At 31.1% G+C, this 115,343-nt stretch carries 112 protein-coding genes, 8 tRNA genes, 3 rRNA genes and 2 pseudogenes (2 of these 125 cut by a window edge); 89 read left to right on the top strand and 36 right to left on the bottom strand.

The genetic code is table 11. The features are described 5' to 3' along the window. The 4 genes in view from CSUB8523_RS09155 to CSUB8523_RS09140 are tightly spaced (at most 48 nt apart) and all read right to left on the bottom strand, a layout consistent with a single transcriptional unit that may run on beyond the window. Positions 1 to 84, bottom strand: the beginning of a protein-coding gene (locus CSUB8523_RS09155) for a flagellar hook protein FlgE (protein WP_039664679.1). It extends 1,542 nt beyond the left edge of the window; only the first 84 of its 1,626 coding nucleotides appear in the window; the start codon lies at positions 82 to 84; its stop codon lies off the left edge, out of view. A gap of 3 nt (positions 85 to 87) precedes the next feature. Then, positions 88 to 1,092 (bottom strand): flagellar hook assembly protein FlgD, encoded by a 1,005-nt coding sequence (locus CSUB8523_RS10090; RefSeq protein ID WP_052243020.1) that lies wholly within the window; start codon positions 1,090 to 1,092, stop codon positions 88 to 90. 48 nt (positions 1,093 to 1,140) lie between these two features. Further along, positions 1,141 to 2,790 carry a flagellar hook-length control protein FliK gene (fliK, locus tag CSUB8523_RS09145; protein WP_052243698.1) on the bottom strand — a complete coding sequence of 550 codons (1,650 nt, stop codon included), beginning with the start codon at positions 2,788 to 2,790 and terminating at the stop codon, positions 1,141 to 1,143. A gap of 3 nt (positions 2,791 to 2,793) precedes the next feature. After that, positions 2,794 to 3,132, bottom strand: coding sequence for a hypothetical protein (locus CSUB8523_RS09140; protein WP_039664678.1), 339 nt, complete (start codon positions 3,130 to 3,132; stop codon positions 2,794 to 2,796). A 125-nt stretch (positions 3,133 to 3,257) separates the two neighbouring features. Here CSUB8523_RS09140 and typA point away from each other — a divergent pair, with 125 nt between their 5' ends. Further along, the gene (gene typA / locus CSUB8523_RS09135; RefSeq protein ID WP_043020284.1) at positions 3,258 to 5,066 is read left to right on the top strand and encodes a translational GTPase TypA; all 1,809 of its coding nucleotides are present in this window, start codon (positions 3,258 to 3,260) and stop codon (positions 5,064 to 5,066) included. Continuing rightward, entirely contained in the window at positions 5,066 to 5,698 is a 633-nt protein-coding gene (locus tag CSUB8523_RS09130; protein WP_043020283.1) for a hypothetical protein, read from the top strand. Before typA ends, CSUB8523_RS09130 begins: the two co-directional genes overlap by 1 nt. A gap of 11 nt (positions 5,699 to 5,709) precedes the next feature. Here CSUB8523_RS09130 and CSUB8523_RS09125 read toward each other — a convergent pair whose 3' ends face one another. From CSUB8523_RS09125 to CSUB8523_RS09080, 10 genes are all read right to left on the bottom strand, one after another. Further along, positions 5,710 to 6,450, bottom strand: coding sequence for a carbonic anhydrase alpha (locus CSUB8523_RS09125; RefSeq protein ID WP_039664675.1), 741 nt, complete (start codon positions 6,448 to 6,450; stop codon positions 5,710 to 5,712). 110 nt (positions 6,451 to 6,560) lie between these two features. Beyond that, positions 6,561 to 7,190 carry a protein-L-isoaspartate(D-aspartate) O-methyltransferase gene (locus CSUB8523_RS09120; RefSeq protein ID WP_039664874.1) on the bottom strand — a complete coding sequence of 210 codons (630 nt, stop codon included), beginning with the start codon at positions 7,188 to 7,190 and terminating at the stop codon, positions 6,561 to 6,563. A gap of 88 nt (positions 7,191 to 7,278) precedes the next feature. After that, a complete protein-coding gene (dsbI, locus tag CSUB8523_RS09115) occupies positions 7,279 to 8,796 on the bottom strand; it encodes a disulfide bond formation protein DsbI (protein WP_043020282.1) in 1,518 nt (505 codons plus the stop codon). 10 nt (positions 8,797 to 8,806) lie between these two features. After that, positions 8,807 to 8,974 carry a disulfide bond formation protein Dba gene (gene dba, locus CSUB8523_RS09110; RefSeq protein ID WP_039664673.1) on the bottom strand — a complete coding sequence of 56 codons (168 nt, stop codon included), beginning with the start codon at positions 8,972 to 8,974 and terminating at the stop codon, positions 8,807 to 8,809. Positions 8,975 to 9,098: 124 nt separating this feature from the next. Continuing rightward, the gene (locus CSUB8523_RS09105; RefSeq protein ID WP_039664672.1) at positions 9,099 to 10,121 is read right to left on the bottom strand and encodes an aerobic ribonucleoside-diphosphate reductase Ia, B2 protein subunit NrdB; all 1,023 of its coding nucleotides are present in this window, start codon (positions 10,119 to 10,121) and stop codon (positions 9,099 to 9,101) included. Further along, positions 10,118 to 10,534 carry an RDD family protein gene (locus CSUB8523_RS09100; RefSeq protein WP_039664671.1) on the bottom strand — a complete coding sequence of 139 codons (417 nt, stop codon included), beginning with the start codon at positions 10,532 to 10,534 and terminating at the stop codon, positions 10,118 to 10,120. The genes CSUB8523_RS09105 and CSUB8523_RS09100 overlap by 4 nt, the downstream gene beginning before the upstream one ends. Beyond that, positions 10,534 to 11,142 (bottom strand): orotate phosphoribosyltransferase, encoded by a 609-nt coding sequence (gene pyrE, locus CSUB8523_RS09095; protein WP_039664670.1) that lies wholly within the window; start codon positions 11,140 to 11,142, stop codon positions 10,534 to 10,536. Before pyrE ends, CSUB8523_RS09100 begins: the two co-directional genes overlap by 1 nt. Before the next feature lie 2 nt (positions 11,143 to 11,144). Then, positions 11,145 to 11,702: a ribosome recycling factor gene (gene frr / locus CSUB8523_RS09090; protein WP_039664669.1), complete on the bottom strand. Its 558-nt coding sequence runs from the start codon at positions 11,700 to 11,702 to the stop codon at positions 11,145 to 11,147. 12 nt (positions 11,703 to 11,714) lie between these two features. Then, complete coding sequence (gene secG, locus CSUB8523_RS09085) at positions 11,715 to 12,059, bottom strand: preprotein translocase subunit SecG (RefSeq protein WP_039664668.1); 345 nt, start codon at positions 12,057 to 12,059, stop codon at positions 11,715 to 11,717. 102 nt (positions 12,060 to 12,161) lie between these two features. Then, the gene (locus CSUB8523_RS09080; protein ID WP_039664667.1) at positions 12,162 to 12,863 is read right to left on the bottom strand and encodes a Bax inhibitor-1/YccA family protein; all 702 of its coding nucleotides are present in this window, start codon (positions 12,861 to 12,863) and stop codon (positions 12,162 to 12,164) included. 159 nt (positions 12,864 to 13,022) lie between these two features. Here CSUB8523_RS09080 and CSUB8523_RS09075 point away from each other — a divergent pair, with 159 nt between their 5' ends. Together CSUB8523_RS09075 and CSUB8523_RS09070 are read left to right on the top strand one after the other, a co-directional pair. Beyond that, complete coding sequence (locus tag CSUB8523_RS09075; protein ID WP_039664666.1) at positions 13,023 to 13,661, top strand: carbonic anhydrase beta; 639 nt, start codon at positions 13,023 to 13,025, stop codon at positions 13,659 to 13,661. Beyond that, a complete protein-coding gene (locus CSUB8523_RS09070; RefSeq protein WP_043020281.1) occupies positions 13,658 to 15,526 on the top strand; it encodes a mechanosensitive ion channel family protein in 1,869 nt (622 codons plus the stop codon). Before CSUB8523_RS09075 ends, CSUB8523_RS09070 begins: the two co-directional genes overlap by 4 nt. Here CSUB8523_RS09070 and CSUB8523_RS09065 read toward each other — a convergent pair. Then, positions 15,523 to 15,837 carry a hypothetical protein gene (locus CSUB8523_RS09065; RefSeq protein WP_043020280.1) on the bottom strand — a complete coding sequence of 105 codons (315 nt, stop codon included), beginning with the start codon at positions 15,835 to 15,837 and terminating at the stop codon, positions 15,523 to 15,525. The genes CSUB8523_RS09070 and CSUB8523_RS09065 overlap by 4 nt on opposite strands. A 31-nt stretch (positions 15,838 to 15,868) precedes the next feature. Further along, entirely contained in the window at positions 15,869 to 16,231 is a 363-nt protein-coding gene (locus tag CSUB8523_RS09060; protein WP_043020279.1) for a hypothetical protein, read from the bottom strand. A gap of 102 nt (positions 16,232 to 16,333) precedes the next feature. Between CSUB8523_RS09060 and CSUB8523_RS09055 the strand changes: the two genes are divergently transcribed. From CSUB8523_RS09055 to CSUB8523_RS09040, 4 genes are all read left to right on the top strand, one after another. Then, entirely contained in the window at positions 16,334 to 21,616 is a 5,283-nt protein-coding gene (locus tag CSUB8523_RS09055) for an alpha-2-macroglobulin domain-containing protein (RefSeq protein ID WP_043020278.1), read from the top strand. After that, on the top strand, positions 21,613 to 23,817 hold the full coding sequence (pbpC, locus tag CSUB8523_RS09050) for a penicillin-binding protein 1C (RefSeq protein WP_043020277.1): 2,205 nt from the start codon (positions 21,613 to 21,615) through the stop codon (positions 23,815 to 23,817). Before CSUB8523_RS09055 ends, pbpC begins: the two co-directional genes overlap by 4 nt. Positions 23,818 to 24,410: 593 nt before the next feature. Next, the gene (locus CSUB8523_RS09045; RefSeq protein ID WP_043020276.1) at positions 24,411 to 24,662 is read left to right on the top strand and encodes a hypothetical protein; all 252 of its coding nucleotides are present in this window, start codon (positions 24,411 to 24,413) and stop codon (positions 24,660 to 24,662) included. A gap of 465 nt (positions 24,663 to 25,127) precedes the next feature. After that, positions 25,128 to 25,568 carry a methyl-accepting chemotaxis protein gene (locus tag CSUB8523_RS09040; RefSeq protein WP_082019378.1) on the top strand — a complete coding sequence of 147 codons (441 nt, stop codon included), beginning with the start codon at positions 25,128 to 25,130 and terminating at the stop codon, positions 25,566 to 25,568. Positions 25,569 to 25,591: 23 nt separating this feature from the next. Here the strand turns inward: CSUB8523_RS09040 and CSUB8523_RS09035 are convergent, their stop codons facing one another. Both CSUB8523_RS09035 and dnaG read right to left on the bottom strand, forming a co-directional pair. Next, a complete protein-coding gene (locus tag CSUB8523_RS09035; protein WP_043020274.1) occupies positions 25,592 to 26,575 on the bottom strand; it encodes an argininosuccinate synthase in 984 nt (327 codons plus the stop codon). Between the two features lie 65 nt (positions 26,576 to 26,640). Further along, positions 26,641 to 28,428 (bottom strand): DNA primase, encoded by a 1,788-nt coding sequence (gene dnaG / locus CSUB8523_RS09030; protein ID WP_043020273.1) that lies wholly within the window; start codon positions 28,426 to 28,428, stop codon positions 26,641 to 26,643. Between the two features lie 75 nt (positions 28,429 to 28,503). Between dnaG and CSUB8523_RS09025 the strand changes: the two genes are divergently transcribed. The 6 genes from CSUB8523_RS09025 to CSUB8523_RS09000 are packed head-to-tail and all read left to right on the top strand — an operon-like array spanning position 28,504 to position 33,409. After that, positions 28,504 to 29,466, top strand: a complete 963-nt coding sequence (locus tag CSUB8523_RS09025; RefSeq protein ID WP_043020272.1) for a tetratricopeptide repeat protein — start codon at positions 28,504 to 28,506, stop codon at positions 29,464 to 29,466. Further along, positions 29,463 to 29,903, top strand: a complete 441-nt coding sequence (gene rnhA, locus CSUB8523_RS09020) for a ribonuclease HI (protein ID WP_039664656.1) — start codon at positions 29,463 to 29,465, stop codon at positions 29,901 to 29,903. The genes CSUB8523_RS09025 and rnhA overlap by 4 nt, the downstream gene beginning before the upstream one ends. Further along, complete coding sequence (rnc, locus tag CSUB8523_RS09015) at positions 29,896 to 30,564, top strand: ribonuclease III (protein ID WP_039664655.1); 669 nt, start codon at positions 29,896 to 29,898, stop codon at positions 30,562 to 30,564. The genes rnhA and rnc overlap by 8 nt, the downstream gene beginning before the upstream one ends. After that, complete coding sequence (aroC, locus tag CSUB8523_RS09010) at positions 30,561 to 31,649, top strand: chorismate synthase (protein ID WP_043020271.1); 1,089 nt, start codon at positions 30,561 to 30,563, stop codon at positions 31,647 to 31,649. The genes rnc and aroC overlap by 4 nt, the downstream gene beginning before the upstream one ends. A 56-nt stretch (positions 31,650 to 31,705) precedes the next feature. Continuing rightward, positions 31,706 to 32,749, top strand: coding sequence for a Cj0069 family protein (locus CSUB8523_RS09005; RefSeq protein ID WP_043020270.1), 1,044 nt, complete (start codon positions 31,706 to 31,708; stop codon positions 32,747 to 32,749). Between the two features lie 33 nt (positions 32,750 to 32,782). After that, positions 32,783 to 33,409, top strand: coding sequence for a trimeric intracellular cation channel family protein (locus tag CSUB8523_RS09000; protein ID WP_039664652.1), 627 nt, complete (start codon positions 32,783 to 32,785; stop codon positions 33,407 to 33,409). Between the two features lie 216 nt (positions 33,410 to 33,625). On the opposite strand, the gene CSUB8523_RS08995 is transcribed toward CSUB8523_RS09000, so the two are convergent. The 12 genes and pseudogenes from CSUB8523_RS08995 to folE form a co-directional block, all read right to left on the bottom strand. Beyond that, positions 33,626 to 33,700, bottom strand: a tRNA-Glu gene (locus CSUB8523_RS08995). Between the two features lie 57 nt (positions 33,701 to 33,757). Continuing rightward, positions 33,758 to 33,901: a hypothetical protein gene (locus CSUB8523_RS10525; RefSeq protein ID WP_250634634.1), complete on the bottom strand. Its 144-nt coding sequence runs from the start codon at positions 33,899 to 33,901 to the stop codon at positions 33,758 to 33,760. Positions 33,902 to 33,932: 31 nt separating this feature from the next. Next, a complete protein-coding gene (locus CSUB8523_RS10520) occupies positions 33,933 to 34,169 on the bottom strand; it encodes a Na+/H+ antiporter NhaA (RefSeq protein ID WP_250634633.1) in 237 nt (78 codons plus the stop codon). Between the two features lie 207 nt (positions 34,170 to 34,376). After that, a pseudogene (locus tag CSUB8523_RS10500) lies at positions 34,377 to 34,909 on the bottom strand (Na+/H+ antiporter NhaA). Beyond that, entirely contained in the window at positions 34,906 to 36,066 is a 1,161-nt protein-coding gene (gene nhaA, locus CSUB8523_RS08985; RefSeq protein WP_039664650.1) for a Na+/H+ antiporter NhaA, read from the bottom strand. The pseudogene CSUB8523_RS10500 and the gene nhaA overlap by 4 nt, the downstream one beginning before the upstream one ends. 82 nt (positions 36,067 to 36,148) lie before the next feature. Continuing rightward, entirely contained in the window at positions 36,149 to 37,120 is a 972-nt protein-coding gene (locus tag CSUB8523_RS08980; protein ID WP_043020269.1) for a Fe-S cluster assembly scaffold protein IscU, read from the bottom strand. Positions 37,121 to 37,130: 10 nt separating this feature from the next. Next, on the bottom strand, positions 37,131 to 38,309 hold the full coding sequence (locus CSUB8523_RS08975; protein ID WP_043020268.1) for a NifS family cysteine desulfurase: 1,179 nt from the start codon (positions 38,307 to 38,309) through the stop codon (positions 37,131 to 37,133). A gap of 125 nt (positions 38,310 to 38,434) precedes the next feature. Beyond that, positions 38,435 to 39,595 carry a hypothetical protein gene (locus CSUB8523_RS08970; protein ID WP_235362561.1) on the bottom strand — a complete coding sequence of 387 codons (1,161 nt, stop codon included), beginning with the start codon at positions 39,593 to 39,595 and terminating at the stop codon, positions 38,435 to 38,437. A 62-nt stretch (positions 39,596 to 39,657) separates the two neighbouring features. Then, positions 39,658 to 39,837, bottom strand: a complete 180-nt coding sequence (locus CSUB8523_RS08965) for a putative motility protein (RefSeq protein ID WP_039664646.1) — start codon at positions 39,835 to 39,837, stop codon at positions 39,658 to 39,660. A gap of 53 nt (positions 39,838 to 39,890) precedes the next feature. Further along, on the bottom strand, positions 39,891 to 40,379 hold the full coding sequence (locus CSUB8523_RS08960; protein ID WP_039664645.1) for a hypothetical protein: 489 nt from the start codon (positions 40,377 to 40,379) through the stop codon (positions 39,891 to 39,893). Positions 40,380 to 40,433: 54 nt separating this feature from the next. Further along, complete coding sequence (gene fliI / locus CSUB8523_RS08955) at positions 40,434 to 41,744, bottom strand: flagellar protein export ATPase FliI (RefSeq protein ID WP_043020267.1); 1,311 nt, start codon at positions 41,742 to 41,744, stop codon at positions 40,434 to 40,436. Beyond that, on the bottom strand, positions 41,744 to 42,316 hold the full coding sequence (gene folE, locus CSUB8523_RS08950; RefSeq protein ID WP_039664643.1) for a GTP cyclohydrolase I FolE: 573 nt from the start codon (positions 42,314 to 42,316) through the stop codon (positions 41,744 to 41,746). Before folE ends, fliI begins: the two co-directional genes overlap by 1 nt. Before the next feature lie 109 nt (positions 42,317 to 42,425). Here folE and tig point away from each other — a divergent pair, with 109 nt between their 5' ends. The 23 genes from tig (at position 42,426) to CSUB8523_RS08835 (ending at position 57,617) form a co-directional block, all read left to right on the top strand. Continuing rightward, positions 42,426 to 43,745 (top strand): trigger factor, encoded by a 1,320-nt coding sequence (gene tig, locus CSUB8523_RS08945; RefSeq protein WP_039664642.1) that lies wholly within the window; start codon positions 42,426 to 42,428, stop codon positions 43,743 to 43,745. Beyond that, the gene (gene clpP / locus CSUB8523_RS08940; RefSeq protein ID WP_039664641.1) at positions 43,745 to 44,335 is read left to right on the top strand and encodes an ATP-dependent Clp endopeptidase proteolytic subunit ClpP; all 591 of its coding nucleotides are present in this window, start codon (positions 43,745 to 43,747) and stop codon (positions 44,333 to 44,335) included. The genes tig and clpP overlap by 1 nt, the downstream gene beginning before the upstream one ends. 14 nt (positions 44,336 to 44,349) lie before the next feature. Beyond that, on the top strand, positions 44,350 to 45,390 hold the full coding sequence (locus CSUB8523_RS08935; RefSeq protein ID WP_043020266.1) for a GGDEF domain-containing protein: 1,041 nt from the start codon (positions 44,350 to 44,352) through the stop codon (positions 45,388 to 45,390). After that, positions 45,387 to 45,911 carry a peptide deformylase gene (gene def / locus CSUB8523_RS08930; RefSeq protein WP_039664639.1) on the top strand — a complete coding sequence of 175 codons (525 nt, stop codon included), beginning with the start codon at positions 45,387 to 45,389 and terminating at the stop codon, positions 45,909 to 45,911. Before CSUB8523_RS08935 ends, def begins: the two co-directional genes overlap by 4 nt. Then, positions 45,908 to 47,416: a YifB family Mg chelatase-like AAA ATPase gene (locus CSUB8523_RS08925; protein WP_043020265.1), complete on the top strand. Its 1,509-nt coding sequence runs from the start codon at positions 45,908 to 45,910 to the stop codon at positions 47,414 to 47,416. The genes def and CSUB8523_RS08925 overlap by 4 nt, the downstream gene beginning before the upstream one ends. A gap of 8 nt (positions 47,417 to 47,424) precedes the next feature. Further along, positions 47,425 to 48,114 carry an NYN domain-containing protein gene (locus tag CSUB8523_RS08920; RefSeq protein ID WP_039664637.1) on the top strand — a complete coding sequence of 230 codons (690 nt, stop codon included), beginning with the start codon at positions 47,425 to 47,427 and terminating at the stop codon, positions 48,112 to 48,114. 2 nt (positions 48,115 to 48,116) lie between these two features. After that, positions 48,117 to 49,457, top strand: coding sequence for a DNA recombination protein RmuC (locus tag CSUB8523_RS08915; RefSeq protein ID WP_043020264.1), 1,341 nt, complete (start codon positions 48,117 to 48,119; stop codon positions 49,455 to 49,457). Next, positions 49,441 to 50,787: a bifunctional ADP-dependent NAD(P)H-hydrate dehydratase/NAD(P)H-hydrate epimerase gene (locus tag CSUB8523_RS08910; RefSeq protein WP_043020263.1), complete on the top strand. Its 1,347-nt coding sequence runs from the start codon at positions 49,441 to 49,443 to the stop codon at positions 50,785 to 50,787. The genes CSUB8523_RS08915 and CSUB8523_RS08910 overlap by 17 nt, the downstream gene beginning before the upstream one ends. Then, on the top strand, positions 50,778 to 51,350 hold the full coding sequence (gene purN, locus CSUB8523_RS08905) for a phosphoribosylglycinamide formyltransferase (protein ID WP_043020262.1): 573 nt from the start codon (positions 50,778 to 50,780) through the stop codon (positions 51,348 to 51,350). The genes CSUB8523_RS08910 and purN overlap by 10 nt, the downstream gene beginning before the upstream one ends. 45 nt (positions 51,351 to 51,395) lie before the next feature. Beyond that, entirely contained in the window at positions 51,396 to 52,112 is a 717-nt protein-coding gene (locus CSUB8523_RS08900) for a TerC family protein (RefSeq protein ID WP_043020261.1), read from the top strand. Between the two features lie 94 nt (positions 52,113 to 52,206). Further along, positions 52,207 to 52,284 (top strand) — tRNA-Pro (locus CSUB8523_RS08895). A gap of 12 nt (positions 52,285 to 52,296) precedes the next feature. Next, a tRNA-His gene (locus CSUB8523_RS08890) sits at positions 52,297 to 52,373 on the top strand. 3 nt (positions 52,374 to 52,376) lie between these two features. Then, positions 52,377 to 52,453 (top strand) — tRNA-Arg (locus CSUB8523_RS08885). Between the two features lie 26 nt (positions 52,454 to 52,479). Then, positions 52,480 to 52,556, top strand: a tRNA-Arg gene (locus CSUB8523_RS08880). A gap of 4 nt (positions 52,557 to 52,560) precedes the next feature. Continuing rightward, positions 52,561 to 52,645: transfer RNA gene (locus tag CSUB8523_RS08875), tRNA-Leu, on the top strand. Between the two features lie 294 nt (positions 52,646 to 52,939). Further along, the gene (locus CSUB8523_RS08870) at positions 52,940 to 54,076 is read left to right on the top strand and encodes a tyrosine-type recombinase/integrase (protein ID WP_043020260.1); all 1,137 of its coding nucleotides are present in this window, start codon (positions 52,940 to 52,942) and stop codon (positions 54,074 to 54,076) included. Then, entirely contained in the window at positions 54,077 to 54,712 is a 636-nt protein-coding gene (locus CSUB8523_RS08865) for a hypothetical protein (RefSeq protein WP_043020259.1), read from the top strand. 115 nt (positions 54,713 to 54,827) lie between these two features. Next, positions 54,828 to 55,055: a type II toxin-antitoxin system HicA family toxin gene (locus CSUB8523_RS08860; RefSeq protein WP_043020258.1), complete on the top strand. Its 228-nt coding sequence runs from the start codon at positions 54,828 to 54,830 to the stop codon at positions 55,053 to 55,055. Then, complete coding sequence (locus CSUB8523_RS08855; protein WP_043020257.1) at positions 55,052 to 55,420, top strand: type II toxin-antitoxin system HicB family antitoxin; 369 nt, start codon at positions 55,052 to 55,054, stop codon at positions 55,418 to 55,420. Before CSUB8523_RS08860 ends, CSUB8523_RS08855 begins: the two co-directional genes overlap by 4 nt. A 422-nt stretch (positions 55,421 to 55,842) precedes the next feature. Next, complete coding sequence (locus CSUB8523_RS08850; RefSeq protein ID WP_235362560.1) at positions 55,843 to 55,995, top strand: helix-turn-helix domain-containing protein; 153 nt, start codon at positions 55,843 to 55,845, stop codon at positions 55,993 to 55,995. Between the two features lie 46 nt (positions 55,996 to 56,041). Further along, positions 56,042 to 56,404, top strand: coding sequence for a hypothetical protein (locus tag CSUB8523_RS08845; protein WP_043020256.1), 363 nt, complete (start codon positions 56,042 to 56,044; stop codon positions 56,402 to 56,404). A 9-nt stretch (positions 56,405 to 56,413) separates the two neighbouring features. Next, positions 56,414 to 56,716, top strand: a complete 303-nt coding sequence (locus CSUB8523_RS08840; protein WP_052243697.1) for a hypothetical protein — start codon at positions 56,414 to 56,416, stop codon at positions 56,714 to 56,716. 10 nt (positions 56,717 to 56,726) lie between these two features. Next, positions 56,727 to 57,617: a hypothetical protein gene (locus CSUB8523_RS08835; protein WP_052243696.1), complete on the top strand. Its 891-nt coding sequence runs from the start codon at positions 56,727 to 56,729 to the stop codon at positions 57,615 to 57,617. Between the two features lie 25 nt (positions 57,618 to 57,642). Here the strand turns inward: CSUB8523_RS08835 and CSUB8523_RS08830 are convergent, their stop codons facing one another. The 3 genes from CSUB8523_RS08830 to CSUB8523_RS08820 all read right to left on the bottom strand — a co-directional run bounded on the left by CSUB8523_RS08830 (position 57,643) and on the right by CSUB8523_RS08820 (position 58,534). Continuing rightward, positions 57,643 to 57,855, bottom strand: coding sequence for a helix-turn-helix domain-containing protein (locus CSUB8523_RS08830; RefSeq protein WP_039664629.1), 213 nt, complete (start codon positions 57,853 to 57,855; stop codon positions 57,643 to 57,645). A 171-nt stretch (positions 57,856 to 58,026) separates the two neighbouring features. Beyond that, positions 58,027 to 58,242 (bottom strand): helix-turn-helix domain-containing protein, encoded by a 216-nt coding sequence (locus CSUB8523_RS08825; RefSeq protein ID WP_043020255.1) that lies wholly within the window; start codon positions 58,240 to 58,242, stop codon positions 58,027 to 58,029. 49 nt (positions 58,243 to 58,291) lie between these two features. After that, positions 58,292 to 58,534 carry a hypothetical protein gene (locus tag CSUB8523_RS08820; RefSeq protein ID WP_039642400.1) on the bottom strand — a complete coding sequence of 81 codons (243 nt, stop codon included), beginning with the start codon at positions 58,532 to 58,534 and terminating at the stop codon, positions 58,292 to 58,294. 141 nt (positions 58,535 to 58,675) lie between these two features. On the opposite strand from CSUB8523_RS08820, the gene CSUB8523_RS08815 reads away from it, so the two are divergent. The 13 genes and pseudogenes from CSUB8523_RS08815 (at position 58,676) to CSUB8523_RS08760 (ending at position 70,898) form a co-directional block, all read left to right on the top strand. After that, entirely contained in the window at positions 58,676 to 58,909 is a 234-nt protein-coding gene (locus CSUB8523_RS08815) for a hypothetical protein (RefSeq protein WP_043020254.1), read from the top strand. Between the two features lie 337 nt (positions 58,910 to 59,246). Continuing rightward, a complete protein-coding gene (locus tag CSUB8523_RS08810) occupies positions 59,247 to 59,528 on the top strand; it encodes a hypothetical protein (protein WP_043020253.1) in 282 nt (93 codons plus the stop codon). Positions 59,529 to 60,045: 517 nt separating this feature from the next. Continuing rightward, on the top strand, positions 60,046 to 60,222 hold the full coding sequence (locus tag CSUB8523_RS10330) for a hypothetical protein (RefSeq protein ID WP_167333042.1): 177 nt from the start codon (positions 60,046 to 60,048) through the stop codon (positions 60,220 to 60,222). After that, positions 60,219 to 60,770 carry an ImmA/IrrE family metallo-endopeptidase gene (locus CSUB8523_RS08800; protein WP_043020251.1) on the top strand — a complete coding sequence of 184 codons (552 nt, stop codon included), beginning with the start codon at positions 60,219 to 60,221 and terminating at the stop codon, positions 60,768 to 60,770. Before CSUB8523_RS10330 ends, CSUB8523_RS08800 begins: the two co-directional genes overlap by 4 nt. A 332-nt stretch (positions 60,771 to 61,102) precedes the next feature. Continuing rightward, positions 61,103 to 61,402: a type II toxin-antitoxin system RelE/ParE family toxin gene (locus tag CSUB8523_RS08795; RefSeq protein WP_256378636.1), complete on the top strand. Its 300-nt coding sequence runs from the start codon at positions 61,103 to 61,105 to the stop codon at positions 61,400 to 61,402. 714 nt (positions 61,403 to 62,116) lie between these two features. Further along, positions 62,117 to 62,269 carry a hypothetical protein gene (locus CSUB8523_RS10085; RefSeq protein WP_158336983.1) on the top strand — a complete coding sequence of 51 codons (153 nt, stop codon included), beginning with the start codon at positions 62,117 to 62,119 and terminating at the stop codon, positions 62,267 to 62,269. Continuing rightward, positions 62,223 to 62,729 carry a hypothetical protein gene (locus CSUB8523_RS08790; RefSeq protein ID WP_158336981.1) on the top strand — a complete coding sequence of 169 codons (507 nt, stop codon included), beginning with the start codon at positions 62,223 to 62,225 and terminating at the stop codon, positions 62,727 to 62,729. The genes CSUB8523_RS10085 and CSUB8523_RS08790 overlap by 47 nt, the downstream gene beginning before the upstream one ends. A 520-nt stretch (positions 62,730 to 63,249) precedes the next feature. Then, a 16S ribosomal RNA gene (locus CSUB8523_RS08785) occupies positions 63,250 to 64,763 on the top strand. 93 nt (positions 64,764 to 64,856) lie between these two features. Next, positions 64,857 to 64,932 (top strand) — tRNA-Ala (locus tag CSUB8523_RS08780). A gap of 8 nt (positions 64,933 to 64,940) precedes the next feature. Beyond that, positions 64,941 to 65,017: transfer RNA gene (locus CSUB8523_RS08775), tRNA-Ile, on the top strand. Between the two features lie 484 nt (positions 65,018 to 65,501). After that, a 23S ribosomal RNA gene (locus CSUB8523_RS08770) occupies positions 65,502 to 68,409 on the top strand. A gap of 196 nt (positions 68,410 to 68,605) precedes the next feature. Beyond that, positions 68,606 to 68,722 (top strand): 5S ribosomal RNA (gene rrf, locus CSUB8523_RS08765). The 16S, 23S and 5S rRNA genes sit together here with 2 tRNA genes alongside, the layout of an rRNA operon. 780 nt (positions 68,723 to 69,502) lie before the next feature. Beyond that, positions 69,503 to 70,898: pseudogene (locus CSUB8523_RS08760) on the top strand (PDDEXK-like family protein). A gap of 131 nt (positions 70,899 to 71,029) precedes the next feature. On the opposite strand, the gene CSUB8523_RS08755 reads toward CSUB8523_RS08760, so the two are convergent. Both CSUB8523_RS08755 and CSUB8523_RS08750 read right to left on the bottom strand, forming a co-directional pair. After that, on the bottom strand, positions 71,030 to 73,549 hold the full coding sequence (locus CSUB8523_RS08755; protein ID WP_043020249.1) for a molybdopterin guanine dinucleotide-containing S/N-oxide reductase: 2,520 nt from the start codon (positions 73,547 to 73,549) through the stop codon (positions 71,030 to 71,032). A gap of 1 nt (position 73,550) precedes the next feature. Next, positions 73,551 to 74,129 carry a monoheme c-type cytochrome gene (locus tag CSUB8523_RS08750; RefSeq protein ID WP_043020248.1) on the bottom strand — a complete coding sequence of 193 codons (579 nt, stop codon included), beginning with the start codon at positions 74,127 to 74,129 and terminating at the stop codon, positions 73,551 to 73,553. Between the two features lie 198 nt (positions 74,130 to 74,327). Between CSUB8523_RS08750 and CSUB8523_RS08745 the strand changes: the two genes are divergently transcribed. From CSUB8523_RS08745 to CSUB8523_RS08615, 27 genes are all read left to right on the top strand, one after another. Further along, positions 74,328 to 78,122, top strand: coding sequence for a type IIS restriction/modification enzyme (locus CSUB8523_RS08745; protein ID WP_043020247.1), 3,795 nt, complete (start codon positions 74,328 to 74,330; stop codon positions 78,120 to 78,122). Further along, positions 78,122 to 80,284, top strand: a complete 2,163-nt coding sequence (locus tag CSUB8523_RS08740) for a pentapeptide repeat-containing protein (RefSeq protein WP_043020246.1) — start codon at positions 78,122 to 78,124, stop codon at positions 80,282 to 80,284. The genes CSUB8523_RS08745 and CSUB8523_RS08740 overlap by 1 nt, the downstream gene beginning before the upstream one ends. Before the next feature lie 152 nt (positions 80,285 to 80,436). Beyond that, a complete protein-coding gene (locus CSUB8523_RS08735; protein WP_043020245.1) occupies positions 80,437 to 82,092 on the top strand; it encodes an L-lactate permease in 1,656 nt (551 codons plus the stop codon). 9 nt (positions 82,093 to 82,101) lie between these two features. Further along, positions 82,102 to 82,839, top strand: coding sequence for an NAD-independent L-lactate dehydrogenase, oxidoreductase subunit (locus CSUB8523_RS08730; RefSeq protein WP_039664618.1), 738 nt, complete (start codon positions 82,102 to 82,104; stop codon positions 82,837 to 82,839). Beyond that, a complete protein-coding gene (locus CSUB8523_RS08725) occupies positions 82,836 to 84,251 on the top strand; it encodes a LutB/LldF family L-lactate oxidation iron-sulfur protein (RefSeq protein WP_043020244.1) in 1,416 nt (471 codons plus the stop codon). Before CSUB8523_RS08730 ends, CSUB8523_RS08725 begins: the two co-directional genes overlap by 4 nt. Beyond that, positions 84,244 to 84,894 (top strand): NAD-independent L-lactate dehydrogenase subunit, encoded by a 651-nt coding sequence (locus CSUB8523_RS08720; protein WP_043020243.1) that lies wholly within the window; start codon positions 84,244 to 84,246, stop codon positions 84,892 to 84,894. The genes CSUB8523_RS08725 and CSUB8523_RS08720 overlap by 8 nt, the downstream gene beginning before the upstream one ends. 206 nt (positions 84,895 to 85,100) lie before the next feature. Continuing rightward, the gene (locus CSUB8523_RS08715; protein WP_043020242.1) at positions 85,101 to 87,044 is read left to right on the top strand and encodes a BCCT family transporter; all 1,944 of its coding nucleotides are present in this window, start codon (positions 85,101 to 85,103) and stop codon (positions 87,042 to 87,044) included. Positions 87,045 to 87,086: 42 nt separating this feature from the next. Next, complete coding sequence (locus tag CSUB8523_RS08710) at positions 87,087 to 88,622, top strand: nickel ABC transporter, periplasmic substrate-binding protein (protein WP_043020241.1); 1,536 nt, start codon at positions 87,087 to 87,089, stop codon at positions 88,620 to 88,622. 11 nt (positions 88,623 to 88,633) lie between these two features. Next, a complete protein-coding gene (locus tag CSUB8523_RS08705; protein ID WP_043020429.1) occupies positions 88,634 to 89,572 on the top strand; it encodes an ABC transporter permease in 939 nt (312 codons plus the stop codon). Next, positions 89,565 to 90,341: an ABC transporter permease gene (locus CSUB8523_RS08700; RefSeq protein ID WP_043020240.1), complete on the top strand. Its 777-nt coding sequence runs from the start codon at positions 89,565 to 89,567 to the stop codon at positions 90,339 to 90,341. Before CSUB8523_RS08705 ends, CSUB8523_RS08700 begins: the two co-directional genes overlap by 8 nt. Then, positions 90,338 to 91,111 carry an ATP-binding cassette domain-containing protein gene (locus CSUB8523_RS08695; protein WP_043020239.1) on the top strand — a complete coding sequence of 258 codons (774 nt, stop codon included), beginning with the start codon at positions 90,338 to 90,340 and terminating at the stop codon, positions 91,109 to 91,111. The genes CSUB8523_RS08700 and CSUB8523_RS08695 overlap by 4 nt, the downstream gene beginning before the upstream one ends. Next, positions 91,095 to 91,763, top strand: a complete 669-nt coding sequence (locus CSUB8523_RS08690) for an ATP-binding cassette domain-containing protein (protein WP_043020238.1) — start codon at positions 91,095 to 91,097, stop codon at positions 91,761 to 91,763. The genes CSUB8523_RS08695 and CSUB8523_RS08690 overlap by 17 nt, the downstream gene beginning before the upstream one ends. A gap of 119 nt (positions 91,764 to 91,882) precedes the next feature. Continuing rightward, positions 91,883 to 92,302, top strand: coding sequence for an NAD(P)H-quinone oxidoreductase subunit 3 (locus tag CSUB8523_RS08685; RefSeq protein WP_043020237.1), 420 nt, complete (start codon positions 91,883 to 91,885; stop codon positions 92,300 to 92,302). Further along, positions 92,281 to 92,778, top strand: a complete 498-nt coding sequence (locus tag CSUB8523_RS08680) for a NuoB/complex I 20 kDa subunit family protein (RefSeq protein ID WP_039619352.1) — start codon at positions 92,281 to 92,283, stop codon at positions 92,776 to 92,778. Before CSUB8523_RS08685 ends, CSUB8523_RS08680 begins: the two co-directional genes overlap by 22 nt. Beyond that, positions 92,775 to 93,569 carry an NADH-quinone oxidoreductase subunit C gene (locus CSUB8523_RS08675; RefSeq protein ID WP_392389815.1) on the top strand — a complete coding sequence of 265 codons (795 nt, stop codon included), beginning with the start codon at positions 92,775 to 92,777 and terminating at the stop codon, positions 93,567 to 93,569. The genes CSUB8523_RS08680 and CSUB8523_RS08675 overlap by 4 nt, the downstream gene beginning before the upstream one ends. A gap of 1 nt (position 93,570) precedes the next feature. Beyond that, complete coding sequence (gene nuoD, locus CSUB8523_RS08670) at positions 93,571 to 94,797, top strand: NADH dehydrogenase (quinone) subunit D (RefSeq protein ID WP_043020235.1); 1,227 nt, start codon at positions 93,571 to 93,573, stop codon at positions 94,795 to 94,797. Continuing rightward, positions 94,794 to 95,021, top strand: coding sequence for an NADH-ubiquinone oxidoreductase subunit E family protein (locus CSUB8523_RS08665; RefSeq protein WP_043020234.1), 228 nt, complete (start codon positions 94,794 to 94,796; stop codon positions 95,019 to 95,021). Before nuoD ends, CSUB8523_RS08665 begins: the two co-directional genes overlap by 4 nt. Then, entirely contained in the window at positions 95,018 to 95,734 is a 717-nt protein-coding gene (locus CSUB8523_RS08660; RefSeq protein WP_043020233.1) for a hypothetical protein, read from the top strand. Before CSUB8523_RS08665 ends, CSUB8523_RS08660 begins: the two co-directional genes overlap by 4 nt. Then, positions 95,731 to 98,178 (top strand): NADH-quinone oxidoreductase subunit G, encoded by a 2,448-nt coding sequence (locus tag CSUB8523_RS08655; RefSeq protein WP_043020232.1) that lies wholly within the window; start codon positions 95,731 to 95,733, stop codon positions 98,176 to 98,178. The genes CSUB8523_RS08660 and CSUB8523_RS08655 overlap by 4 nt, the downstream gene beginning before the upstream one ends. Next, positions 98,175 to 99,173: an NADH-quinone oxidoreductase subunit NuoH gene (gene nuoH / locus CSUB8523_RS08650; RefSeq protein ID WP_043020231.1), complete on the top strand. Its 999-nt coding sequence runs from the start codon at positions 98,175 to 98,177 to the stop codon at positions 99,171 to 99,173. Before CSUB8523_RS08655 ends, nuoH begins: the two co-directional genes overlap by 4 nt. 9 nt (positions 99,174 to 99,182) lie before the next feature. Beyond that, positions 99,183 to 99,815: an NADH-quinone oxidoreductase subunit NuoI gene (gene nuoI, locus CSUB8523_RS08645; RefSeq protein WP_043020230.1), complete on the top strand. Its 633-nt coding sequence runs from the start codon at positions 99,183 to 99,185 to the stop codon at positions 99,813 to 99,815. Beyond that, the gene (locus tag CSUB8523_RS08640; protein WP_039664603.1) at positions 99,808 to 100,314 is read left to right on the top strand and encodes an NADH-quinone oxidoreductase subunit J; all 507 of its coding nucleotides are present in this window, start codon (positions 99,808 to 99,810) and stop codon (positions 100,312 to 100,314) included. Before nuoI ends, CSUB8523_RS08640 begins: the two co-directional genes overlap by 8 nt. Then, positions 100,314 to 100,625, top strand: a complete 312-nt coding sequence (nuoK, locus tag CSUB8523_RS08635) for an NADH-quinone oxidoreductase subunit NuoK (protein WP_043020428.1) — start codon at positions 100,314 to 100,316, stop codon at positions 100,623 to 100,625. The genes CSUB8523_RS08640 and nuoK overlap by 1 nt, the downstream gene beginning before the upstream one ends. Beyond that, complete coding sequence (gene nuoL / locus CSUB8523_RS08630) at positions 100,613 to 102,415, top strand: NADH-quinone oxidoreductase subunit L (protein WP_043020229.1); 1,803 nt, start codon at positions 100,613 to 100,615, stop codon at positions 102,413 to 102,415. Before nuoK ends, nuoL begins: the two co-directional genes overlap by 13 nt. 1 nt (position 102,416) lies before the next feature. Continuing rightward, a complete protein-coding gene (locus CSUB8523_RS08625) occupies positions 102,417 to 103,886 on the top strand; it encodes a complex I subunit 4 family protein (protein WP_043020228.1) in 1,470 nt (489 codons plus the stop codon). Next, positions 103,886 to 105,283 carry an NADH-quinone oxidoreductase subunit N gene (locus tag CSUB8523_RS08620; RefSeq protein ID WP_043020227.1) on the top strand — a complete coding sequence of 466 codons (1,398 nt, stop codon included), beginning with the start codon at positions 103,886 to 103,888 and terminating at the stop codon, positions 105,281 to 105,283. Before CSUB8523_RS08625 ends, CSUB8523_RS08620 begins: the two co-directional genes overlap by 1 nt. A 24-nt stretch (positions 105,284 to 105,307) precedes the next feature. After that, positions 105,308 to 107,671: a tetratricopeptide repeat protein gene (locus CSUB8523_RS08615; RefSeq protein WP_043020226.1), complete on the top strand. Its 2,364-nt coding sequence runs from the start codon at positions 105,308 to 105,310 to the stop codon at positions 107,669 to 107,671. Here the strand turns inward: CSUB8523_RS08615 and miaA are convergent. Beyond that, the gene (gene miaA, locus CSUB8523_RS08610; RefSeq protein WP_043020225.1) at positions 107,654 to 108,538 is read right to left on the bottom strand and encodes a tRNA (adenosine(37)-N6)-dimethylallyltransferase MiaA; all 885 of its coding nucleotides are present in this window, start codon (positions 108,536 to 108,538) and stop codon (positions 107,654 to 107,656) included. The two genes, CSUB8523_RS08615 and miaA, sit on opposite strands and share 18 nt — an antisense overlap. 69 nt (positions 108,539 to 108,607) lie before the next feature. On the opposite strand from miaA, the gene mqnP reads away from it, so the two are divergent. The 12 genes from mqnP to rlmB form a co-directional block, all read left to right on the top strand. Further along, positions 108,608 to 109,483 carry a menaquinone biosynthesis prenyltransferase MqnP gene (gene mqnP / locus CSUB8523_RS08605; protein WP_043020224.1) on the top strand — a complete coding sequence of 292 codons (876 nt, stop codon included), beginning with the start codon at positions 108,608 to 108,610 and terminating at the stop codon, positions 109,481 to 109,483. Next, positions 109,474 to 109,977 (top strand): hypothetical protein, encoded by a 504-nt coding sequence (locus CSUB8523_RS10000; protein ID WP_039664596.1) that lies wholly within the window; start codon positions 109,474 to 109,476, stop codon positions 109,975 to 109,977. The genes mqnP and CSUB8523_RS10000 overlap by 10 nt, the downstream gene beginning before the upstream one ends. After that, a complete protein-coding gene (locus tag CSUB8523_RS08595) occupies positions 109,970 to 110,491 on the top strand; it encodes a DUF6115 domain-containing protein (RefSeq protein WP_039664595.1) in 522 nt (173 codons plus the stop codon). The genes CSUB8523_RS10000 and CSUB8523_RS08595 overlap by 8 nt, the downstream gene beginning before the upstream one ends. Before the next feature lie 9 nt (positions 110,492 to 110,500). Then, complete coding sequence (moaA, locus tag CSUB8523_RS08590) at positions 110,501 to 111,469, top strand: GTP 3',8-cyclase MoaA (protein ID WP_043020223.1); 969 nt, start codon at positions 110,501 to 110,503, stop codon at positions 111,467 to 111,469. Further along, a complete protein-coding gene (locus CSUB8523_RS08585) occupies positions 111,469 to 112,218 on the top strand; it encodes a 7-carboxy-7-deazaguanine synthase QueE (RefSeq protein ID WP_043020222.1) in 750 nt (249 codons plus the stop codon). Before moaA ends, CSUB8523_RS08585 begins: the two co-directional genes overlap by 1 nt. Continuing rightward, positions 112,215 to 112,799 (top strand): 6-pyruvoyl trahydropterin synthase family protein, encoded by a 585-nt coding sequence (locus CSUB8523_RS08580; protein ID WP_039664592.1) that lies wholly within the window; start codon positions 112,215 to 112,217, stop codon positions 112,797 to 112,799. Before CSUB8523_RS08585 ends, CSUB8523_RS08580 begins: the two co-directional genes overlap by 4 nt. Next, a complete protein-coding gene (locus tag CSUB8523_RS08575; RefSeq protein ID WP_039664591.1) occupies positions 112,799 to 112,999 on the top strand; it encodes a hypothetical protein in 201 nt (66 codons plus the stop codon). Before CSUB8523_RS08580 ends, CSUB8523_RS08575 begins: the two co-directional genes overlap by 1 nt. Further along, positions 112,999 to 113,409: a hypothetical protein gene (locus CSUB8523_RS08570; RefSeq protein ID WP_039664590.1), complete on the top strand. Its 411-nt coding sequence runs from the start codon at positions 112,999 to 113,001 to the stop codon at positions 113,407 to 113,409. The genes CSUB8523_RS08575 and CSUB8523_RS08570 overlap by 1 nt, the downstream gene beginning before the upstream one ends. Then, on the top strand, positions 113,409 to 114,071 hold the full coding sequence (locus CSUB8523_RS08565) for a 16S rRNA (uracil(1498)-N(3))-methyltransferase (protein ID WP_039664589.1): 663 nt from the start codon (positions 113,409 to 113,411) through the stop codon (positions 114,069 to 114,071). The genes CSUB8523_RS08570 and CSUB8523_RS08565 overlap by 1 nt, the downstream gene beginning before the upstream one ends. A 77-nt stretch (positions 114,072 to 114,148) precedes the next feature. Next, on the top strand, positions 114,149 to 114,349 hold the full coding sequence (rpmE, locus tag CSUB8523_RS08560; protein ID WP_039664588.1) for a 50S ribosomal protein L31: 201 nt from the start codon (positions 114,149 to 114,151) through the stop codon (positions 114,347 to 114,349). Continuing rightward, positions 114,349 to 115,167 (top strand): 16S rRNA (cytidine(1402)-2'-O)-methyltransferase, encoded by an 819-nt coding sequence (gene rsmI / locus CSUB8523_RS08555; RefSeq protein ID WP_039664587.1) that lies wholly within the window; start codon positions 114,349 to 114,351, stop codon positions 115,165 to 115,167. Before rpmE ends, rsmI begins: the two co-directional genes overlap by 1 nt. Positions 115,168 to 115,186: 19 nt before the next feature. After that, positions 115,187 to 115,343, top strand: partial view of a 23S rRNA (guanosine(2251)-2'-O)-methyltransferase RlmB gene (gene rlmB, locus CSUB8523_RS08550; protein WP_039664586.1) — the 5' portion only. Its footprint extends 524 nt past the window's final position; only the first 157 of its 681 coding nucleotides appear in the window; the start codon lies at positions 115,187 to 115,189; its stop codon lies off the right edge, out of view.

The raw sequence follows: 115,343 nt of genomic DNA, 5'->3' as shown, positions 1-115,343 counted from the left end.
ATTGGAAATATTATGAGCAGTATTGTCTATACTATAACTCTGTGCTTTTACCCCATTAACTCCATTGTAAAATGCTGTAAACATATCTTATCCTGTAATTTCTCTAATATCTTCCCATCTAACCCAGCTACCGCCCATTCCAACCAAGGCTTCACCTTCTTCAAATTTAACACCGGTTATAGGATATGCACCATAAGTTGAATTAACTGTTTCACCGCCCTCTGCTATATAGTTTGCTCTAACATAGTATTTTCCAGATGGCACAGGATTTCCACTATCATCTGTTCTGTCCCATACTATTTGTTTCATTCCTGCTGTCATATCTTTAACACTCATAGTTCTAACAGGATCTCCAGCTTCATTATAAATAGTAAAAGTAACTGGAGAACTATCTGATTTATAAGCCGAATCAATTTTTGCTGTTTTGATATCAACACTTGGTGTATGTGCTAAAATTTTAAATGTTTGGTCTTCTCCAACAACAGCCTGAACTGTCTCTTCTTGACCTTTATCGTCTTTCAATTTTATATATATAGTATCACCAGAACTTGCAATTTCCTTATCTACCTTGCCTTTAATATCAAGCTTATCTTCACCATTTTTACTAAGTTCAAAATCTTCAATATCAATATTTGTTTTATTTCCTTTTTGAGGTTCTTTTGGAAGATACATATTAATTTGAAATTGTATATCATCATCTGCAACTATAAGATAATTATCTCTAACTGTTGCAAGTTTTCCAACAGCAGCCAAGGCACTCATACCAGTACTTGCTGCAATAGAATTTTGTAGTTTTGTCATAGCGCTGACAAGTTGAGTCATGGTTTTGTTTGTATTATCTTGCATTTCAAGTGCTGAAAGCTGTGCAGTCTGAGTAAGCATCTTTTCTGTATCCATAGGATCTGTTGGATCTTGGTGTTGAAGTTCTATTAAAAGAAGTTTTAAAAACGCGTCTTTATCAAGCTCTGCTTTAGGATTGCTAACTATACCATCATTACCTTGTTCTATATGAGAATCATCTCCAGTTTTTGCAATATTTCTTGTGTTTGTATTTAAATTATTTTGAAGGTTTTGTGTGTTGATATTTGACATAAAAATCCTTTTTTATAATTTTTAATCATTAAGCAAAAAATATTCCACTTAGAAATACTTTGCTAAAACGATTTCTAAATTAGGTTTTCCTTGAATTTCTTTTTCAAAATTCACTTTATTTTTTTGATGATTGTTTTTTTGTTTGTTTTTTTGTTGTTGGTTTTGTTCTTTTCTTTCTTGATCGCTAAAATTCATTTCTAAATTTGTAAATCCCATATTTACTAAAGCATTTTTAAATTCTGCTTGATGTTGTATAAAAAGATTTAGAGTACTTTGATTTGAGTTAAAGTGAATATTTAAATTTGAACCTCTTTGAATCAAAGTTACCTCAACTTCACCTAAATTATGAGGATTTAAAGTTATATTAAATCTGGTTATAGGTGCTTTATAGCTTTCTAGTTTTTCTTTAAATTCTTGTGCAAAATCATTGAAAGTTTCTTTCATAGGAATATTTTGATTTTTCACAAAATTATTAGAAACTCTATTCATCTCTTTTATATAGGAATTTAAATTTTCTTCATTATGATCACTATCATCTTTTACAAGCTCTTTGGTATTTTTAAAAATATCACCAAAGCTATCTGTATTTTGAGTATTTTTTTCTATTTTTAATTGTTTTTCTTGAAGATTTAATAAATTTTCTAAATTAATCTTTAAATCTTGGTTTTGATTTTGTAAATTTTGGATATTTTTTGTATTGGTTAGTTCGGCTTTTAAATCTTTTGAATTTTCTAAAACAGAACTTATTTTTTTACTAAAACTATCTTCACCGGTAATTAATTTTTCGTTTTTTAATATTTCTTTAAAATCTATTTTTTCTTTATCTTTAATTTCTTTTTTTAAGTTTGAATTTTGGGCTAGATTGATAAGCTCAATATCATTTAATTTATCATTTTTATTAATATTTTTTATGTCTTTTATTTCTTTATTATCTTGAATTTTTTCTATAAACTTTTCTTTAAAATCTATATTTTGAATATTTTCTTTTGTTTGTACTTTCACATCCTTTTTTGGAAGTTCTATATTTTTTAAAGCAGAAGAAAGCAAAGAAACCCCTTCGCTTTCTTTGCTTTTTATATTCTTGCTAGAGCTTGGTTCTTCTTTGAGTAATTTTGACATTTTTTGGTTGATTAAATCTTGAAAAATATGAGTATTGTTGTGTTTTGAGTTTTCAAAAAAACCTTTTTTGTCAAGATTAGGAAAAGCTTCTTTTAGTTCTTTGATCTGTTCTAGTTTAATATTTTTTATATTTAAACCTAACTCTTTTGCGATACTTAAAAGTTCATTGATATTTTTGATATTTTTTAATTGGTGTAAATTTTTTTCAAGATTCAATATAGCCGTGTTGTCCTTGGCTAGCTTGTTGAGTTTAATATCCTTGCTATCACTTTGTAAAACTTCCAATAAAGAAAGTATTTGCATAAAATTTGCACCATCGAAAAGTTTTAAAGCATCTTTTTCATCTAGTGAAGTTTTATCGCTAGTAGTTTCTTTTAAATTTTTTTCACTATTATTGTCTTTTTGAGGTGCTTTAAAATCCTTTGGCAAGCTTTCATCTTTTTCATTGATGGCTTGTAATAAAGAATTTAAAAATTCTTCCCCATCACTTTGGGGGTTAGCGCTATCTTTACTTGTGTTTTCATTTTGTGGAGTGATGCTTAGTAAATTTAAAGCATCACTGGCTTGGATATTAGACATTTATTAACCTACTAAAAAATTATTTTTTGCTAAGTTTGGAAATAAATTTTGTAATTGTGTTGCACAATCAAGTTTTAAATTTTCATGAGAAAGATTAAAATTTTTAAAGATTACTAATAATTCTTCTATATTTTTAGCATTTAAGATAGCATTTTCATTATGAGTATCATCTAAAATTTCACTCATTTTTCCTGAAAGTTTTGCATAGTTTAGTTCTTTTTCTTCATTTGAATTTACTACTTCTAGATAGTTTAAAAGTTCCATAAAATACTTGCTATTTAAAACTGAAGTTCCTTGTTTTTCTAAGTTAGCATTAAAAATTTGAGTGTTTAAGTTTGACATATTTTTCTCCTTAAAAATAATTGTTATCCAGACAAAAGCAACAAGCGTTCCAAATTTTTAATCTTAATTTTTAAGCAATTTTTTTATATAATATTAGATTTTAATTTAAGACTTTGGAGAAAAACTTGGATAATATTAGAAATATAGCTGTTATAGCTCACGTTGATCATGGTAAAACAACAATGGTAGATGAGCTTTTAAAACAATCAGGAACTTTTAGTGAGCGCGAGCAAATAGCAGAGCGTGTAATGGATAGCAATGATATAGAAAAAGAAAGAGGCATTACTATACTTTCTAAAAATACTGCTATCAATTACAAAGGTACCAAGATAAACATCATAGATACTCCAGGGCATGCTGATTTTGGTGGAGAAGTTGAGCGTGTTTTAAAAATGGTTGATGGAGTTTTGCTTTTAGTTGATGCACAAGAAGGGGTTATGCCGCAAACTAAATTTGTGGTAAAAAAAGCTTTGTCTTTAGGACTTAAACCTATCGTTGTTATCAATAAAATCGACAAACCAGCCGCGGATGCTGAAAAAGTAATTAATGAAATTTTTGATCTTTTTGTAGCCCTAGAAGCAAATGATGAACAACTTGATTTTGCAGTAGTTTATGCAGCTGCTAAAAATGGTTATGCAAAACTTGCACTTGAAGATGAAAGTGTAAATATGGAGCCATTGTTTAAGACTATACTTGAGCGCGTGCCTGCTCCAAGTGGTAGCGATGAAAATCCTTTACAACTTCAAGTTTTTACTCTAGGTTATGATAATTTCGTTGGTAAGATAGGGATTGCAAGAATTTTTAACGGTAAAGTAAAGAAAAATCAAAATGTTATGCTAGCTAAGGCAGATGGTTCTAAAATCAATGGAAGAATTTCAAAACTTATTGGTTTTATGGGACTAGAAAAAATGGATATTGATGAAGCAGGAACAGGCGATATCGTTGCGATTGCAGGTTTTGAAGCTTTAGATGTAGGAGATAGCGTGGTGGATCCAAACAACCCTATGCCACTTGATCCTTTACACATAGAAGAACCAACTTTAAGTATAGTATTTTCAGTAAACGATGGTCCTTTAGCGGGTACTGAAGGTAAACACGTAACTTCAAATAAAATCGCAGAGCGTTTAGATGCAGAAATGAAAACAAATATCGCTATGAAATATGAAAGTACAGGCGAGGGTAAATTTAAAGTAAGCGGAAGAGGTGAACTTCAAATAACCATTTTAGCGGAAAATATGCGTAGAGAGGGCTTTGAATTTTGTATGGGAAGACCAGAAGTTATCGTTAAAGTGGAAGATGGGGTAAAAACTGAACCATTTGAACACTTAGTGATTGATGTGCCTGATGATTTTACTGGAGTGGTGATTGAAAAACTAGGTAAAAGAAAAGCTGAAATGAAAACCATGACTCCAACAGGAGATGGTCAAACTAGACTTGAGTTTGAAATTCCTGCGCGCGGGCTTATAGGATTTAGATCGCAATTTTTAACAGATACTAAAGGCGAAGGTGTGATGAACCATAGCTTTTTAGAGTTTCGTCCATTTAGTGGAGCAGTTGAAAAAAGAAATAATGGTGCGTTAATCTCTATGGAAAATGGTGTTGCTTTGGGGTATTCTTTGTTTAACTTACAAGATAGAGGGGTGTTGTTTATCGATCCTCAAACAAAAGTATATACGGGTATGATTATAGGTGAGCACTCTCGTCCAAATGACTTAGATGTTAATCCTATTAAAGGTAAAAATTTAACTAATGTTAGAGCAAGCGGTAGTGATGATGCGATTAAACTTGTGCCACCAAGAAAATTAAGCCTTGAAAGAGCGTTAGAATGGATAGAAGAAGATGAGCTTGTAGAGGTTACTCCGCAAAATATTAGAGTTAGAAAAAGATATCTTGATCCTACTCAAAGAAAAAGAATGGAAAAGGCTAAGTCTTAATGGATTTTGAAGTCATAAGACAAGCTTTAAATAAAAGATACAAAGCTTTGCAAATTTTAGCATTTGCTGAAGCTTTGGTTGTATTTTTTCTTACTTTTCAATTTAGTAAAGATGTGATCATGGCTTTGTTTTTTGCTGTTTTAGTAGGAGTTTTGTTTTTTAGAATTTTAGGAAGAAAGCTCATATGGGGACGCAATGAACTTGTGTTTAAAATGTGCGAGGAATTTTTAAAACAAAATAATGCCAAATTTAATAAACAAGGTTTTGATCAAAAAGATTTTGAAAAAATTGCTTTTGATTTTTCTTTAAAAACCTATCATTCGCAAAATTCTTTTGTTTTTGATGATTTTAGTTTTTATGATGTAAAATTTAAAGATGAATTTGGGAATTTCTTTTGTGGAATTTTGCTTTATAGTAAGAAATTAAAAGAAGGTATCCAATCAAGTGAAAATATCTTTGATAAGGTAAAAGAAAAAGAATTCTCTACGCAAAGAGTACTAAAAAAAGGCGATTATTTGCTTATAGCTAGTTTGAGAAATCCTTTTTTTGCGGATTTAAAAATTTCTAGCGAATTAAATTTTAAGCTTTTTAGAGCTAATTTGGAAAAAATTCAAGCTTTTATAAATGATTAAGCAGACCTTGCTTAATCATTTTGTTCTAAATTATTAATTTCTTGTGTTTTTAAATTCTCATTTTTTCCCATTAAATTTTGTATAGTTTGGATTTGCTCTTTAGAGGTATAGCTTACATCTTTTAAAACTATCCAAGTGATTTTTTGATTACAAGGCTTGTTGAGTTTGTTTTTAAAGATATAAAAAGATTGAAAGTTATTTGGTAATAACTCATTAGCACTTAAGCCTTGAACATAAAGCTTATCGCCTTCTTTTTTGGGAAAAGCACGGATGATTTTTTTAATAAAAGGATTTTCCGTACCTTCTTGTAAAAACAGCACAACCACTGCTATATCACCTTTTTGACTTACATGGCTAAAATGAATTTCTAAAGGATAAGATTTTTTATCAATAGAAATCTTTGATGGAGCGTGAAAGTGAAAATGGGATAAATTATAAGCTGTATTATTTAGCACGATATGGCTTCCATTGCTTGCAAAATGCATTTTTATAGTATAACCATCATTTATTAAGCCAAAAGAATCATTTGAATAGTTAAATTCTAAAGAATTATTTTTGTTTGCAGCTTTTTTACTGTTTATATTGATAAAATCTTGATTTAACCCACTTTCGCAATAAATCCAGTTTTTATCTAAATTTTTCCATTTTTCTTTATCTATAAAATTTCCATGTGAGATATTTTGTGGCATTTGCTCATAGGCAAAAAGCATACTAGTAATAAATGAACCAAAAAGTATTTTTTTAAAACTCATAATATTTCCTTTTTTTATATAATTATAAAAAACATCCCCTATAAAAAGCTTATATTTAATAATAATTATAATTATATTAAAATTAAATATTTATCCTAAAATTAGTAGGATTATTCTTTACCGTCTTTAATGGGTACAAAAAGACATTCATCTAAAACTTCTTTGCTAATCTCATTATCTTTTTTGGTAAATTTAGTGATAAATTGTTGATTTCCTATGAGTAAAGGAGCTACTAAAATTCCATTGTTTTCAAGTTGATTAAATAATACATTTGGAATATGCTCTATATAAGCTGAGAGTAAAATTCTATCATAAGGTGCATAATTTTTCCAACCATTTTGACCATCATCAAATTTAACATGAATATTAGAATAATTAAGTTTTTTAAATTTTTCTATAGCGCTAATTGCAAGTTTTTCAATGCGCTCTATGGTAAAAACTCTTCTAATAAGCCTGCTCAAAATCGCAGCTTGATACCCGCTACCACAGCCTATTTCTAAAACACTATCCGCATCTTTAAAATCAAGTGCCATGGTCATTTTGGCTACGGTTAAAGGTGAGCTTATCCATTGATTGCCCATTAAAGGAAGTGCATCAAGTCTATAGGCATGCATTTTTAAAGGTGAGAAAATTTCTCTAGGAGTTGAACAAAAAGCTTCGAATAATTCTTCATTGATAAAGGTGTTTTTACGAATTTCTTCTGCCATGGTTTGGCATTGTTTTTGTTCAAATATATGAATCAATAAGCACTCCTTGATAAAAAGTGTTATTTTATCTTAAGTTTTATTTATCTAGCTTTAAATTCTTAAGGCGTAAAACGCCTTAAGATTAATCAAGTGTATAAAGGATGTTTGCTCCATCTTGATAAGATAAGATATGCATTTTGTTATCTTTGAAGAATAAACTTCTTGCATTAGTAATGCTTTCTGGATACGCAATAGCTTCTACGATCGCTTCTTTAGCTAAGTCAATTACTGCAATTACATTGTGTTTTTTGCTTAGAGCATAAATTTTGCCATCTTTGCAAGCCATTGAAGTGATGTAAAGATCACCTAAAGTTTTACCTTCTTTTAAATCAGCTTTAGGAGTAAATTCTGCCGAAAGAACTCTATCTGCTAAAGAAATTTTTGAAATAACAAAAGTTTTTGCATCTTTGTTGTTAGGAACTGTAGCAGTGTACATGTATTTACCATCTGTTGTTGTACTTAAGATGTGGTTGAATTTAGCTCTTACTGTGTCAATTCTACCGCGCCCTAGGTCTTTTCCTGTACCTTCAAATTTATCCGCACCCTTCATAAAATGAGCATACTGTACCGTATGATCTGCATTAGGATTTTGTGCAAATCTTAAGAAAGTTTTGTTTGAACCCATTAAGATGTATTTGTTATCTAAGTAAGGAATGATACTTACGATAGGATTAATTGTTGCTGAGTAGTAAGGATCTAAAAGAAAATCAGTTTTAATACTGAAGTTATCATCTAAGAAAAATACTTCCCATTTTGAACTTGCAACATATTCTCCATGAATGTAATCAAGTGTATTGATTGCTTTTGGAAAATCGATTTTTGTTTCGCTTGTGATTTTTAAAGTATCATCGATATTTACAAATGGAGCATTGCTTGTGTTGTTGTCAAATTTGATGCCAAGTTTTTCACTTGCAGGTGCAAAAGCAAAGTCAGGATCTTTTACATCACGCGGTCCAAGTACAGAGAAGCTTTTCCAACTTTTGCTCCAGCCAGAGTCAGACCAAATGATATATTTTGGATTTAAGCTAAAACGAACAGGATCACCTTGCCCGCTGTATGGAACAGGACCAGTGCTTACAAAGGCTTGGAATATATTTGAAGCTACAATAAATGCAACAATAACCATAGCAGCTAGATTAAATTTGGTTAATTTTCTATAGCTAGCACCTTCCATTTCTTTTTCAAAAGAAGCAAATTTTGGTGCAAATGCAAAAATAACACCTAGTAGTAAAACTACAGCCCAAAATACTACTTCAGCCCAAAAATAAGTATGTAAACCAAAAATAGGTAAACCAAAACCTTGATCAAGATCACGATGTGCGTGCCAGCTTATGTGATTGAATGATTGCCATAAACCAAATGCTGTTGCGATTAAAAGAAAAGCTAAAAATTTACCTTTTATACCATAGCGAACGATAAATAAAGCCGCTACACCGATAAAAATCATAGATTCTCTTTGTCCCCAGCATGATGTACAAGGACTATCCCCTAGCATATATCCAAAAATTAGATTTGCAGTTCCAACAGGCATTAAAATCACTAAAAAGCCTGCCATACACATTAAAAAATAAAAGAATTTAGTTTTGTTAATATCACACATGTTTGCCACCTTATAGATTCATTAGGCCTAAAATTGCGCCTGATTTACGACCTAAATAGTCAAATACCATAATAGCCCATGAAATTATAAGTATTGAAAAAGCAAGTTTTTCTTTTTTAGGTTTAACTATCATGAGAACTATGGCGATGAAGATTAACAAAAGTTCTAAAAACTCCATAATTACTCCTTATAAATAAAATAAAAACTGCTGATTTTATGATATTAAAATAAATAAAAATAAAATATTAAATTGAAAAAAGATTTGATTTAAAAAAATGTAAGAAAACGGGTAGTTTTGTGACTTAAAAGTCATCAAAACTCAAGCTTCCTTTGGAGTAGTTTGTAACCTTACTTTCAAAGAAATTGCTTTTTTGATCGTTAAATTTAGAAAAATCATCAACCCATTTAATCGGGTGCTTAGCATTGTAAATTTTATCTAAATTAATAGCAGTAAGCCTTTGATCAACAAGATAATGAATATACTCTTCTATGATATCATCTGTAAAACCCATAATTTGATTTTGAGTAATATATTTTCCCCATTTGATTTCAAGCTCGCCTGCTTTCTCAAACATATCATAGATTTTACTTAGATTGGTATCGTTAAATAAATCAGATCTTTCTTTACGAACAGAATTAATCATGTTTTGGAATAATAACAAATGCGTAATCTCATCTCTTTGTATAAAACGTATCATTTGTGCTGAACCTAGCATTTTTCCTGCACGTGCAAGGGCATAAATAGCAGTGAAGCCACTATAAAAATACACCCCTTCTAAAATTTGATTTGCCACCATGGCGAGTAAGAGCTTATTATCATCTACTTCACCAGCTAATTCTTCATAGATACTCGAAATAAAATCATTCTTTTCTCTTAAAGTCTCATCGTGCTTTTCCATCTCATAGATTAAGTCTGTGTTTTCGCAAATAGCCTCTACCATAACAGCATAAGACTTAGAGTGATTTGCCTCTTCATAAGCTTGTCTTGCTAAAACTGCGTTAATTTCAGGTGCTGTGATATATGGGTTGATATTATCAGCAAGATTATTTGTTTGAAAACTATCCATTGAGATGAGTTGAGACCAAACTAAATCATACATTCTTTTTTCAGCACTTGTGAGATTACAGCGATAATCTAATGCATCTTTGGTTGTATCCACTTCTTTGGGAAACCAGGTATTTGCTTCCATTAAATCCCAAAGTTTTAAAGCCCAAGTGTATTTTGCTTTGGTGAAATTTAAAATCCCATGAGGATTACCGTTAAAAACTTTTCTATCATTTAAAGTTTCGTTTGATTTTGGATTATAAATTCTTTTTCTATTCATTTTTCTACCTTTGTAACAACCGCACTTTGACTTAAAATATCATGCAAAGCTAAGCTATCTTTTCTTAAAAAACTTACCAAAAAGCCAATCAAAAAACCAAAGCTTATAACAAAAAAAATATAACGCAAGAGTATTCTAAAAAAATTAAGCTTGTGGCCATTTTTAAGATCCACTAAGTATAAATCATAAGCTTTAAGACCGGGGCTTTGAGCTTTTTTGGTTAAAAATAAAGCTTGTAAGATACCAAAAATCAAAGAGCATAAAAAAATTATAAATTGATTATTTAAAAAGGCTTCTTTAGAGCCAAGAGTAAAATAAAATAAGTACAAAATAGGCACATAAAGCAAAAATAGATCAATCAAAAAGGCTTTAAATCTTAAAAAGCGAGTGGCTATTTTTGCTTTAGTTTTCATTAGTTTCCACGACTACCAGGTTTGATAGCTTGAGTGCCTTTTTCACAAAGTGGACAAGCGTTTGCTTCATAAATATCAAATTCGAAATTTCCTAATGCAAATAATGGTAAATTTTCAGGTAATTTTGCATTTTCTTTTCTTGGGTTATTTAAATTTTTTACTGCACAAAAACCACGGTTTGCTAAAGCTGCAAAACCTACTACCTCTCCACCTAAACTTTCAATAATTTTTGCACTTTCAAGTGCAGATCCACCTGTTGTGATGATGTCTTCACAAACAATGAATTTTTCACCTTTTTTTACTTCAAAACCGCGTCTAAGACTCATCACTCCCTCTATGCGTTCGGTGAAGATAAAGCGCTTGTTGCAAGCCCTAGCAAGCTCATACCCTGCTAAAATTCCGCCCAAAGCAGGAGAACAAATGCTATCGAATTCAATGTTAAAACTAGCAATTATTTTTGCAAGCTCATCGCAAAGTTCACCTGCAAGTTTTGGATTTTCTAAAACTTTAGCACTTTGAAGGTAAAACTCAGAGTGCTTGCCTGAGCTAAGCAAAAAATGTCCTTGTAAATACGCCCCGCAATCTTTATAAATTTGTTCTAAGTTCATTATCAAACCTTTAAAAGTTCTGCTTCTTTATTTTTAACTAATTCATCTACTTTTGCTGTGTAGCTATCAGTTTGCTTTTGAACTTCATCATAAGCTTTTTTTGCTTCATCTTCTGAAATTGCTTTATCTTTTTCTAGTTTTTTAACTGTATCATTTGCATCTTTTCTAATATTTCTAATCGCTACTTTAGCTTTTTCTCCCATAGCTTTAGCATTTTTAGCATTTTCTTCTCTTTGTTCTCTTGTCATAGGAGGGAAGAATAATTTCACACTTTCACCATCATTGTTTGGATTTACTCCGATGTTTGCCGCAGCTATTGTGCTTTCTATGGCTTTAAGCATAGATTTTTCCCAAGGAGTAATACTAATGGTTGAAGCATCGGTTGCTAAAACGGTTGCTACTTGATTAAGTGGGGTTGCACTGCCATAGTAATCTACGTGGATATGATCAAGTATATTGATATTTACCTTACCGGTTCTTATAGTGGTAAAATCTTTTTTTAAGGCCTCTAAGCTTTTATCTGATTGTTGTTTTTGCTTGGTATAAATTTCATTTAGCATGGTTTATCCTTTTTATTTGCTAGTATTACTTTCGCTAATTGGGGCACTTGGCGCAACTGGAATGTTAGTTGTGTTTGTTTCAGGTGCTTTTGGTAAAATTTGTTCTGCTTTTTCAGCAAGTGAGTTAGAATTAGCATTATTATACATATAGCTAAGAGCAATTGTATTAGCAATAAGTAAAACACCCATTACAAAAGTAAATTTGGCTAAAAATCCCGCAGGACCTTTTGCTCCAAACAAACTTTCATTGCTTCCGCTATATGCCCCAAGTCCTATACTTGAACTTTTTTGTAATAAAACAGCGATGCAAATGATTACAACTATTGTAAATTGTAAAATAATTAAAAGAGTAGTCATGAATTTTCCTTATTGAAAATAAAATGAGTATTTTAACTTAAAAAGTTTGATAAAAACTTGAAAGAGGTAAAGAAATTTTGCGAGAAAAAATCTCGCAAAATTTTATCTACTATTAAAGCTTCTTAAAATATTAAGAAGAGAAATAAAAAGGTTGATAAAATCTAGATAAAGTGCAACAGCACCTTCGATTGGTGTTTCGTAGTTTCCTCTAATGATGTTTTGAGTGTCATAAAGAATGTAAAAAGAAAATAAAATCGCACCTATACCAGAAATCGCTAAACTTAAAAGTGAGCTTTGGAAAAAGATGTTAATTAAAGAAGCCACCACAATAACGATTAGAGCTACAAAAAGCATTTTTCCCATCATAGTGAAGTCTTTTTTTGTATTCATAGCAAATACACTTAAAGCACCAAAAGCTACCGTAGTTAAAGCAAAAGCTTGCGCGATAATACTAGCTCCAGCAGGTAAGGCTAAAACTGAATATAAAAGCGGTGTTAAAGTAAGACCTGAAACAAAAGTAAAAGCAAAAAGTAAAACTAAGTTAAGCGGAGCTTCTCTTTTTTTCCATTGCAGCGCAAATAACAATCCAATTTCTATAATGAATAAAATCCAAAAAGTTGCTTGAGATTGTGCAAACAAATGTGCTAGAGCAAAAATTCCTATATAAGCACCGGCTGTTGCAGCCAAGAGTGAAGCAGCAAAAAGCTGATAAGTTTGTTTTATAAAAATGCTTAAATCACTTCTAGCATAACCTTCAAATTCTTGAGTTTTAGAGTTAGAATAATCTCTATCATAAAGGCCCATTAAAATCCTCCAATAATTTTTAAAACTAAAATTTACAAAAAAAAGATAAACGAAAGATTAAAAGCGCATAAAAATAAAATAAAAAATAAATTTGTGGATTTATTTTAAGTAAAAATAATTTAGTATAATGTTTTATTAAAATCAAAAAAGGACTTTTTCTTGAAAGACTTGATCGAAGGTGCTTTGAAATTCATGCAAGAGGATTTTAAAGAGCATGCGGAGCTTTTTGAAAGTTTAAAAAACAAGCAAAATCCTCATACACTTTTTATAGGTTGTGCAGATTCTAGGGTTATACCCAATTTAATCACCAATACAGGTCCAGGGGAACTTTTTGTTGTAAGAAATATAGGCAATATCGTTCCACCATATAGAGTAGGGAATGATTTTTTGGCAACTACTTCTGCTATTGAATATGCTTTTAATTCATTACATATTAAAAATATTATCGTGTGTGGGCATAGCAATTGTGGGGGTTGTGCAGCTTTATACGCAAGTGAGAGTGATTTAAAAACAATGCCTAATGTAGAAAAATGGCTTACTTTGCTTGAGCCTATAAAACATAAGGTTTTAAAAATAGCAGGCGAAGATATAGCTATGCGTGCTTGGATGACTGAAAAAATGAATTTGATCAATTCTTTACAGAATTTGTTAACTTATCCAGGCGTTGAAGAAGCTTTAAATAAAAAAGAAATTGAACTTCACGCTTGGTATTACATCATAGAAACAGGCGAAATTTACGAATACGATTTTAATTTTGAAAATTTCGTTTTAATTCAAGAGAGGGTAAAAAAATCATGAAAAAATTTTTTTTTATTGTTTTATTTTTTTTATTTATTAATTCATATGCACAAGAAAAAAATACTTTAGAAAATAAAAATAGTATTTTTGCTCTAGTGCAAAATTACATAGAGCTTAACTTACTTTTGGAAAGTTTTAGAAATAGCGATACAAACAGCAGTGAATTTCAAGATAATATAAAAGAAATAGAAAAACAAAAGGCTACAATTTTAACTACTTTGCCTTTAAAAATAGTATCTCAAGAAATTGATGATAAAGAAGCAAAAGATTTTTTGCAAACTAAAAATGCTTTGCAAAAAAGCGTAGAAAATGCTCAAATTAAAAAAAGATACTATGATTATGTGGATAACAAAATCAAACTTTTAAATTTAACCTCTGCTGAACATTTTTACTTGTGTATTTTTGAATTAGAGAAAGTTTTTATCGAAGGAGCGCAAAGTCATGTTATAAGAAGTATTATTGATAAAAGCATTGATGCGCTTAAAGAAGATATGGTGTTTAGTTTTACTTTAGATAAAGAAAAAATTAATGATGTTAATCAGCTTAGAACTTTAGAAGTCAATGAAAACAATTTAAGAAATACTATTAAATCTTATAATGAAATTTTAGTTTATCTAAGAAACAATGCTAGTTTGCTTGAAACTAATTTTTTATTTATAGGTTTGGGTTTGCAAAATGCGATTAATTATATTAATGAGCAAACTTCTATTAGTAGCATAAATGTTGGGAAAATAGTTATTTCTATTGTTGTAATTGTCTTTTTTTATTCTTTGAAATTTTATCTAGCAAAGATTTTGTATTTTATACTCATACGTTTGTTTGGAAAAAATTCAGCTAATATGGAGATAAAAACTCATTTTCTAGAAAAACTCCAAGGACCGGTGGGTTGGTTTTTGTTTGCTTATGCTATTGGAATTTGTTTTACTATTCTTTATTATCCTGCGCCTGTTGATATAAGAGTTAGCAACATTTTATCTATTGCTTATGTTATCTTAACAGCTTGGCTTGTAATAAATATCTTTGATAGCTATGGTATGGTGATAGTGGCAAAACTTGCTGAAAAAAGTGGCAAGCGTGAAGTAGTCAATTTAATCATTAAAATTTTATATTTTATCATTATAGTGATAGCTGTTTTATTTGTTTTATCGCATTTGGGTTTTAATATTTCTGCTTTGATTGCTTCTTTGGGTATAGGTGGTTTGGCTGTGGCGTTGGCAGCTAAGGACATCATAGCAAATTTCTTTGCTTCTGTGCTTTTGCTTTTTGATAATAGTTTTAATCAAGGCGATTGGGTGGAAATTTCAGGTATAGAAGGAACTATCGTTGAGATTGGACTTAGAAAAACTACTATTAGAACTTTTGATAATTCATTGGTGTTTTTACCGAATTCAACTATCATGGGAACAAATATCAAAAATTGGAGCAAAAGAAAAATTGGACGTCATGTGAAGTTGTTTATTGGTGTAACCTATGATGCAACACCTGAGCAACTTGAGCAATGTGTAGAAGACATAAGGTATTTACTAGCAACAAGTCCTTTGATAGCTCAAGTTGATGATAGTGCACTAAATCATGGCGGAACACGTGCTAGATATAGACAAAATTTAGTTTCAGTAAATGATCTAGAAGGGTATAAAAATAACACCTACGTTGCAGTAAGTGGATTTAGTGCAAGTTCTATTGATATAGAAGTGTATTTTTACACTAAAGCAGTAGATGCAGGTGGTTTTAGAGAGGCAAGACAAAGTATTTTACTTGAGTTGATGAAAATTGTAGAAAGAAACAAACTAAGTTTTGCATTCCCTTCGCAAAGTCTTTATATTGAAAAAATTTCCAAAGAACAAAAAGAAGAGCTTTTGGCTTAATAAGCTCTTCTTTGCTCATCGCATTCAACTATGATTTTTTCAGCAATGATAATGCTTCCATTTTTACCGCCTTTAACCTTAACAAGACTTCCTTTTTTTAGATCTTGTGTATTAGCTTGTTTTTTGTTGCTTCCAAAAATTCCACAACTATAAACTTCAATGTGTGTTTGGGGTAAAATCGTAATGATTAGATTATTATCAAAGCTTGTTTGAATACTTATTGTGTGTACGGTGGTGTTTTTTAAGATGCCTTGAACTTTATAAGCAAATGCAAAAGTATTAATACAAATTAGTATAAGAAAAAAACGCATTAAAATAACTCCTTTTTAGGAGTTATTTTACTTAATAAGCTCTTTTTTTGCATTCAATTTTAATCTCTTTGGCAGTTATGTTTTGCACTTGATTTGGTGTTTGTGGATTTGGCATAGTTTGAGCATATCCATGGAATACTTCAGCCTCTATAAAAGTACCTACTTTTAAATCTCTAAAAGTACCATATTTGTCCATACCAAAAATACCACAATCATCCATATCAATTTCTGTATTTGGTAGAATTTTGATATTCATTTTTTGACCATAAGTTGTGTCGATTAAAATCGTTTTTGCACCATCATTTACATCTACAATTACACCATAAATTCCATCTGCATAAACAGCACCTGAAAGACCTAAAACTGTTAATAAAGTAGCAATTTTCTTTTTCATTTTCTCTCCTTTGTTTTTATGCGAGAATTATATAATTTTTTAAGTGAAGCAAGAGTGAATTTGGATATAATTTGCAAAATTTACTTTACTTCAAGGACGGTTATGAAAAGATTTTTATATGGATTAATGATATTTTTTATAGCAATTTTTACTACTGCATGCTCTAAAAGCGAAGAAAAAAATTCGATGATAAGAGCTTATGGTTTTGATGAAAACTCCCAAAGCATTTTTATAGAATTTAATACCAATATCACAAATCAAGAGCTAGGTGTTATTAAAGAAAGAGAAGTTGTGGTTAATGGCCAAACAATCAAAGCTAAATATACACTTGAACATCCAAAAAGATTGGATATTTTTATCCCGCTAAGAGCAAATCAAAAATACGATGTAATGATAGATCTAAACGATATATTAAAAGGCGAAACAATAAAACTAAACTTTCAAACTCCATATGAAAAACTAGACATTAAAGGGTATTTTCAAAATATATCTAATGATGAAAGCGTATTGATTTTAAATTTGCAAAGCTATTATGTGTTTGATGAGGATATATTGCGTAAAGCACTTCAAATGCACGCAGAAAATCAAAATATAACAATAGATCAAATTGTAATCCAAGATAACATGGCGAGTATATATTCTAAGCCTTTAAAAAGCCAAAACACTAATACAAATATAAAAGTTTTGTTTGATAAGGCAGTTTTGGGCTTGGAAAATAATATCAAATATGAATGTATTTTGCTAGCAAAAAGCGATTTTGTCTTTCAAGGTGCAAATATAGTAAATAAAAACATAGAATTGCTTTTTTCTCAAAATGTTTCGCAAGATCAAAATTTAAAAGACTTGATTTTTGTTTCTCCTGAGGTAGATTTTAAGGCATTAGCTCATGGCAATAAAATTAAACTTATAGGAGCATTTGTTCCAAATAAAGACTATGAAATTCAAATAGCTCAAGGCATTAAAAGCGAAAGTGGTGTTAACACTAAGCAAAACTTTAAAGCCAAAGTAAGTCTTAAAGACTATGAGCCAGCTATAAGTTTTTCAAATCAAGGAGTTTTTTTATCTAGTAAAGCAAGTAAAAAAATTGCCTTTAAAACTTTAAACGTAAAAAAAGTTCATTTGGAAGTTTGGCAAGTTTTTTCAAATAATTTAAGCGAGTATTTAAGGTATAAAAACTTGCAAGGTTTTAAAAATGTAAGCGATTACGATAGTGATATATTTTCAGAGAGTGATTATACCAGCGAAGTAGTGCTTAAGAGAGATTTTGATATTGAATATAGTAAAAACGAATGGCAAGAAAGCGAAATAGTCTTAGATGCTTTAAAAGATTTGAGTGGAGTTTTTATTGTTAAGTTGTATTTTAAAGAAGAAGATGTAGACTATGTTTTTGATGAGGATATGGAAAGTTGGAAAAAGTATAGATTTTTTGATCAAAAAGCAAAAGTGAGTAAAAATTTAATTTTTTCTGACATAGCGCTCATTGCTCAAAGTTTAGATAAAAAACTTATTGTAGATGTTAGAAATTATACCAATCAAAAGCTTTTAAGTGGAGTTAAGGTTGATGTGATTAGTAAAAATAATCAAATTCTAGCTTCTAAAATAAGCAATGAAGACGGTTTAGTTATTTTTGAAAATATAGACAAATCAAAAGCCTTGTTTGTGATCGCATCAAAAGACAAACAAGCTTCTATATTGCGTTTAAGTTCTCCTTTGCTTTATGATGGCTTTGATGTAGATGGATTGGAGTTAAACTCACAGAATAAAGTTTTTATTTACACTGAAAGAGGGGTGTATAGACCAGGCGATGATATACACTTAAACATGGTTGCAAGAAATGACAAAGGCGCGCTTAAGCACCCGATATCTTTAAGTTTTTTTGATCCACAAAATAAAAAAATTCTTGATAAAATCAAACTACTTCCTTTGAGTAATGGAACTTTTTATAAAAAAATCACTCTTAGCCCACAAGCACCAAGTGGAATTTATTTAGCTAGGGTTGAATTTGCTGATTCAATTTTTGATAAAGAAATTCTGGTGCAAAATATCATTCCAAACCGTATAAAAGTGAGTTTGCAAACGGAAAAAGAAACTAAAAACAAAGATCAGTTGGATTTTAATCTAAGCTCTAAATACCTTTTTGGAAGTCCTTCTAGTGCTTTGAATTTCCAAGCATCTTTGTTGATTCGCAAAAAAGAATATCGCAGTTTAAAATACCCTAATTATGTTTTTTCTAACCCTAGTGTACTCATGCAAACTTATAGTGACAATATAGAAGGTGTTTTAGATGAAAAAGGGCAAGAAAAAGGTGTTTTTGTTTTAAAAGAATTTTTGAAAAATGCACCATATAATCTAGAAGCTTCTATTCAAGCAAGGGTTTTTGAAAAAGGTTCTAGATCAGCAGAGGTAAGCTCAAAAACACAAATTATCTTGCATGATGATTTTGTAGGATTAAAACGCTTAGAAAATCGTTATCTAAACTCAAATTCAATAATTAATTTCGAAGCCATTGTGAGTGATTTAAACGAAAAACTAATTTCAAATAGAGAAATCAAATACACTATTTATGCAAATAGCTATTCATGGTGGTGGGATTATGATAATTATGATGATTTTTTAAAATCGTTAAAAAAAGACAAAAATACGCAAGTAGTAGCACAAGGAGTGGTTTTAAGTGAAAACAAACCAGTTAAAATTGAATTTGATCCAAAAGATTATCACGGTGAGATGTTTATAGAGCTTGAGGACATACAAGGAAAGACAAGCACGGGAGAATTTTTTTATGTAAATAGTTTTGGAGCCCCGAGTAATGCAGATATTGTAAGTTCTTTAAAAATAAAAAGTGATAAAAAAGAATACAATCCAAATGATATTGCCGTGGTAGAGTTTGAAAGTGTCAAAGGTGCAAAGGCTATTGTAACTTTAAATGACAATACAAAAGTTCTAAAGCGTTTTATAATAAATACACATGAAGATACTACTAAGGTTGAAATTCCTATCTTAAAAGAATATACACCTAATGTGTATGTTAGTGTTATTTTGCTTCAAGATTACAACCAATATACAAATGATAGAGCTTTAAGACTTTTTGGTGTACTTGCTTTAAAAGTAGCAGATGAGCAAAGTAAAATTAAGTTAGATATAAAAGCACCTAGTAAAGTTTTGCCAAAGCAAGATTTTGAAGTAGAAATTCAAAGCGAAAACAAACAAAAATACACTTATACTATAGCGATTGTTGATGAGGGTTTATTAGATGTTAATGCGTTTAAAACGCCAGATATTTGGGAGTATTTTTATCAAAAAATTCGTTTTAATATGAGCATATATGATACTTATGACAAAATCATTGCTAAAAATACTTCAGATATTGCAAAGGTATTGACTACAGGCGGTGATGTTTTATTAAGCTCAAGGGCGGAAAAAAGCAAAAATGATGAAAAGGTAAGACGCTTTAAGCCGGTTGTTTTGTTTCAAGAGCCAATGCAAAGTGATGAAAATGGCTACGCAAAAGTAAAATTTAATATGCCTTCTTATTCGGGTTCGCTTCGGGTTATGGTAGTGGCAAACAATGATGTGGGTTTTGGAAGTGCTGATAAAAATATACAAGTTATCGCACCTGCTGTAATGCTTGAAACTTTACCAAGATCCTTAAGAATCAATGATGAATTTAAATTTTTGGTACAAGTGTTTAAAGTAGATGATGATGTGCAAAGTGCAACACTTAAACTCAATGCTAAAAATTCTCTCATAAATTTTGATAAAAACGAAATTAAGATTGATTTTAAAGGTGAAAAAACCAAAGATATTTACATCAATGTAAAAGTAAATGCAAATAAGATCGGAGTAGAAGAAATACAACTTAGCTTGAATGCAAAAAATTATACTTATACTCAAAATACTCAAATTGATATTAAGCCTTTAAACACCATCACGTATGAGGGAAATTCTTACAAAATTCCCGCCAATAGCTCTATGAAATTTGAAATCAAAGATGATTATATAAACCCAGTGGCATTTTTAAGTGTGAGCTCTAAGCCTATTTTAAATATAAATCATAGATTAAAGTATTTACAACATTATCCTTATGGTTGTATAGAGCAAAGCACTTCAGCAGTTTTACCACAACTCTTTTTGCAAAAGCTTGATCAAGGAGCAAATGAACAAAAAAATATCAACAATATTAATGCGCTATTGGGAAAATATGCAAATTTTCAAACAGCAAATGGTGGGTTTGCTTATTGGCAAGGGCTTAAAGACTCTGATGCATGGGGAAGTAATTATGCGGGTATGTTTATGATATTAGCTAAAGAAAGAGGCTATTATGTAAGCGATGGAATGTTTAAAGCATGGTTAGATTATGAAAAAAAATACATTCAAAATACAAGCAATAAAAACATTAGAATCAATTCTTTATATTTGCTTGCTTTAGCCAAGGAGCCAAATTTAAGCATTATGAATGCTATTTATGAAGATGAAGCGTATATGAAGAGTTTGGATAATGTAAGTCTTTGGCAACTTGGTGCAGCATATAAATTAGCAGGCTTTGATGAGGTGGCGTTAAATATAGCACAACAATTAAGCACAAAACCTGATAATAAAGATAGCTATGCTGATACTTATGGGTCTTTTTTAAGAGATGAAGCGATTATCGCAAATGCATATAAAATAATTTATGGTAAAAACAACGATGCATTGTTAGATGATATTAAAAAAACTTTAGAAGGTCATGCTTGGCTTAGCACTCAAAGCATAGGCTATGCTTTATATGCTTTGGCCAATAGTTTTGATGATAATGTCTCTAAAACCATTAAAGCAAAATTAACAATCAACCATGAAAATCAAAAGCTTGATTCATCTTTTGCAAAATTTGAATTTAATCAAGGTGGTGCTTTGATAGAGGCTAAAGAAGACACTTATGTGCATTTTGGCATAGAAGGCGTTAAAAAGGGTATTGCTGAACCTTTTAGACAGCGTATAGATATAGAAAGAAGTTTCTATGATGAAAATGGCAATACAATCGATGAAAATACGATTAAAAGCTCTCAAATTTTCTATATGAAATTAAAAATTTCTAATAAAAACTATCCAGGTGCTTCTCATTTTGCATTAACTCAAATTTTACCAAGTGGGTGGGAGGTCGTGCATGATCTTTTGGGCGAAGATACCCCCGATTTTGTAAGAAATTCTTATTATGACTTTATGGATATAAGAGATGATAAAATTATGTATTTCTTTCCTTTACATCATGATGAAACTAGAGAGTTTTTTGTAAAATTAAGTGCTATAACCCCAGGTGTATATACTTTAAGCGGGGCTTATGCTGAGGCAATGTATGATGATGCATATAAGGCTTTAAGTGAGAGTAAAAGAGTTAAAGTGGTGCAGTGAAAGTCAAAATAAGCCTTGCATTATGTGTTTTAAGCCTGTGTTTTTATATAGGTTTGGTTTATTTTAGTTTTGATAGCAAGGATTTATTTAAAGGGACTTATAGTAAGGTTTTGTTGGATAAAAACAAAGAGCTTCTTAGCGTGTTTTTAGATCCTAATGAACAATGGCATCTAGAAAGTGAATTTATACCACAAAAACTAAAAAGCGCGGTGGTTTTATATGAAGATAAAAACTTTTATTCTCATTATGGGGTGGATTTTTTAGCGCTTGTAAGAGCATTTAAAAATAATCTTTTTTCAAGCAAAAGAAGTGGCGCAAGCACCATTTCTATGCAGACTATTAAACTTTTAGAGCAAAATAAACGTACATATTTTAATAAATTTAATGAAGTTATCAAGGCTTTTGCTTTAGAAAGTTTTTATAGTAAAGATGAAATTTTAAGATTTTATTTGAATAATGCTCCTTATGGTGGAAATCTAATTGGTGTCGCAAGTGCTGGTTTATTTTACTTTGAAAAAGATTTAAAAAACCTCACTTGGAGCGAAGCGGCTTTGCTTGCGGTGCTTCCAAATAATCCCGGTTTGATTAATCTTGAAAAAAATAAAGATAAGCTTTTGAAAAAACGCAATGCCTTGCTTGATAGACTTTTTAAAAAGGGGTATTTTTCTCAAGACATCTTAAATCTTGCAAAGGCGGAAAAACTTCCCACTTTTAAACCAAGAAAAAACATAGCAGCTCATTTAGCCCGAAGACTTTTAGTCAACAAGGAAAGAGTTGTTTCGAGTATAGATAAAAACATTCAAATTCGGTTTGAAGATAAAGCGAAAGAATATGCATACAAACTGCAGCAAAAAGGTATAAAAAATTTAGCCATCTTGCTTGCTGATACTAAAAGCAGTAAAATTTTAGCCTATGTGGGTTCGAATGATTTTTGTGACTTTGAAAATTTTGGTCAGATTGATGGAGTCATAGCAAAACGTAGTGTCGGATCTGTTTTAAAACCATTGCTTTTTGCTTTTGCTATAGACGAGGGGTTTATAGTGCCTGATTCTTTATTGCTTGATGTGCCTACATTTTTTTCTAATTTTGCACCGCAAAATGCAAATAAAAAATACCATGGTTTAATTAGCGCAAGAGAATCTTTACAAAAGTCACTTAATATTCCTTTTGTAAATTTGCTTTTAGAGTATGGTTATGAAAAATTCTTTTTTAAACTCAAAGATATTTTAAAATTTAATGATGGTAATTTTAAAAAATACGGACTTTCTTTAATTTTGGGGACAAAAGAATTTAGCTTGGAGGATATGCTTAAACTTTATTTGGGGCTTGGAAATTATGGAAGTTTTAATGAGCTTTTATACGAAGAAAATGCTTATCATAAAGAAAGCAAAAAAATAATCAGTAGCGGTGCAAGTTTTTTAACCTTGCAAGTTTTAAAAGGCTTAGATAGAGCAGGGTTAAAGCAATATGATTCTAACATAGTTGTATCGTGGAAAACTGGTACAAGCTATGGTAGAAAGGATGCATGGGCTATAGGAACATCTCCAAAATACACTTTAGGTGTTTGGGTGGGTAATTTTAGTGGCGAAGCAAATACAAATTTATACGGAGTGAATGTTGCAGGTGAGTTATTTTTCGAGCTTTTATCTTTGCTTGATGATATGAATTTGGAGTTTGATCAACCTGGTGATTTGATTTCGATCAAGATAGAAAATCAAACAGCTTATCGATATAAGCATGGTTTTGGTTATAAAGAAGTACTTTATCCTCAAAGTGCTAATGTGTTAAGAGTTTCTCCGCTATTAAAAGAAGTATTTGTATATGATGGAAAAGAAGTTAATTCCTTGGATAAGGACTTTATTCATGCAAAGAAAAAGGTCGTTTTAAATTTACCTTCAAATGCACAATCATTTTTTGCAAAAGAAAAACAAACCATTCAAAATACAAGTGAAAAATTTAAAATTTTATATCCATTGAATCATTTAAACATCGTTTTGCCTAAAGATTTCAAGCAAAAACAAAAATTGATTGTAAAACTTTTTAACCCAAAAAAAGAAAAATTATTTTGGTATTTAAATCAGGAATTGATTCATGAAGGTGTGGAAGATTTTTTATCTTTAGATTTAAAAAAAGGCAAATATAGTCTTAATATAATCAGTCAGAGAGGAGTTAGTGATTTTGTAATATTTAATATATATTAAATAAAATTACCATAATTTATTTTATAAAAAACTCATTTTCCTCCATCTTATAATTATTTGAGCAAAATATTATTTTTTTAATTTTTAATAATAGTTATTTATAATTGTGAAAATATTTTTAAAGGAGTATTGCAATGTGGAAGCAATTGAAACTTAGTGCCAAGGTTATTGTTATTGTTGTTATTTAACGGGGTTATCTTTACTGATTACACGAAAATCTACGAATATTTTAACTCAACAAATTGAAAAAAACATTGATTATATCTATATTTTGTTATACCAATTTTGCTGAGGCTGCTATTAAATCATTTTTTGCTTCTGCTATTGGAGCTCAAAAATTTTTTTAACTGAAAAAAGAATAGAAAATATTCTTGGTGAGACTATAGATGCAAATCCCACAATTGCTTATGGACATTATTATTTAAAAGATGATTTAGTTTACAATAATATGGGATTGGGTGATAAATATTTTACAAACAATAATGAATTTATAGTTTTGATGAAAGATTTGGATGTTTTAAGATCAGGTGACATTAAAGTAATGAAAGTAAATAGCGATATAACTTCGCTAAGAGATATTAAGCATATTATGAATGGATATAAAATTTAGTTTATCTTTTGTTGATAAAAATGGTAAAATATTGAGTATGATATTTGATATGCAAATACTAGCTAATGATTTTAACAATTCTTTTAGAACTGTGTATGAAGGTGATAGAAGAATATTGTTATCTAATGGAGCTATTATAGCTACACATCCTAATATAGATTTTGTAACTAAAAAATTACAGATATTAATAAAAATGCACAAAATATTGATGAAGCTTCAATTGTTGAAATTTTAACACCTAGATATAATGATGAGCTTGGAAAAATGGTATTAATGATAATGTTCAATATGTTCATACATGCTTAGAAAAAGATGATATAACTGTGCAAAATATCTTAGAAGTATCTTGTGATATAGAAAAATGACATTTTATTCAAAAAATAGAAGCTAATCTGGTAAATCCAAAACTTGTAGAGCTTAAAGAAGTATTGAATAAAATGCTTGAAGATATACAAATGAAAATCAGTAAAGACTTAAATGAAATAGAGGGTTTTTACTAGTTTTCAAAATTTTGATTTTTCAGATAAACTTAAAAATGCAGAAGGTGAAATAGAAAAATCACTCAATGCTGAGGGTAAAGAGATTAGAAAAATACTTCAAATTAAGACTAATGCGTTAAAGAAAGAGTTTTAAAACTTAATATGGTGCACAAAAACAAGCTGATTCTTTACAAGAAAGTGCAGCAGCAGCAGTTGAAGAGATGAGCGCATCTATGAATGCGGTTACAGCAAGAACTGAAGAAGTTATTAAACAAAGTAGTGATATTAAAGATGTAACCGATGTGATTAGAGATATCAACCTACTTGCATTAAATGCTGCTATTGAAGCTGCACGTGCAGGTGAACACGGACGTGGCTTTATTGTTGTTGCTGATGAAGTTAGAAATCTAGTAGAAAGAACTCAAAAGTCTTTGGGTGAGATTGAAGCAAATACTAATATCTTGGTTCAATCTATTAATGAAATGGGTGAAAGTATTAAAGAACAAGCTTTAGGAATTTCACAAATTAATCAATCTGTTTTAGAAATAGATGGTTTAACTAAAGAAAACTCACAAATTGCTCATGCGACTAATTCTGTAGCAAATGAAGTTGATTCTATGTCAGCTGATATTGTAGCAGAGGTTAGAGGAAAGAAATTCTAAAAAACTACCCTTTGAAGGGTAGTTTAATTTATAAAATATGCTTGAATTTTATTTTTATCTTCAAAAGCCATACTTTGGAAAATTTTATCTTTAAAGCCTATTTTGTATTTTGTATTATTTTGAGTTTTAGCATAAGTTAGTGCTACACTTAGAGCAAGTTCAAGATCTTGTGAATGAATGTTTTCATCTACTAAAGAATAAGCACCGACTAAATCAAATAACTTTAATTCTTCATATTTTTCAGTTTTAAGCTCTTTTAAAAATTGATTTTCTAACTCATTTCTACCCACTATCATTTTAGAGCCATTTGGAAGTCTTAAGTGGCGTCCGTATTTTAAAAGTTGAGCATCATTAACTTGCATATTTTTATCAAATTGAATGAAATCTTTGATTTTATTTGAAAAACTCTCAAGCGTAAGCAAACAACCACCACCTGGACTTTCAAAATCTTCAAAACCAAATTTGGCAGCTAGTTCAAGTTGTTTTTTTCTACTTCTTCCACTTATGTTTTCTAACTTTTCTCTATCAACCCAACCCTCGCGCTCAGGTTTAGTTAAAGGTAAATTTTTAGCACACATTGGACGCAAGATCAAATCTTCTTCATCAAGTGCTAGTTTTTTAACCTTTGCCATAGCATCATTTCTTTGGCTCATTGGGCGTTGGCCAATCACTTCTCCTGTGATGATAAAACTTGCATTTTCATCTTTTAACATAGAAAGAGCAGTTTTAAACATAAAAGCATGACAATCTATACAAGGGTTAAAATGCTTTCCATATCCATATTGAGGGTTAAATAAAACTTCTTGTAGATACGCATTTCTCATATCTATCATCTCAAAACTAGCTCCTGCCATAGCAGCGCGTTTCGCCATGAGTTCGCTTTTATCACTTGTACCACCAAAGCCTATATTGATATTTAAAGCTTTTACTTCTATACCTTGAGAACTTATGAGTTTTATAGCAAGCATAGAATCAAGCCCACCACTAAAAAGTGCTAATGCTTTCATTTTTTCCTTTCTAAATTTTTGGCATATTGTAATGAATATTTTTTAATTTTTGCGCAAGTTTTTGTTTAAAAAACTTCTTCTTCAAAGTTATAATGAATTGCTTTTTTATCTTTGATATTTTTTTGTAGTCTATTTAAAAATAATTCCAAACTGTCCTCATCATCTAAAAAATGCACACATTTTAAAACTTCTATCAAATGGTTTAAAAAAACTTCATCATTTTGATAGCTTTTTTTGATTTTTTCTAAATTTTGATTGAGTAAATTGTAAATCTGTTTTTTAAAAGCTTGTTTTAAATTTAAACTTTTTAGTTTATTAAAATATGCAAGGTTGATCTTGCAAATAGCATATAAAAATTCTTCTAAATTGCTTAAGTTTTTAATATTTTCAAATTCATAAAGCTCTCTTATGTTAGGATCTTCAAAGTTTTTTTGCTCTAAAATAGCTTTAGTAATATCTTGATGTAAAAAATATTCTTTTGTACTTAAAAGTTTAAAAAGCCCTATGGTTCCATTATTTTCATATAAAAATTTTAAAAGCTCTAACTCGCTTATATTGTTGATTTTATTCTGTCTAGCTGGGGTTGATAGGGTAAAATTTTTTCTTGTATTTTTAGAAAGTTTAATATCTGTGATATTTACGCCCAAAAGATTTGCCACTAAAGTAGTATAAGAATTAGCTATTAAAGGCTCAAGATTAAAAGTGTATTTTTGTACTTCTTCTAAAGCTTTTTGCTTACTCAGTGCAGAGTTTAGATCAAACCCTGAAATCAAACTTCTTATGTAGAATTCTCCTAACTCCAAACCTTTTTCTAAGATATTAAAAAGTAGTTTTTCTTGATGGGTAGCGACTAGTTCAGCAGGATCCTTTCCGCCTTCTATTAAAACTACTTTTCCATCAATTTTTGCCAAACTTAGCAAATGCGCTGAACGTACCGCAGCATTTAGTCCTGCGTTGTCATTATCAAAACATAAAATCACTCTTGCTTCAAATCGTTTGATTAAAGGTATATGATGTTCTCCTAAAGCAGTTCCTAAAACCGCTACAGCATTTTTAAAACCTGCCTTGTGAAATGCTATGGCATCCATATAGCCTTCGCATATTATCATTTCTTTTTGTTTGTAAATCGCATCTTTTGCTAAATTAAGTGCGTAAAAAACACGTGATTTGTCAAAGAGTTTGCTTTGAGGTGAGTTGACGTATTTTGCCATATTAGCTTCATCTAGAGTTCTACCGCCAAAACCTATGAGTAAATTTTTATGATCATAAATGCTAAAAGTAATGCGGTTGATAAAGCTTGCATAAACCCCATTATCATTTTGTTTTATCGCGCCTACTTCTAAAGCTTCCTCTTGGGTAATTTGCTCATTTTGTAATAGTCTTAGTGTCTCATTAGAACTTGGCGCAAAACCTAGTTCAAAAGCTCTAATATCCTCATCATTCAAACCTCTTTTATAAAGATAAGCAAGGGCTTCTTTGTTTTTTGATAAATTTTGCTTATAAAAGGCATTAAGAGTGGGTAATATATGAATGATAGATTTTTTATTGTCTTGTTTTTGCGAGGTGTAAGTTAGTGAGAAATTACTCCAAGAGGCAACTTTTTCCACTGCTTCTACAAAGTTTAATTTTTCATAGTCCATTACAAATTTAAAAACATTACCTCCTGCTTTGCATGCAAAACAGTGATAAAATCCTTTCACAGAGTTGATGTGCATACTAGGATTTTTATCATCATGAAAAGGACAAACGCACACATAGCTAGAGCCTTGTTTTTTCACTTCAACATAATGAGCTATAATATCAACTATATCTGTTTTTTGTAAAAGTTGTTCTATACTTGCTTGTTCTATCATCTTTAAACCTTAAAGAAAATTATATAAGCATTTAGCTATAATTGTTATAAATTTGAAAGTTAAAGTTGTAAGATTATGGATTTTTTCTTTGTAGAATACCGCGATCCTTTATTTGGTCTTATTGTGCTAACTGTATTGATTTTTGTTGTTGCTAGTTCGCACTATATATGGAGTTTTTTTGCAAATAAAGATCAAAAAAGCAAGCTTGATCGTTTTGTTAAAAAATTTGAAATCAACTCTACCCATCAGCAAATTTTAAAAAACGCTAATCTAAGCATAGAAAATTTAAATTTTTTAGCACAAATTTTTACCAAAAGTGGCGAATTTGAAAAAGCGGTGGGAATTTATCTCATTGCTTTACAAAAATCAAGCGAAGCAAGTCAGAAAGAATTTATATTTTTTTCGTTAGCACAGGTTTATCTCAAGGCGGGATTTTTAGAGCGTAGCGTGGAAGCTTTGTTGAATGCCTTAAAAATTAAAGCACGCAATAAAGAAAGCTTGAAACTTTTAAAAATTGTATATTTTAAACTTAAAGATTACGATAAAGTTTTAGATGTATTGGAGTGTTTGTTTGAGCTAGGAGAAAATATATATGCAGAAAAAGCATTAGTTAAGGCTTTAAAAATTCAAGCAAGCTCTAAAAAGCAAGAACAAAAACTAAAAGAAATTTTAGCTTTGAGCAAGGATAATGAGTATATTTTAAGACTTTGCTTTTTGTATTATAAAGATAAACTTACTCAAATGCCTCAGTTTGAAAATGTCATTGATTTGCTTAATGAGTGCAAAAGTCCGCTTAATCTTGAAGATGAAAAATACCATGAGTTTTTTTATGCAAAAAATTTAAGCACCAAAGCTATTTCTATCAAAAATCATAAATTAAAAATTTTAAAAATTTTAAACGATAATAAGCTAAGTGTAAATCTTAGTTTTACTTATGTGTGCAATAATTGTAAAAATCAAAGTCCTTTGTTTTTTTACCATTGTCCATTTTGTTATGAATTTGGCACATGTGAGATTTATTATGAGGTAAAAGCTTGAAAAGTATTGAAATTTATACTGATGGTTCTTGTTTAAACAACCCTGGTTTTGGAGGGTGGGCTTATGTTTTAACTTATAAAAATCATCAAAAAGAACAAAGCGGGGCTTGTGAGAATACAACAAATAATCGTATGGAATTAATGGCTATTATCGAGGCTTTAAAGGCTTTGAAAGAACCTTGTGAGATTAAGCTTTATACTGATTCAAATTTAATGGTGCAAAGTATTAATGAATGGCTTGAAGGTTGGTTAAAAAAAGACTTTAAAGGTAAAAAAAATATTGATCTTTGGAAAGAGTATTTAAATGTAGCCAAAGATCATAAAATAACTGCTTTTTGGATCAAGGCGCACAATGGTCATGAGTTAAACGAACGTTGTGATGAATTAGCAAGAAATGCGGCTTTAAAACTCCAAGAAGAAAGGTCAATAAATGCTTAAAAAACTCCAAGAAAGATTAAATTATTATTTTGAAAATGAGCAATTGCTCATCGAAGCTTTGACGCATAAAAGTTACAAAAAGCCTTATAATAATGAAAGATTAGAGTTTTTAGGTGATGCTGTGATGGATTTAGTAGTAGGGGAGTTTTTGTTTTTTAAATTTCAAAAAGACTCAGAAGGAAACCTTTCTAAGCTTAGGGCAGCTTTGGTGAATGAAAAATCTTTTGCAACCTTAGCACAAAAACTTGATCTTGGAGCATGTATTTTTATGTCTATTGCAGAAGAAAATAATGATGGACGCAATAAACCTTCTATACTTTCTGATGCTTTTGAGGCATTGATGGGTGCTTTGTATTTAGAAATAGGTTTTGAGAAAACTAAAAATATAGCATTAAATTTGCTTAATGAAGTTTATCCACATATTGACACGCAAAGTTTATTTAAAGACTATAAGACGAAATTGCAAGAAATCACGCAGGCAAATATGGCGGGAACTCCTGAGTATGTAGTGGTGAAAGCTTTTGGGCCTGATCATAAAAAGCAATTTGAAATTGTAGTAAAAATTCAAGGCATAGAAGTAGCAAGATCTACAGCAGGTAGTAAAAAAGAAGCTCAACAACAATGTGCTAAAATCGCACTTGAGAAATTAGGAAAACTATGAATAGCTTTGGAAAAAGATTTAAATTTACAAGCTTTGGCGAATCTCATGGTCAAGCTATAGGTTGTGTAATAGATGGTATGCCAGCAGGAGTGAAGTTTGATTTTGATTTTTTGCAAGAAATGCTAGATAAAAGAAAACCAGGTCAAAATAAATTTAGTACTCCTAGAAAAGAAGAAGATAAGGCTCAAGTTTTAAGCGGGGTTTTTGAGGGTTATACAACAGGGGCTCCTATAAGTGTTTTGGTATATAATGAAAATACACGCTCAAAAGATTATGAAAAAGATGTATTTCGTCCCGCGCATGCTGATTTTACTTATTATCACAAATATGGCATTAGAGATTATAGAGGTGGTGGAAGAGCTAGTGCTAGAGAAGGTATAGCAAGAGTAGCAGCAGGAACTGTGGCACAAATGCTTTTAAAAGAATTTGATATAGAGATAATGAGCGGAGTTTTTGGAGTAGGAAACATTGATAGCAAACTTAACAATGATGAGTTTGATTTTGATTATGCTAAAAATAGTGAAGTTTATGCTTTAGATAAAAATTTAGAACAAAGTTTTAAGGATGAAATTTTAAAGGCTAAAAAGGCTAAAAATAGTATAGGTGCTAGAGTTTTTACTAGAGTAAAAAATCCTATTAAAGGTTTAGGTGAGCCTTTGTATGATAAGCTTGATTCTAAACTTGCTCATGCGATTATGGGAGTAAATGCTGTTAAAGCTATAGAAATAGGAAGTGGTATTCAAAGTAGCTATATGTATGGAAGTCAAAATAATGATGAGTTAAAAGATGGGGTGTTTTTAAGCAATCATAGTGGTGGGATATTAGGTGGAATTTCTAATGGAGATTTTGTTGATATAAAAACTTATTTTAAACCAACCCCTTCTATATTTTTACCCCAACAAACGCAAAATACTCAAGGAGAAAATATTATACACGAGCTAAAAGGCAGGCATGATCCTTGTGTGGGTATAAGAGGTAGTGTTGTAGTAAATGCTATGGTAGCTATATGCATGGCTGATGCTTTGCTTTTAAATGTAAGCTCAAATTTGCAAAATTTACAACGCGTTTATGGAAAAAATAAATAAAAATTTAATACTTATTTAGATATGATGATAAAATATCTTTAAAAAAAGGGAGAAATATGAAAAAAAATATTGTGTTTTTTGAAGTTAGAGGTGGTAGCGATAAAGGTGAAGATGGTCATAGAAAAGACACTATGCCTATGGTAAATGCTTTAAAAGAGCAAGGCTGGAATGCTGAGGTAATCTTTTTTGAAGTAGATAAAAAAGATGAAATTTATGAATATGTAAAAAACAATGCTGATGCTTATGTATCTAGAATCAACCCAGGAAATTTAAAAGAAGAAAATGAATATTTTGATATGCTAAGAAAACTTTGTACAAATGGTGTTATAGGTATGCCTCATCCTGATGCTATGATAGGATATGGTGCTAAAGATGCATTAACTAAGCTTAACAAAACTTCTTTAGTGCCTGAGGATACTTATGCGTATTATGATACAAAAACTTTTAAAGAAAGTTTTCCAAAAACTTTAGCAAAAGGCGAGAGAGTTTTAAAACAAAACCGTGGCTCAACAGGTGAGGGAATTTGGCGTGTGAGATTGATAGATGAGCTACCAGCAGGAGCTGTGAGTGTGCCATTAAATGCAAAAATCAAATGTACTGAAGCAAAAGATAATCACACAGAAGAAAGAGAACTTGGTGAGTTTATGGATTTTTGCGAGCAATACATCATTGGTGATAATGGAATGCTTGTAGATATGACTTTTTTGCCTCGTATTAAAGAAGGTGAGATTAGAATTTTAATGCTTTATCACACTCCAATTTATGTAGTACATAAAAAGCCAGCAGAAGGTGCTGATGCATTCTCTGCGACACTTTTTTCAGGTGCAAAATATAGATATGATGAGCCAAAAGATTGGCAAAAATTGGTTGATTGGTTTTTAGCTACTTTGCCAGAAATTCGTTCAAAACTTGGAAATTATGATATACCTTTGATTTGGACTGCTGATTTTATCTTAGATACAGATGAAAATGGTAAAGATAAATATGTTTTAGGTGAGATTAATTGCTCTTGTGTAGGATTTACTTCTCCTGCTGAATTTGTTGAGCCTATTGCTAAAAAAGTAGCTCAAAACATCATTAATATTGTAAGTAAAAACTAACCCTTGTTCAAACAAGGGTTTTTTAAACTCATTATGCTTTTAACTATACTTTATATTATCGGAATTACTGTTGATGCTATGACAGGAGCCATTGCTGCAGGACGGCATAAAATGGATCTTTTCGGAGTAATATTTATAGCTTTAGTAACCGCAATTGGTGGAGGTTCAATTAGAGATATTTTACTTGATCATCATCCACTAACCTGGATTAAAACTCCTGAATATGTGATTTTAATTTGCGTTACAGCTATGATTACAACAAAAATTGCTAAATATGTCATAAAACTTGAAAAACTTTTTTTGATTTTAGATGCCATAGGTTTGGTTGTTTTTAGCGTTTTAGGCGCGCAAATTGCAATAGAAATGGGGTATAGTTTTATAGTGGCTGTGAGCTCAGCTGTGATTACGGGTGTATTTGGTGGGATATTAAGAGATATATTATGTGCTAGGATACCACTTGTATTTCAAAAAGAAATTTATGCCGGTGTGGCTATATTAACAGGGGCTTTGTATTATATATTGTATATTTTTGGCGTAGATGAGTTGTGGGTCATTCTTGCTTCATTGATTGTAGGAACCATAGCAAGACTTTTAGCGATATATTATGGTTTAAGTTTGCCTATATTTTCTTTTAAAGATGGGGAAAATAAAGAAGGTTAAAATTCTATCTTATAAACTTTTAAAGGATAAATTTCATTACCCGTAATATCTTCAATAAAATTCATCATATTTTTCATAAAATCTTATAAGCTCTGCTAGCAGGTAAAATTTATTTATATTTTTACTTTTAGAATATTTATTTGATGTATTGATTATAAATCAAGTTTAGTTAAGGAAATTGCCATTTGTAGTTTTTATATTTATAAATTAAAAGAGTGGTGACCCATACGAGACTCGAACTCGTGTTACCGCCGTGAAAGGGCGATGTCCTAACCGCTAGACGAATGGGCCTTTCAAAATTAATATAGGAAGTCAAATTATATCTTATTTTTTTTAAAAAAAACTTAATCAACGAACAAATCGTAGGTAAAAATACCCAAAAATATCCGAAGCTAAGGAAGCTGGCAAAATAGCAAAGTTATCTACAAAATTAAATATACCACTGACTTCATAAGTAAGTGCATCGATAAAAAAGTTCACAGTAAAACCTATACCAATGAGTATGCAAACGCTATAGAGTTGTTTAAAATTGGTATCTTTGGGTAAATTTTACAAGTTTAAATTTAATGGCCATATAGGCAAAATCAAACACACCTAGTTGTTTCCCGATAAACAAGCCTAGGAAAATACCTACACTTAAGCTGCTAAATAGCATATGTGTTTCAATTTTTGAAAGATCTACCCCTGTATTTGCAAAAGCAAAGAGCGGTAGTATTACAAAAGCAATCCAAAATTTTAAACCATGTTCGATTTCTAGCAATGCATGATTATTTTTTTGTAAAAACCGAGATAAATAAAGCAGTGATAATACCTGTTAAGGTTGCATGCACGCCACTTTTTAAAACACTAAACACAGTAAAGTACCAAGTATGTAGTAGAAAGATTTTCTTTCATTATCTAAGTGATTAAGTAAAAATAATCCTATGATACAACAAAATACAACAAAAAAGCTAGAGTTGAAAGTTCGTTAGTATAAAAAAATAGCTATAATTAAAATAGCCCCCACATCATCAAAAATAGCCAAAGATACTAGAAAAACTTTGAGTGAATTCGGTGTGTGTTGTTTTAGCATGGCAAGAATTACTAGAGCAAATGCAGTATCGGTCGTAGTGGGCATAGCCCAGCCTTTTAAAACATATGCATCGTTAAAATTTACAGCACAAAAAATTAACGCAGGTGCGACTATGTCACCTATAGCAGCCATTAAAGGCAAGGTAATATTGCTAAGAGTTTTAAATTCTCCTTGGACAAATTCTTTCTTTAACTCAAGTCCAATTGCAAAGAAAAAAATCACAATCAAGCCATCATTAATCCATAAAAGCGAAGGTTTAAAAAGCTCCCAAGCTCCAATTTCAATCCCATTTCTACACTTAAAAAATGCATATAATGCTCCCCATAAGGGTTATTTTTAAGTAAAAGCGCGAGGATGGTTGCGACTAAAAGCAACAATCCTCCTAAAATTTCAAGCGATAAAAAGTTTTGGAAGCTTTTAAGTTTCATTTTTTAAGGCTATATATGAGCTTGAGATAAACATATCCAACTGCAGCACTTAGTAGTGACGCAACTAAAATGGCTAACTTGTCAGAATATGCAAAAATATCACTATTTTGATAAGCTAAGCCATCGATAAAAAAGCTCATGGTAAAACCTATACCAGTGAGAATACAAACGCCATAGAGTTGTTTAAAGTTAACATTTTGTGGCAATTTTGCCAAACCTAACTTGATACTAATATAGGAAAATAAAAACACACCAATTTGCTTTCCTAAGAATAAACCTAGAATAATCCCTAGGCTTACTGATGAAAACATAAAGCTTGGATCCATGTCTTTTAAATCCACCCCTGCATTTGCAAAAGCAAAAATAGGCAAGATAAAATAACTCACCCAAGGAGCTAGATCGTGTTCGATTTCTTTTAGAAAAGATTTTCCGCTTTTGGTTTCAAATGGTATAAATAAAGCAGTGATTACTCCTGCTAAGGTTGCATGCACTCCGCTTTTTAGCATACTAATCCAAAAAATAATAGCAATGATAATATAAAAAGATTTTTTAGTGATATGAAAATGGTTGAGCAAGTAAAGCGCCAAAATACAAACCAAAGCAGCAATCATCGCAAATACTGAAAGTTCACTTGTGTAAAACAATGCAATCACAATAATCGCACCTAAGTCATCAAAAATTGCCAAAGAAAGTAAAAATAGTTTTAAAGAGGTGGGTACTTGCTTGCCCAAAAGCATTAAAATTCCCACAGCAAAAGCAACATCAGTTGCAGTGGGTATAGCCCAGCCTTGTAGTGCAAAAGGATCTTTATAGTTAAAAAATGCAAAAATCAATGCAGGGACAATCATACCACCAAGTGCTGCAAATACAGGCAAGGACATAGCTTTAACACTATTGAGTTGACCTTTGGTTACTTCGTATTTTAACTCAAGTCCAATTGCAAAGAAAAATATTGCAATCAAGCCATCATTAATCCATAAAAGCAAAGGTTTGAAAATTTCTAAACTTCCTGCTTGAAAACCAAAAGGTATATTTAAAAAGTTAGTGTATTGATCTGTTAAAGAACTGTTTTGTAAAATGAGTGCAAGTACGGTAAAGAATATCAGCAAAACACCTGGAAAAGTTTCGCTTTGAACAAAGGTTTGAAGTCTTTGCATAAATAGCCTTTTTAAAAATTAATAAAATAATATTTTAACATAAAAAGGCTTTAAATCAAAAAGTTTAAGCAGAAAAAACTGCTTAAACTGGTATAACGCGTATATTTGGACTTAGTTCTTCTTGCAAGATGTTTTCTATAGCGTATAAAGTTGCACCACTTCCACTTGAACAGCCACTGCAAGCACCAAGGTAGCGTATGTAAATATCTATATTTTTACTGTCACTTTTTTGGATATCGATTACTTCTAAATCTCCGCCATCTCCATGTAGCATTGGGCGTACATCGCTATCTAGCACCGCTTCTACGGCTTTTAGTTGTTTTACCATGGTCATGTCATCAAAAGCCATATCGGTTTTACTTTGATCTTTTAGTTTTGCTCTTTCCATTTCAGCTCTAGTTTCAGCCAAAATATCAACAAGATAATAATCTTTTTCCTCGTGCCCACCTGCTTTTACACATGATTTACAAAAAGCACCTGCTTTGGTAAATTGAGTGATTTCTTCCACAGTGTGTAGATCATTTAGTCTAATTACTTCTTTGATTGTTCCAAGGCTAACTCTAGCGCACTCACAAACAATGATTTGATCTTCAAAATCTTCAGGGTTTACCCCTTTATAGCGTGCTGCTGCTTGTTTGATAACATCATAAGCCATAACAGAACAATGCATTTTTTGAGGTGGAACTGCAGGAGTTTCTGGGTTATCTCTCATTGCAAATTCAACATCTAAATTGGTAATTTTTACAGCTTCATCTACAGTTTTACCTATACAAAGATCAACCATAGTATCACTACTTGCTATTGCTGTTCCACAGCCAAAACTTTTAAATTTAGCATCGATGATTTTATCGGTTTTTTCATCTACTAACCAGTATAATCTAACCGCATCACCACAGCTTTCTGCACCAAAGTCTGCAACAATAAGTTTTGCATTTGCTTTTTCTGCATCTTCTTGTGTGAACTCTCCCATGTGTTGAGGGTTGTTCATTCTATCTTGTACTTTTTGAGAGTATTCATCCCAAATTGATCCGCCAATTAAATTATTTTTTGCCATTTTTTATCCTTTAATTATTTTCAGGCTTATATGCATAAGTACTTGAAATTGCTCTAAGTCTTTGCGTTGCTTTTTTTATTTGCTCTGCTGCATAATCAATTTCATCTTCTGTGTTAAATCTTGACAAAGAAAGTCTTAAAGCGGTGTGCGCTAAATCATTTTCAGCACCAATTGCTTCCATGATAGGGTTGCTTTCTAGCGCTTCACTCGCACAGGCTGAACCAGTACTTGCCGCTATATCATTTTTATTTAAATCCCAAAGCATAGCTTCACCTTCTACACCTTTGATACTTGCTAAGATGGTATTAGGAACTCTTCTTGATCGATCTCCTATCACACTTGTATCAGGCATAGCTAAGATAAGATCTTCTAATTTATCTCTTAATTTTCTAATATGTGAGTTTTCAAAATCAAGCATAGTGTTTGCAATTCTTAAAGCTTCTGCCATAGCTATAATATATGGCACATTCAAAGTGCCACTTCTTCTACCACCCATATGCTCACCACCATGCAATAGCGGGGTTAGTTCTATATCTTTTCTAATGTAAAGTCCACCTACACCTTTTGGTCCATGGAATTTGTGTGCTGAAAAAGAAGCAAAGTCAACTCCAGATTTTGCGAAATTGACTTTAATTTTCCCAACAGCTTGGGTTGCATCAGTGTGAAATAACGCCCCATGTTCATGTGCTATTTGAGCCATTTCTTCTATAGGGAAGATCATTCCAGTTTCATTATTAGCCCACATAATGCTAACTAATGCAGTTTTATCAGAAATAGCCTCTTTTAGATCTTTTGCACTAGAAACACCTTCATGATCTACTCCTAGTTCTATAACTTTTACTCCTAAAGATTTTAAAAACATAGCACTAGCTGCTACTGCAGGGTGTTCTACGCTAGAAATAATCACTTCATTTCTGTCGCTATTTAAAATTCTATCAAAATACACACCTTTTAATACCCAGTTGATACTTTCAGTAGCACAGGAAGTGATAATGATATCATCTAAATCACTTGCACCAAGTCCCGCATAAAGCTTGTCCATAGCTTCTTTAAGCGCAGGGTGGGTTGCGCTACCCCATTGATGTAAGCTATTTGGATTGCCATAATGCTCGCTTAAAAAAGGCTTCATAAGTTCATAAGCTTCTGGTGCAAGTTGCGTTGTTGCGTTGTTGTCTAAATATACTTTCAAATCAGTCTCCTTTAATTAGGATAATTTTTATCTTTTTTGTTAATATACACTAAAATATTAAATTTAACATTAAATCGTTTGTGTTTTTAACTTGTGCAAAAATTTTGTTATTATTTTAGCACAAGTTAAGCCATTGCATTCAAGTAAGAGTGTAAAATTTTGTTAATACTAGCTTGTCTTTTGCGATTTTCTAAAAATTGTGTGTCTAAATTTTCTTTTTGGGTATTGATTTTTTCAAGATCAATATGAGAGTCATTTTGGTTAAATTCTTCTTTTAAAGCCTCTAATTCTTTGCTAGTTTGTTCACTATAAAGACTATAAATAGAGCTTGAATTGGCAAATTCTTGCATATTGATGCTGTGTTGGTAGTTGATGTATTGTTGGAAGAAAACTGAAAGTTTATCTTCTGAAGTGTTGTTTTTATTCACCCCGTTAATGTGTAAGTATAAATCAAAACTCATTTTTTCCTTGTTGCTTTCATTTAGAAAATCCTGCACACTTAATTCACCTCTCATGAGCTTTTGAAATTTGACATTTGAAGACATATCTAATTCAATGGGCGATAAAAAGAAATTAGCCTTTTGATGGTTTTGTTCTTTTAAATCATGATAAATATAATTAAGCAGTAAACCACTTTTTGAAACTTGCCCTTGTTTGTTTAAATAAGGCTTGATGATAGGGTTGCTAGCTGTGTTTTCGATACTCGCATTAAATGCAAAATCACCTATTTTGTTATCTAGCATAAGGGTGTTGAGATTTTTATTAGCTTCTTTTGCACCTTGTAAACTTTTTGCGCTTTCATAAACTTTTAAAATTTTTCCTTCATAAGTATAGCTATAGCCTTGGTGTAAATCTAAAATCTGACTTTTGTTTAAAAAATCATTGTTGTTATTTTGAAATTCAGTGTTGATGGTTTTAAGTGTATTATGATATGTGTTTAAAAGCCTTGGTAGATCTATTTTGTTGTAGTTTAGGTTTTCATCTAGCTTGATAAGTTGCTTTGAAATTTCTCTTATGCTTTTTATATTAATATCATAATCAAGTGGTATTGCTGCTGTTTTGTTAAGATCTTTTTCAAAAAAACCTTGCTCATCGATTCTAAATCCAAACTCACTTGCATAAGTAGTTTTATAATCTAAATTAGGACTTTTGATCTCATGAAGATCGTTTTTGACATTAGTGTTTTCTTTTTTTTGTTCAATGTGTTCAGTTTTTGCAAATGGATAATTTGCAAAATTCTGATACGGGTTGACATTAGAATTTACAAACATAACTCTTCTCTTCAAAAATATTGCTTAGCTTTAAAAAAGCAAAAGCTATGCCAAAATTTTTGAATCGAAGAGAAAAATTAAGCGTAAATGTCAAGCAATCCTGAACTAGCAGTAGGAGTAGTAGTTGGAGCAGGGTTTGCATTTACGCCTTCTAATACTTGCATTACCGCATTTTCATTAACCTCTATGGTTTTTTTCATCATAGTGGTTGCAATGTTAAGCATTAAACCTGCTTGAGAATTGGTAACTTCGCCCATAACATACTCCTTTTGTTTGGATTAGTACTATTATCGGCAAAGTTTGATTAATATTAAGCTATATTATAAATTTTTGATAAGTAGTGATTGTGGGTGTTTTCTTTTGTTTCAAGCATATCAATGTAGCTTTTAAATTCATTCATGTCTTTAAAAAGATTTTTCATTGTGGTGCTGATTTCATTAGAAAAAATTTGAAGATTGTTTTGTATTTTTAAATATCTTTCAATCTGATAAATTCTAGCAATTTCTCTCTCATATTCTTCTTGAGTCATTCTCTTTGCGCTGAATTCTTCATTTAAGCTTTTTTTATTGTTGATAACAAAAGATTTTTTTTGATTATTGATTTTAAATTCGACGATAAATTCTTCTTTTGAATTGATGATTTTTAAGTATTTTAGCTTAGCTTTATCTTCTAATAAAATAAAACTGATAAATTCTAAATACATATGTGTAAAGATTTCTCTTTCAAAAATATTTTGACAAATATCAGTATATTTTAAACCTAAATTTTGTTGATGATCTAAAAATGCTAAATTTGACATGATCCATCCTTTTTTCATGACTTTTTGTCGAAATAAAAGCAAAAATCATTCCAATTATTGCATATCGATCATCTTAAGCATATTAATCGTATCATCAAATTCAAAGCTTTCTTCGGGGTTTTGACTTAAAAATTGTTGCATAAAGTCTTTTTTGGTGATAGCTTGATCTAGTTCTTTATCACTTCCTTTTTGATACGCGCCAATACGCAGTAATACTTCATTTTCTTTTAGTAAAGAATTTAAACGTTTGAATTTTCTAGCAGCTAGCTTGTGTTCGTTGCTGATAATATCTCCCATTACCCTTGAGGCTGAATTTTGTATATTTATGGGTGGATAAATTCCAAAATCAGTAAGTTCACGACTAAGTACTATGTGTCCATCTAAGATAGATCTACTTTGGTCAGCGATTGGATCGCTCATATCATCACCATCTACAAGCACTGTAAAAAAAGCTGTTATAGTTCCTTTACCTTCTTCCTTACCTGCTCGTTCCATTAGTTGAGGCAAAAGACTTAAAACACTAGGTGGATACCCTTTTGTAGTTGGAGGTTCACCTAAAGCAAGTCCTATTTCTCTTTGAGCCATAGCAAAGCGCGTTACGCTATCCATTATAAAAAGCACATCTTTACCTTGTTCTTTAAAATACTCAGCCACACTCATAGCGCAAAATGCTCCGTATTTTCTCATTAGCGCGCTATCATCACTTGTTGCAACGATGATGACAGTATCATCAAGTTTACCACCAAGATTTTTTTGTATAAATTCAGGAATTTCCCTACCACGCTCTCCTATTAAAGCTATGATTTTAATAGGAGCTTTGGAATTTTTTACTATCATGCCCATTAAGGTTGATTTACCAACTCCACTTCCTGCAAAAATCCCAAGCTTTTGTCCTACCCCACAAGTTAAAAGTGCATCTATTGTTTTAACACCTACTGGAAAAACTTCCTCTATCAAACCTCGCTTCATCGCATCAATAGGCGCACGCATAATAGGCATAAATTTGCTTGCCTCAATAGGTCCTTTGCCGTCTTTTGGTCGCATAAAAGGATCTACCACTCTTCCTAAAAGTCCATCACTTACGCCTATTTGCATACCCGCATCATTAATGAACGCACGATCACCTATTTTAAATCCTTCCACAAAACTAAAAGGACTTAAATAGCTTAAATTTTCATCTACTTCTACTACCATGGCCATTGCTTCTTTACTTTCATCCTCGCTAGAAACAATCTTAATAATATCGCCTATACTAGTTTTTAAGCCATTTATTTCTATGCTAGTGCTTGAAATTTTGGTGATTTGCCCAAACACACTAGCTAGGCTTTGTGATGTGATTTTGCTGCGAAGTTTTTCTAAACCCATTAAAATCTAACCTGTTTTGCTGAGTTGATGAGGGTGAAAAATTCTTTTCGAGTTTTTTCACTTTTTAAAAAACTACCTCTTAAGGCTGAAGTACTAGTGGTTGAATTTGCTTTTTGTACCCCGCGCATTTCAACACACATATGTCTTGCCTCAATAACCACCCCAACGCCTTTGGCGCCTACATGCTCCATTAGTGCTTCTGCGATTTGCTCTGTGAGTTGTTCTTGAATTTGCAAGCGTCTTGCAAAAACTTCTACAAGACGTGGAATTTTACTAAGTCCTATGACTTTTTTATTTGGTATATACGCAACATGTACGCGCCCAAAAAACGGTAAAAGATGATGTTCGCAAAGACTATAAAATTCAATATCTCTTACTAAAACCATTTCGTTATTTGAGCTTTCAAATAAAGCATCATTTAGTATTTGTTTTGGATCTTGTTTATAACCACTACTGAAAAATTCAAAAGCTTTAAAAACCCTAGTAGGAGTTTTTAAAAGTCCTTCTCTTTGAGGATTTTCTCCGATAATTTCTAACATATTTTTTACTGATTGTTCAAACTTTTCTTGCATTTTTTCTCCATCAAAAATTAAAATTTTAACATATTTTTATTTTTATATAAAGCGATAAGGAAAATTTTGGTATATTATCGAAAAATTTTATTAAAAAAGGGAAAATATTATGGAAGTTACAGCAAAACTAATTGATTTTGCAAATGCAAATGCTACTGTGAAAATTGCTCAAGGAGCTATTAAAGCAGAAGTGGAAAAATTAGCTAAAAAAGCATCTAAAACTATGAAAATGGATGGCTTTAGAGCGGGAAAAGTTCCTGTGGCTGCTATACTTAAAAGATATGAAAAAGAGCTTACAAGAGATGCGGAGCAAGATCTTTTAAGAAATGCTGTAGATAATGTATTAAAAGAGATCAAAAAAGAAGCAAAAGATTTAGTAGGCGAGCCGTATTTTGAAAAATTTGATAGAAAAGATGGTGATATTGAAGCTCAAATGGTATTATCTTTTAGACCGGAAGTAAAATTAGATGGTTATGAGGCTTTAGTTCCAACTTATAATACACCAAAAGTAACTCAAAAAGAAATTGATGCAAAAAAAGAAGAATTGTTAAAAAGATTTGCTACTCCTGAAGCAATCAAAGAGGTAAGAGCATTAAAAGAAGGTGATTTTGCTAAATTTGACTTTGAAGGCTTTGTGGATGGTAAAGCTTTTGATGGCGGGAAAGCGCAAAATTATGTTTTAGAAATTGGCTCAAAACAATTTATACCAGGATTTGAAGAAGGTATGGTTGGTTTAAAAGCAGGTGAAGAAAAAGATATTAACGTGACTTTTCCAAAAGAATATGGTGCAGCACATTTAGCAGGAAAAGATGCGGTATTTAAAGTAAAAATTCATGAAATTCAAGAACTTAAAATGCCTGAATTAAACGAAGAACTTTTGAAAAACCTAATTCCTGATGAAAAAGAACCAAGTGTTGAAAAATTAGATGCTAAAATCAAAGAGCAGTTAAAAAATGAAAAAATCTTTAAACTTATTAATGATGAATTAAAAAATCAATTTGCAGAAGCTTTGGTAGCTAAGTTTGATTTTGTTTTACCAAGAAATATAGTAGAACAAGAAACAGATATGCAATTTAGAAATTCTTTAAGAAATCTTAGCGAGGAAGAATTAAAAGAATTTAAAGATGAAACTAAATATAAAGAAAAAAGAAAAAGTTTTAAAGAAGATGCACAAAAAAGTGTAAAATTAACTTTCATTATAGATGAGCTAGCAAAACTTAGAAATGTTACGGTAAGCGATCAAGAATTAATCCAAGCGATTTATTTTGAAGCTTATAGATATGGCTTTAAGCCGCAAGAACATTTGGATAATTACAAAAAACAAGGTGCATTACCTGCTATTAAAATGTCTTTAATCGAAGAAAAACTTTTTGCTGATATTTTTAAAAAAAATGATAAAAATAAAACTGAAAAAGAAAGTGAAAAATAATGAGTTTATATATACCCTATGTAGTTGAAAAAACAAGCAGAGGCGAAAGAAGTTATGATATATACTCAAGGCTTTTAAAAGATAGAATTATAATGCTAAGTGGCGAGATCAATGATGATCTTGCTGCTTCTATCGTAGCTCAGCTTTTGTTTTTAGAGGCTGAAGATCCTCAAAAAGATATTTATCTTTATATTAACTCACCAGGTGGGGTTGTAACTAGTGGATTTAGTATTCATGATACAATGAATTATATTAAAGCTGATGTAAGTACTATTTGTATTGGTCAAGCTGCTTCAATGGGTGCATTTTTACTAAGTTGTGGTACTCCAGGAAAAAGATTTGCTTTACCAAATTCAAGAATCATGATTCACCAGCCACTAGGTGGAGCAAGGGGGCAAGCAGCTGATATAGAAATTCAAGCAAAAGAAATTCTAAGATTAAAAGCGATTTTAAATGATATCTTGGCTAAAAACACTAAACAAAAACTCTCTAAAATAGAAAAAGACACTGATAGAGACTTCTTTATGAGTGCAGCTGAAGCTAAGGAATATGGCTTAATCGATAAGGTTTTGGAAAAAAGTTTTAAATAAGGAAAAACATAGTAATGTTAGATGATGATTTATTTGCTGATTTAAATTTAAGTAGTGATCCAACTCCGGTCAAAGAAGCTCCAAAAATTCAAAAAATTAGTGGTGGGGAATTTGAAAAATTTGCAAAGTCTATACTAACTGAGCTTGTAAAAGATAATGTACCTCCAACACCAACTAATTATGGAGTTTATTTTCAAAAAATGCTTGAAGATCGTCCGGTTGCTTTTAAGAAGAAAGTTAGTGAGATTATGGAATTTGAGCAAAATGATGATGGTATCAAACGTGCAAATATAGAACAAGAAATCAAAAAAAGTTTTAGCTCTACTTCGGCATTATTACAATACATTGCTATGATTTATAGACATCTTGAAACAGTTAAAGATATGCTAAGAAGACGTAATTCAGAACTTGCAATTAGTACAGGTAATTTAGCAGTTTCCAATGTAATTCATGCGCTTGAAGCAGATCTTTCAAGGTTTTCCAATATTTTAGATAAATATTCAGATGAGATTAAAGAAAATTTTGATGAAGTAAGACAAACTTATAAACACATAGAAGAACAAAGTGATTTTGACTCTAAATTTGGGGTTTATAACAAAAAATATTTTTTAGAAAATTTAGAAAAAAGCATTGAAAGTAGTGCAAAATATAATTATCATACTTCTTTGATATTTTTTAGAGTAAAAGAAGGAATTTTAGAGCAAACTTATACACAGAAAGAAAAAAATGCTTTTTTGAAAAGTATTTGTAGAATTTTTAGTAAAAATGTATCATCAAGTGATATTGTTGCTCATTGTGGTAATAATATTTTTGTTATGATGATCTCACACACTAATTTAGAAAAAGCACAAGAAATATGTAATAAAATTTTAGAGTCTTTGGAAAATTCAAATTTTTTCTTAGCAGATAAAGAAATAGATGTAGATGTTGAAGTGGCTGTTAGTGCGGTTAATCAAGACAGTAAAAGTGAAAAATTGATAGAAAAATGCACCCAAGCTTTAAAAAATTCGGGTAAAAATTTAGAACCTTTTGTGGTAGTGGAAAAAGAAAAATGATAAGAAAAATAATCACCTATCCTAATCCGAGATTGTTTTTGCAATCTCAAAAAATAGAAAAATTTGACAATGAGTTACATGCGCTGTTAGATGATATGTATGAAACTATGATAACAAATAAAGGAGTTGGTTTGGCTGCCATTCAGGTAGATGTGCCAGTTAGAGCTTTGCTTGTAGATATTGGAGATGAAGAAGGTGAACAAAAAGAAGACAAGCAGACTCTTTTGGAAATTATTAATCCTACCATAACACCTTTGGACGATGAAAAAATTGCTTGCAATGAGGGTTGTTTAAGTATACCAGGTTTTTATGAAGATGTAATGCGTTATAAAAATATACAACTTGATTATCAAGATAGGTTTGGTAAAGCACAAAGCTTAGAGGCGCATGAATTTTTAGCAGTAGCTATTCAGCATGAAGTTGATCATCTTGATGGGCATTTATTTATAGAAAAACTTTCTTTTTTAAAACGCCAAAAATTTGATAAAGATTTTAAAAAAAAATCCAAAAAAAATAAATGAAAAAATTAAGATGTGCGAGTTTTTCTACAGAGCTTGATATTATCGACGTAGAATCAACTTTCACAAGAGGTTTACCAAGCTTTAGTATAGTAGGTCTTGCAAATTCTACCATCAAAGAAAGCACAGAAAGAGTTAAGGCGACTTTATTAAGTCAAAATTTCAATTTTCCAGCACAAAAAATCACTATCAATCTTAGTCCTTCAGATATACCTAAAAATGGCTCTCATTTTGATTTGGCTATTGCGATTTTGATTTTATTTCAAAAAGAAAATTTAGATGATTTTTTTGTTTTTGGAGAACTTGGATTAGATGGAAGTATTAAAAGTACTGCTAGTTTATTCTCTATCTTACTTTTTTTAAGTGCAAAAGTACAAAATGCCAAAGTAGTAGTACCAAAAGCCATAGCACAAAAAGCTTCGATGATACCTAATCTAACAATTTATTCTTTAGAAAATTTAACACAAGCAATAGATTTTTTTAAAGCAAAAAATTACGAAAATTATCATATAAACAGTGCTCATCCTTTATTTGAAAATGCCATAGAAATTAATAATCAAAAATATATAAAAAATTCTATTTACCCTTATGATTTTAAAGAAGTTAAGGGTCAAGAAAATGCTAAATTTGCTTGTATAATAGCAGCTTTGGGTATGCATAATATTTTATTTGAAGGTAGTCCAGGTAGTGGTAAAAGTATGTGTGCTAAAAGACTTCCTTTTATCATGCCGCCACAAAGTTTGAAAGAAATTTTAGCCCAAAATGCCTATAAGTCATTAAATTCTTTAGATGATGATTTTAGTGCTAGTAGGGTTTTTAGAAGTCCTCATCATACAAGTACTAGAGCTAGTATTTTTGGCGGAGGAACCAAAAATGCCAAGATAGGAGAAATAGCACTTGCAAATGGAGGAGTTTTGTTTTTTGATGAGTTTCCTCATTTTTCAAAACAAATCATAGAAAGCTTAAGAGAGCCATTAGAGGATTTTAAAATTCTTATTTCAAGAGTTAATGCCAAAGTGATTTATGAGACTAAATTTTTATTTGCTTGCGCGCAAAATCCCTGTCCTTGCGGAAATTTGTTTTCTAAAAGTCTTGCATGTTGTTGTCAAGAGATAGAAATTAAAAAATATAAAAATAAAATTTCATCTCCTATTTTAGACAGGATTGATCTTTATGTGGCTATGGATGAGATTTCACATGAAGACAAAACAAGCTTAAGCTCTGAGCAAATGAGTAAAATGGTTTTTAAAGGATTTTTATTTCAAAAGCAAAGAAAACAAGAAGAATTTAATGCTAAATTAAATGATGAGCAGATGAAACAATTTTGTATTTTAGATTCTTCTGCGAATGAAATTTTACAAAAGGCTATAAGCTCATACAACCTTTCTCAAAGAGGGATCAATAAAACCATAAAAGTAGCAAGGACCATTGCAGACTTAGAGCAAAGTGAGTTGATTTTGAAAACTCATATTTTAAAAGCACTAAGTTTTAGAATGAGAACTACATAGGAGAAAAAATGGACAATAAAAGTGTAGCAATATTTATTGATGCAGAAAATATTCCATCAAAATATGCAAAATCGATTTTTGATATCGCTTCTGATTATGGGGAAATTATCATCAAGCGTATTTATGGAGATTGGACGCAAAAAAATATACAAAATTGGAAAGAGCAAATTGGTCAGTATTCTATTATAGCTATGCAACAATTTAATTTTACTGCTAATAAAAACTCAAGTGATATGTATTTAATCACTGAAATTATGAGTATTTTTTATGAAAAAGATATTGATATTTTTGTAATTGTTTCTAGTGATAGTGATTATACTAGTTTAATTCAAAGACTTAAAGAAAGCAAAAAGCAAGTTATAGGTATGGGATTAAAACAAGCTGTAAAATCTTATGTTAATTCCTTTAGTGAATTTTTTTATTTAGATCAAAATGAATCTAAAGAAAAAGTATTAAGTACCAAAGAGTATATTAAAGATTTGATCAATATCACAGAAGCCTTGATAGAAGAAAAGGGTCGTGCAGAATATGCTCAAATTCGCACCAATATGAGCAGAAAACATGCGAATTTTATCCCGCAAAATTTTGGTTTTAAAAATTTTAGAGCCTTAGTAAAAGAATTCTTACCACAAATGAAACAATTTAAAGAAGGCAATGAAAAAAACATTTATTTTCTGATTGAAAAAACAAAAGGGTAAAAATGGAAAACATTTTAACAGCACTTTTGGCGGTTGTAGTTTTGGCTTTTGTATGGTATGTGTTTAAAAGTCAAAAAGAAAAAGCAAAGTTAGAATTTTTAAACCAAACTAATTTAACATTACAAGATCAAATTTCTATTTTAGAATCAGAAAAAAAATCACTTATGGAGAAAAATTCAACTTTATTAGAAGAAAAAATAAACTATTTGTCAAAAAGCGAAGCTTTAGAGGCAAAATTAGCGCAAAAAGAACACACCCAACAAGAACTTTTAAATATGCACTTAAAAGAACGTGCAGAATTAAGAGATGAATACACTCAAACTTTGCTAAAACTAGAAGAAAAATATAAACAAAATTTGATAGAGTTGAAGCAAGAATTAGAGCAAAATTTACAAAAACAAAATACTAATATATTAAATCAAAACAAGCTTATGCTGAATGAGGATGCGAAAAAAATCCTAGAAGAAATCTTTTTACCGGTTAAAAAAAGTGTTAAAGAATACAGTGAAAAACTTGCCCAAAATGAAACAAGCATTAAAACACAAATTGAGTATATGTTTAAATTTAGTCAAAATATGGGTGAAAATGCGGATAAATTAGCTAAAGTTTTAAAGGGTGATAAAAAAATTCGTGGTAATTTTGCAGAGTTGCAACTTAAGTCTGTTTTGGAAAATAGTGGTTTAGTAGAAGGTGTGCAGTATAAACTGCAAGAGAGATTTCAAAAAGATGGTAAAACCTACATTCCTGATGCGGTAGTGCTTTTAGATAAACAAAAAAGCATTATTATAGATGCAAAATTTTCACTACCGAGTGATTTTGGTTTTGAGGAGGTTAGTAAAAATACTTGCCTTGATTTAGCATATAATCTAAAAGCGAGAATTGATGAATTAGCCAAGAAACCTTATATGCAGTATGATAAGCATACTTATGAGTTTGTTTTACTTTTTATACCTTATCAAAACATTCTAGATTTGATTTTAAGCGTAGATTTTGAAATTTATCAATATGCTTATAAAAAAAAGGTATACTTAACCACACCAAATACTCTTTTTATGGCACTAAATACGATAAATATTTCATGGAAAAACACCCAAAGTAATGAGAATATCTTAAAGGCCTTTGAAGAGCTTGGAAAATTTCACGATAAATTTGCTGGCGTTTTGGAAGATTTTGAAAAGATCAAAGATAATATTAAAAGATTAAATTCCAATGTGGATAATATGCAAACAAAACTTACTCACGGAAGTGGTAATATTGCTTCAAGGGTGATAAAGCTTAAAGAATTAGGTGCTAAAACTCAAAAACTTATAGCTTGCGAGGCTGGTAATGAAAGCCATATGTAAAGATAATATTTCTTATGAAAAACAGCTGATTGAAAAAGGATTAGATGAATTTTTGATGATGGAAAATGCAGGCGTTGAACTTGCAAATTTTATCAAGAAAAAAAGCAAAAAAATACACAATGCTAAAATTTTATTTTTACTCGGCACAGGCGGCAATGGAGCCGATGGGCTCGTAGCTATTCGACACCTTAAAAAAGCATCTGCTTATGTTTTGGCGTATAAAAAAAGCACAATCTTTCTCAAACAAGAACAAATTTTGCAAAACATCGGTTTTGAATTTTTACAAGAAGAACCTTGTTTTGAAGATTTTGACATCATTGTTGATTGTGTTTTTGGAAGTGGTTTAAATAAAGCCTTAGATGAAAAGTTACAAGGAATTATTCAAAAAATCTCTCAAAGTAAAGCAATAAAAATTGCTTGCGATATTCCTAGTGGGCTTGGACAAGATGTGTGTTTTAAAGCAGATTATACACTTTGTATGGGGGTAGTCAAAGAAAAGCTTTTGGAAGATTTTGCAAAAGAGTTTGTAGGAAAAATCAAAATCGCACATTTGGGATTAAAAATTCAAGTACAAAATACATCGGGCTTTTTACTAGAGAGAAAAGACTTAAAGCTTATTCAAAAAAAGTGTAGTTTTAACAAAGGTGATTTAGGTCATGTATATATTTTTGCCAATAAAAGTGCAGGTACTTTAGCTGGACTTGGGGCTTTAGAATTTGGTTCGGGTTTGGTTTCTTTAGTAGCAAAAGAGAGTTTTTCACCTTTATTGATGTTAAAAGACACTATTGAAAGTAAAATAAATGCAGCTGCTATAGGCATGGGTTTAAATGATCTAAGTATTTTAAAAGATGAAAGATTGCAAAGTATTCCTTTGGTATTAGATGCAAATTGTTTTCAAAATGCTGATTTAACTTTGTATTTAAACAGAAAAGATGTGGTTTTAACGCCTCATCCTAAAGAATTTTCTATGCTTTTGAAATTATGCATGAATAAAAATATCCAAGTTGAAGAAATTCAAAAGAAGCGATTTTTTTATGTTAAAGAATTTAGTAAAAAATTTGAATGCGTTTTAGTTTTAAAAGGAGCAAATCCTATCATTGCCCAAAAAGATAAGCTTTTTGTGGTAAATTGCGGCAATGAGGCTTTAGCAAAAGCTGGAAGCGGAGATGTGTTAAGTGGTATGATCGCTGCTTTGCTTGGAGCTAAATTTAGTGCTTTAGAAGCTGCGAAAAATGCGGTATTAGCACATGCATTAGTGGCTAAAAATTACAAGAAAAACAAAAATAGTTTCGATGCTTTAAAATTGGTAAAGGGGTTAAAATGCTTATAAAATTGGCAGTTTTATTTAGTGGCAATGGAGGCAATCTAGAAAATATTTTAGAGAAATTACACCAAAAAACTTTTGGAGAAAACACCTTTGAAGTGGTTTTATGTGTGTGCAATAAAAAAGAAGCTTATGGCATACAAAGAGCTTTAAAATATGGTCTTAACACAAAAGTCATAGAGCATGAAAAATTTACTTCAAGAGAAGAATTTGATGCAGAGTTGGTAAAGACTATAAAAGAAAGTCAAGCAGATTTAACTGTATTGGTAGGGTTTATGCGAATTTTAAGCCCTGTTTTTACGCAAGAAATAAAGGCTATTAATCTTCATCCATCTTTACTTCCATTGTTTAAAGGCGCTCATGCTATTCAAGAAAGCTATGAAAGTGATATGAAAGTTGCAGGCATTAGCATACACTGGGTCAATGAAGAATTAGATGGTGGAAAAATCATCGCGCAAAAGGCCTTTGAAAAAGGAAAGTTAAATTTCGAAGACTTTGAAGCTAAAATTCACGCACTAGAACATGAGCTTTTACCTGAAGCAATTGTGCAAATTTTTGAAAATAATTAATTTTTTGTCATTATAATTACGCTTTTTTTGTCTTAAGGAAAATAAATGTTTGAGTGGATTTTTAGTGTAGATGCTTGGGTGGTATTGTTTACCCTTACTGCTTTGGAAATTGTGCTAGGGATTGACAATATCATTTTTTTAGCGATTTTGGTAAGTAAGTTACCACCAGAACACAGAGATAAAGGGAGAATTTTAGGACTTGCTTTTGCAATGCTTACTAGAATTTTGTTGTTATTGTCTTTATTTTGGGTGATGAAACTTGTTACACCTTTGTTTAGTGTTTTAGGCAATGAAATTTCAGGTAGGGATTTGGTGCTTATACTCGGAGGTTTGTTTTTGATAGTTAAATCTATTAAAGAAATCAAAGAAAGCATTAATCACAAAGAGCAAGAACAAAGCAATATAAAAATTAGCAATAAATTGTGGATTGTAGTAGCTGAAATAGCTGTGATTGATATTGTATTTTCACTTGATAGTGTCATCACTGCTGTGGGTATTGCTCAAGATATTGAAATTATGATCATAGCGGTTATTATGGCTGTGCTTGTGATGTTGTTTGCTTCTAAACCAATTGCGGATTTTATTGAAAAATATCCTAGTATCAAGATTTTAGCTTTGGCGTTTTTAGTAATGATAGGTTTTGTTTTGGTAAGCGAAGGTTTTGATATTCATATAGATAAGGCATATATCTATGTGGCTATGGTTTTTTCTTTGGTGGTTGAAATTTTAAATATTATTTCACAAAAGCAAAATAAAGACTAATTTCTAAAATATTTAGCATTTTTGTGCTAAATATTTTTGTTTATCTTGACTTTTGATATTTTTTTATGTAAAATAACGCTTTATTTTTGTACATCGGGGTGTAGCGCAGTCTGGTTAGCGCACTTGGTTTGGGACCAAGGGGCCGAAGGTTCGAATCCTTTCACCCCGACCATTTTTATAAATGGTGAGTGTAGCTCAGTCGGTTAGAGCATCAGATTGTGGTCCTGAGGGTCGTGGGTTCGATTCCCATCACTCACCCCATCAGCGCTCGTAGCTCAACTGGATAGAGCGACAGACTTCGGATCTGTAGGTTATGGGTTCGATTCCTATCGGGCGCACCATTAAGCCCATTGTTATTTATTTTTATGCGCTCATAGCTCAGCTGGATAGAGCAACGGCCTTCTAAGCCGTAGGTCAGAGGTTCGAATCCTCTTGAGCGTACCACTTTGCGGATGTGGTGAAATTGGCAGACACGCCAGACTTAGGATCTGGTGCAGCAATGCGTGAAGGTTCAAGTCCTTTCATCCGCACCACTCAAGGCCCTATTTTACCATAGTTTGAGAGATTTCGCTTAAATTACGCTGAAGTCTTTGAGGTCCTATTGTATCATTTCGAATTATTTCAAAAAGGTAACCTTTTAGCAGGTAACTTTTTAAAGTAACCGGATGAAAGGATAGTTAAAAAATAGTCCTTTTTGTCCATTTAAGTTTTGCGGTAAAAAAGGTCAATTTTGGCTTTAACCTTAAAGCAAAGGTAACCTATAATAATTTAATTAAGTTTATAAGGCTTTTAAATACGCTATAATACACAAAAATACAAGGTTAAAAATGGCGATTGATAGAAAGGATTATAATATACCCATAGGAAAAGGAACACATCTAAAAAGACATAAAAATAAAATCAACGCCTTTTTATTTAGAATGCAAAACGGCGGTAAAGAAAAACAACACGCTTTTACCATCCCATTACGCCCTACTTGGAATGAAAATGAATATATAAGAATAGCACTTGCAAGAGCTAAAGAGTATGAAAACGAATTTAAAAAGCTTTTTAGTGGTACTTATACTTTAAACTCTAGTATTTTAATAAAAAACCTTTTTGAGGTCTTTATAAAGGCTAATTATAATATTAAAGATTTAAACGAGCAACACAAAGGTCACATTAGAAACTTAATAAGCATTTTTAATAATCATATTTTAGAACCTTTAGGAAATATACATTTAGATGAACTTACGCTTTATAAGGTGCAAGAGTTTTATAATGATATGAAAAATAAGGGATTAGAACCAAAAACATATAATAGAGCCATTAAAGAAGTTTTAAACCCTATGATTAAGTATGCTATAAAAAATAAATGGATTAATGAAAATGTTACTCTAGGTTTAAAACTTGATAAGGTGCAAAATAAAAAGCTTGTTACCAACCCTAAAGGCAAATACGAAGCTATTTTAAATGCTATTTTAGAACTATACAAAGACAATTCACTTTATAAGGCTTTGTTTTTACTTATACATAGTGGTAGGCGTAGGGATGAGGTTTTAAGTCTTCTTTGGCAAAATGTAGATTTAGAAAGAAAAACTATATTTTTACCAAAAACAAAAAACGGCGAAGCACAAGAGTATGCCTTAGATGATGAGTGCTATAAGGCTTTAAAAGCTTTAAAAGATGAGGTTAAACAAGATAAAGGCTTAGTCTTTGTTTCTAGTGTTAGTGGTAAAAAAATATCAAACTTAGCAAGACAAGAAATTAAAATAAGAGAGCTTAGCGGTGTAAGAGAATGGACGCCTCATTTTTCAAGGCATATAAAAGCTACTTTGCTAATACAAAATGGAGTTAATCCTGCCGTAATTAGCGGGACTTTGGGACATAGGGACTTAAGCACTATAAACATTTATGCAACTAATGATACGCTTAAGGCAAGTCAAAAAGCTAACGAGGCTTTAAAGAAATTACAAGAAGAATAAATGCAAGATTTAGAGTTTATCTTTTCAAAACAAAGATTAGAGCATTACAAAGATATAAACGAGCATTTTGAGAACTTAAAATTAATATCTAAGATAATTCCTAAAATAGCTATACTTGAGATTTATATAAGAAATGCGTTAGATTATGAACTAAGCTTTAAATGCAAAGAGTGGATAAAAATAAGTGATAATCCTTTTTTACTGGCAAAAATAAATGAGTTTAAAGACAAAGAAAGCTTAGAACCTCATCAAATATTGTCACGCCTTAGCTTAGGCGTAGTAGCTAAATTAATCGTATCTTATAAGGTGCAAAACAAGATTTTAGAGTTAAAGACTTTTGATTTTAGAAAGTATAGTCTTAGCAATAGAAACTTTTTTATTTATAAAAACACAAAACAGGGTTTTGATAATATAGATAAAGTTAATATTGTTTTAAACTTGTTACATACTCTAAGGAATAGAGCTTGTCATTTTGAAAATCTTTTAAAGCTTAGAGAAAATAATAATAAACTATATCCACGCATAAACACAAAAGAAAAAGAAACAAATATAGGTCTAATGCCTGATAAAATAGAAGATTTTTTGAATGATTTAATTTGTGGAATAAATAAAGATTTGTTAGATTATATTAAGTAGGGGTTGAGCCCCCCTTTGAATGTAAAAAAATTATAAAACACAAATACTTAATAAAATATAAAATACCTTATAAGACTTTAAAATGCTTTAAGATAATTATATATATAATACATATATGAGTAATAAAGAAAAGTTAATTAAAGAATTAGAAAATAACCCTAAAAACGCAAGTTTTGCCAATATAGAAAAGCTTTTAAGTTGGTATGGTTATAAACTTGTTAGCATTAAGGGAAGTCATCATAAGTTTAAGAAAAATGGAAAAAGTATTATTGTACCTTTGCATAAACCTATAAAAGAAATTTATGTAAAGCAAATACTAAAACACTTAAAGGGGGAAAAATGAAAAAAGATATAAATTATTATTTGAACTTACCTTATAAGATTAATTTAGTAAGACTCGAAGATGGAGATTACTTTGCACAATTTGATGATAAAGAGCTAAATAAACTTGTTTTAATGGCAGGAGATGGTAAAACACCAAATGAAGCAATAGAAGATTTAAAAAATGCTTTTGCTTGTTATTTAGAAGAAGCTTTAGAAAAAAACGAGTTTATACCTGAACCTATGGAAAATGATAAAAGTAAGAACCTAGCTATCACTTTAAAAAATAGTCTTATAGATGAGATAGATTTTTATTCTAAGAAAATGGGCTTATCACGCAGTGCTTTTTTAGCTATTTCTGCTAAGGCATATATTAAAAATCTATGATAAAAATAAGAATTATGAGTAAAAAATTTTGCTGTTTTTTTAAGGAAACTACAATAAAAACTTAAAATCGCTTAAAAAAATAGCTAAAAAACTGCACAAATTAGCACAAACTAGAATAAAAAACAACAAAAAATAACAAAATAGAATATAAGAATTCTAACTAAGGTAAAAAACTTTAAAAACCGCTAGAATGCTTCATAAATATTTGCAAAGAATATTTTTGTAATTTAATGAAATCTTAAAGCTTTTTAAGGCTTTCAAATAAAGTGCGTTTTAGCCCAGTCGCCAAACAAGATTAAAACGCACAATTTCATTATAAGAGCTTTAGTTGAAGCCCTTAAAAGAATTGTATTGTAATTTAGCTTATCTATTTCTTTTAAAGGCTTTATTAATTCCATTAATAATTTTAGAAAGGATAGAAAATGGAAAGCAATACAAACAAAGATTTTTTAACTATACAAGAGGTAGTTACGCTTTATAATCTAAGCAAAGAAACGCAAAGCAAATATAGAATGCAAAAGAAAATCCCATATATTAAAATCGGAAAAAAATATTTTATGAGAAAGCAAAAATAAAAGAGTGGTTTTTAAGTCATAGAGTAAATTAAAAAAAGATTATTTTATGTTTAATCTATGTGAGAAAGGCGAGGCTCTTTATAGCTCTTATTTTGTTTATAATGACTTTAAAAAAGAGTTTTTGGAGCTTTTTAAATACAAAAGCAAAAAGAACAAACCAACTATTAAACTACCGAAAATAAATAAAGAAAAATTTTACACCAATGCTTTAGAAAGATTAGAAAGCTTTTTGAAATCTTTTAACGCAATATCAAAAGGCTTTTTAGAGGAAGATATTGCAGATTTTAAAGATGATGTAAAACACTTACAAGAAAGCAAAGAAATCTATATAAAAACCTTAATGCTTTGCGAGCTTGTAAGGTTCTTTGAAATAAAAATAAACTTAAGATTTAAAGAAGTTTTAGAGTAAGGAAGCAAAATGGGTTTTATTTCTTGCAATAACAACTTAAAAAATCTTAAGTATTTTCAAAACAAGCTATATTATATATTCAATAAGCACTTTAGATATTTTGATTATGAAGTATTTTTAATTTTAAGCGATAAACTGAAATTTTTTATAAAAATGTTTAAGGATGAGGTTTTATACCTCATCGAAGAGCTAGAGCAAGAAAAAATATTATTTTTACACTCTACGGGTAATTTTATAAAAGATAATCAAGAAATACAAAAAATAATAAATTTATACTTAAGTGTTTGCAAGCTTGTTTCTATGAAAATATAAAGGGTTTGTTTTGAATAATAAAATAAGCCCTATAGATGAGCTTTTTAATCGTGTGGGGTTAGATAGCGTAAGTTTTATCATTCCTAAACTAGCTTTTGAAAAGTTTTTAAGAAAGTTTGATTTTAAAAAGCATATTAATAAGACAACGAGAAACTTACAATTAAAAGATTATTGCGATGATAAATTTAAAAGCCATAACGCAAAAGATAAAAAAGCACCATTTGAAATAAAATATATTAACTTTATCAAGGGTAATAAAAGCCTTTCTAACACCGCTATTATTTTATATAATAGTAAAAAAGCCTTAGCAAAGGCAAAGAAAAATAAAAAAGCTAAAGGTTACTATATAGAAATTATAATTAATGGCATTAATCAACCAAGCAAAAACATCGCAAAAGAAACAATGGCATTTTTAACAAGACTTTTAAGGCGTTTTAAAACAGATAGTGTAGATTTATCGTTAGATTTTAGCGGTAATTTTGATATGAAAAAACAAAGCGTAAGGCAAGCTATTGATACTTTTAGAAACTTAGATATAAAAGGCGATTTTGTAGAGTATAATCAAAGCTTTTATATTAATAATGTAAAATATAAGCAATTATCGCAGCTAAATAGGCTTATTTTATATGATAAATTTCATAAGCAAAAGAATTATCACAAGCAAAATATTAATGAGAAATTTTGCAAATGGAGGCGATTAGAATTAAGATTAAATATTAAAAATAAACTGATGAGGTCATTAGATACAATCAAAGAAGCTTTAAGGCTTTTTAGCTTATTTTTAAAGAGCTTAAATAATCAAAACATTACAAGGAAATTTCTAAATTACCAATTTAGCGTTTTTAAAGATTTACGCAAAAATAAACACATTAAGGCACTTAATCTTTTTAATAGCGTATAGGTTTGCTTAGTAAAATACACCTCAATTACATATCATCTTTTATTAAGTCTTTGATTTTATTATATTTTTGTGCTTTGATGTAGTTTTCAAGCCAAGATTTAACCCAGTAAGGATAATCCCTACCATTAGTCCCCCAACCATTTATGGCATTATAACTTACTTCCAATTTTTCGGCAAAATCTTTTTTAGATAAGTTAGCATTATTCATTAGTTTTTTAAACTCATCTTTACTTAGCATAGTCATCCCTTATCATTTTAAATATAAAATTATATCATAATATTTAGTTTTAAATACAAATATACTTTAATTAAGCTATTTATAAATATAAAAATATATAATTATGATTTAAAATAAATACATTTGTATTTTTAATCATAAAAAAGGTGTTACAAAAATGGAAAATGTAAGTTATTGTATATTTTCAATTTCAAAAACTTTATTTTTTAACTCTTCATAGCTTTGTGCTTTGATGTAGTTTTCAAGCCAAGATTTAACCCAAGAGGGCGTTTTGTCGCTTTGCTTCCAATTCATAAGTGTTTGGTAAGGTAAGTCACAAAGAGAGGCAAACTCTTTTTTAGTTAGGTTGTATTTTTTTAAAATACTCTCAAATTCTATATTAGTCATAATTTAACCTTTTATATTGATGATGTGAGTTATTGTAGAATGGGTATAGCTATTTCTTAGAGGTTTGCTCTAAATTATCTTCTTTTTTGTATTTTTCTAAGATTGTCAATAACTCATCAAAAGCTAAGCATTTTTCATAATAATATAAAAAGGGTTCTACCCAAGCGGGAATTTCTTTATCATCTTTCCAATTTGTAGAAATCCCGCTATAACTTACCTTTGCTATATCTGCAAATGTTTTTCTTGTTAATCCTAGTTTCTTAATTTTTTCATCAAATTCTAATCTTGTCATTTTATAACCTTTTTTAGTTAATTACAAAATAATTATAGCATTTTTTTATTAAATAACATAAAAATATATTGACTTTTTTAGTAAAAAACTATAAAATTAAGTTTTATTTTTAGTTAAATACATAAAAAAGGAATTGCAAAAATGGAAAATAGAAACATTGTTTTAGACAGCGATTTAGAGTTTTTGCCTGATGATTTAGATGGTTTAAGTGTTTTGGCTAGCGCTTTGTATTTATCTTGTAAAGAATTTGAAAGCGAGGACATAGGAAAAGCACTATCGCTAATTAATCAAAGAATAGTAACGCTAAAAGCAAATGCTAAAAGGTTGCTAGACACATCATTAATTTTATTAGATAAATTAGATAAAAAGGTGTAGGTTTAACCTACATCATCATTTTTATACTTTACTCATCAACACTTTTATTTTAAAATTAAAATCCGCTTAAAATAGATGTAAAAAATCAAGCTTAAAAACCGATTAAATACAAAAGGTTAAATGGTTAAAAGCCGATTAAAATACACATTAGCAAAACAAGCAAGAAAAGCTTATATAATATTTTATATAAAATGTTTTATATTTTGCGTTTTTGCATTTTGCTTTCTTAGTTAGGGCGAGAATTTAAAAATAAAAAATACAAAATTAAATTACTTTTATTACCTCATCAATCTTTTATATTATACTTCTAAGTAAAAATTTAAAATAAGGCGTGTGTATGTTTGGTAAAAATGAAATAATTAATAATGCCGTTCCCGCAAAGATTTTTATTGATAATCTTGGTTTATATGATAATTTTCATAGAAATGTTAATGATATTAAAAGTGGTTTTAAAGTTAAAAGAGTTGGTGGAAATTTCTTTATTTTGCTACCTGAATGGTTTATGAAGATAATTGAAGCTGGCTATAGTTGTTATGCTATTAAGGCTTATGATGATTTTGAATATGAATTTAAAATATCGCTTACAAAGAAGACTGAAATAGGTTTTTATAAGCTTTGAAGTATGAAACTGGTAGGGGGTATGAAATCTCTACAAAGCCTGATTTTTAGTCACCGACCGGCTAGTCGTGAAAAAATGCGAGCTGTTTTTTTACAATGTATGCAATTGACTAACAAATTGACTAATAAAACAAAGAGCTACAAGCACTTTGCTTGTGTTTTATTTTTTGGTTAAAGTTTATTTTGAGTTTTATTAAAATGCTTAATATGTGAAACATAACAAAGCAGGTATATTTGATAATGATTTTTAGTTATATTTGGATATAAATACTTTCTTTAATATTTAATTTTGTAAAAATATGATAAAGTATCTTTTAAAATTAAAAATAATTTAAGGGCTTATCATAGATACAAATTATACTAATTCCGATATTATTGCTATTGCAAGTTCTTATCTAAATTATGGAAGTTTAATTGTTGCTATTGCTACCTTATTAATAGCAGTAGTTACGATATTGCTTACTATGTATTATAATCGAGATAGAAAAAGATTATTAAAAGAGGCAACTGATATATTTTTGGATAAAATTATAGAAGATGAGAAATTACGCAATGATTTTATAAATAAAATTCTAAAAAATAGCGAATTTATGGAAGAATTTGAAAAAATGGTCGATTTGCATATAAATGACAAAATTATTGCATTTAAAGATGAAGAGCAAGAAAAATCAACTAGAATAGGAGGTTTAGAATGACTTATAAAGAAATAAAAGATAAAACCCCTTATGAAATTTTAGATTTATTGGAAATGAAAGAACCGCCATTTAACCCGTTTGAAATTGCTCAAAAATTAGGTATAAATGTAGTTAAAAATCTTGATTTTGATAAGATTGATACAGAGGGGCAAATTAGCGTAGATGATAAAGGCGAGCCTATTATTTGGATAAATCCACTAAAAAACGAAAATAGACAGCGTTTTACATTGGCACACGAATTAGGGCATTTAGCTAACGATATTTTACCTAGTATAGAAAATCCCATAATTGATAGTTATGAAACTCTTTATAGAAGTAATACATATGGTGGAATAGAAACTAAAGCTAATCAATTCGCAGCAAAATTGCTTATGCCTCTTCGACAAATAGAAGATTTTATAGCAGAATGTAGAAAAACAAAACCTGATTTAAGTGCAAAAGAAGCAATAATGCTCATAGCTTCAAAATTTGAAGTTTCAAAGCAAGCTGTTTTTCATAGACTTAAAAATGTAGGTTTAGTAAAACAAGATTATGTTTATCCTTTTTAATGTAAAATTGTGATTTTTAGTTAAATTATGTTTATTTTATAATTTAAAAAAGTAAAAATAAAAGGTGTGTGAGTTAAACTCATACGCCTTTATGGTATAGATAATATTTCCACTACTGCACTATAAACAAGCTTTAAAATATCTAAAAAACTACATTATATTAAGTAAAGTTTAAGAAAATGTTATACGATGAAAAGAGTATTTTACTGATGAGTTAGCTTAAAGTTGGGTCATTAATATTAAACCCTTAAGTTTAACAATAGAAAATAACAACTATAAGAATGCTTTAAATGATTATGAAAGTGACAAGGTTAAATTAACGCTATTAGGTAGTGAGTGGATATAGTGCAAATCCAGAATGCGATTTATTTACAAATGAATTAAATGTTATTTTAGCCTTTATTATGAAAAAGGAAAGTATAAAAGCCAAAAATGCTTTTAAAGATGATTTATATAAGGTTTTAAAAAAGCTCGATTTTATGCCTTGTAAGTTTAGAAAGTCTTTAGCTTTTGATGATGAGAGTGTAAGAGATTTTATTTTTAAAGGCTATGTAATACCTTACAAAATAGACAAAGAAAAAGATTTAATTATTATTTTAGGTATTTACAAAGAAAACCTACCAAACTTTTAAAAATTACTTTTTAAGTTTTAGAAAAAATACATTTAAGTTTCAAACCAAAAATGCTTAAAAAAGCAAGAAAACTTAAACCAAAAATCCGTGAAACATTCAATTTAAGCTAAATAAGCTTAAAATACCTCAAAAAGACTTAAAAGACATTTTGTTAAAATATCGCAAAATAAGGCTTTGGTGCTTATATAAATATAAAAAAGTTTGAAAAGTGTAATTTTCAAAAACTATTTAAGTTTTATAAGAAATAAAGATTAATATGGTTGTATAAAAAAGGTAACTTATAAAAGGTAACTACTATAAAAATATTGTAATATAGATGTTTATTTTTAGTTATATATTTCAAATCCTTTCATCCGCACCACTTATTAGCAACTCCCATTATAAATATAATTTCATAATACATTTTAATTTTGCAGTGATATAAAGTAAATTATAAAATATACAAAATAGGACATATCATGATCAATGTGTATCAAGTAAAAATCATCAAGAGTTTCAATGAAACTAAATTTAGAAAAGACTCAAGAGTGAAAGATTTTTTTTCATACCTTTTTAGCACAAAATTTACAAATCTATACCAATATAGAAGATCAAAAGTATGCTAAGAATACGATAGTAGTATATAAAATTTTTGATATATGTATTATATGTATAAAAGGTGGGGTTTTAGTAAATCAAGAGTATTGCCAATTCAAAAAAGGTGTGATAGATCACATGGCAGTATATACCGATGAAAGTATGAGTGATAGTGCTATATCGCAACTATTAAGGGGTAGCTCTACTTTAAAAATTGACAAATCAAACTGTTATGATAATCCAGATGCTAAAGTTGTGTTTTCAGAAAAAGGTTTTTTTATTTCAGGCTAAATTTAGCAACTGTGAGAGTAAATTTGATGATACTATGACGATGTTTGCTCTTTCTTTGGCATATCGTGAGAAAATGGAGTATTATTTGAATTTAACATCAAGCATTGTAGATAAAGAAAATTATCACGATGTGATCGATGTAAAAAAAGACTTTTATACTTTTAATCTAAAATATTTTTTTAGCAATCCGGTGCATTATAATTACCAACAAAAACACACGATATGGAAAATTATATTTCAATACTATGATATTTTAGAACAACATCAAGAACTTAAAATCCAGATAGAAAATCTTGTAGACATCTTATATATAGACCAAAATCAAGAAGAAGAAAAAATAGAAAAAATCAAAGAAGATAAAAGAAAAAAAATCGAGATGTTTTTTTTGATTATCGGTGGTTTTGTTACTTTGGCTTCACTTATTAGCGCATATAAAGATGCGATGGAGTTATTTGGATAAAAAGTATTATTTTATTGGAAAACATATTTTTACAAAAAAAAGGTATTTTGTTTTGAAGTTTAAAATACTTTTTAACTAAATCCCCCCCCCCCTTTTTTTTTTAAACACACTTTACTTCATACACTCTATATTAATACATTTTAGTTCTTTTATATTCTTTTATATCTATTATTCTATATTTATAAATTCTCCTTTCTCTTTCTATAAATTTCTTTTTTACTTTCATTTTCTTTTTTCATTTAATAAAATTTTAAGCTTTTGTTGCTATAATTTCATTTCCTTTTTAAATGAAAGGGTTTTAAAAAAAGCTAAGATTTTTCGTCTTAATTTTTTAGTATTTGTTCTTTAAATTATTAATATTGTTAATCAAATCTTATAGTCAATCTTTGAAATCTAAATAAGTGATCGATTGAGCCAGAGATTTACTTTAATGTAAATCTTCAATTAAAATAAAAGATTATTTTTTAATCTTTAAAATACTTTTTCTTTGAAGAAAAAGATTAAACTTATCCAATTATTTTTTATGGAGAGTTTGATCCTGGCTCAGAGTGAACGCTGGCGGCGTGCCTAATACATGCAAGTCGAACGATGAAGCTTTTAGCTTGCTAGAAGTGGATTAGTGGCGCACGGGTGAGTAAGGTATAGTTAATCTGCCCTACACAAGAGGACAACAGTTGGAAACGACTGCTAATACTCTATACTCCTGCTTAACACAAGTTGAGTAGGGAAAGTTTTTTCGGTGTAGGATGAGACTATATAGTATCAGCTAGTTGGTGAGGTAATGGCTCACCAAGGCTATGACGCTTAACTGGTCTGAGAGGATGATCAGTCACACTGGAACTGAGACACGGTCCAGACTCCTACGGGAGGCAGCAGTAGGGAATATTGCGCAATGGGGGAAACCCTGACGCAGCAACGCCGCGTGGAGGATGACACTTTTCGGAGCGTAAACTCCTTTTCTTAGGGAAGAATTCTGACGGTACCTAAGGAATAAGCACCGGCTAACTCCGTGCCAGCAGCCGCGGTAATACGGAGGGTGCAAGCGTTACTCGGAATCACTGGGCGTAAAGGGCGCGTAGGCGGATTATCAAGTCTCTTGTGAAATCCAACGGCTTAACCGTTGAACTGCTTGGGAAACTGGTAGTCTAGAGTGAGGGAGAGGCAGATGGAATTGGTGGTGTAGGGGTAAAATCCGTAGATATCACCAAGAATACCCATTGCGAAGGCGATCTGCTGGAACTTAACTGACGCTAAGGCGCGAAAGCGTGGGGAGCAAACAGGATTAGATACCCTGGTAGTCCACGCCCTAAACGATGTACACTAGTTGTTGGGGTGCTAGTCATCTCAGTAATGCAGCTAACGCATTAAGTGTACCGCCTGGGGAGTACGGTCGCAAGATTAAAACTCAAAGGAATAGACGGGGACCCGCACAAGCGGTGGAGCATGTGGTTTAATTCGAAGATACGCGAAGAACCTTACCTGGGCTTGATATCCTAAGAACCTTATAGAGATATGAGGGTGCTAGCTTGCTAGAACTTAGAGACAGGTGCTGCACGGCTGTCGTCAGCTCGTGTCGTGAGATGTTGGTTTAAGTCCCGCAACGAGCGCAACCCACGTATTTAGTTGCTAACGGTTCGGCCGAGCACTCTAAATAGACTGCCTTCGTAAGGAGGAGGAAGGTGTGGACGACGTCAAGTCATCATGGCCCTTATGCCCAGGGCGACACACGTGCTACAATGGCATATACAATGAGACGCAATACCGCGAGGTGGAGCAAATCTATAAAATATGTCCCAGTTCGGATTGTTCTCTGCAACTCGAGAGCATGAAGCCGGAATCGCTAGTAATCGTAGATCAGCCATGCTACGGTGAATACGTTCCCGGGTCTTGTACTCACCGCCCGTCACACCATGGGAGTTGATTTCACTCGAAGCCGGAATACTAAACTAGTTACCGTCCACAGTGGAATCAGCGACTGGGGTGAAGTCGTAACAAGGTAACCGTAGGAGAACCTGCGGTTGGATCACCTCCTTTCTAGAGTACAAACTGATAAGTCTCACAACTATCAGTTCATATAAACTCAATCATCCTTGTTTAGATTTCAAAGATTGATGAAAAGCTAATTTTGGGGAATTAGCTCAGCTGGGAGAGCGCCTGCTTTGCACGCAGGAGGTCAGCGGTTCGATCCCGCTATTCTCCACCATTTATTAAGGGCCTATAGCTCAGCTGGTTAGAGTGCACCCCTGATAAGGGTGAGGTCACAAGTTCAAGTCTTGTTAGGCCCACCATAAAAAGATTTGTTTATCAATCATAAATAAAGTTTTAAAACTTAAAGTAAGTATATAGCTAAATAAAATAAGAATATAAAGCATTTTACTTTATTTATTATATTTTTAAATTATTTAAACTCTTGATATATACTTCCTTTAGGTTTTAAGACCTATATAAATAAAACATAAACATATGATTTATTTTTTATGATAATTATTTAAAATATTTTATTGGTTATTGTTTATTTAACGTTATTTGAATTATCATTGTTAAGAGTCACAAGCAAGTTTTAATAAAAACAATTTTACAGGACTTGTTAAAGGATAAAACCTAACTATCTTTTCTTTAGCTTTTAGTTAAAGACAAGTTTTAAACTCACAGCTTATTAGACTAATGTTTTTTAGTTTTGTTAAGTGTTTAAATGCTTTCCGTCTTAAGATAGTAAAGTCTTATCATAAAAACTTTAACAAGGAAGTGATGCGTTTTAGAATGAATTTAAAAAGGTAAGCTATTAAGAGCGAATGGTGGATGCCTTGGCTGGTAAAGGCGATGAAGGACGTACTAGACTGCGATAAGCTACGGGGAGCTGTCAAGAAGCTTTGATCCGTAGATTTCCGAATGGGGCAACCCAGTATATAGAGATATATACTACCATAATGGAGCGAACGTAGGGAATTGAAACATCTTAGTACCTACAGGAAAAGAAATCAATAGAGATTGCGTCAGTAGCGGCGAGCGAAAGCGCAAGAGGGCAAACCCAGTGCTTGCACTGGGGGTTGTAGGACTGCAATGTGCAATAGGTAAGGTTAGTAGAACACTCTGGAAAGTGTAGCCATAGAGGGTGATAGTCCCGTATACGAAAACCAAACCTTAGCTAGCAGTATCCTGAGTAGGGCGGGGCACGAGGAATCCTGTCTGAAGCTGGGTCGACCACGATCCAACCCTAAATACTACTACCAGACCGATAGTGCACAAGTACCGTGAGGGAAAGGTGAAAAGAACTGAGGTGATCAGAGTGAAATAGAACCTGAAACCATTTGCTTACAATCATTCAGAGCACTATGTAGCAATACAGTGTGATGGACTGCCTTTTGCATAATGAGCCTGCGAGTTGTGGTGTCTGGCAAGGTTAAGCACACGCGAAGCCGTAGCGAAAGCGAGTCTGAATAGGGCGCTTAAGTCAGATGCTGCAGACCCGAAACGAAGTGATCTATCCATGAGCAAGTTGAAGCTAGTGTAAGAACTAGTGGAGGACTGAACCGATAGGCGTTGAAAAGCCCCCGGATGACTTGTGGATAGGGGTGAAAGGCCAATCAAACTTCGTGATAGCTGGTTCTCTCCGAAATATATTTAGGTATAGCGTTGTGTCGTAGTATAAGGGGGTAGAGCACTGAATGGGCTAGGGCATACACCAATGTACCAAACCCTATCAAACTCCGAATACCTTATATGTAATCACAGCAGTCAGGCGGCGAGTGATAAAATCCGTCGTCAAGAGGGAAACAACCCAGACTACCAGCTAAGGTCCCTAAATCTTACTTAAGTGGAAAACGATGTGAAGTTACTTAAACAACCAGGAGGTTGGCTTAGAAGCAGCCATCCTTTAAAGAAAGCGTAATAGCTCACTGGTCTAGTGATTTTGCGCGGAAAATATAACGGGGCTAAAGTAAGTACCGAAGCTGTAGACTTGATTTTATCAAGTGGTAGGAGAGCGTTCTATTTGCGCCGAAGGTATACCGGTAAGGAGTGCTGGAGCGAATAGAAGTGAGCATGCAGGCATGAGTAGCGATAATTAATGTGAGAATCATTAACGCCGTAAACCCAAGGTTTCCTACGCGATGCTCGTCATCGTAGGGTTAGTCGGGTCCTAAGTCGAGTCCGAAAGGGGTAGACGATGGCAAATTGGTTAATATTCCAATACCAACATTAGTGTGCGATGGAAGGACGCTTAGGGCTAAGCAAGCTAGCGGATGGAAGTGCTAGTCTAAGGTAGTAGGAGGTTATATAGGCAAATCCGTATAACAATACTCTAAGAACTGAAAGGCTCTTCAAAGTCTTCGGACAGCGAGGAGAATTGCTGATGCCGTCGAGCCAAGAAAAGTTTCTAAGTTTAGCTAATGTTGCCCGTACCGTAAACCGACACAGGTGGGTGGGATGAGTATTCTAAGGCGCGTGGAAGAACTCTCTTTAAGGAACTCTGCAAAATAGCACCGTATCTTCGGTATAAGGTGTGGTTCGCTTCGTATTAGGATTTACTCCGAAAGCGAAGAAACTTACAACAAAGAGTCCCTCCCGACTGTTTACCAAAAACACAGCACTCTGCTAACTCGTAAGAGGATGTATAGGGTGTGACGCCTGCCCGGTGCTCGAAGGTTAATTGATGGGGTTAGCATTAGCGAAGCTCTTGATCGAAGCCCGAGTAAACGGCGGCCGTAACTATAACGGTCCTAAGGTAGCGAAATTCCTTGTCGGTTAAATACCGACCTGCATGAATGGCGTAACGAGATGGGAGCTGTCTCAAAGAGGGATCCAGTGAAATTGTAGTGGAGGTGAAAATTCCTCCTACCCGCGGCAAGACGGAAAGACCCCGTGGACCTTTACTACAGCTTGACACTGCTATTTGGATAAGAATGTGCAGGATAGGTGGGAGGCTTTGAGTAATAGACGCCAGTTTATTATGAGCCGTTGTTGAGATACCACTCTTTCTTATTTGGGTAGCTAACCAGCTTGAGTTATCCTCAAGTGGGACAATGTCTGGTGGGTAGTTTGACTGGGGCGGTCGCCTCCCAAATAATAACGGAGGCTTACAAAGGTTGGCTCAGAACGGTTGGAAATCGTTCGTAGAGTATAAAGGTATAAGCCAGCTTAACTGCAAGACATACAAGTCAAGCAGAGACGAAAGTCGGTCTTAGTGATCCGGTGGTTCTGTGTGGAAGGGCCATCGCTCAAAGGATAAAAGGTACCCCGGGGATAACAGGCTGATCTCCCCCAAGAGCTCACATCGACGGGGAGGTTTGGCACCTCGATGTCGGCTCATCGCATCCTGGGGCTGGAGCAGGTCCCAAGGGTATGGCTGTTCGCCATTTAAAGCGGTACGCGAGCTGGGTTCAGAACGTCGTGAGACAGTTCGGTCCCTATCTGCCGTGGGCGTAAGAAGATTGAAGAGATTTGACCCTAGTACGAGAGGACCGGGTTGAACAAACCACTGGTGTAGCTGTTGTTCTGCCAAGAGCATCGCAGCGTAGCTAAGTTTGGAACGGATAAACGCTGAAAGCATCTAAGCGTGAAGCCAACTCTAAGATGAATCTTCTCTAAGCTCTCTAGAAGACTACTAGTTTGATAGGCTGGGTGTGTAATGGATGAAAGTCCTTTAGCTGACCAGTACTAATAGAGCGTTTGGCTTATCTTATTTAAGCATCACTTCCTTGTTAAGGTTTTTAATAAAGCTTTGAATATTTTTATATGAAATGTTTGTATAAAAATTATATTTTTAGTTTATAAAATCTTACAAGTAAAGTTTATATTAGAACTTGCTCTTAACATTGTTTTTTAAGTATTCTTGATAAAAATAGTATAAAGTTTAAATAGAATATTTAAATAACAATGTCCGTGATTATACAGATGTGGAGACGCCTTGCTCCATCCCGAACCAAGAAGCTAAGCACATCGTGGGTGATGATACTACGCCTTACTGGCATGGGGAAAGTAGCTCATTGCGGACTTGTTAATTCTCTTATTATTCTTACTTATTACTTAGATAAATCCTTAATTAGTTTATTCTTTACTTTTTTAATTAGTGATAGTTTTTATAGTTTTATAATTTATTTCTTTATGGTTTTTATGTAATGAATATCTTTCTAGGAAAGTGATTAATTATAATAAAGAGCTTTTAAGAGATAGTTGTGAAAAGTAGATTTCTTTTATTTCTTTTATTTCTTTTATTTCTTTTATTTCTTTTATTTCTTTTATTTCTTTTATTTCTTTTATTTCTTTTATTTCTTTTATTTCTTTTATTTCTTTTATTTCTTTTATTTCTTTTATTTCTTTTATGGTGCGATCATGAATTATTTATAGTTTTTTGGTGTTTAGTGGTTTAGTTTTTATTGCTTGTGGTGGATTAGTTTGATTAGTTTGATTAGTTTGGCGGGCAAAAAATAAAAAAGCTCGTTGATTATGATTTTAGTTTTTTACAAAGATGCATGATTTTTATATAGAAATGATAAAGATTATAATTAAAGTATTTTTTTTGGAGGTATTTTTTGTTTATTTAAAGATTTTTAGTTTTTTGATTTATGTTTGTGGGTTGGTTAATTGTAAAAAGAATTATCTAGTAAATGTAAATTAAATAATTAATTTTTACATATGATGTGAGATTATTGATGATTTTTATAATATTAAAAAAATTAGAAAATAATATTTATTATAATAAATTGTGTTTTTTAAATTTGTAAGATAATTTTGAAGTAATGTTTGTAAAAGTGTAAAGTTGTACAAGGTGAAGCATGGAAAAATTTATTAAGAAATTACTTAAAGAAAGTGTGAAATTTGAACAAGATGTAAATAATGGCTTGAGTGATATAAATATATTTGAAGCTTTGGGTGTTGAGGAGAAAGAAAATTATCATTCTAAATTTATAGCTTATTTGATTGATATAGACAAAGGGCATTATCAAAAAAATTTTGCAAAAATATTTTTAGAAAAACTTGGCAAAAGTTTAAAAAATACTGAATTTGAAAATTTAAACATAGAAGATATAAAAGGTATAGAAACAGAAGCCTGTATTAAAGATAATAGAAGAATAGATATTTTAATAATATTAAGTGATAAAAGATATATCATAATAGAAAATAAAATTTATGCAAAAGATCAAAAAAATCAATTGAAAGATTATATTAATTTTATAAGAAAGAATATTAAAAATATAGAAGATTGCTATAAAAATATATTGACTATATATTTGCATCAAGATGAGTGTGCTAGCCCTAGTGATTATAGTTTAGGAAATTTTATTATAAAAGAAAATTGGATTAAAGACAAAAATAAAAACAATATTAGTCATTATTTTAAAATGGATTACATGTGGATTAAAGAATGGATTTGTGAATGTGTAAAAATATACGAAGAAAAGTTAATCAAAAATCAAAATTTCATACTAGATATACAAAATATTATTTTTACTCTCAATCAAAAATATTTTACAATGGTATATAACAAATGAGTATATTCAAAGAGATGATGTATTAGAATTTATTTTTAAAAAAGATACAAAAACAAAAATGCAAAATTTAAACAATGCTATGATTTTATATAGATACAATAAAAATAAATCAGAGCTTAAAAATTTAAACGAACAAGATTATAAAAAAGCCAAAAGTATCATCCAGCATAAATGGAATAGTATTTGTGAATACATAATAGAAGAATTTTTTGACAATTTAAAACATATAGAAATTAAAATAGACAATATAATTTTTATTGGTAATAAATTAAAAGAAAATCGCGTCAATCACGGTGTATTTGCATTTTATCCTAAATCTTGCAAAGATGAAAGTTTATATCCTTGTGTATATTTGTATTTTAAAAAAAGTCATTATGATACTTTTGGACTAACATTTGAAATATCAAACGATAGTAATGAAGATGTAGAAAATGAAAAATATAAAGAATGTTTAAAATCATTCAAAGATACTAAAGAAGAAAATATCAGAAAGTATCAAAACCATTATTATTGTGATAAATTGATAAATAATGAAAAATTAGAAGGGGAATATGCTTTTATTTATTGGTTGATTGAAAATCAAAATTCTACAAAAGATTTTGTTAAAATTTTTAAACGATTTTTTAATAAAACACCTATAAAGCTAGTATACAAAGATGTCAAAAATATATTAAACTAAATGTAGTTCATATAAAAGCAAAATTTAGAAAATAACAGATTTTCACAAGGCGATTATATTTTTAAGTGGTGGAGCAGGAGTTGGAGAGGTAAATAAAACTTTTCCTTAGATTTTCTAAGGAAAAGTTAACGTTACTGTGCGCCTTTTGGAGCAGAAAACGCCGTAACTTCTGGTAAAGAAGAATTATACTTTTCTATGTTTACTAAAGCTGTATGCGAGATATTGCCATTTGCAAGTTCAGAAGTTGGCATATCTATGGTTAAAACATTCACATTACCATACTTACACATGCCATTTTCATCAGGATCGTACCAGCCACCTTCACAAAGTCTTACTACATTTGGCATGATGTCTTTTGTTACCACAGCGCCCGCTAGGGTTTGACCTCTTTTGTTAAACACTCTTACAACATCGCCATTTTTAATGCCTAGCTTTTTAGCATCAGCAGGATTGATCAAAATAGGCTCTCTTCCTTTCACTGCGTATTTATCGCGTAATGATGTATGGCACATTTGCGAATGCAGTCTGTTGGTTGGGTGATTGGTTAAAAGATGAAAAGGTGCTTCTTTAGTGGCATTTCCTAACCATTCTATCGGCTCCATCCATGTAGGGTGTGCTTTGCAGTCTTTATAGTTGTATTTTTCGATAGTATTAGAGTAAATTTCTATCAAGCCTGATTCGGTGCCTAGTGCATTTAAAATAGGATCTTCGATAAACTCTGAAAATCTAACCCACTCCATGCTTTCTATGGTTGGAGAAAAAGTAATCGGCTCATTTTTTGCCCAAAACTCTTCAAAACTAGGCATAGGTGTTTCAAAAACATCTCCATAAGCTTGAGTTTGTTTTAAAGCGCTATTGTAGTATTCTTTGATGAAATCTTTAGCTTTTTTGCCATTTTCGGTATAAGCATTAAATACATCATCTCCATATACTTTGCAAATATCTGAAAAAATTTCATAGTCATCTTTACTCTCGCCTATAGGTAAAACTGCTTGTTTCATCGGAGCGATATTCATATTAGAATAATCTCCTGTCATAGTGATATCATCTCTTTCGTAAGAACTCGTAGCAGGCATGATGATATCTGCCATTTTGGCTGTTGGAGTCCAGTAAATTTCATTTACCACTACCGTTCTTGGTTTTTGCCATGCTTTTACGTTTGTATTGGTATCTTGGTGGTGTACAAGAGGATTTCCACCCGCCCAGTATATAAAGTCTATATCAGGGTAAGTGATCTTTGCTCCATTGTTGTCTATGGTTTTGCCAGGGTTAAGCAAGGCATCTGCTATCCTAGCTACAGGAAAAGAGTAGCTAGCGGCATTTTGTAGCCATTCAGCACCACTTTGAGTAGCACCTGCTTTTGGAAGACCTTTAAATTTTCCATTTTCCCAAATTCCCACAGCACCAGCAGTGATCCCTCCGATCACTCCACCTTTACACGAAGGAACGCCACCATTACTGTAATGATAGCTTAAGCCAAAGCCACCTCCTTTGGTGCCAATTTGCCCGATCATTGAAGCAAGAGTGACCAACATCCAGTGAGGTTGTTCGCCATGGTGTACCCTTTGCATACCCCAACCACTCATGATCATAGTAGGATTATCATAGAAGCTTTCAGCAAGAGATTTGATTGTTTTTTCATCGATTCCACAAATTTTACTTGCCCATTTTACATCTTTTTTTACACCATCTTTTTTACCATCTAAATATGCTTTAAATTTATCAAAACCACTAGTATAGGTTTCTAAGAATTCATAATTTACTTTATTTTTCTCGATCAAGTGACTAGCCATACCAAGCATCATAGCAACATCGGTATTTGGCTTAGGTGCGATCCATTGCGCGTTTAAAAATTTAGCAGTTTCTGTTTTGATAGGATCTATACAAATAACCTTGATTTTGCTATTTTTTAATTTTTCAAAATACTGCAAACCTCTTTGATCGCTTGAAGTCCACGCTATCCTTAAGGTTGCAAGAGGGTTGGCACCCCAAATGACAACGCATTTAGAATGCTCTAAGATGTTTTCCCAAGATGTTTGCTGCTCATATACTTCAATAGACCCTACAACATAAGGCATGATCACTTGAGAAGCACCGGTTGAGTAATCGCCCGTAGTTCCGACAAACCCACCGGTTACATTTAAAAACCTATGCAGTAAAATTCTACAATTTTGCATATTTCCGCTTGATTTCCAACCATAGCTACCGCCAAAAATCGCTTGAGTGCCTTTTTTCTCTCTTGTTTTTTTAAGCTCTCTAGCGATCAGCTTGATCGCCTCATCATAGCTCACACGAACAAATTCTTCTTTACCTCTAAGCTCTGGTTTTGGGCTGTCAGGGTTTGCAAGGTAGCTTTTTCTTACATAAGGGTATTTTACACGAGATTGATAGATCATATCAGGGGTGTAATGCTGCAAAGGATTGTCCATTTGCGTAACCTTTTCCCAAGGCTCACTTTTAACAACTACTCCATCTTTGATAGTAAGTTTTAAAATTCCCCAATGTGCTGCGGTGATCACTGTGCCGTTTTTTACTAATCCTGAATTTATACTAGAAGCTTTCACACTTTTACCCATAGCCAAACTAGGCACCAAAGGTAGCACGCTTAAACCCGCTCCGATTTTTAAAAATTTTCTTCTATCTAGTCCCATTTTATTTTGCCTCCTTGAAGTCTTTTGCATTTTTTTGCAAATACTGTATCACTAACCAATGATCTTTTTTATCAATACCTGTTCGATTTACCATTGATCTAAACGTAGCAGGCCAACCATTAGCGGTAAATTCACTTTCTTTATGCACGCTATGGCAAATTCCGCAGTTGTTCATATAAAGTTCTTTGGCTTTTATAAACATTTCTTTATCACTTTTGGCAAAATCTTTCTTATCAGCCCAAACTTCTATGGTAGCTTTATCCCATTTGCCATTTTTGCTTTTTGTGTAAGTTTTAAAATCAAGCTTTGTATTTTTAGAAAATGCAGCTACGATGATCCTTTGACTATCATTATAGTATAGCACAGAAGCAGAAGCGGGATTAACATAGCCTGTGATTTTGATCAGTGCTTTATCTCCTTCTACTTTTAACACCTCAAAAGGATTTGTAGGTAGTAGTCTACCAACAGCTTTTGTGTCATTTTTGCTTAAGTAAAGCGAATTAACCTCACTTGTGAAAAATTCCTCCCTAGCACATACTAAAGAAGCTAGTGCTAAACATGTGATGAAAATCTTTTTCATTTAACCTCCTAGTTAAATAATCATTTATATTTTATTGCATATATATAAAATAAAACTTAATCATCAAGAATATTTTAAAATATTTAGTATACTATGTATTAATGATAATAAAACAAAAAGCTTTGCATATTTGTGATTAATTACAATATAAAATAAATTTAAGTAAAATCAACGATATAAAAACAAAAGGCTAAAGTGATGAATGTATTGATTTTAAACGAAAAAGATTTTTTCAACCCTTACTACCGCAAAAAGCAAATCACACAAAATGAATTTGACACTTTTTGCAAAGCTTTAACGCAATATCTAGAAAGGCTTGAAAACTCACAAAGCGAAAACGAAGACTACCTAGTCGCCAATGCACTTAACCCATTTTTAACCACGCTAAATTTCAAAACCCACATCAAAACCAAACAAAAAGGCAAAAGCGAGATCGACTTAGCCATCGCTAAAGATGAGCTTAGCAAAGACTTAGAAGTTCTCATCGAAGCTAAAAAGCCCAACTCAAAAGAATTCATCACCCACACAAAGCCAAATTCCAAAGCTTTACATGAAGCCATTTTGTATTATTTTAGAAATAGAGAGCATAGCTTTAGTTTGAAATTTATCATCATCACAGACTTTTATAAATTTTACATTTTCAAAGCTAGTGAGTTTGAAGAGCTTTTTTATAAAAACACAAGCTTTAAAAAGCTTTTTGAAGAATTTCAAAGCCCAAATTCACTTTTTAAAGGCAACACCGATGAATTTTACAAAGAAGCAAGCAAACTCATAGAAAATTCTAAAGAAAGCTTAAAAGGCTTTTTTATCGATTTAGCATTTTTAAAAGACAAGCAAAAGTCAAATTTTAAAAACCTAGCAAGCATTTTTAAAACTTTCCACAAAGACTTTTTGCTAAATGAATTTAGCCCAAATGACGCAAACTCATTAAACAATGCATTCTATAAAGAGCTTTTATATATCTTGGGTTTAAGCGAGAGCAAACAGCTTTCTAAATTCATCATCACACAAAGTGAGCAAAGCAAACAAGCCCAAGGCACGCTTTATCATCTCATAGCGAGCAAGCTTCCAAAGCATGACTTTGAAGAGGTGTTAAAATTCATCATACTTTGGCTAAATCGCATTTTATTTTTAAAGCTTATCGAGTCTAATTTGATTAGGTTTAACGATGATAAAACCCTTAAATTTCTAAACTATGAAAAAATTCCAAATTTCACCACCCTTTCACATCTTTTCTTTGATATCTTAGCTAAAGAAAAGCACACAAGAGCGCAGAGTAAATTTAGCTATTTGCCTTATTTAAATTCATCGCTTTTTGAAAAGCAAACCATCGAAAAAACCATACTAGAAATCGCTACTTTAGAAAATGACGCTTTGCTAGAGTACCACCCACACACGCAGTTAAAAGATGACAAAGGAAAAAGTAAAAAAGGCAAAGTAGGTTTGCTTGAGTATTTGTTTGAGTTTTTAGACAGCTTTGACTTTGGAGCAGATGAGCAAAGCGAAGAACTCATCAAGCAAAAAGAACTCATCAACTCAAGCGTTTTAGGAAATGTCTTTGAAAAGCTAAATGGCTACAAAGAAGGCAGTTTTTACACCCCAAGCTTTATCACTTCATATATGTGTAAAGCAAGCATAGAAAAAGTCGTGATTGATAAGTTTAACCATACTTTTAAGCTAGATGCCACCAAGCTAAGCGAGCTAAGAACCCAGCTACGCCAAGAAAAAATCCCTCAAGAACAAAAACTAGCTTTGCTAAATTCCATACGCATTTGCGATCCTGCGGTGGGAAGTGGGCATTTTTTAGTTTCAGCTTTAAATGCCATGCTTATGGTGCATTATGAGCTTGGTTTGTTTGAAGAGGACTTTTACCTAAGCGTGCAAAATGATGAAATTTTAGTGCAAAATCACAAAGGCCAGTTTTTAGAGTATAAACGCCCTGATTTTGACAAAGACAAAACCCACCTTTGCCAAAAAGAACTTTTTGAGCGTAAAAAAGACATCATAGAAAACAACCTTTTTGGAGTAGATATCAACCCAAACTCATGCGAGATCACTAAACTAAGGCTTTGGATAGAGCTTTTAAAACACAGCTTTTATGAAAGCTTTGATGATACAAACTATCATGATCTTAAAACCCTACCAAACATCGATATCAACATAAAATGTGGGAATTCGCTTATAAGCTACTTTGAAATTCACAAAAGCCTTTCTCACTACCCCAACATCAAAGAACGCATGGATAAATACAAACGCATAGTCAAAGACTACAAAGAAGGCTTTTACACCGACAAAACTCTCATCGCAAAAGAGATCAAAAACCTCAAAGAGTCTTTTAAAAATTTCTGCTTAAAAGACAAATTTGCCAAAGAGATCAAGCAACTTACCAACGGCGCTAATGAATACTCTAAAAAATACGGCGATTTTTTAGCACAAGATGAAAAAGATGAGAATTTTAGAGCATTTTTCTCTAAAAATATGTTTGAATTTGACTTTGATGAAAGTGCCGCTAAGAAAGAATTTAAAAAGCTTAAAAAGCTTTATGAGAGTATATTTGACTTAGAAAGTGCAAATCCTTTTGAATGGCGTTTTGAATTTAGCGAAGTGCTTGATGAGGGTGGGAGCTTTCAAGGTTTTGATCTCATTATCGGTAACCCACCTTATATAAGAATACAAGGGTTAGATAAAAATTTATCGCAGTATTATAAAAAACATTTTAAAGTGGTAAGTAAAAATTATGATATATATATTTTGTTTGTAGAGCAATGTTTTAAGCTTATAAAAAATAAAGGAACAATCGCTTTTATAATGCCTCATAAATGGATTAATGCTGATTTTGGATTAAATTTAAGAGAATTTGCAAAAGATAAGATTAGCAAGATTATATCTTTTGAGGAATTTCAGGTTTTTGATGTTTCAACATATACCGCTTTACAATGGTTTGAAAATAATTCTTCGCATTTGAAATTTATTCAAACGGATAAAAATATTAACTCAAAAGAAGAAATGTCAAATTTTATTTTTAATTTACAAGAAGAAGATTTTAAAATTATAGACAATAAAAAACTATCTTCATCATTTTGGAGTTTTGAAGAAAATTTAAATCAAGAAATTTTCTCAAAAATTAATCAACATATATTGGTAAAGGATTTATTTAGGGTTTTTGTAGGCTTGCAAACAAGCAAAGATAGTGTTTATTTTTTAAAAGATTGCAAAGAAAATGAAAATCTAGTTAAAGGATATTCTAAAGAGCTTAATAAGGAAGTGGAGATAGAAAAAGAAATTTTAAAACCACTTTTAATGGGTGATAGTTTTCATAGATATGAAAAACCTATTTCAAATTCAATGGTTTTATTTCCTTATTATAAACAAGATGATGTAAATACTAAAGCAAAAATGTCTCTTTATGATGAAAAGGAATTAAAAGCTAAATTTCCAAAAGCTTGGAGTTATTTAAAAGAGTGTGAAAATGTTTTAAGAGCAAGAGAAAACGGAAGATTATCTAATGATGATTTATGGTGGAGATATATTTATCCAAAAAATCAAACATTATTCGATAAAGAAAAATTACTTTGTCCAGATATTTGTAATAATACTCATTTTGCTTTTGATGATCTTGGAAAATTTTATTTCACTACAACTATTTATGGTTATGTTAAAAATGAAGAATATAAAAATTTAGATTATAAGTATTTAATAGCTATTTTAAATTCATCATTAACTTGGTGGTTTTTGCAAAAAACTAGTGTTGTGATGAGAGGTGGATTTTATAGGATTAAGCCAGCTTATATAGAAAAATTTTGCATACCAAAAATAAATTCTAAAAATGAAAAATTAGCAAACGAGCTTATAAGCTTAGTCGATGAGATTTTAGTTTTAAAAGAACAAGACAAAAACGCAAACACCAAAACCCAAGAAGATAAAATAAACTCTATCGTTTACAAACTTTACAACCTAAACGAAGAAGAAATAAAAATCATTGAAGGAAAATAATGAAAGAAAATATATATAACATTGATTTAGAAATACCATATAGTGGTATTTTTATAAAGGGTTTAGATGATGAAAAACTAACTATTTCTTTAGATATATTAAAATTTATGGAAATCAATACAGAAAAACTTGAATCTTTAGGTGGTAAGCTAGATGTTGGAGAATTAGCTAAACCATTAAATCCATATATTATTTATAAAACTTTAGAAGAAAATCATAAAAATAACTTTAATGGCATTAAAATTATAGACAAAATAGAAGAAGAAAATAACATTGTTTATTATTTTAATTTTGGATTAACATTAGATACTTTTATAGGACAAATAAAAGAAAATATAGATGAAATTTTATTAAAAAAAATAAACCAAATGAAAAATTTTATATCGTTTTGCTGTTTTTCTTGTGAAATAGTAGGAGACGCCACTTCAATTCTCCCAAGTGAGCTTAAAAATTTAAAAAATAGTTATGGCTATGAAGGAAAAAACTATAAAAGCATTTTTAAAAGAGAAGTTTATATAAATTATAGCTGCTTCGAAAGAATAGTTTTTTCAAATTGCAAATTTGAATCTAAAGTATCTTTACATGCAGTTGATGGAAGTAATAAGAAAATTGCTTTTTTTAATGGCGTAGATTTTTCAAATTGTGTTTTTGAAGATGAGATAAACTTTAAATTTTTTGTATCAGGAACGCCATTACCTGATGGTAAATACTATAACAATGAAAAAGACACTATATTTAAGAATTGTGTATTTAAAAAAAGAGTTGATTTTCACAATTCTAAATTTGTTAATAGTGTATATTTTAATAATTCTTATTTTAAAGATTATGTTGATTTTCATGAATGTAAATTTGAAAAATCAGCTTGTTTTTATGGAGTAACATTTGAAAAAACTCCAAATTTTAGTGCTTGTTATTTTAAAGAGCAAAAAGCTGTAAATTTAACAAATGTCAATATAGATAAATTAGATTTTAAATCAATTGAAGATTATATAGAAGATAATTATCAAGATGAAGCTTATAAGAACAAAATTGAAAATATACAAAGCGAAGAAAAAGAAAAAATAAATCTGATTAATAATAAACATCAATTAAGATGTGCTAAAAATTTAAAAGATTCTTTCAGGGTTATAAAAGATGTTTTGATAAGTCAAAATAATATTTTAGAGGCTCAAGAATGGCATAAACTAGAACTTTATACAAAAGAAAAAGAAACTATGATAAAAGCTACAAGTATAAATGATAATATAGATTCTAAAAATACTACTGTAAAATTTTTAAAAGAAGAATTATATAATTTTACTGAATGGATTAATTTTACATTGTTGTTTGTATATAGAAACACTAGTAATCACCACACAAGTTTTTTAAAAATACTTAATTTCACAGTTGTAATGATTGCATTGTATGCTTCATTTCTTTTTTGGCTACAAAACGATGGTGCTATTAAATCGGTTTATGGTTTTATAGTTGTACTAGCTTTTGCAGCGGTTATAATTATAGCTTTCGTTTCTTTGATTACTTGTAAAAGCATATTTAAATTACGCACATCTCGATTTTTTTTATTTGTGAGTATGGGATGTGGTATATTTTTATTATTATGTTTTCAAACTTTAGAGGCTCTTATTGTATGTTGTTATATTTTATTAGCTTCTTCTATTAGTTTGATGTTTTTTTGTAAAAAATACCTGCGTTTTTTTATTGTAGCTTTGGCATATATTGTTTTTTCTGTTGTTCTAATCGAAAAACCACAATTTATCAACCCTTTTATAGGTGTTTTTTCATCAGAAAAACTTCATGAAAGTAAAATTGAAAAAGCCATTCAAGATTTAAATTCTAGTTCTATTTTAAATCTTGCAAAAATTTCTCATAAAGATTTTAACCTATCTTGGCATTATCAAGATGTTTCTTTTGTAGAACTAGATGCGGCTAAGAAGTTAATCATAGAAAACAAAGATAATATCTTAGATTTAAAAGAACAAAATTTAACCATAGCAACAGAATTTTTAGGTAAAAAATATACCGAAATTTCTAAAGCTATAAAGCAAGATAAAATCACGTCAAATGTCATAAAATCCACTAGCGTTTTATATAGTATTATACTTTTACTTTGTATATTTTCACTCCAAAAAACCGCACGTAAAAACTCCATAGTGCCAAGCTAAAAAGCATAGTGTGCTTTTTAGCTTAGGATTTACAAATTTCAACATCAGGTGTTACTCTTATACCCATATAGTTAATTTTTTCTAACAAAAATACACAAAAATAAAAATATTTGTTAAGCTAGATATTGGAAATTTTTATCAAAAGGAAAAATATGTGGCAACAAATATATAATCCATTTGACAACATACTTTTAAGTGCTTTGGTGGCTTTTTTGCCTATTTTGTGCTTTTTGCTTTCTCTTGTAGTTTTCAAACTCAAAGGCTATCAAGCAGGCTTTTTAACTCTTATTTTATCAAGTGTTGTGGCATTGTTTGCTTATGATATGCCGTTTTCTTTATTAGGTGCTAGCTTTATACAAGGTTTTGCAAATGGTATTTGGCCTATAGCTTGGATCATCATCGCGGCCATATTTTTATATAAACTTTCTATCAAATCAGGCTCGTTTGAAGTGATAAAACAAAGTGTTATGAGTATCACTCCAGATCATAGAATTCAAGTGATTTTGATTGGATTTTGTTTTGGTTCGTTTTTAGAAGGTGCTATAGGTTTTGGAGGACCAGTGGCTATTACCGCTGCATTACTTGTAGGACTTGGGCTTAGACCATTATACGCCGCAGGACTTTGCCTCATCGCCAATACCGCTCCGGTAGCTTTTGGAGCAGTTGGAATTCCTATCATAGCGATGAGTAATCTAGCAGGTATAGAACAGCACGGTGTTTCGGCTATGGTAGGTAGAATGCTCGTGCCACTTAGTCTAACCATACCATTTTTTATAGTATTTTTAATGGATGGCTTTAAAGGAGTTAAGGAAACTTTTCCGGCTATTTTTGTAGCTTCGGTGTCTTTTACCGCTACACAATTTTGGAGTTCAAATCACTTAGGTGCAGAACTTCCAGATATTATTTCAGCGGTTGTTTCTTTGTCTGTTACTACGATATTTTTAAAATTTTGGAAGCCAAAAAATATTTTTAGATTAGATGATGTAAAAGACTTTGAAAACTCACAAAAGCTAGAATTTAAAAAAGTATTTTTAGCTTGGATTCCTTTTATACTTTTGATTATTTGTATTATTATATGGACGCAACCTTGGTTTAAGGCTTTATTTGCTAAAGATGGAATATTAAATTTCATGCAATTTACTTTGAAATTTAACGAAACCCTAGGCGCGATCATAAGCCCTGACATAGTCAACCCACAGATCACAAAAACCATGATCCCATCACACACTATAGACTTAGTCGCACAAGCAGGAACAGCCATTTTAGTGGCTGCTTTAATGAGTATTGTTGTGTTGAAAATAAAAATCAACGAAGCTACCGAGTGTTTTTGGGAAACTTTAAAAGAAATGGCAACTCCATGCTTAACTATAGGCTTAGTAGTTGCTTTTGCCTTTATAGCTAAAAATAGCGGTATGAGTACAACTTTAGGACTTGCTTTTTCAAATACAGGCGATGCTTATGCATTTTTTTCTCCTATCATAGGATGGATAGGTGTGTTCTTAACAGGTTCTGACACTAGTTCGAATTTGCTTTTTGGGACATTACAGCAAGTGAGTGCTCAAAAATTAGGAATTTCAGAGACTTTATTTTTAGCGGCTAATTCCGTTGGTGGAGTGGTAGGGAAAATGATATCACCGCAAAGCATAGCGGTTGCTTGTGCAGCAGTTGGACTTGTGGGTAAGGAGTCTGAGTTGTTTAGATTTACTTTAAAATACTCAATAGGTTTTATAATTCTAATAGGAATTTGGACTTTTGTTATAGCATTTTTCTTCCACGAGATCATACCTCAAGCAGTACTTTTAAAATAAGGAAGTAAAATGAAAAAAGTATATTTATTTGCTACTTGTTTGGGTAGCGCTATCATGCAAGAAAGTGTTTTAAATGCAGTTAGGCTTTTAAGAAGAGAAGGGGTGGAAGTGATATTTAAAAAACAGCAAACTTGCTGTGCCCAACCCTCGTTTAATTCGGGGTATTTTAAAGAAAGTAAAAATATCGCTTTGCACAATATCAAACTTTTTACGCAAGATTATCCCATCATCGTGCCAAGTGGATCTTGTGCGGGTATGATGAGCCATGATTACCTAGAGCTTTTTAAAGATGATGAAAACTTTAGCTTAGTGAAGGATTTTAGCGCTAGAGTGATTGATCTTAGTCAGTATTTAGATGAGGTTTTAAAAGTAGACTATGAAGACAAAGGCGAGCCTATAAAAGTAACTTGGCATTCAAACTGCCATGCATTAAGAATTCAAAAAAGCATCCAAGCGAGTAAAAATTTACTTAAAAAACTCAAAAATGTAGAGTTGATCCCTTTGGAATTTGAAGAAGAATGCTGTGGCTTTGGTGGGACTTTTTCAGTAAAGGAACCTCAAATTTCAAATTCCATGGCACAAGAAAAGATCAAAGACATTCAAAATACAGGCGTAAAATACGTGCTAAGTTCTGATGGCGGTTGTTTGATGAATATCGCAGGAACGATGAGTAAAATGGGGCTTGATATAAAAGGAATTCACTTATATGACTTCTTAAACAAACGCCTTGAAGGGGTAGCGATATGAAAATGGCACATGAGCAAATTGTCGATGTGAAAATTCACGACAAGCAAATGAGGGAAAACTTAAGATCGGCAATGCATACATTGCAAAAAAATCGCTTGAAAATCATCGATGAAAAATTCGAAGACTGGCAAGGTTTGCGTTCTAAAGCAAAGCAAGCAAAAAACAACGCACTTTCAAGCTTACATGATAGACTTTTAGAATTTGAACAAAATGCAACAAAAAACGGCATCAACGTGCATTGGGCGAGTTCTGATGAGGATGCATGTGAAATCATCTATGAACTAATGATCGAAAAAAACATCAGTAAAATTCTCAAAGGAAAGTCTATGGCTAGTGAAGAGATAGGGTTAAACCACTATCTAGAAGCTAAAGGTTTAAAAGCCATAGAAACTGACTTAGGCGAACTCATACTACAGCTAAATGATGAAACTCCAGTGCATATCGTGGTTCCTGCGGTGCATAAAAACCGCTATGAAATCGGAAAAATTTTTGAAGAAAAGCTAGGTTCTAGTTTAGAAAGTGAACCTGAAAAGCTTAATTCTATCGCAAGAAAACACTTAAGAGATGAATTTGAAGGTTTGAAAATGGGCTTAAGTGGTGTGAATTTTGCCATATCTAAAGAAGGGGCTTTTTGGCTGATAGAAAATGAAGGAAATGGCAGAATGTGCACTACCGCAAGTGATATCCATGTGGCACTTTGTGGTATAGAAAAAGTAATGGAAAGCTTTGAAGATGCTGCAACTATGGTTTCACTACTCACACCATCAGCAACGGGGCAGTTTATACCAACATACAACAACATCATCACAGGTCCTAGAAAAAATGGCGACTTAGATGGCCCTAAAGAAGTGCATGTGATCCTTTTTGATCATAACCGAAGTAAAATGCTAAATGACAAAGACTACTATAAAGCCTTACGCTGTATAAGATGTGGTGCTTGTATGAATTTTTGTCCCGTGTATGATAAAATCGGTGGCCATACTTATCAAAGTGTTTATCCAGGGCCGATTGGAGAGGTTATCAGTCCTAATCTTTTTGGTATGCAAGAAAATGGAGATATTCTTTCTTTTTGTTCGCTTTGTGGAAGATGTTCTCAAGTGTGTCCGGTGCAAATTCCTCTTGCGGATTTAATACGCAAACTAAGAGCAGCCAAAGTAGGACAAGGAAGTTTTGAAAATATCACGCCAAATTCAGCCGAAGCAATGGCTTTTAAAATTTTTGAAAAAGTGGCTACTTCTCCATTTATCTGGAAAAATATTTTAGCAAATTTGCATAAGTTTAATTGGTTTTTGCAAAAAGGAAAAAATTCCTTACCTGTGATCAAAAAATGGAGCGCTTATAAAGAATTCCCGCAAGTTAAGCTTGATCTTTATAAAGAGCTTGAAAAAATGCAAGGAGTTGAGTGTGAGTAGAATAAACGAAATTTCTTCACAAAGCAAAAGATTGATTTTAGATAAAATCAAAAATGCACCATTGTCGCTTGAAAAAATTCCAACTATAGATCCTATCGAGCATATCAAAACAAGTGAAGATATGCTGGGTGAGCTAAAAGAAAAAATGACTGCAAACAAGTACATCGTAGAAGAAAGTACTGCAGATAAACTAGAAGAAAAAATCAACCAAATCGTAGCAAGTTATGGATATAAAAGTTTGATTTATCCACGTAGTTTGAATATAGATATTCAAAAAATCAACGCAGAGCAAAAAACTTGTTTTGATCAAGAAATCGAAAATTTAAGAACTGAGGTTTTCCACAGTGATTTTTCTATCATCGAAGCAAGGGCAGGGGTGAGTTCACACGGAGTAGCTTTGGTGCTATCAAGTAAAGATCAACCAAGAATGCTTTCTTTAGCTCCTATGCTTTGTATTGTTTTGTTAAAAAAGGAAAATATAGTTAAAAGTATCAGCGAGGCTTTAAATTTAGTCAAAAAAGAAAATGCGATTTTACCGAGTAACATTTTATTTATCGCAGGTCCTTCAAGAACCGCAGATATCGAACTTATAACGGTTTTTGGGGTGCATGGCTCTCAAAAAGTCCATATCGTGCTTTATTGATCATAGAATTTACACTTAGTGTAAATTCTTGATTGATTGGAACAAAAATCATTTTAACTGCAAAATCAACACAAACTGCAAGATATGTAAGCAAATAACAATTTTAGCGTAATGGTGGCTATTTTTAAATTTAGTAGTATTTAAGATGTTTTTTGACATAGTAAAAAAAGACGCTAATAAATCAAAACAACAAAAAAAGGAGTTTCATGATAAAAACAAGTTTTAAAAAAGCAGTGTTTATACCAAGTATTAGCGTGATTATCATTTTAAGTCTTAGCTGTATTTTTTTGCCTAAGGTGACAAATGATTTTATCAATCACATTAAAAGTGGTATTTTTGCAAATTTTTCATGGTTTTACATCTTGAGTGTAAGTTTTTTCGTGTGTTTTATGCTAGCGCTTGCACTTTCAAAATTTGGCGATATTAAGCTGGGTGATGATGATGAAAAACCTCGTTTTAAATTTACATCATGGCTTGCTATGCTTTTTGCTACGGGTATGGGTGTGGGGCTTATGTACTTTGGTGTGGCTGAACCTCTCATACATAAAAAAGCATTGCAAACAAGTGATGAGGATGCGATGTTGCATACGATTTTTCACTGGGGTATTCACCCGTGGGCAGTTTATGGAGTGTGTGCTTTAGCTATGGCGTATTTTGGTTTTAGATATAAAATGCCATTAAGTTTGCGTAGTGCGTTTTATCCGTTATTGAAAGAAAAAATTTATGGTTTTTGGGGAAATTTGGTCGATGTTTTAGCTTTGATCGTAACGGTTTTTGGTATTAGTACTACGCTTGGTTATAGTGCTTCACAATTGAATGCGGGTTTTTTAAATTTAGGAATTTTGAGTGAACAAAGCTTTTTAGAACAAAGTGTGATTATTATCATTATCATTTCTTTGGCGACACTTTCTTCGATTAGTGGTTTGACAAAGGGTTTAAAAATTTTAAGTGAAGCAAATTTGGTTTTGGCAGTATGTTTAATGCTCTTTGTACTTTTTTCAACCGAGACAGTAGAAATTCTTTCGCAGTTTACTTCTAATATTGGCAATTATTTGCAAAATTTAATCGCTTTGAGTTTTAAGACTTATTATTATGAAAAAGAGCATATTGAATGGTTTAACAACTGGACTATTTATTACTGGGCTTGGTGGCTTAGTTGGGCGCCTTTTGTGGGATTTTTCATCGCTAAAATTTCTCGCGGTAGAACGATACGGGAATTTATCTTTGGTGTACTTGTGGTACCAACGAGCTTGAATATACTTTGGTTTAGTATTTTTGGCAATAGCGCATTAAATCTTAACGATGTTTTAAGCTCGTATACTTCCACTCCTGAAAGTTTGTTGTTTTATTTTTTGCATAATTTTTCTTTTTCTTATCTTAGTTCTTTACTTGCGCTTTTGGTTTTAGCTTTATTTTTTATCACTTCAGCAGATAGCGGGATATTTGTGTTAAATTCTTTAAGTAGCGGCGGTGCTCATGAGCCATATAAATGGCAAAATATCCTTTGGGGTTTTGTACTTGCACTTTTGGCTGCTTCTTTGCTGTATTCAGGTGGTTTGGGGGCGATTTTAAGTATCACTATGATAGTGGCTTTACCTTTTGCCTTTTTGCTTTGTTTGATGTGTTTTTCATTACTTAAAGGTTTAATCGTAGATGTAAATTATTCTTTAACTAAGCTTAGTCAAAGTAGTGTGTATTTTTCAGGGGAATTTTGGCAAGAAAGGCTAGCTAGAATTTTAAAACAAAGCAAAGAACAAGACATGCAAAATTTCTTAAATACCAAAGTCAAAAATGCTATGAAATCACTCAGTCAAAGTCTAAAAAACTACGGCTTAAAAACGCAAATTATCCAAGAAAAATCAAGTATAAGTTTGATTATAAAAAAAGAATTTGCAAAAGATTTTATCTATGGAGTGCAAGTAGTAAAAAAACAAGCAAGCCAAAGCATAATCAATGATAAATTTATGCCAACTTATTCTAAAGAATTTATTTTTGAGCCACAAACTTTTTTTGCAGATTCACGTAATGGTTACAATATAGAGTATCTAAACGAACAAGAAATCATCGTGGATATACTAAAACAATACGAAAGATATTTGCAGCTTTTATTTGATGATAAAAATGAAATTTTTACCAAAGCTTATGATTAAAAATACTATAATCGGAATTTATTTTACAAAGAAAGGAAGATTATGTTGAGATTTTTTATAATGCTTTTTTGTGCGTTAAATCTTTTTGCTACTACGCCAAAAGATACTATTATCATCGCGGTTGAAAACGAGCCAGAGCGTATCAACCCGCTTTTTAGCGAGGATCATGATGTGGCAATTGCACTTGTGTTTTCAGGATTGACACGTTTTGATGAAAATATGAAGTTAGCGCCTGATCTTGCTAGCGCTTGGAAGGTTAGCAATGATGGACTCGTTTATGAATTTACTTTAAGAGATGATGTGTTGTGGCACGATGGGGTGAAATTTAGCGCCAAAGATGTGGAATTTAGTATAAATGCTTTAAAAGATGAGAAGCTAAACTCACCTTCAAAGGTAAATTTTGACGCAGTTAAAGAAGTAAAAATCATCGATGATTATCATTTGACCATCACTCTTTCAAAGCCTTTTCCTGCATTTTTAGATGCTTTGAGTGTAGGAGTTTTACCAAAACATTTGCTCGAAAAAGAAAATTTAAATACAACTAAATTTAATCAAATGCCTATAGGAACAGGATCTTATAAGCTAAAACAATGGAAAAAAGGTCAATACATGATCTTAGAAGCAAATGAAAACTACCATTTAGCAAAGGTAAAAACACCAAAGCTTATATTAAAACATATTAAAGATCCAAGTATTAGCGCGATTGAACTTAAAAATGGTTCTATTGATGTGGCTTTGGTGGATTTTGCTTTAGCTCCAAATTTTGCTAATGATAAGAATTTTAAAATGCTTATAGAGCCTTCAGCTGATTATCGTGCTTTGATGTTTAATTTTAATCATGAGTTTTTAAAAGATCAAAATGTGCGTTTGGCATTGAATTATGCTATCGATAAGCAAGCTATTATAAATTCTCTTTTGCATTCTTTTGGAAAAGTAGCAAATCATCCTTTAGAAAAATCATGGGTAAATCCTAAAGAATTTGCAACTTACACTTATGATGTAAAAAAAGCAAATGAGCTTTTAGCAAAAGCAGGTTTTGTAAAAAACAAAAATGGCATTTTAGAAAAAGATGGTAAAGAATTTAGCTTTGAAATGTATGCTATGAGTGAAGATTCACTAAGAGTGGCTTTGATAAATATCTTACAAAGTGAGTTTTTAAAGCTTGGTATAAAAGCAAAAGCAGTAGCTAAGCCAAGTGGAAGTTTTGACTATACGAAAATTGATAGCTTTTTGGTGGGTTGGGGCAGTCCTTATGATCCTGATTTTCACACTTTTAGAGTTTTTGAGAGTTCTCAAGATAGTGCTTTGAATTCAAGTGGGTGGAATTTTGGACATTATCACAATGCTAAAGTTGATGAGGCTTTAAAAAAAGCTAGAAACTCACTTGATATAAATGAAAGAAAAAAATATTATCAAGAATTTATCCACGCTTTATATGAAGATCCTGCGTTTTTGTTTATCGCTTATATTGATTATCCTTTAGTTTTTGCCAAAAATATCCATGGTATAAAACCACATATTTTAGGTCATCATGGGGTAGGTTTTACTTGGAATGCATATGAGTGGAGCAAAAATTAGTGTTAAAACTCATTTTTAAACGCCTGTTATGGGCGTTTTTTTTAATGATTTTTGCAAGTTTTCTTTGTTTTGCGATGGTTTATCATGCTAAAGGAAGTGTGGTTTTTGCTAGTGTGCCTCAAGGAACTAGCTTTAAAATAAAAGAAGAAATCGAGCGTAATTTAAATTTAGATAAACCCTTATTAGAGCAGTATGAAAATTGGCTTTTTAATGCTATGAAAGGTGACTTTTCCTACTCTTTAATCAGCGGAGAAAAAGTTAGTGAGATTTTAAAAGAAAAACTTCCCTATACCATCATACTAGGGAGTTTGGCCTTTTTTGTGCTTTTTGTGTTGTCTTTGGTTTTGGCGCTTTTTTGTGTTCTTTATAAAGATAGTTTTTTAGATAAATTTATTACTTTTTCAACGATGAGTTTTTTTGCATTGCCTGCTTTTTCTTTATCGTTAATGCTTATCTTGGTATTTGCTGTATTTTTTAAGCTTTTTCCAAGTTCTGCGATTGCAGATATTGGCTTTGAAGATGATATACTTAATCGTTTATGGCATTTGTTTTTGCCTGTATGTGCTTTAGTGCTTTCACATTTAGCTGTTTTTGTGCGTTTTATAAGGACAAGCTTGATTGATAGTTTTAATCAAAGCTTCATAGAGAGTGCTTTTGCAAGAGGACTTAGCAAAAGAAGAATTTATTTGCATTTTGTGCTAAAAGATGCGATGGCACCTATACTTGCATATTTTGGTGCTTCTTTTGTAAGTTTTTTAATGGGAACTTATATAGTAGAAAGTGTATTTTCTTATGAAGGCGTGGGAAATTTGGTAATTAAAAGCATATTATTTAAAGATTATCCTGTGGTTTTGGCTGTGGTGATTTTTAGCATTTTAGTGGTGGTGCTTGCAAATTTGATCGTAGAAATAATTTGCAAGATGATTAATCCAAGGTTTGCAAATGCGTAAGTTTTGTGTGATGATGATTTTACTAAGTTTTATTTTAGCGCTTTTTGCACCTTTAATTAGCTCGTACGACCCTAATTTAGTGGATTTAAGCAAGGCCAAAATAGATCCAAATTTAAGCCATATTTTTGGCACAGATTTACTTGGTAGAGATGTTTTTACGCGTATTTTATATGCCTTGCGTGTTTCTTTGTTTGTAGGGATAATGGCGGCATTTTTTAGTGTGTTTTTTGCTTGTGTTTATGTGTTTTTAACAAGATTTTTTGCATATGCGTTTTTTACAAGAGTGCTTGATATGCTTTTAGCGCTACCTTCTTTGCTTGTGATTATGTTTTTTCAAAGCTTTTTGGCAGGATCTTTGTGGAGTATGATTTTTATCATTGCTTTAGGGCATTTTGCTTTTGTGGCAAAAGTGCTTGATACTCAGCTTAATAAATTTCAAAAACTTGAATTTTATCAAAATGCTATTGTGCTAGGATCTAGTAAGATGAAAGCTTTATTCAGTGAGCTTTTTCCTGCTTGCTGGAATTTGCTTTTTGTGCTTTTTGTTTTAAATATCGCTCATGCGATTACAAGCGAGGCTACTTTGAGTTTTTTTGGCTTAGGGGTAGAGCTTTGGACTCCAAGTTTAGGAAATATGCTTAATGAAGCAAGCAAAGCAGTTTTTTTAGGTTTTTGGTGGATGATATTTTTCCCTGCGGTTTTTATACTTGTGCTTATTTTGCCTTTGCTTGCCTTGGGTAATGATTTACAAGAAGAGATTAAAGTATGATAGAAATTTCAAATCTTAATCTTAGTTTTAAAGACAAAATCTTATTAAAAGATATAAATCTTAATTTAGAAGATGGCAAAGCTTTGGCTATTATGGGTAAAAGTGGAGTAGGAAAAAGCTTGCTTTTAAAAAGTATGATTAGGCTTTTTGATAAGTATTATAAACTCAATGCGCAAAAATTTAGAATTGAACGAAAAGGTATTTTGGACTTAAAAGAAAAAGAGCTAAATGCGTTAAGAGCTAAGATAAATTTACTATTTCAAGATGTTTATGGGAGTTTTTATCCTCTTGTTGATATAGGGAGTTATTTTAATATAGTTTTAAAAACTCATACTAATTTAAGTACAAAAGAGATCAAAGAAAAGGCCTTTTATTATTTTGAGTGTTTAGGGCTTAAAAATCATGATCTTTTGTGGCATTCTTTTATATACCAACTAAGTGGTGGCATGGCAAGGCGCGTTCAAATAGCCCTAGCTTTGCTAAGTGAGGCCAAGTATTTGTTGTGTGATGAGATTACAAGCTCACTTGATAGAGTTAATGAGGAAAAAATCATTACTATTTTAAAAGAACTAAAAGCACAATTTAAAAATCTCATTTTCATCACTCATGATATAAATTTAGCTAAAGAGCTTTGCGATGAGGTGGCCATCATAGAAGATAAAACTTTGATTTATCAAATACCTATAAAAGAATTTTTAAGTAACCCAAAGGGTGTTTTTGCTAAAGAATTGTTAAACTATTTCGAGAAGGAAAATGTTTTTAGAAGTTAAAAATTTAAGTAAATCTTACAAATTTAAAAAACATTGGTATTTAAAGGAAGAGGAAATTTTTGTTTTCAAAAATGTGAGTTTTTCTTTAAATCAAAATGAAAATTTATTGCTTTGTGGGGAAAGTGGTAGTGGTAAAAGTACTTTGGCTAAAATTCTTTGTATGCTTGAATGTGCAAATACTGGAGAAGTTTTGTTTGAAAATGAAAATATATTAAATTTAGATTTTAACGCTCAAAGAAAATTACGTCAAAAAATACAATATATTTTTCAAGATCAAAAACTGGCTTTAAATCCTTATAAAAGCGTTAAAAAACTTTTGCTTGATGTGTATGAAAATTTTAAACTTAAACCTGATTTTGAAGAACTTTTTAAGCTTTTTGATGTTTTTGAGCTTGAAAAAGATATTTTAAATTTAAAACCTTCCAAATTAAGCGGTGGTCAGAGTCAAAGATTAGGTTTGATTAGAGCTTTGCTTTTAAAGCCAAAATTACTTATCTTAGATGAAATCACAGCAGCACTTGATATAACAACTGCTTGTAAAATTCTAAATTATTTATATGCTTTTCAAAAAAAATACGATATTACTTATATTTTTATTTCTCATCAGGAAAAAATCTTACAAGATATTTGTCATAAAAAAATATTTTTATAAAAAGATAAAAATTGTTTCATTTTGAAATACATAAAAATTTATTTTTTTGATAATAAGTTTTTATATAGCTAAGTTAAAGTAAAATAAAGTTTAACTATGTATGAGTAAAAGGTTTTACTATGACGCACGCAACCATAGAGCATCAGTATTTTGGTATCTTTGCGATGCTTATTATCGCAAGTGTGATATTCTTTACTTTGGTATATATTTCTTCAAAAATAGGTTCCAAGCTTGCCTCTCATAATAGAAAAAAACTAGGACTAGGAATTTATGAGTGCGGACCTATGGCTTCAAAACAAGCAAATAAAATCAATTCTCAATTTTTTGTTTTTGCTTTGATTTTTATTTTGCTTGATATTGAAGTGGTGTTTTTATTTCCTTGGGCGGTGATTTTTAAAGATTTAACCGCGGAGCTTTCAAAATACGGCCTATCTTTATTTGTCTTAGTGGAAGTATTTGTTTTTATTTTATTGCTTGCAGTAGGCTTTTTATATGCTTATAAAAAAGGAGCATTCGCATGGCAGAGTATCAAAAAATGAGCAATGCACCAGTTGTTTTAACTACGGTTGATAAACTAGTCCAATGGGGAAGAAGTAATTCTTTATGGGCGCTATCTTATGGACTTGCCTGTTGTGCTATTGAGATGATGGCAGCAGGTGGTGCAAGATATGATTTTGATAGATTTGGAACGATTTTTAGAGCAAGCCCAAGACAGTCTGAAGTGATGATTATAGCAGGCACTTTAAGTAAAAAACACGCCGAATTTACAAGAAGACTTTACGATCAAATGCCTGATCCTAAATGGGTTATTTCTATGGGTTCTTGTGCAAATACCGGTGGTATGTTTAATACCTATTCTACTGTCCAAGGGGTTGATAGAATCATTCCGGTGGACATTTACGTGCCAGGTTGTGCTCCACGGCCTGAAACTTTTCAATTTGCTTTGATGATTTTACAAAAAAGAATTCGCAAAGAAAAAGCGAGTAGAAAAATCGCTCCAAAAAGGCTTATATAATGAGAAAATACAGCGATAAAAAAAATGCCCAATTAAAAAATTATTATGAAGATAGATTTTACCATGCACCTATGACTAAAAAACTAAGTATAGAAGGTAGTATTTTTGAAAGTGACCATCAAATTTTAAGCCAAAAATTTGAACTAAAGAGTTCTTTTATCGAACTTGATTTTTGGGTGATTGAAATAAACAAAGATGATAATGTTGCTATTTTAAGTTGCTTGAAAAAACTAGGCTATGAAGCTTTTAATGATGCAAGTGCGCTTGATTTTGTCGCACAAAAACAAGGGTTTGAAGTGTATTATCAGCTTTTAAATATGGAGAAGAATTTAAGAGTGAGAGTGAAAACCTTTGTTGGTTTAAAAGAAAGACTTCAAAGCGTTATGAGTGTTTTTAAAGGGGCTAATTGGTGTGAGAGAGAAATATATGATATGTTTGGAATTTTCATCATCAACCATCCTAATTTAAAAAGACTTTTAATGCCTGATGATTGGTATGGACATCCTTTTTTAAAAAGCTATCCTTTGCATGGTGATGAATTTGCTAAATGGTATGAGATAGATAAAATTTTTGGAAAAGAATACCGCGAGGTAGTGGGTGAAGAAAATAGGGATCCAGGTTTTGTGGATGAAAAAGACACGCTAAACTTTAGCAGAATTTATCATGAGGTTGGCAAGGGTGAAGCTCCAAGGGAAGAGAAGTACTTGCAAGAGTATCAAGAAGAAGGTGGCGTGCCTTTTGTAAAAAAAGTTAAAAGAATGCAAGCAAAATTTTTAGACAAGAGAAGATAAAATGCAAATTTCTACTAAATTAAAACCTTATTATGAAAATATAAGCTTCGAGCGTGAAGATGGCACGATGATCGTTAACCTCGGGCCTCAACATCCTAGTGCACACGGAAATTTACGCCTTATTTTAGAGCTTGATGGAGAAGAAATCACCAAAGCTGCTCCTTGTATAGGTTATATGCACCGTGGTATGGAAAAAATGGCTGAAAATATGATCTATCAAGAGTTTATCCCAACAACAGATAGAATGGACTATATCGCAGCAAGCGCAAACAACTATGCTTATGTGGCTGCTGTAGAAAAACTGTGTGGTTTGGAGATCCCACGTAGAGCAAGCGTGATAAGAATGATTTTGCTTGAATTAAACCGCATTGCTTCGCATTTGTTATGGCTTGCTACACATGCGCTTGATATTGGTGCGATGACGGTATTTTTATACTGCTTTAGAGAGCGTGAGTATGTGCTTGATTTGATAGAAAAGTATTGTGGTGCAAGATTGACACATTCTTCTATGAGAATAGGTGGGGTAATGCTTGATTTGCCTGAAGGTTTTTTAGATGAGCTTTTAGCATTTTGCAATAAATTTCCAAATGATATAAAAGATTATGAAGCCTTGCTTGATGATAATAGAATATGGCGTGCAAGAACTGAAAATGTAGGTGTTGTAAGTAAAGAACAAGCTTTAAGTTGGGGTTGTAGCGGGGTTATGTTAAGAGGAAGCGGTATTGCTTATGATATTAGAAAAGAAGAGCCATATTTGCTTTATGATGAGGTAGATTTTGGTGTGCCTGTGACTAAAATGGGCGATTCTTACGCAAGATATAAGATTTATATGCAAGAATTTAGAGAAAGCTTGAAAATTTTAACCCAATGTGCTAAGCTTTATCAAGATACCCCACCTGAAATTTTATGCAATCACCCTGAGTACGTAAGTGCCTCTAAAGAGCAAATTATGACACAAAATTACTCACTAATGCAGCATTTTGTTTTGGTAACTCAAGGCTTAAAACCACCAAAAGGAGAGGTATATGTGCCAACTGAAAGTCCAAAAGGAGAACTTGGATTTTTTATCCACTCAGATGGCAGTGGTAGGCCATATAGATTAAGAGCTAGAACTCCTAGCTTTTTTCACTGTGCGTTTTTAGAAGAAATGCTTGTAGGGTCTTATTTAGCCGATGCAGTTGCTATTTTAGGAAGTATTAATATAGTTTTAGGTGAGATAGACCGATGAGACGTGTAGATTTAAGAAAAAGTCAAAATTTATTTGAAGATTTAAAACAAATCATTCAAAATGCTTATATAGGTGAAGTTTTAGTGGTTTTGTTTGAGATAGGAGACTTTTCTAATGTGGAAAAAAGTTTTGCCTTTGTAAAAGAGCAAAATTGTGAACTTTTGAATTCTTTAAAATTCAATCAGGTGGATTGGACTATAGTATTGAAAAAGGTAGGACAATGAAATTAGCAAAATACCAAGAAGGTTTAAATGCTTTGTGCTTTGTGGATTTGCTTTCTTTAAAAAATCCTTCGCTTTGTGCTAAATTAAGTCAAAGTAAAAACTACAATATCTCTTGTATAGAAGATAAAAACTTAAAAGTAAATTTTTATAAATGTGAAATTGCAAGTGTGTCTTTTGTGCTTGCTTTACTTTGTAAGATGGGCATAGAAAATGAATTTAATGAGCTTGATGAGGGATATTTGAGTGCTGAATCTTGTTTTGGCGAAGAAGAGGCTTTGGAAATTTTAGATTTTTTAAAAGAAGCAAAATGCATTATTTTTGATGAAAACTTATATCAGCATAAAGATTTTGAAAATATCAAATATTTTTTAGAAAAGCTTTGCCATAAATTTAATCTTTTGCTGATTTGTTCTAATGAAAACGAAGAAAACTTACAAATACAAAAATCTTTTACTGAGCTTTTAGAGCTGGATAATTTTGATGGAACTATCATTATGCAAACACCTTTAAAAGATAAAGAGCTTCATTGTTCTCCATCTTTTGCCTTGATTGCTAAGGTTAAGGATGAGGATAAAATTATCTTAAAAATAAACGCTCAAGAATTTACAACTATGGTAAAAATCAATCATGATTTAAAAGGTACGGTAGCTTTGTTTAATTATAAAAGCACTGATTTTGCTTTTTCAAAAGCTCAAGTTAAGGTTATAAAATGAAAGTTATCATTAATGGTATAGAATGTGAGGCAAATGAGGGTGAGTATATTTTAAATGTCGCAAGAAAAAATGATATTTTCATTCCTGCTATTTGTTATTTAAATGGTTGTTCTCCGACTTTAGCCTGTCGTATGTGTATGGTAGAAGCTGATGGTAAAAAGGTTTATTCTTGCAATACTAAAGTAAAAGAAGGTATGATTATAGAAAGTGATTTGCCTAATTTATGGGATGAGCGTAATGCTATCATGCAAGCTTATTGCATTAACCATCCTTTGCAATGTGGAGTATGTGATAAATCCGGCGAATGTGAACTTCAAAATTTTACACATAAAGCAAGAGTAAATGTGCAAAATTATTGGATCAAAGATACTCATAAAGAGCATAAAAAATGGGGTGAGATTAATTACGATCCGGCTTTGTGTATCGTGTGTGAAAGATGTATTACGGTATGTAAAGATAAAATAGGCGAAAGTGCTTTAAAAACTACTCCAAGAGGAGCAAGCGCACCTGATGCAAGTTTTAAAGAGAGTATGAGTAAAGATGCGCTTGCAATTTGGACTAAATTTCAAAAAAGTTTAATCGCACCAAGTAATGGCGATGTGCTTGATTGTTCTTTTTGTGGAGAGTGTACAAGTGTGTGTCCTACCGGGGCTTTGGTGGGGTCAGCTTTTCAGTATACATCTAATATTTGGGAGTTAAAAAGAATTCCAGCTAGCAATCCACATTCAAGTGATTGCGAGTTGATGTATTATGATATTAAACAAACTAGCATTAATAATCAAAAAGAGAAAATTTATAGAGTAAGTAACGACTTTGCCTTTGCTACTTTAAACAAAGCCGCAAGATATGGTTTTAACACTCAAAATGAAATTCAAGCCAAAGGTGAAAAAGCTTTTGAAAAACTTGTTAATATGATAAAAAATGATGAAATAAAAAATATTGTTTTTAATAGCTTTATTACCAATGAAGAAGCTTTGATTTTGCAAAATTTAAGCAAGAAATTTAACCTTCATCTTATAAACCATGAGGCTAAAAAATTTCAGGATTTTCTAGCTTGTTTTTATCAAAACGCAAACGCAATGTACAATGCAAATTCAAACGATATCACGCAAAGTGACTTTTTAATCATCGCAGGTTCATTTTTGCGTTATGATGCTCCAACTTTAGGATACAAAGTCAACAATGCTTTGGTGATGAATAAAGGAGCAGGGCTTTATTTTCACCCTATAAAAGATAAAGGCATAGACAAATACTCTAAAAATTTCTTACAAGTTAATCATGATGTTAAAGACAATGAAGGTATTTTAATGTTTATTTTGCAAAAATTTGCAAAAGAGCTTCCGGCTGAACTTCAAAATGAGTTAGAAAAAGCGTACTATCAAGATACAAAAGAAATAGAAGAAACAGTCAATGAAGAAGTAATAGAGAAAATAGAAAAGCAAAATGAAGATGGTCAAACCATTATAGAAGAAGTGAAAAAACTTGTACCTAAAAAGGTGAAAAAAAGCATTGAAGTGCAAAGATCAAGCTATGCAAAACTTCTTGGTATTGATGAGGATATTTTCGAGAATTTACTTGCAAAAAAACAAAAATTTACGCTTGTTATTGGAAGTGATTTTTACTATGATGAACAAAGTGTTAAGTTGGCAAAACTTTGTGCTATGGTGCAAAAATATACTGACTTTAAAGTCTTTTTAAATCCAACCTGCACCAATACTTTGGGTGTGAGTTTGATTTGTGATTTAAAACAAGATCTTCAAGCAGGAAAGACACTAGGTTATAACGAAAAAGGTGATTTTAGTTTTTCTTATGAAGGAGATCTTGCGAGTTCTAGTTTAAATCAACAAGAAGGTAGTTTTGTTAATTATGATAAAAGATTGGTGCCTACAAATGCAGCTTTAGAATTTAAAGGATATTTTTTAAATGATTTGGCAAATGCCCTAGGTTTTGATGAAGAATTTACGATCAACTATACCCAGCTTTTACCACAAAATAAAGGCTTTAGAGCAATCAAATTTGATGATTTGGAAAATTACTATGATAATGGAGGCATAAATCATAGAGGCTATGAGCTTGATTTTTCTCATTTTGAGTTTGAAAAAGTCTTAGCAGCACAAGAAGCGCAAATGCAAAATGAGGGAAATTTAACCTTATATCATGCAAATAGCATTCATCAGTTTTCAAAGCTTAGTAATAGAGCCTTTAACGAGGTTGGGGTTTTATTTTTATCTCCTGATTTAATGCAAAAATTTGAACTAAGTCAAAATGATAGTGTGGTTTTGAAAAATGAAAAAATTCAAGTTGCTATTAGTGTTAAATGCGATGAATTGTTAGAAAATGCTGCATACTTAGGAGACTATGATAGTAAGATTGATTATAAATCTTTATTTAAGCATACGCGATATGTGAAAGTTTGGCTTGAAAAAGCAGGAGCTAAAATATGAGTGATATTACTTTTTTTATTATAGAAACGATTGTTAAATGCGTGCTTGTTATAGCTATTTTTGCTACTTTGGCGGGTTTGGCAACTTATCTTGAAAGAAAAGTTTTGGCTTTGTTTCATCGTCGTTTGGGGCCTGATATGGTAGGTCCTTTTGGTTTACTTCAAGTGGTTGCTGATATGATTAAGCTTTTTACCAAAGAAGATATTGTTCCAACTTATGCCCAAAAAGTGGTATTTTTGATCGCTCCATTGATTGCAGCAATTTGTGCTTTTGTGGCAATCGCAGCTATCCCTATTTTTCCTGAATTTACTTTATTTGGTAGAGTTATTCGTCCTATTGTCGCTGATATTAATGTTGCTTTGCTTTTTGTTATAGGCATGGGGGGAGTTAGCTTTTATGCGATTTTTTTGGGCGGTTTGGCAAGCAATAACAAATGGTCGTTGTTAGGTGGTGCTAGAGGACTTGTGTCTATCATTTCTTATGAGAGTGTTGCGGGGCTTTCTTTGGTGTGTGTGGTAATGCTTGTTGGATCCTTATCTTTGGTGGATATTAATAACTATCAAAGCGATGGTATACTTTCTTGGCTTATTTTTAAACAGCCTCTTGCTTTTGTTTTGTTTGTTATAGCTATTTTCATAGAAACTAATAGAACCCCGCTATGTTTAAGTGAAAATGAAACCGAGCTTGTTTCGGGATATGGCACTGAATATAGTGGTCTTAGATGGGGTATGTTTTTTATCGGTGAATATACTGCCATGATTACGGGTGCGATCATGATATCACTTTTATTTTTAGGTGGATTTAATGACTTTTGGATTATACCAGGAGCTATCATGATGCTTTTGAAGGTTTCTTTTGTGTTCTTTTGGTATTTTTGGGCTAGAGGAGCATTTCCCCAACTACGCCCTGACCAAGTGATGAGAATGTGCTATTTGATTTTAATACCTTTGGCGGTTTTAAATTTATTAATTAGCGCTTTAGTGCTTGTGATATAAGGAAAAACAATGAAAAAGGGTTATTTTAAAGTAGATTTTGAGCGTAAAAATCCACAAACTGCTTATGAAAAGCTGATACAAGTAATCAAGCGTTCACTAAATACAGAACTTTTTGTGGGGTTATTTGTAGTTTTAAGAGAAATGTTGAAGAAAAATAATAGTGCGACAATTAAATATCCTATGGAAAAAGTTTCATTAGATAATCGTTACCGCGCTGTGCATCGTTTAATGCGTTTTATTGAAAGTGAAAATGAATGTTGTATTGGTTGTGGCTTGTGTGAAAAAATTTGCATTAGTAATTGTATTAGAATGGAAACAAGCTTAAGTGAAGATGGTCGTAAAAAGGTTGAAAATTATAGTATCAACCTAGGACGTTGTATTTATTGTGGTTTTTGTGCTGATGTTTGCCCTGAATTGGCCATTGTACATGGTAAAGAGTATGAAAATGCAGCTGAGCAACGATCTTATTTTGGTCAAAAACAAGACTTTTTAACCCCTATTGATGAGCTTAAAAATCAAGTTGTTTTTGAAGGTAGTGGTAGTCTTAGAAAAGATGCTGATACTTTAGTAAAGAAAACCCCAAATTATTATGAGATAGATTTGCAAAGACAACAAGATGCTCCAAAGGAAGAAAATGTTTGAAATCATAGCTTTTTGTATATTAAGTATTTTGGTGCTGGGATTTTTCTTGATTAGTGTTTTAAGCACAAGTGTGCTTTATGCTATTAGTTCTTTAGCAGCTGCGATGGTTTTTTTAAGCGGATTTTATTTTTTGCTGAATGCCGAATTTATTGGAGCGATTCAGATTATCGTTTATAGTGGAGCTATTTTAGGGCTTTATAGTTTTGCGATGATGTTTTTTGATGCTTCGATTAAAGTAAAAGAAAGTCTAAAAGGCAAAAGAGTGTTTATTTTTGCTGTAATTTTTAGTGCAGTTTTGTTGATTAGTATCATCATGGGGTATAATTTTGGCTTAAATGAAAACACTCAAACTTATGATCTTAGTTCTACCGAGCAAATTGGCTTTGCTTTGTTTACAAAATATATGCTTGCTTTTGAATTTATGGCTATTTTGCTTTTGATAGCTTTGGTGTGCGCTATAGCGCTAACTCAAAAAAATATAAAAAAGGATGAGCAATGATGTTAGAAAAATACTACATTGTGGCTATTTTGATGTTTATCATTGGTCTAATAGGCATTATCAAACGCCAAAATTTAATTATGCTTTTTATTTCAAGTGAAATTTTATTAAATGCTGCTAATTTAGCTTTAGTTACAGTAGGTGCTTCGCATAATGATATCGAGGGGCAGATTTTTGCTTTATTTGTTATGGGGGTTGCAGCTTGTGAGGTTGCAGTTGGGATAGCGCTTTGTGTTTTATGGTATAGAAAAACAGGAACATTAGAGCTTAGCTCTTTAGCTGAAAAAGGAGAAACAAAATGCAAAATCTAGCTTTGGTGGCGCTGTTTTCACCTTTGATTTCAGCGGTTATTTTAGGTGTTTTTGCTTTTAGTGGCAAAAGGATTATTTTAGGTTATATAGCTTCATTATTGATCGCTTTTTCAGCTATCTCCTCACTTGTTTTATTAAGCAAAGGAATACATTTTAATTTCGAGCTTGGTACATGGATATCTTTAGTAGATGTGAATTTTGGGTTTAAAATAGACTCTATTACCTTAATCATGATGTGTGTGGTTAGTATAGTTGCAGCTTTTGTGCATTTATATAGTATCTTTTACATGGAGCATGATGAGGGATATAATCGTTATTTTAGTTACCTAGGGCTTTTTGTATTTTCAATGATGTTTTTGATCATGAGCGATAATTTCTTAGGTCTTTTTATAGGATGGGAAGGTGTTGGGCTTTGTTCATGGCTTTTGATAGGGTTTTGGTATCACAATGAAAAATACACTTTTGCTGCAAATGAAGCCTTTATCATGAACCGTATAGCTGATTTAGCTTTGCTTTTGGGAATTTTCTTAATTTATATCGAATTTAATTCTTTAAAGTATGATGAGTTTTTTGCGCTTTTATCACTAGGACATGAAGACAATACGATTTTAATTTTGATTGCGATTTTACTGTTTATTGGCGCTATGGGTAAATCCGCGCAATTTCCTTTTCACACTTGGCTTGCCGATGCAATGGCAGGACCTACTCCAGTATCTGCACTAATCCATGCTGCGACCATGGTTACTGCTGGGGTTTATTTGGTAATTCGTGCAGGAGAGCTTTACTTGCAAGTTCCTGAGGTGGGGTATTTTGTTGCTATATTAGGAGCTTTTGTGGCACTTTTTGCTGCTTCTATGGCTATGGTAGCTAAAGACTTAAAAAGAATTATTGCTTACTCAACACTTTCTCAACTTGGGTATATGTTTGTAGCAGCAGGTCTTGGAGCGTACGCAATAGCTTTGTTTCACTTGGCAACGCACGCGTTTTTTAAATCTTTGTTATTCTTAGGTGCAGGAAATGTAATGCATGCGATGAATGATAAGCTTGATATTAGCAAAATGGGTGGTCTTTATAAAAGCATGCGTGTTAGTGCGATTTTAATGCTGATAGGTTCTTTAGCCTTGGCAGGAATTTATCCATTTGCAGGTTTTTTCTCTAAAGATTTGATATTAGGTTTTGCTTTTATTAGTCATCATCACGGAATTTTCTTAGCGCTTTTAATCGCTGCTTTTATGACAGCTTTTTATAGTTTTAGACTTTTGATGTTAGTGTTTTTTACTCCAAAAAGACACGAAGAGCACCCTCATGAAGCTAGTAAGATTGCTTTACTTGCAATGAGTCCTTTGGCTTTGCTTGCAATTATCGCAGGATTGTTTGAGCATAGTTTTATGGAATTTGTTGGTAGAAATTTAGCTTTTATTGATGGGCAAAATCCATTGGTTATGGTGCTTGCAAGTGCTGCGGCTATACTAGGTGTGCTTTTAGCTATCATAGCTTATTGGAAGGATTGGTTTAAACCTTCACTTTCTAAAACAAGTATATATAAGCTTTTGTCGAATGAATATTATATACCAAAATTTTATCATCAATTTATTGTGGGCAAATATGCATTGTTTTGTGAATTTCTAAGAAAAAGCGATAAGGAAATTTTGGACACTTTGGTTAATAGCATAGCGTTTTTCCTTAGAAGCTTTGCTAGATTTCTTAGCGTGGGTAAGGATTATTCTTTGGTGTTGAGAATTTCGATTTTAGCTTTTGTGTGTTTATTTTGTTTGGCTTTGGCGGTGTAAAATGCTTAGTTTGTTAATGTTATTTCCATTTTTTTCAGCTTTTGTGGCTTTGTTTTTGCAAAAAGAAGATAGTAAATCTTTTGCTATTTTAGTAAGTTTTTTGATTTTAGCTTTAAATGTGTTTTTGTTGTTAAATTATCATGGTGGTATAGCTTATGAATTTAGTTTAAATTCTTTAATTGTTAATTTTCATATTGGTGTTGATGCTATAGCACTTTATTTGATGTTACTTTGTTCTATTATGATCTTTTTATCTTTTGTGTGTTTGGATATACAAGATAAAAGTGTTGTTGTAAGTATATTTTTATTGCAATTTTGTATTATAGGATTATTTGCTTCATTAGATGCATTGTTATTTTATGTGTTTTGGGAATTTTCTCTTATTCCTCTTATTTATTTAATAGGAAGATATTCTAACAACTATAAAGCAGGGATTAAATTTTTTATTTATGCATTTTGTGGTTCTATGTTAATGCTTTTGGCTATTATCTATGTAGGATTTTTGTATTATCAAAATTTTGGTTATTGGAGTTTTGATTTGTTGGCTTGGTATAAAAGTGAATTTTTTATACCTGAAAATGCACAAAACCTTGTTTTTTTAGGATTTTTTATCGCTTTTGCGATCAAAAGTCCTTTGTTTCCTTTTCATACTTGGGCACCTAAAGTTTATGCTAAAAGTCCAACGCTAGTGTCTGTGATGCTTGTTAGTTTTAAAATGGCTCCTTTTGGCTTTTTAAGATTTATTTTGCCTTTAACGCCTGATACTTTAAATCATTATTATTCTTTACTTGCTGTTTTATGTATAGTTGGGATTTTATATGCAGCTTTGATTGCTTTTAGAACTAAGGATTTAAAAGAGCTAATTGCTTATAGTTCTATTTCGCATTTGGGTGTAGTGATTTTAGGGATTATTACTTTTACTTATAATGGAGTAAGTGGTTCTGTATTTTATATGTTTGCTCATGGTATTGTGACAGGAGGTTTATTTTTAGCAGCTTATATGCTTTATAAAAGATACCATACTTTTGATTTGGATTTTTATAAAAATTTGGCTAAAAATACTCCTTTGTTTAGCTTCTTTTTCGCGGTATTGTTGTTTTCATCTATCTCGCTACCTTTAACGATTTCTTTTGTTGGAGAGTTTTTGATCTTACAAGGTGTTGCGAGTGTGAATTTATGGTACGCTTTGTTTGCAGGTGGGGTCATTATCTTAGGTGCGATTTACATGTTAAATATTTATAGAAATATGTTTTTTAACGCTAGTGAGGAAAAATTAGAAAAATTGGTACTAAAAAAAGGTGAAATTTTTGTTTTAAGTGTGTTGAGTGCTTTGGTGATCTACTTAGGTGTGGCGCCAAGTACAATGCTTGATCAAATTGCTTCTAATGTTAATACTGTTCTTGAGATTATGCAAACAAGAAATATTGCAATAGAAAATCAAAAGATCATAGATAGTATAAGAGGTTTTTAATGGGTGATTTTAGTTTAGACAAATTAAATTTTGTATTATTATTTCCTGTGTTGTCTTTGCTTTTTTGGGCTATTGTGTTGCTTTTGCTGGGAGCGTTTAAAAATCTTTCAAGAAATTTTTATATCGGAGCAAGTGTTATAGCTTTGCTTAGTACTTTGTGCTTTTTGTTGGTTTGCAATGGCTTTGGGCTAAAAGATTCTCATGCTTTCTTTGGATTGTTTGTTAGTGATAATTATGCCATTTTTGCTCAAATTGTAATTTTGGCTTTCTCGATGCTTTATTTACTGATTGATAAAGATGAACAAAAACCTGAATTTTTCTCTTTGTTTTTATTTATGGTTGCATCGTTGATTTTAATGGTTTCTAGCACTAATTTAATTGTTATTTTCTTGGCATTAGAAGGTTCATCTTTAGCACTTTATACACTCATTGCTTTAAGAGGCACTCATAATGCTGTGAGTTCTAGCATTAAGTATTTTACTTTGGCTGCGGTTGGAGCTGGATTTTTTGTGTTTGCGTGTGCTTTTGTGTATTTAAAAACTAAGTCTTTAGATTTGGATAATTTATTGCATTCTGAATATATTTCAGATCCTATTTTGCTTTGCGCAGGAGTGATGTTTTTGGTGATAGTTGGCATAAAGCTTTCTATTGCGCCTTTTCACTTTTGGCTAAAAGATGTATATTGTGGAGTGCATACTAATTTTATAGCTTTTATTTCTATTGTGCCAAAAATTACCATGATCATAGTGGTTTTGAGAATTTTTTCTGCCTTAGGAGGTGGAGTGAAATTTGAATATATAGTGGCATTATTAGCTATTTTTTCTATGTTGACAGTTAGTATCGTAGCTTTAATTCAAAAAGATGCAAAGAAAATGCTCGCATATAGTTCGATTACACATTCTTCTTTTATATTAGCTGTTATTGTTTCGAGTATGAGTGTGAGTTCTCAAGGAGATGGCACTTCTTACTTGCTTTCAATTTTTGCTTTGTTTGTGTATTGGATTTCTTTTGCATTTGCAAATTATGGAATTTTCTTGATTTTAAGTTTATTTCAAAAAAGTTCGTTTGAGAGTTTTTCGGGTTTGTTTGATCAAAGACCTGTTTTGTCAGTCGTTTTAGCTATTTTTATTTTATGTATAGCGGGCATACCACCTTTTGGTATCTTTTGGGGTAAAATTTTAATTTTAGTTTCTATCTTAAATTCAGGATATTATGTGCTTGTGTTTGCCATAGCTTTAAGTTCTATGATCATGCTTTATGCGTATTTGAAGATTTTAATTTATATTTTCTTTAAAAAAGGACAAGAAATAGAAGCAGGAAATTTAGATGTAAAACAAAAAGTGGTTTTAAGTCTATGTCTTGTAGGAAGTCTTTCATGTGTGTTTTTGCTTTTGTAAAATAATATTGCTATAATCACGCTTATGTTAAGGTTTTTATTTTTATTTTTACTCAGTATAAGCTATGTGTTTTCATTTGAAATTGTTGTTAATCAAGGGGAGGAACATAACCGACCCTTTACGCTTTTACATTTAAAAGACAATAAAGAATTTACATGTAAAAGTGTTTTTGAATTTGAAAAAATACACTTTGAATGTAATGTTTTAGGTGTAAGCAGTATGCAGTTTCAAAACAAGGAATTTGATGACTTTTCGATTTTTTTTGAAAAACACCAAACTTTTTTAACAATCAAAATTTATCCTAAAATACTATCTAAAATGTTTAGCTATTCTCAAGATATCTTTAATGCCAAAGAAATTGAAAGCCAAAGCGGTGATCAATCCAAACATTTTGTATTTATTTTTACTAAAGATTTGCGTTATTTTAAACCTAGCGATGGACTTAATTTTGATATATACTTTGACAACGCACTTATGCCTTACATTGGCGCTTTAGATTTAAATTCTAATCCTATAGAAACTTCAAAAAGTGCTGATTTTAATACTTATTTTAATATCAAGCAAGAATATGAAGCAAAAAAATATGATCAAGTTTTAAGAGATGCAACCAATGCTGTTAAGCGTTATCAAGGTAGTGTATTTATGAATGAGTTTGAGTTGTACAAGTTAAGAGTGCAAAATAAACTTTTTACATACGAGCTTGATAAAGATCAACAGGTCTTAGAGCAAATGCTAGGAGATGCAAAAAAATGGCTAAGGACTTATATTAACGACAAAGATTATACAGAAGTTATGTATATTATGATGAGAATTTATATGGGCTTATCGCAAAGATCAAATGTCGAATACATCATCGATACTTTAAATACAGAGCATAAAGGTGACAAATACACCATTATGGCTTTGCTTGATTATGCAGACTATTTGTACCATTTGGGTAAAAAAAATACTGCAAATAATATTTATCAAGATGTGTATTACTCTACACCAGATGCTGATTTGGCAAGTAGAGCTGCATTGTTTTTGGCAAGAAATTATTTAGAAATGCAAAATGTCAAAGAGGCTAAAGAGCTTGTTAGTAAAATTTTAGACTCTAATCCTCAATTTTTTATGAGTGATTTGGGTAATTCTTTGTTAGTAGCAAGGGCATTTAGCAATAATAGGGCGTATGATATTAGTTCTAAAATTTATGAGTATATTTTCACACATTTAAGTAAGGTTGAAAATGAATACGAAAGAGTGCTTAAGGATCTTGCTTTGTCTTTGCTTAATGCAAATGAACACACAAAAGCACAAAAATATCTTGATTTATATGCAGAGGAATTTCCTTTAGGAGAATTTTTAAGTTTAATTAAAGAAGCACAAGATAAAAATTTCTTGTATCTAAAAGATACTAATGCAAGCTTTTTACATCAAAGATATGAGGAGATTATGCAAAAGTATGCCGGTGAAATTGCTAGTAAGGCTTTATTTGATAATGTTGAATTGTATTTTCAAGAAAAAAATTACGAAAAAGTAGTGGCATATCAAAAAGATATAGAAAAATATTCTAACAAGGAAATCAAAAAATTATTAGAGCAGGCTGCGATTTTGGTTTTAGATCAAAAATTAAAAAATGATGAGTGCTTAGACGCGGTCAAAATTTATGAAGATTTTAAAGCTTATAATATAGGAAGTAAAATTCAAAATAAAAAACGAATGCTTGAATGCTTTAAGCGCACAACGCGTATGGAAGAAGCAAAAAAATATATCATTGAAAATGAAAATGATGATATTATTTTTTATAAACTTCAAAGTGCAGATTTGGCTTTAAAAGACAAGAACTACCAAAATGCTATAAAGATGATTAATGATATTTTAAACACAAGAACCATTATCAGTGATAATGAAAAATTTGAGGCAAATTATATTAAGTTTTTTGCTGAACTTAAATTGCAAGATTATAATGCTATGATAAGAACTTTGCAAAAACTAGAGCAATTTCCGATGAATTACCGCATGGTGGAGTTGTATTATGAGTTTTTGCGTTATTGTGAGAGAAATAATTTCATCACAAGCATTTTAACATATGCTCCAAAGGCAATTGATTATCAAAATTTAATAGGGGTAAATCTTTTTAGCCCAGATTTAGAGTTTATCTACATCAAAGCACTAAGACAAAGCAATCAAGCACAAAAAGCATTGACTTTGTTTAAAGATTTGTTGGCAAATCCTTTAAAAGATGATGAACGCGCGCACACATTTTATATGCAAAGTAATGTATATGAAGATTTAAATCAAACAAATCAACAAAGACAAAGTTTGCAAAAATGTTTAGATATTAATGCAACAAGTAATTGGCAAAATTTGTGTAAAGACAAATTAAATGTCTTAAACACTCAGCCTTGATATTTTTTTTAAAATATAAGCTTTTAAATTTTCATAGGCATTTTGAAAATCTAAAATTTCTTTATTGAATTTTTTATTAAAAGTTCTTTGTCTTTTGGCAAGTTGTCTTGTGTGGATGATGATGAGTTCTTCAAGCTTATTTAAATTTATTTTTTTATCTAAAAAATCTTTGCATTCTTTTAAACCTATGGAATTTAATGCTTTTAAATGATGATCATAATTATCAAATAACATTTTAGCTTCCTCTATTAAACCCTCATTTAGCATATTTTTAGTGCGTTTGATAATGCGTTTTTCTAAAAGATCTTTTTGCCAAGAAATTTCAAAAATATCAAGTTTTTTAATCAAAGCTTCTTGTTTGGTTTCTTTTAAAACTTCACTTGGAATTTTATTAGTTTGCTCATAAATTCCAAGCCATTTTTTCAAACGATAAGTATCGTTTTTTTCTATTTTTGCTTGTGGGTCAATTTTTATCATTAAATGATAAATTTCATCATTACTTAGCGTGCTTTGGCTTTCTTTAAAATTTTCACTCAAACCATCCATTAAGGCTTTTAAATAAAAACTAGTTCCACCTGTGATAATAAGCATTTGATTGTTTTTTTGAGCAAAATCTTTAGCTTTTTTGTATTCTTCAAAAAACAATGCGATGTTGAAATGCTCATTGACATTTAATAAATTTATACCAAAATAATCAAGCTCATTTAGGGTTTTTTGCTCTGTTTTTGCTGAAGCGATCTCGATTTGTTTATACACACAAAGACTATCAAGGCTTAAAATACTTGCATTAAATTCATAGGCTAGTTTATTGGCAAGTTCTGTTTTACCACTTGCAGTGGTTCCAATGAGTGCAAATTCAAAAAACATCGTAAAAATATCCTAAATTTAAAATTATTTTAGTAAAATCATAACAAAAATATATTATAAAGAGAAAAAATGCCTATATTAAAAGAAAAATTGAAAGATATTTTAGAGTTGATTGTTTTTAAGCATTCTATTTTTGCTTTACCTTTTTTATTTACTTCAATGATTGTAGCTTCTGTTATTTTAAATGATAGCACTTGGTTTGGCTTTAAGGCTTTGTTTTTGGGTGTTATCTGTGCAGTGAGTGCAAGAAATTTTGCAATGGCAATTAATCGTTTAATGGATGAGGATATTGACAAAAACAATCCAAGATGTGTAAATAGACCTAATATTGATGGGCGCATAGGTAAAATTAGTATTTTACTTTTTATTATTTTAAACGCTATTATTTTTGTTTTGGCAAGTTATTTTATTAATAAATTAGCCTTTGCTCTTTCTTTGCCAGTATTATTTATTTTAGCTATTTATTCAATTTTTAAAAGATTTTCATCCTTAGCACATTTAGTATTAGGATTTTGCTTAGGGCTTGCTCCTATTGCAGGTAGCATTGTGGTTTTGGGAAGTATTGAAATTTATAGTGTGATTTTGTGTTTGGGTATCACTTTTTGGACAGCTGGCTTTGATTTGCTTTATGCTTTGCAAGATATGGAGTATGATAAAAAAATGGGTTTGCACTCTATACCTGCTAAATTTGGACTTGAAACAACCTTATTTATCTCAGCATTTTGTCATGTTTTAGCAGTGCTTTTTTGGCTTTTATTTGTTTGGGTAGCTCCAACAGGAAATATTGCCTTTTTAGGTGTGATAATTAGTGCGATTATTTTATTTTTTGAACACCACATTGTTAGAAAGAATTTTGCAAAAATTGATAAAGCATTTTTTACTTTAAATGGTTATTTAAGTATGGTGTTTTTTATATTTATTTGGGTTGATCTTTTATGGAGATAAAATTTTTTAAAAGCTCGTTAGAGCTTGAGTTTGAAGAGAGTAAAGAAAGATATGAAGAGTTTTTGCAAGAATATCTTTCAAGTAATAATTATGTCAATTTAAGCAAATGGAAAAAACTTGCCTCAAGAGTGGAATTTAGCGAAGGTGAGCAAATTATTTTTGATTTACTTATGGGTATAAAACAAGAATTGTATTTGATAAAAAATGATATCAATAAAACAAAATTATTTATAGATTTAAAACATAAAGCCTTCGTAGAGGGTGTAAATTTTGCACACATTCAGTTTAAAGACAAGTGCTTGGTTCAAGATGAGGAATATTATGCAAGATTTGAATTAAATGGTCAAAAAATTAGTATTTTTTTTAGAGCCTTAAATGAAAATGAGGCAAAAATTACACAAATAAAAGCAGAAGATGAGCTTGCGTATGATAATTTTGTGGCAAATATGCAAAGAGCGATGATTAAGATTTTAAAGGAGCAAGAAAATGGGTAGTGATTTATTATTGTGGCTTGTGGTAGCTTTATTAATTTTTGCTATGTTTGCTTATATGATGATAAAAGAAAAAGAAAATATTGCTAAAATTAATGAGCTTGGTAAGATGATTGAAGATTTAAACAAGCAGTATCATTATTTAAAAAAAGAAAGCTTAGATGAACAAGAGCAAGAAAAAGAAGAAATAGACGCTGAAGCTATTAAAGAAGAATTAAAAGAAGAGCTTTTGCAAGTATTAGAACAAAAAATAAATCAAAATATCCTTCCTATTTTAAATGCTTTAAAAGAAGTGGAAGAAGTTATTGAAGAATTTCAAAGTGAGCAAAAAAATCGTTTATTAAATTTAGAACAAAAAACTCAAAGTATTACAAAATTAAGCCCAAGTTATGATAATGAAGAGCAAAAAGTAATAGAGCTTTTTAATCAAAAAAAATCCATAGAGCAAATTGCTAAAGATTTGCGTATAGGTATGGGTAGGGTTGAGCTTATTTTGAAATTTAATAAATTGCTATAAAGGCCTTTGATGTTAGTAGATAGCTATGGAAGAGTGATTGATTATTTAAGAATTTCAGTAACACAAAGATGTAATTTTCGCTGCCTTTATTGTATGCCAAAAACTCCATTTGAATGGAGTTCCAAAGAAAACCTTTTATCATTTGAAGAACTTTTTATGTTTGTTAAAGTTTGCATTGATGAAGGGGTTAAAAAAATTCGCATTACAGGTGGTGAGCCTTTAGTAAGAAAAGATTTGTATAAATTTATTGCTATGATTAGTGAGTATAAACAAGATATAGACTTAGCACTTACTACTAATGCTTCTTTATTAAAACAACAAGCAAAAGATTTAAGACAAGCAGGTTTAAAAAGAGTTAATATCTCACTAGATACCTTAAAAGAAGAAATAGCTTTTAAATTAGCTCAAAAAAATATACTTAAAGATGTGTTAAATGGTATTAATGAGGCTTTAGAATTAGGCTTTAAGATTAAATTTAATACTGTAGCGCTTAAGGGGATTAACGATAGTGAATTTATTGATCTTTTAGAATTTGCTAAAGTGTGCAAAAGCCAAATTCGCTTTATAGAATTTATGGAAAATTATCATGCTTATGGAGATTTAAAAGGCTTAAAATCAGCAGAAATTTTAAATATTATTGCTCAAAAATATTCTTTTAAACAAGGACAAAAAAGTCCAAATGCACCTGCGAGTATTTATGAGCTTGAAGATGGGTATGAGTTTGGTATTATTGATCCACATAGTCATGATTTTTGCGATAGTTGTAACCGTATAAGACTTTCTGCTGAAGGTCTTTTGATACCTTGTTTGTATTACGATGAGGCCTTAAGCATTAAAAAAGCTATACGCAATAAAGACATAGCAGGAGCATGCGAGGTTTTAAAAACGGTGATAAAAAACAAATCAGAAAAAAACAGATGGGCTGAAAACGAAAACAATCAAAGTTCAACAAGAGCTTTTTATCAAACAGGTGGATAATGGAAGTTGTCGAAACTTTTTTAAGCTTGCAAGGTGAGGGAAAATATAGCGGAAATTTGGCTGTTTTTGTTAGATTTGCTGGGTGTAATTTTAACTGTATTGGCTTTGGGGTGAAAAAAGAGCAAAACTCTAAAATACTTTTAGGGTGCGATACCATTAGAGCGGTTTTTACTCAAGAATTTAAAGCTTGTTATCAATCATATAAAACAAAAGAACTTTTTGATGAGGTTGTAAAACTCGCAAATTCACACCAAGCTATAGTTGTCATTACGGGCGGAGAACCTTTGTTGAATTATCAAAAACCAGAATTTTTGTGTTTTGTTAATTTGCTTTTAGAAAACGATTTTAAAGTACATTTTGAAACCAATGCAAGTATTGAAATTGATTTTGAAAAATATCCACTGTATAAAAAATGTTATTTTGCTTTAGGGGTAAAGTTAAGTAATAGCGGAGTAAAAAAGGAAAAAAGAATTAATGAAAAAGCTTTAAGAGCTTTTAAAAAATATCCTAGAGATAGCTTTTATAAATTTGTTTTAGATAGGGATTTTTTAGAGGAGAATAAAGCCCTAGAAGAAATCAAAGAAATCTTACAAATTTGCAAAAATGAAGTTTTTTGCATGCCTATGGGTGCAAATGGATTAGAAATTTCTAAAAATGCCTTAAGTGTTGCTGAATTTTGTATAAAAAATGGATATAATTATTCTGATAGAATGCATATTAGAATTTGGGGAGATAAAGAAGGCGTATGATTATTAGAAAAATGTTTGAATTTGAAAATGCTCATATTGTTAGATTTTGTAGCTCCAAACGATGTAAAACGAGTATACATGGACATTCTTACAAGGTAGAAATTTTACTTGAAAGCCAATATCTTGATAATGCTGGAATGGTGTATGATTTTGGTTTGCTAAAAGATGAAATTAAGCAAATTATCGATAGTTTTGATCATGCTATTACTTTATACCAAGATGATGACAAAGCTTATTTAGAAGATATGAAAAAACACTCTCAAAGATGGGTAAGTTTACCTGTGAATGTCAGTGCAGAAAATTTTGTACGCATATTTTTTGTACTGATTGATACCTTGCTTTTAAAAACTAAGATGGTTAATGGTGAGCAAGGTGTTAGTTTAAAAAGTATTATTGTGCACGAAACAAGAACAGGTTATGCGCAAGGTTTTAGAGAAGATGCTTATAGTGAGTTTTTATCAAAGATCAATCTAGCGGATATTGAATTTTCACAAGCTATAATTGATGAATGGAAAGATAAAGATTTTTTTAAAAAACTTCAAGATTCAAATTTTGTTTTTGTTAATCAAAAGGAGGTATGATGAAAAAGGTTTTATTAATTGTGCCATTATTGCTTTTTATAGCTTGCTCAAACCAAGAAAATACAACCACAAAAAAAGAAGTACAAACCGAACAAGTTCAAATTGAGCAAAGTGATTCTAATGTCATTATAGACGATGAAACACTTCCTATACCTGTAGATGATGATATCAAAGATGAAAATAGCACACAAGGACAGTGATGGATCAAGGTTATGAGTTTTTTTTAGCATTGCATGTGTATAGTTTATATGCAAATGGCTTTTTAATGTTGTTTTATTTATATTTAACTCAAAGTAGTTTTTCGCAAGAGTTTATTTTTATAAAAAGAATTCGCCTATTTTTACCAATTTATTATTTATTTTTAGCAATTACACTTTTTACAGGAAGTTTGCTTTGGGCTTTAAAGCATTTTGAGCTAAATCTTTATATACTTTCTATGTGGTTTTGTTGGATTTTGATTTTTGCTTTGGCTATTTATCAATTTGTTTTATTTAAAAAAGCAAGATTGTTTAAGCGTTATACTAAATTTAGATTTTTAAGCTTTTTTATTCTGTGTTTGGGTATATTTTTACTTTTTGTGCCTTATTTGCTTCAAAGGTTTTATTTTTAATGCGATTTTTATATCACCCACAAAGCGGTATTTTAAATTTAGAGCTAGAAAATGAAGCTTTTTTACACTTAAAGGCTCGAAGAATTAAAGTAGGCGATAAAATCATATTAAAAAATTTAAAAGATTTTTTTGCTTATACTTATGAATGCATAGAGCTTTCTAGATGCTCTTGCGTATTAAATTTACTTGATAAAAAAGAAGAAAAACAAAAATTAAAAACATATTTACACTTAGCCTTAGCAGTGATTGATCCAAAAATTATAGAAAAAACTTTGCCTTTTTTAAATGAACTTGGAGTGGCAAAGCTTTCTTTTGTGTATATGGATTATTCACAAAAAAATTTTAAGTTAGATTTTAAAAGAATGGAAAAAATTCTTATAGAGTCATCACAACAATGCGGTCGTGCTTCTTTAATGGAGCTTGAAATTTTTGATGATTTTAAAAAAATTCAACAAGTTTATGAAAATATTGTTTTGATAGACTTTGAAGGTGAAGATTTGATGAGTTTTGAACCTAGTAAGCATGTATTTTTAATAGGTGCTGAAGGTGGATTTTCGCAAAATGAAAGAGATGGGGATGTAAAAAAAGCAAAACTACATGCTGATTTTATACTTAAAGCACAAACAGCTTTAATAGGGGTTGCTTCAAAATTCATAATTTAAAAACACGCTTAAATTTAGCTATTTTTTATATAATAATTTATATAATTATGCCTTAATGTTTTGAAAAAGGATAAACAATGAAAAAAGAAATTCACCCAGAGTATGTAGAATGCAAAGTTAGTTGTGCTTGTGGAAATTCTTTTACTACTAAGTCAAATAAATCAGAAATTAAAGTTGATATTTGCTCAAGTTGCCATCCATTTTTTACAGGTAGTGAAAAAATCGTAGATGCTGCGGGTCGTGTAGAGAAATTTAAGAAAAAATACGCAATGCAATAATGTTATATTTTATTCCTACGCCCATAGGAAATTTAAACGATATTTCTTTTCATTCTTTAGAAATTTTACAAAAATGCAAGCTCTTTTTATGTGAAGATACAAGAGTTTGCAAATCTTTAATTCATCTTCTTAATGAAAAATTTAATTTAGAAATAAAGCCTGATAAATATATAGCTTTACATACTCATAATGAAAAAGATTTTTTAGCAAAAATAGATGAGATTTTTTTTGAACAAGATATTGCATATTTGAGTGATGCAGGTATGCCAGGTATTAGCGATCCAGGGCAGTTTTTAATCGAATATGCTATTAAAAACAATATTGACTATGAAGTCTTAGCAGGATCAAATGCTGCTTTGCTTGCATTAGTTTCAAGTGCGTTTTGTAAAAAAGAATTTATTTTTATGGGTTTTTTGGCCAATAAAAATCCTCAAAGACAAAAAGATATTGAAAATTTAATGCTTAACCCTTATCCTAGTATAGTTTATGAAGCACCCACTAGAATACTTAATTTGGTAGAAGAAATTAGTAAAATTGATCCTTTAAGAGAAATTTTTATCATAAAAGAAGCAACAAAGAAATTTGAAACTAAATTTAGAGCAGGTGTTTTAGAGATTTTAAAAAAAATAAAAACAATGGATTTGCGCGGTGAATGGTGTGTGGTGGTAAATGCCAAAGAAAAGCAATTTCATCAAAATATCTTGTGTGAGCAAGATATTTATGAACTTGATTTGCCTTTAAAAACAAAGGCAAAACTTCTATCAAAAATCAATGCAAAATCTCCAAAAGAAAATTATCAAAAACTGCTTTTAAGTTGAATTTGGTTATTATTTAAAAATGATAGTTTATGGTAAGCAAGTGTTTTTTTATATCTTAGAAAAGCACAAAGAAAAAATTAAAGAAATTTATTTAGCAAAAGAATGCGAAAAGGCTGATTTTTCAAAAATAGCAAAGACTTCAAAAAAAATTAAAAAACTTGATTTTAAAGCCGCAC

Source organism: Campylobacter subantarcticus LMG 24377, assembly GCF_000816305.1.
GTDB classification, from domain to species: Bacteria; Campylobacterota; Campylobacteria; order Campylobacterales; family Campylobacteraceae; genus Campylobacter_D; species Campylobacter_D subantarcticus.
The sequence above is the reverse complement of the archived record's forward strand: the minus strand, read 5'-3'. Positions and strand labels throughout refer to the sequence as shown.

Bases quoted from the DNA above. Each gene is read 5' to 3' on its own strand.
- CSUB8523_RS09105 (WP_039664672.1), bottom strand. From the start codon at position 10,121: ATGAATAGAAAAAGAATTTATAATCCAAAATCAAACGAAACTTTAAAT.
- CSUB8523_RS08725 (WP_043020244.1), top strand. From the start codon at position 82,836: ATGAAAATGGCACATGAGCAAATTGTCGATGTGAAAATTCACGACAAG.
- nuoD (WP_043020235.1), top strand. From the start codon at position 93,571: ATGCAAATTTCTACTAAATTAAAACCTTATTATGAAAATATAAGCTTC.
- CSUB8523_RS08745 (WP_043020247.1), top strand. From the start codon at position 74,328: ATGAATGTATTGATTTTAAACGAAAAAGATTTTTTCAACCCTTACTAC.
- CSUB8523_RS08660 (WP_043020233.1), top strand. From the start codon at position 95,018: ATGAAATTAGCAAAATACCAAGAAGGTTTAAATGCTTTGTGCTTTGTG.
- CSUB8523_RS08575 (WP_039664591.1), top strand. From the start codon at position 112,799: ATGAAAAAGGTTTTATTAATTGTGCCATTATTGCTTTTTATAGCTTGC.
- fliI (WP_043020267.1), bottom strand. From the start codon at position 41,744: ATGGGTTTAGAAAAACTTCGCAGCAAAATCACATCACAAAGCCTAGCT.
- CSUB8523_RS09130 (WP_043020283.1), top strand. From the start codon at position 5,066: ATGGATTTTGAAGTCATAAGACAAGCTTTAAATAAAAGATACAAAGCT.
- CSUB8523_RS08800 (WP_043020251.1), top strand. From the start codon at position 60,219: ATGACTTATAAAGAAATAAAAGATAAAACCCCTTATGAAATTTTAGAT.
- def (WP_039664639.1), top strand. From the start codon at position 45,387: ATGATAAGAAAAATAATCACCTATCCTAATCCGAGATTGTTTTTGCAA.
- CSUB8523_RS09065 (WP_043020280.1), bottom strand. From the start codon at position 15,837: ATGCGTTTTTTTCTTATACTAATTTGTATTAATACTTTTGCATTTGCT.
- CSUB8523_RS09100 (WP_039664671.1), bottom strand. From the start codon at position 10,534: ATGAAAACTAAAGCAAAAATAGCCACTCGCTTTTTAAGATTTAAAGCC.
- CSUB8523_RS08680 (WP_039619352.1), top strand. From the start codon at position 92,281: ATGGCAGAGTATCAAAAAATGAGCAATGCACCAGTTGTTTTAACTACG.
- tig (WP_039664642.1), top strand. From the start codon at position 42,426: ATGGAAGTTACAGCAAAACTAATTGATTTTGCAAATGCAAATGCTACT.
- CSUB8523_RS08860 (WP_043020258.1), top strand. From the start codon at position 54,828: ATGAGTAATAAAGAAAAGTTAATTAAAGAATTAGAAAATAACCCTAAA.
- CSUB8523_RS08830 (WP_039664629.1), bottom strand. From the start codon at position 57,855: ATGCTAAGTAAAGATGAGTTTAAAAAACTAATGAATAATGCTAACTTA.
- secG (WP_039664668.1), bottom strand. From the start codon at position 12,059: ATGACTACTCTTTTAATTATTTTACAATTTACAATAGTTGTAATCATT.
- rnc (WP_039664655.1), top strand. From the start codon at position 29,896: ATGCTTAAAAAACTCCAAGAAAGATTAAATTATTATTTTGAAAATGAG.
- CSUB8523_RS08915 (WP_043020264.1), top strand. From the start codon at position 48,117: ATGGAAAACATTTTAACAGCACTTTTGGCGGTTGTAGTTTTGGCTTTT.
- dnaG (WP_043020273.1), bottom strand. From the start codon at position 28,428: ATGATAGAACAAGCAAGTATAGAACAACTTTTACAAAAAACAGATATA.
- CSUB8523_RS08730 (WP_039664618.1), top strand. From the start codon at position 82,102: ATGAAAAAAGTATATTTATTTGCTACTTGTTTGGGTAGCGCTATCATG.
- CSUB8523_RS10090 (WP_052243020.1), bottom strand. From the start codon at position 1,092: ATGTCAAATATCAACACACAAAACCTTCAAAATAATTTAAATACAAAC.
- CSUB8523_RS08925 (WP_043020265.1), top strand. From the start codon at position 45,908: ATGAAAAAATTAAGATGTGCGAGTTTTTCTACAGAGCTTGATATTATC.
- CSUB8523_RS08910 (WP_043020263.1), top strand. From the start codon at position 49,441: ATGAAAGCCATATGTAAAGATAATATTTCTTATGAAAAACAGCTGATT.
- CSUB8523_RS08755 (WP_043020249.1), bottom strand. From the start codon at position 73,549: ATGGGACTAGATAGAAGAAAATTTTTAAAAATCGGAGCGGGTTTAAGC.
- CSUB8523_RS08840 (WP_052243697.1), top strand. From the start codon at position 56,414: ATGGGTTTTATTTCTTGCAATAACAACTTAAAAAATCTTAAGTATTTT.
- mqnP (WP_043020224.1), top strand. From the start codon at position 108,608: ATGCCTATATTAAAAGAAAAATTGAAAGATATTTTAGAGTTGATTGTT.
- CSUB8523_RS10000 (WP_039664596.1), top strand. From the start codon at position 109,474: ATGGAGATAAAATTTTTTAAAAGCTCGTTAGAGCTTGAGTTTGAAGAG.
- CSUB8523_RS08980 (WP_043020269.1), bottom strand. From the start codon at position 37,120: ATGGCAAAAAATAATTTAATTGGCGGATCAATTTGGGATGAATACTCT.
- CSUB8523_RS09125 (WP_039664675.1), bottom strand. From the start codon at position 6,450: ATGAGTTTTAAAAAAATACTTTTTGGTTCATTTATTACTAGTATGCTT.
- CSUB8523_RS08870 (WP_043020260.1), top strand. From the start codon at position 52,940: ATGGCGATTGATAGAAAGGATTATAATATACCCATAGGAAAAGGAACA.
- pyrE (WP_039664670.1), bottom strand. From the start codon at position 11,142: ATGAACTTAGAACAAATTTATAAAGATTGCGGGGCGTATTTACAAGGA.
- rsmI (WP_039664587.1), top strand. From the start codon at position 114,349: ATGTTATATTTTATTCCTACGCCCATAGGAAATTTAAACGATATTTCT.
- CSUB8523_RS09035 (WP_043020274.1), bottom strand. From the start codon at position 26,575: ATGAAAGCATTAGCACTTTTTAGTGGTGGGCTTGATTCTATGCTTGCT.
- CSUB8523_RS08685 (WP_043020237.1), top strand. From the start codon at position 91,883: ATGACGCACGCAACCATAGAGCATCAGTATTTTGGTATCTTTGCGATG.
- CSUB8523_RS09060 (WP_043020279.1), bottom strand. From the start codon at position 16,231: ATGAAAAAGAAAATTGCTACTTTATTAACAGTTTTAGGTCTTTCAGGT.
- CSUB8523_RS08615 (WP_043020226.1), top strand. From the start codon at position 105,308: ATGTTAAGGTTTTTATTTTTATTTTTACTCAGTATAAGCTATGTGTTT.
- CSUB8523_RS08790 (WP_158336981.1), top strand. From the start codon at position 62,223: ATGCTAAAGTTGTGTTTTCAGAAAAAGGTTTTTTTATTTCAGGCTAAA.
- clpP (WP_039664641.1), top strand. From the start codon at position 43,745: ATGAGTTTATATATACCCTATGTAGTTGAAAAAACAAGCAGAGGCGAA.
- CSUB8523_RS08690 (WP_043020238.1), top strand. From the start codon at position 91,095: ATGTTTTTAGAAGTTAAAAATTTAAGTAAATCTTACAAATTTAAAAAA.
- CSUB8523_RS08665 (WP_043020234.1), top strand. From the start codon at position 94,794: ATGAGACGTGTAGATTTAAGAAAAAGTCAAAATTTATTTGAAGATTTA.
- CSUB8523_RS08700 (WP_043020240.1), top strand. From the start codon at position 89,565: ATGCGTAAGTTTTGTGTGATGATGATTTTACTAAGTTTTATTTTAGCG.
- CSUB8523_RS09055 (WP_043020278.1), top strand. From the start codon at position 16,334: ATGAAAAGATTTTTATATGGATTAATGATATTTTTTATAGCAATTTTT.
- CSUB8523_RS08900 (WP_043020261.1), top strand. From the start codon at position 51,396: ATGTTTGAGTGGATTTTTAGTGTAGATGCTTGGGTGGTATTGTTTACC.
- CSUB8523_RS09000 (WP_039664652.1), top strand. From the start codon at position 32,783: ATGCTTTTAACTATACTTTATATTATCGGAATTACTGTTGATGCTATG.
- frr (WP_039664669.1), bottom strand. From the start codon at position 11,702: ATGCTAAATGAAATTTATACCAAGCAAAAACAACAATCAGATAAAAGC.
- CSUB8523_RS08740 (WP_043020246.1), top strand. From the start codon at position 78,122: ATGAAAGAAAATATATATAACATTGATTTAGAAATACCATATAGTGGT.
- nuoL (WP_043020229.1), top strand. From the start codon at position 100,613: ATGCAAAATCTAGCTTTGGTGGCGCTGTTTTCACCTTTGATTTCAGCG.
- CSUB8523_RS08855 (WP_043020257.1), top strand. From the start codon at position 55,052: ATGAAAAAAGATATAAATTATTATTTGAACTTACCTTATAAGATTAAT.
- CSUB8523_RS08735 (WP_043020245.1), top strand. From the start codon at position 80,437: ATGTGGCAACAAATATATAATCCATTTGACAACATACTTTTAAGTGCT.
- CSUB8523_RS09140 (WP_039664678.1), bottom strand. From the start codon at position 3,132: ATGTCAAACTTAAACACTCAAATTTTTAATGCTAACTTAGAAAAACAA.
- CSUB8523_RS09070 (WP_043020281.1), top strand. From the start codon at position 13,658: ATGAAAAAATTTTTTTTTATTGTTTTATTTTTTTTATTTATTAATTCA.
- CSUB8523_RS08595 (WP_039664595.1), top strand. From the start codon at position 109,970: ATGGGTAGTGATTTATTATTGTGGCTTGTGGTAGCTTTATTAATTTTT.
- CSUB8523_RS08865 (WP_043020259.1), top strand. From the start codon at position 54,077: ATGCAAGATTTAGAGTTTATCTTTTCAAAACAAAGATTAGAGCATTAC.
- CSUB8523_RS08710 (WP_043020241.1), top strand. From the start codon at position 87,087: ATGTTGAGATTTTTTATAATGCTTTTTTGTGCGTTAAATCTTTTTGCT.
- CSUB8523_RS08655 (WP_043020232.1), top strand. From the start codon at position 95,731: ATGAAAGTTATCATTAATGGTATAGAATGTGAGGCAAATGAGGGTGAG.
- rpmE (WP_039664588.1), top strand. From the start codon at position 114,149: ATGAAAAAAGAAATTCACCCAGAGTATGTAGAATGCAAAGTTAGTTGT.
- nuoK (WP_043020428.1), top strand. From the start codon at position 100,314: ATGTTAGAAAAATACTACATTGTGGCTATTTTGATGTTTATCATTGGT.
- miaA (WP_043020225.1), bottom strand. From the start codon at position 108,538: ATGTTTTTTGAATTTGCACTCATTGGAACCACTGCAAGTGGTAAAACA.
- CSUB8523_RS08825 (WP_043020255.1), bottom strand. From the start codon at position 58,242: ATGACTAATATAGAATTTGAGAGTATTTTAAAAAAATACAACCTAACT.
- dsbI (WP_043020282.1), bottom strand. From the start codon at position 8,796: ATGTGTGATATTAACAAAACTAAATTCTTTTATTTTTTAATGTGTATG.
- fliK (WP_052243698.1), bottom strand. From the start codon at position 2,790: ATGTCTAATATCCAAGCCAGTGATGCTTTAAATTTACTAAGCATCACT.
- CSUB8523_RS08570 (WP_039664590.1), top strand. From the start codon at position 112,999: ATGGATCAAGGTTATGAGTTTTTTTTAGCATTGCATGTGTATAGTTTA.
- CSUB8523_RS08960 (WP_039664645.1), bottom strand. From the start codon at position 40,379: ATGTCAAATTTAGCATTTTTAGATCATCAACAAAATTTAGGTTTAAAA.
- CSUB8523_RS08850 (WP_235362560.1), top strand. From the start codon at position 55,843: ATGGAAAGCAATACAAACAAAGATTTTTTAACTATACAAGAGGTAGTT.
- CSUB8523_RS08715 (WP_043020242.1), top strand. From the start codon at position 85,101: ATGATAAAAACAAGTTTTAAAAAAGCAGTGTTTATACCAAGTATTAGC.
- CSUB8523_RS08920 (WP_039664637.1), top strand. From the start codon at position 47,425: ATGGACAATAAAAGTGTAGCAATATTTATTGATGCAGAAAATATTCCA.
- aroC (WP_043020271.1), top strand. From the start codon at position 30,561: ATGAATAGCTTTGGAAAAAGATTTAAATTTACAAGCTTTGGCGAATCT.
- CSUB8523_RS08965 (WP_039664646.1), bottom strand. From the start codon at position 39,837: ATGGGCGAAGTTACCAATTCTCAAGCAGGTTTAATGCTTAACATTGCA.
- dba (WP_039664673.1), bottom strand. From the start codon at position 8,974: ATGGAGTTTTTAGAACTTTTGTTAATCTTCATCGCCATAGTTCTCATG.
- CSUB8523_RS09025 (WP_043020272.1), top strand. From the start codon at position 28,504: ATGGATTTTTTCTTTGTAGAATACCGCGATCCTTTATTTGGTCTTATT.
- CSUB8523_RS08640 (WP_039664603.1), top strand. From the start codon at position 99,808: ATGTTTGAAATCATAGCTTTTTGTATATTAAGTATTTTGGTGCTGGGA.
- CSUB8523_RS08620 (WP_043020227.1), top strand. From the start codon at position 103,886: ATGGGTGATTTTAGTTTAGACAAATTAAATTTTGTATTATTATTTCCT.
- CSUB8523_RS08810 (WP_043020253.1), top strand. From the start codon at position 59,247: ATGTTTGGTAAAAATGAAATAATTAATAATGCCGTTCCCGCAAAGATT.
- CSUB8523_RS09045 (WP_043020276.1), top strand. From the start codon at position 24,411: ATGGATATAAAATTTAGTTTATCTTTTGTTGATAAAAATGGTAAAATA.
- nhaA (WP_039664650.1), bottom strand. From the start codon at position 36,066: ATGCAAAGACTTCAAACCTTTGTTCAAAGCGAAACTTTTCCAGGTGTT.
- CSUB8523_RS08815 (WP_043020254.1), top strand. From the start codon at position 58,676: ATGGAAAATAGAAACATTGTTTTAGACAGCGATTTAGAGTTTTTGCCT.
- CSUB8523_RS08820 (WP_039642400.1), bottom strand. From the start codon at position 58,534: ATGACAAGATTAGAATTTGATGAAAAAATTAAGAAACTAGGATTAACA.
- CSUB8523_RS08935 (WP_043020266.1), top strand. From the start codon at position 44,350: ATGTTAGATGATGATTTATTTGCTGATTTAAATTTAAGTAGTGATCCA.
- nuoH (WP_043020231.1), top strand. From the start codon at position 98,175: ATGAGTGATATTACTTTTTTTATTATAGAAACGATTGTTAAATGCGTG.
- purN (WP_043020262.1), top strand. From the start codon at position 50,778: ATGCTTATAAAATTGGCAGTTTTATTTAGTGGCAATGGAGGCAATCTA.
- CSUB8523_RS08695 (WP_043020239.1), top strand. From the start codon at position 90,338: ATGATAGAAATTTCAAATCTTAATCTTAGTTTTAAAGACAAAATCTTA.
- moaA (WP_043020223.1), top strand. From the start codon at position 110,501: ATGTTAGTAGATAGCTATGGAAGAGTGATTGATTATTTAAGAATTTCA.
- CSUB8523_RS09005 (WP_043020270.1), top strand. From the start codon at position 31,706: ATGAAAAAAAATATTGTGTTTTTTGAAGTTAGAGGTGGTAGCGATAAA.
- CSUB8523_RS08625 (WP_043020228.1), top strand. From the start codon at position 102,417: ATGCTTAGTTTGTTAATGTTATTTCCATTTTTTTCAGCTTTTGTGGCT.
- CSUB8523_RS08750 (WP_043020248.1), bottom strand. From the start codon at position 74,129: ATGAAAAAGATTTTCATCACATGTTTAGCACTAGCTTCTTTAGTATGT.
- CSUB8523_RS08565 (WP_039664589.1), top strand. From the start codon at position 113,409: ATGCGATTTTTATATCACCCACAAAGCGGTATTTTAAATTTAGAGCTA.
- CSUB8523_RS09080 (WP_039664667.1), bottom strand. From the start codon at position 12,863: ATGGGCCTTTATGATAGAGATTATTCTAACTCTAAAACTCAAGAATTT.
- CSUB8523_RS08585 (WP_043020222.1), top strand. From the start codon at position 111,469: ATGGAAGTTGTCGAAACTTTTTTAAGCTTGCAAGGTGAGGGAAAATAT.
- CSUB8523_RS08580 (WP_039664592.1), top strand. From the start codon at position 112,215: ATGATTATTAGAAAAATGTTTGAATTTGAAAATGCTCATATTGTTAGA.
- CSUB8523_RS08845 (WP_043020256.1), top strand. From the start codon at position 56,042: ATGTTTAATCTATGTGAGAAAGGCGAGGCTCTTTATAGCTCTTATTTT.
- CSUB8523_RS10085 (WP_158336983.1), top strand. From the start codon at position 62,117: ATGGCAGTATATACCGATGAAAGTATGAGTGATAGTGCTATATCGCAA.
- nuoI (WP_043020230.1), top strand. From the start codon at position 99,183: ATGAAAAAGGGTTATTTTAAAGTAGATTTTGAGCGTAAAAATCCACAA.
- CSUB8523_RS09040 (WP_082019378.1), top strand. From the start codon at position 25,128: ATGAGCGCATCTATGAATGCGGTTACAGCAAGAACTGAAGAAGTTATT.
- folE (WP_039664643.1), bottom strand. From the start codon at position 42,316: ATGCAAGAAAAGTTTGAACAATCAGTAAAAAATATGTTAGAAATTATC.